This window comes from Aliidongia dinghuensis (genome assembly GCF_014643535.1).
In the GTDB taxonomy this organism is placed as follows: domain Bacteria; phylum Pseudomonadota; class Alphaproteobacteria; order ATCC43930; family CGMCC-115725; genus Aliidongia; species Aliidongia dinghuensis.
This window is the reverse complement of sequence record NZ_BMJQ01000009.1, coordinates 1-110,866: the sequence shown is the minus strand read 5'-3', so window position 1 is coordinate 110,866 and position 110,866 is coordinate 1. Positions and strand designations below refer to the sequence as shown.

The window sequence follows — 110,866 nt, the reverse complement described above, 5'->3', positions numbered from 1 at the left end:
GCGGGAGAGGGAGGGGACCCGGCCCGTCAGGGCCGGGGAGGGTGAGGGTGGTGCGGCTGAAGGACCCCCACCCGCCTCGCTATCGCTCGGCCGCCCTCTCCCACTCGCGTGGGCGAGGGCTACTCGTCCTATCGATGCCCGCCCGACGCGAACAGGATTTCGCCCGTCACCCAGCCGGCGTCCTCGGAGGCGAGGAAGAGGGCAACCGGGCCGATGTCTTCCGGTTGGCCGAGGCGGCCGAGCGGCACCTGGGCGGTCATCTCCTTCTCGAAGTCGGTGCCGACGATGCCCATGGCGTGCAGCCCCTCGGTCTCGACGCCGCCGGGGCCGATCGCGTTCACCCGGATCTTCTTCGGTGCCAGCTCCTTTGACAGCACACGGGTGATCGAATCGACCGCGCCCTTGGTCGCCGTGTAGATCGCGGTTCCCGGTAGCGCGACCGAGGGCGCGATCGAGCTGATGTTGATGATGCTGCCGCCGGCCGGATTGAACTGCTTGACTGCCTCGCGGGTCGCGAACAGCAGGCCCAGCACGTTCGTGTCGAACTGCCGGCGGTACTCGGCCTCGGTGAATTCCTCGATCGAGCCGAACCGGTAGACGCCGGCATTGTTCACCAGCACGTCGATCGGGCCGAACGTCCGCCGCGCTTCGGCAAAGAGGCGCTCGACGTCGCCTTCCTTCGCGACATCGGCCTGAATGGCCACGGCCTTGCCGCCCTTGGCGGCGATGTCGGCCACGACCTTGTCGGCGCCCTCCTTGGCGGTGGCGTAGTTCACGACGACGGCGGCTCCTGCCGCTGCCAGTTCCCGGGCGATGCCGGCGCCGATGCCCTTCGACGCGCCGGTCACCACCGCCACCTTGCCTGTAAGCTTGCCCATGATTTTTCGTCTCCCGACTGTGAGGCTATCGGTTAGACATTTAGATAATCATCTAACAATTGCAAGAGCCCACCGATCTGGCGCCGCTCGGTGTCGACGTTCAGATCTGCGCGAGCTGGCTCAGGTAGGCGTTGAGCACGTCGCGCTGCAGTTGAAGGTTGGCGAACTTGCCCTCGCGGATGATGCGGATCAGCCCCGCGGTCTCGAGTTCCTTGATGTGATGGGACAGGGTCGCAGCGCTGACCGGATGGCTCTGGTGCAGCGCGCCGCACGGCATCGGTTCGGCACGGCTGCCGATTTCCTTCAGGATCTGATAGCGCCGGGGCTCGGCAAGGGCGCGGGCGATCCGGCCGAACTGCCGGTCCGACAGTGGCAATTGCAAGTCCGATGGGGGCAATTGCTGGTCCGATGGGGGCGGGCTGGTCATGGCCCGACGCTACACCCGGAATACGGTCCGATGCCAATCGCCCGTTGCCGGGCGTTTGATGCCGGACCGATGCTTACGCGACGGCCGCCTCAAAATCACAGGTTTCGAGATCATCCGCCTCGCTTGACAGCACCGTGACGCGCTGGAGGAACCGGCCGACGGCATACTGGTAGAGCGCCAGGTCGAGCCGATTCTTCTCGCAAATCACCCGGCAGGTCATGCGGTCCAGTTCCTCGACCCGGATCATCTCGGCTTGCGGCCCGGTCGTGATGTTGGCCCGGGGCAGGCGGGCAGCCGTCCAGCCCAACGCGTGCCGCGCCCACAGCGCCGACAGGTCCGGATGCTCGCACACATAATACCAGGGCATGGTGTCGACAAACCGGCATGTTTCGGCCAGGCTGTCCGTCATGGCGAGCGACCAGCAGGAGGCGGTGAGCTGACGGTAATGCTGGTTGCGGATATAGACCTCGATCCGCGGATCCGAACTGGCGATGAACCGGCCGAATTCCAAGGTTTTGGCGGCCTTGACCGCGAAGAAGCGCTCGCTCCTAAGTTCCGCTTCGGTGAGCGTCACCATGTGGCGGAAGTAGTTGTAGAGGGAAACGACGCGCGATACGGGGTTGCGGAAATTCGTTGTTGCGAGATGGCCGGCCTCGACGCTTTCGAAAATATCGCGACCATAGTGGCCGCCGTAATAGTCGTATCCCTGAAACGGCCGATAGCGGCCGGCCAGCGCCTCGTGTCCACACAGATCATTGACGATCGACGGGCTACGTACGCTCTCGGCGAATCGGGGCTCCAAAATCGACCTGATCGCCGAACCGGCTGCCTTGGGATTGTGGAAGAAAAAAATTTTCGGCTGGTGGTTCAAGAGATGCATCCTGCTTCCGCAAGTATTGGGGCGGCAGGACCGTCAGAGAGGCGCCGTGGATCGAATGTTTCGACTCTGATTCAGGCAATTGTCCTGCAATGTGCGGGTAGATGGTTGTAACCATAGGGCGTATTAAAATACAAATATAACCTTATTATGATACGCCTTTCAAGTGAAGTGGCGAAAAGTTTGGCGCCTCGGCTAATTTTTAAACAAATCTAGTTGATAGAAGACGATCGACCGAAGTGCCTTCTTTATACGACGATAACCTCTCGCGCATCCCCGAACCCTCGTGCTATTTCAGGCTGTTGCCTGGGGCATCGGCCGGAGGGTTCCATGCAGGAGCATTTCTTCCGTCTGCTGCGCGCCGGTGGGCTCGCAGGTTTCCTGCCGCTCGCCGCCGTGGCCGCTCCGCCGCCGAGCGACAACTCGCAATACCCGACCCGCGCCGCCGCGGAGGATCATTGCCCGGGCGAGGTCATCGTCTGGGTCGATCTGGACGCGCGCGTTTATTATTTTCGCGGCCAGGACCGCTACGGCTCGACCAAGCGCGGTGCCTACATGTGCCAGCGCGACGTCAAGAGCGGCGGCTATCGGCAGAACCGGTCGGGGCGGTGAGGCGGTGGGACTGTCGAATCTGATTGCGAAATAAAATCGGTTTTGCTATCCAAAACGGGTTGCGCTCCGCAATCGAATGAGGCCGCCATGTCCAAGCTGCGCGTCCAATGCTTCACTCTGTCGCTCGATGGCTATGGAGCCGGGCCGAGCCAGGATCTCGCCAACCCGCTGGGTGTCGGCGGCAGGGCCTTGCACAAATGGCTCGTCGAGACGCGGACCTTTCAGCGGATGTTCGGCGGCGACGGCGGCTCGACGGGCGTCGACGATGATTTCGCCGCGCGCGGGTTCGACGGCACCGGCGCCTGGATTCTCGGCCGCAACATGTTCGGGCCGATCCGCGGGCCCTGGCCAGACGAGGCATGGAAGGGCTGGTGGGGCGAGGAGCCGCCGTACCACACGCCGGTGTTCGTGCTGACCCACCATGCGCGGCCGTCGCTCGAGATGCGTGGCGGCACCGTCTTCCATTTCGTCACCGACGGTATCGAGGCGGCGCTGCGGCGCGCCCGCGAGGCAGCCGGCGGCCGCGATGTCCGGCTTGGCGGCGGCATCGCCACGATCCAGCAATATCTCCGGGCGCGCCTGGTCGACGAGATGCATCTTGCCGTCTCGCCGGTCCTGTTGGGGGCGGGCGAACATCTTCTCGGCGGCCTCGACCTGCCGGCGCTCGGCTATCGCTGTGTCGAGCAGGTGCCGACGGCGAACGCCACCCACTATGTGATCGCCAGGGGCGAGTGACCGACGCGCCTTTCTAGCGAACCTTGGCGTAGCCGTAGCAGTCGCGCGGCTCTGCGCTGATGTTCGGATGGACGAGCCAGCGGCGCAGCACGCCTTCTCGGTTGAGCCCGGCCTTTTCCATGACGCGCGCCGAGCCGATGTTGTCGACATCGCACACGGCGCCGATGCGGAAGATGTCCGGCTGGGCGAGTGCCCAGGCGACGATGGTGCCGAGCGCTTCCGTCATCAGCCCTTGGCCCCACCATCGGCGGGCCAGCACATAGCCGAACTCGACGGCATGGGGTTTCGTGCGCCGCAGGTCGAGGAGCCCGCGCAAAGCGCCGTCCTCGCGGCCGATGAGAGCATAGGTCCGCGCGTCGGCCGGCGATTTCGCGAGGCAGAGTTCCAGGAACGCCACCGTGTCCGTCAGATCGCGGTGCGGCGCCCAGATGGTGAAGCGGGCGACTTCCGGGTCCTGCGCATAGCCGTCGAAGATCGCCTCGGCGTCCGTCAGGGCGACCGGACGCAGTGTGAGCCGCGGCGTCTCGAACAGATCGGGAAATCGGTCGGTCACGGCTTGGCGCCCGCCGCCGAGATCTTCTTCTCTTCCTCGGTATAGGCGGCGATGAGCGCGCGATAGGTCGCCTCGACCACGTCGGGCGGCGCCTTGTCCTCGACGGCGAGCCCGCGCAGCCGCGTGATGATCTGCTCGACGCGCGTCTTGTCCTCGACTGCGGCCGGGTTCGCCTTGAAGCGTGCCGCCTCGCGCACGTAGCTGCCGCGCTCGGCGATGAGCGCCACGATCTGCCGGTCGATCCGGTCGATGTTGCCACGCACCTCGCCCAGGGTCTGACAGCAGGTGCCGCCGGCTGCCTGAGGCGTGCCCCAGAACGCCTTGGTGTCGGTCAACGGGGCGGTGGTGGGGGCACTGCCCGCCGGCGACGGATCGCCGGCGCCATAGGCGGCCGTGCCGAGGCAGAGGAGCAGGGCCATGCTCGCGACCCGTCCGAACGGCAAGAGGAGCAAGCGGCCGGTCACAGCGGTCATGTTCCGGATCCTCGGTTTTGGCGGATGACGCCCCGACAATGGGGAGCGATTGGCTATGGATGCAAGAGGCCTGGGGGCTAGAACTTGGCCCAGTCCGGCCGCTGCGGCCGCACGGTCGCGTCGCCGGCGGTGAGCGGGCCGCCGGCCTCGAGCGCTTCGAGCCGCACGAGGGCGACCGCCAGCCCGTCACGGCCGGAGCGGATCTCGCCCGCCTCCTGGCCGTCCTTGAGGATGAGCGTGCCCGGCTCGGGCAGGGGGCCTTCGACCGCGACCGGCATCAGCCGCTTCTTGACGAGGCCGCGATACTTGGTGCGCGCGGTCAGTTCCTGGCCGACGTAGCAGCCCTTGTCCCAGGCGACGCCGTGCAACTCGTCGAAGCCGTTCTCGAGCAGGATGGCCTTCTCCAGCACCATGTCGCGGCTGCCGTCCGGGATGCCCAGCGACAACCGGAGCCGGTCCCAGGCCGCGATGTCGCCGGGGGCAAGGCCCAGTGTCGCGAGCCGCCCGGCGCCGGTGCCCTTGGGCGCGATCAGGCGGAGGCCGAGTGTGGTCAGGCGCGGGTCGAGGAAGGCGGTGGCACCGTCCTGCTCGACAGCCTGGCCGGGCTCGGCGAGGCCGAAGGCGTGGCCCGCGTCCGCGCCCCAGGCCTGCAGCACTTCGAACCGGTCGCTCACGTCCTCGATCACCACCTTGGCGCGCAGCTTGTAGATGCCGAGCCGGCGCTTCAAATCGGCGACGCGCTCGCCTTCGCCCTCGATCAGCCAGCCCTCGCCCAAACTCGCGACGAAGAAGTCGTGGAGATACTTGCCCTGCGCCGTCAAGAGCGCCGCCCAGATCGCCCGGGTCGGGCCGACTTGACGCACGTCGTTCGAGATCAGGCCCTGGAGGAAGCTCGCCCGGTCCTCGCCGGTCAGAAGGATGAGGCCGCGGGCCGGTTGGGCAGGGGCGAAGAACAGCTCGGTCACGATGGGCGGGTCCTGAAGGCGGTGCGCGGAGGCCTCATAGGTGGCGCGGCCCGGGCCGCTTGGCAAGCGGCGGGCGCCGCCGTATAAGCGCCAAGCGATGTTGCGTCTCTGCCGTCCCTTGCCGGTGCTCGGCACCCGCCCCCAGATCCTGTTCGTGACCGCGACGCGGATTGGCGATGCCGTGCTGTCGACCGGCCTGCTGGCGCACCTGATCCACCGCTATCCGGGCGCCCGGATCACGGTCACGGCCGGCCCGATCGCGGCGCCGCTGTTCCAGGGCGTGCCCGGGCTCGAGCGGTTGATCGCGCTGTCGAAGCGCCGCCACGCGCGCCACTGGCTCGATCTCTGGCGCCAGGTCGCCCCCATCCACTGGGACCTGGTGGTCGATCTCAAGGGATCGGCGCTCGCCTGGCTGCTGCGCGCGCGCCATCGCCGCATCATGGGCAAGGGCGACGACGGCGAGCACAAGATCCTGCAGCTGTCGCGCCTGTTCGCGCTCGACCCCCCGCCGGCGCCGACCCTGTGGCCGACGGTCGGGCACCAAGTGACGGCCGAGAAGCTGATCCCGGCCGGCGGTCCCGTGCTTGCCATCGGCCCCGCCGCCAACTGGCGCGGCAAGCAGTGGCGCGCCGAGCGCTTCGCCGAGCTTGCGGAGCGGCTGACGGCCGAGGCCGGTCCGCTTGCAGGCGCTCGTGTCGCTGTGCTCGCCGCTGGCCACGAGCGGCCTCAGGCCGAGCCGTTATTGGCCGCGATCCCGGCCGACCGACGGCTCGACCTGATCGGCGCCGGCGACCTCCTGACCGTGGCGGCGCTGCTCGGGCGCACGGACCTGTTCATCGGCAATGATTCCGGCTTGATGCACATGGCGGCGGCCATGGGCGTGCCGACCCTGGGCTTGTTCGGGCCAAGCCCGAGCGGCATCTACGCGCCCTGGGGGCCGCTGACCGCGGTCGCACGCACGCCCGAGAGCTTCGAGGAACTGTGGGCGACACCCGGCATGTATCCCGAGACGACCGACACGCTGATGGACGGGCTCGCCGTAGACACGGTCGAGGGCGCGGCGGTCGAACTCTGGCGGCGCGTTGCGGCCGAGACGCCGACGACCGGCTCCTCGACGACCGGCTCCTCGACGACCGGCCCCTCTACGACCGGCCCCTCTACGACCGGCAGAGCGGACCCGGTGCTAGCGCCGGCTGCCAGCGCTGCTTCGGATCGACCGGCGGATACGGCCATACCTTGACCGGCTCCCAGCCGTCGGCGCCGTGGCGCAGCAGCGCCGAGGCGTGGTCGGGCAGGCCCAGGCTGTTGCCCTTGGTGCAGGACAGGAAGGCCAGGCCGTAGCCCTCGGCCGCGGCCTCATCAAACGCCGCCTGGTCGGCGTGGTCCCACGGCTTGACGTCGAGGCCCGGCCGGCGCGGCGCCGAGAAATGCAGCAGGCTCATCAGCATCCAGTCGACGCTGTTGGTGTCGCCAGGCAAGAGCAAGGCTACCCGGTCGTCGTCCTTGAGCTCCGGCGCCAGCTGCAGCGCCAATTGGCGCACGACCGGTTGCGGCTGGTCGAAATCGAAGCGCAGACGCTTCGCGAAGCCGACGGGCACTAAGAGCGCCAGCACGATCGCCGCCACGCCAGCCTGGCGGGCGAGGCTCGGACAGGAGGCGAGCCAGGGCGTCAGTCGGTTGCGGATGGTCACGACCAGCGCGAACTCGATCAGCAAAGCCAGGTGCGTGTTGTAGCGGAAGAAGGAATGGGCCTCGACGCTCATCACGCCCGGGAAGTGCCCGATGTAGGTTACGACCAGGAAGCCGTTGTAGAGCAGGAAGGTCGCGGCGGCCAAACCCAGCGCCTTGCCCGTCGCGTCCAGCTGGCGGTGTCGCAGGCGCCGCTCCAGGAACACGAACAGCACGGCGACGCAGGCGAAGAAGGTGATCTTCTCGACCACCACCTTGCCCATGCTGACGAAGATCGGCGCCAGGTTGCCCCAGTTCCATTCGTCGAACGGCAGCGGCTTCAATTCGCCGTCGGGGAAGCGCGTCAGCACGAACACGCGCCAGACGAGATAGAGTGCCATGGCCGGCAGGGCGGCGGCGCCGAAGGCGAGGGCGGCCCGGCGCCAGCCGATCTGCCGCTCGTAGCCCGCGACCAGGATGGCAGCCAGCGCGAAGGCGATCAGCATGCCGATCGCTTGCTGCTTGACGTTCACCAGGGCGACGAGCACGAGCGCCAGCTGCACGAGGCTGGTGCGGCCGGTTTCGCCCGCCGTCATCGCGACCATGGCGCGACAGGCGAGCCAGCCGGCGAACAGGAGCGTGATCGCGACCGGCGCCTCGCCATAGCCGGCGAAGGCGACGCGCGGCACGAAGCCGGGATTGAGCAGCGTGACCAGCAGGATGCCGAAGCCGGTCGCGGCCCAGCCGGGGCGGGTTTCGGGGCGGGCGTCCGCCCCGTCGATCGGCGTCACCAGCATGCGGGCGAACAGCAGCGCCGCCATCAGATAGAGGCAGATGGTGAAGAGTGCCAGGCCGCCGGCCTGGAAGCCGCCGATCACGAGCGAGCCCAGGAACGGGACCAATTGCGTGTTGTATGGGGCGACCGGCAGAAAGGAATGCGCGTCGGGTGCGCCAGCGGTCGGGAAGGTGCCGTGGTCGACGAGATAGGCCGCGTTCGGCATCAGGTTCATGAAGATGTCGGACTGCGACGGCAGGATCGTCGCCATGATCGCGAGGATCGGCAGCACCAGCACCACGAGCCGGCCGAGCTCGCCCCAAGCCGCGCGATCCGGCCGGCGCCCGGGCCAGATGACGGCGACGAGGGCGGCGGCCAGAAATGCCGCGGCCGGGATCCGGAGCGAGAGCGTGGTCGCGACGCCCCAGAGCGTCAGTAAAGCGGCAAGCAGGCCCCAGCCCGCGAGGGCGTCGATCTCGAACTGCGCCTGCCGGCCGCCGACGAAGCGCCCGACCAGGCACAGGGCCAGAAAGGCGAGCGCCATTTGGGCGAGAGCGGCGAGATCGGCGAGGTGGTGCGGCAGGAAATGCATCAAAGGGCCTGGCGATGGGGCGGGGCAAACGGGCGGGTGGCGCGCAGTAAGCCCGAGGGCGCGCGCCCGTCAAGGGTGCGCGTCGACTGGTCGCTCCAAACGGCATTGACTTGCCGAGGTCTGTCACTTATATAGCGATGTTGTTATATAGCATATAGGTTATGTAGTGCAAATCGACCCGCTCAGCGTCACCTTTTCGGCCCTCGCCGATCCGACCCGTCGAGCGATCCTCGCCCGGCTTGCCCGCGGGGAGGCTTCGGTCACGGAGCTGGCGCGGCCGTTCCGCATGAGCCAGCCGGCGATCTCGCGGCACTTGAAGGTGCTGGAACAGGCCGGGCTCATCTCGCGCAGCCGGGTGGCGCAGCGGCGGCCCTGCCGGCTCGAGACCCAGCCGCTCGAGGAGATCGCGCTCTGGGTCGAGCACTATCGCCGCTTCTGGACGGAGACGTTCGACCGCCTGGGCGAACATCTGGAGCAGATCAGGAACACGCCACTGGGAGGCACCGACGATGGACATGAATGAGCTCGCCGAACTCTACGCCCGGGAAATCGTCACGACGCGCGTGTTCGACGCGCCGCGCGCGCTCGTCTGGCGGTCCTGGAGCGATCCCGAGCAGCTGAAGCGCTGGTGGGGGCCGAAGGGCTTCACCAACACGTTCCATGTGTTCGAGTTCCGCCCCGGCGGCGCCTGGCGCTTCGTCATGCATGGCCCCAACGGGACCGACTATCCGAACGAATGCCTGTTCGTCGAGATCGCCGAGCCGGAGCGGATCGTGCTCGACCATCTGTCGGCCCCGCGCTTCCGCCTGACCGCCAAGTTCGACGAGGTGGGCGAGCAGACCAAGCTCACGTTCCGCCAGCTGTTCGAGACCAAGGAGACCTACGAGAGCATCAAGCGCCTCGCCACGCTGGGCAACGAGCAGAACCTCGACAAGCTCGCCGAGCATCTCGCCGGCCAGCGCTGACGCGCCCTTCCGACCGCCGCCGTTTTTTGCCACGAGCGCGCGGGAGCAGAACCGTTGTTACTGCGTTCTCACTCCGAAGGGGGCGACTCTGGGCGGGTGAGAAGACTGGTGCAATGGGTTTGGTGGCGATGATATTGGGCAAGCGCCTTGTCCGGGTTTCGACCGCAGAATTTCACGACGGGTGGGGGCGCATCCCCATAAGCTTTCATCTCTATGAGGACCGGTGGGGGCGCCGCTCCTATCGGGTTCAGGCGCCCGAAGGAGTCATCGGCGCCCGCCAGCATCGCGTCTTCGAGGGGCCGGTGCTCGCCTGGATCGGCGGCGGCGAATTGCCGCCCCCGACGCTCGACGGCAGGCGCGCCGCCGCGCGCGAGCCGGTGGAACGGCTCAACCGCGCCGACCGCGAGCGCATCCTGAAGCTGCTCAACATGCTGGGTTCGGAACATGACGGCGAGATCCTGAATGCCGCCAAGGCTGTAGTGGCGCTGCTCAAGTCGCGCAATATCAGCTGGGCGTCCGTCATGTCCGCCGATTCCGAGCCGCCCCCGACCTAAGCTTAGGCAGCCTAAGCATAGGCGACCTAACCATAGACCTGGCGTTAATTGGCGCCGCCGACCTCGGCGCAGGTCCCGGGCTGCGTCTTCTGCTCGCCGGTGACGGACGAAACCTGGGTCAGCACGGCCTCGTGCTGGCGCAGATCGATCGTCAGCAAGGCCGAGGCACCGCCGCGCGCCTCGTGCCGCGCGGTCACGGTCTCGCCGTCGTCCGAGGTGATCTTGAAGCGGGTGTGGGGCGGACCGAGCTCCACGATCGCACCGGCGGTCATGCGATAGCTATGGGCGTGGCTGCCAGTGTCGTCGGTGAAGCTGCAATCGAGCCGGCTCGGCGGCGTCTTCGGTGCCGCAGACCTCGGCGGCGAGACCGGCGGCACGGGCACGGGCAGGTACTTGCAGCCGGCCAGAAGACCCGTCAGAAGCAAGGTGCTCAGAGCCAAGGTACGATGTCGGCGCGTCATCAAGGTGCCATCCGTTGGGGCCCTTTGTCTGGGCTGAAAGATTGTCGCCCACCGCTAACGCAACAGAGGCATACTCAGCTCCATGCACATTTCTGGCGCTGAATTGCGTATCCCGGCGTTTGCCGACGCATGGCGCGACCTGAAGCTTTGAGCATCTGAAATGTGGCGATCCGTCGCAATCTTCGTCCTGGCTGCCCTGTTTACCGCGGCTGCTTCCGCAGAGGACACGGCACCGGCTGACCCTGCGCCAGGTCCCGTTCCGCCAGCGGCAGCCGAGCCGGACCCCGTCCCACCGAACGGCTTCCAGCCTGACGTCATGCCGCCGATGAGTCCCGCGCCGACCGGCGGCTATGGGGCTGCGATCGCCCGCTGGCAGGCGCTCGCGGCGCGCGGTGATGCGGACGCGGCGCTGCAGCTGGGCATGCTCTACGACACGGGCCGGGGTGTGCCCCAGGACTTCGCCGCCGCCGAGCAATGGTACCGCAAGGCTGCCGAAGCCGGCAGTGCCGCGGCTGCGTTCAATCTCGGCACGCTCTATGACTCCGGCCGCCGCGGTGGTCGCAACGCGGCCGCGGCCTATCACTGGTACCGCGTCGCGGCGGAGCGAGGCTTCGCGCGCGCCGCCTATCTCGTGGGCGTCATGACCGAAACGGGTGACGGCGTCGCCGCCGATCCCGCGGAGGCGGCAAAATGGTATCGCCGAGCGGCGGCGGGCGGTGTCGGCGCCGCCAAGGTGCGCTTGGCCGCGGTCGCGGGGGCGCCGAAGGCTTCCACGCCGTCGGCGCGGCCCGCGATGGGCGAACGGCAGTTCGCGACCGCCGTCGCCGAATGGCGGGCGAAAGGGTTGGCCAAGGGTGGCGCCCGGGCGCTGGCCTCGCTCCAGGCGGCCGCGGCCCAGGGCTATCCGCTCGCGGAATACGACCTCGCCTATGCCTATGAACATGGCGTCGGCATCGCCCCGGACCCGGTCCAGGCCTATGAATGGTACCAGCTCGCGGAGCAGTCGGACGGCGCCCCGACCCTCAAGGCCGCCGCCGCCGCCAACCGCGTGCGTATCGGCGCACGGCTCAGCGACGAGGTGCGCGAAACGGCCGACCGCGCGAGCTCCCGGCTCCTGTCGGCGACCGGGGGCGATCACTAATCAAGGCGCAAGAGCAACCGCGTGGTGGCTCGGCTTGAGGTGGCGGAAGTTGGCTAGATTGTTGCTCTCAAGGGGCGGCAAGCCATTGAAATCATTCGGATCTGAGACGAGGGCTCGCGACGGTATCCAGCGCTTCAGTCCAGTTCATTTGCCTAAGCCTCCATCCTCGCTCGAAGAAAAAGCGATTCCAACGTCTAAGAGACTCACCCTGTCGCGTCTCAAATGCGCTTTCGCCGACATGCTCCAAATCGGCGATGAAACGCTCCCGCATTTCGAAGCTCTCGGCGTCGCGTTGCACTTGAAGTGGCGTGGCGGATAGGATTCGACCCTCCCCAAAATCCTCGGGCCGGCCGCCCAGGAAACTGATCAATCGGCTCAATGCGGCATCCGGATTTTCAAAAAAGTCTTCATAAACAATTTTGTGATGTGCAATTTTATATTTACTAAAATATACGTCCCAAGCGAGATTTGCCGCCGAGATGATCATATATTTTGATAGTATATCCAAATAATTATATTGGAAAAGGCTGTTTTTTGTTCGATCTTGTTGCGAATGCACCCAAGAATTGGAAACCTCCGCACGGCATAATGAAATCGCTTGAAGGATTTTGTCGCGACGCGTCAACCAAACCCATCGGTGATTTGGTAGCACATCATCAATCAAACGATACCCTGGAATGACTGCGCGCAAGCGCTCGTCAACCGCTGCACGATGATCGTGGCTCATTTTCACGCCGAAGATTCCACTCGCTTGGTGGCGTCTGATCAGCTGCAGAAATCGCTCCAGAAAGTCCTGCTTGTCACATCTCAGTAAATGCTCGCGATTCTCGGGTGATGGTTGGAACAGCTCTCCTGGCGCCCCCATGCCGTTTTGTGCCAACAAATCACATATGGCATTGCTTCCGCAACGCGGGGTGAATGCGATTGAGTAGCTTCTTTGGATGGAAGTAATTGTTTCGCACATGCCATGTTACCGCTCGAATGCTGTCAATCGAGAAGGTATGCCCTTCTCCAGATAAAAGTACGCACTCTGCATGCTTCCCATCCCCGAAGATCCTGAGACCATCATCAGATGGCTGGGACGTGGGGCCTGCGGAATAAGGCTCGAGCTAGTTTGTGCGGCTAAGTCAAATAAAAAAAATAGTATTGCTGCCAATGGGGCAGTCGCTGCCCTGCCTGGCCGCGTCGTCCGGGCGAGAGGCGATATCCATGCTCGGCTCACGGGAGTCGCTTTTGTCAATTCGAGAGAAGGTAGACGACGCCATAGCCGCGCCCGTCCTGCGTTGGCTCAACCGGGCTCCCACCTCTGCGAGCGCTCGGACAGCAGCAGTTCATCGCCCGGCCTTCCGAGAGCGACTTGCGCTCGCGTCGCAGCTGCCGCAGTAGCGATCGTCCAGCCGTCATCCATGATCCGACGAACCGTCGGTCGCGGATCTTGCATTGGGCGCGCCTTCTCTCAGAAGCATAGGAAGCGAGAAACGCTGCGAAAAAGTCGCGTCCGTTCGGTTGATCGCGCTAGGAAAGCGTGATCGCTACTTTGGTCCGCTCGGGCTCTTCAACAGGCGCGGGTTTACGCTGTAGTGGAGCGGGACCAGGATCGGGGTTTCCCAAGCCATACAACGCATCGCCGACGAGCGCGGCGTAGTCGTCCCATGAACTGAGCGGTCGACGAGTTGCCTCATCTGCGAGCTTGCAATGCAGCGCCTCGTCGAACGCTAGCCGCTCCATCGCCTCCACGAGAGACGAAACGTCGGACATATTGGCAGTCAGGCAGCCGCCTTCGCGCGCCAGTTCCGCCATCACGCCTTCATTGCTGCAGATGCACGGTTTTCCGAGCCAGAGGCTTTCCACGATCGGCAGCCCGAACCCCTCGACCAGAGAGGAATAGACGGTGAAGCGGGCGGCGCTGTATTCCCCCCGCAACTCGGCATCGTCCAGAACTTGGCGCCAGTGAACCGGCAGACCGGCAGCTATGGCGGCCTCGACGTCCGCCACGATGGAATCGGCGCCGGCGTAACGATTCCCGACGAGGATGAGCTTCAGCCGCCGCGCGGGATGGCGTCGCACAAGCTCAGCGAACGCCGCCAGAAGAAGGCGGTGATTCTTACGAGGCTCCAACGTCGAAACACAGAGGATCCGCACTTCGTCCTGGTCGGGCATGCCAGGATCCTTGACCCGATCGGTCATTCCAAACTGCGCTGGAAGCCATATCGCGTCCAAATTTGCGGGCAGAGACGACTTTTGTTCTTGGACGTAGCGGCGGAGAGCCCGCAGGGATTCGCTGGAGTTCGCGATCACTTGATCTGACCGGATGAGAGCCGCCAGATATTGTGGGAAATTTCGAATAACCTCGTCGGAGCAGTGCGTCTTGTGAAACACAGGGATCAAGTCGTGCAGGATGGCGGAGCACATCAAGCCCCGTCGGCGAGCCCATTCCAGCCGAAGCATGTTCGTTCCATCCAGTGCGACTTCCGGAAAGAACATAATCGGCGGCAATACGCACTGCGGATGCCTCGCCAGCATTATTCGCTCCAACGCGGCGCCGCGGCGTGCCGGGTCCACGAGCATGGCCGGATAATCGACGGGGCCGCCGTAGGAACTCAAAAAGCCATGATCAGGATCAGTTAGTTCATAACATCCACCGCCAGCATTCCAGCGAACAAAGACGACGTCCAACTGGGGATTGCGCTGAAGGCGCTTTGTCAGTTGCCGTGTTACGCGCACAACTCCGGAATTTGCACCGTCGGCCGCGGAGTTGGTGACGTCGACGAGAGTCATGCGTCGTCCCGGCGAACGCTCGGTGGTCGCCGACGCCGCCGATTGGACTTCTTCCCACCATGCCGACAAGGTCTGCCGCCATGGAAGTTTCGTTTCGAATGCGGCAAGGTTCCTAAATGGGATACGCGGTAGGTCCGCGCCGGACAGGATCGCTACCGCTTTGCGGCACATCTCCTTTTCGTCACTGCACAGAAACCAAGGATCTGCGGCGACCTCCGGATGTGCGCCAAGCGAAAAAGCAAGGACAGGCTTCCCGCCGTTCTGCATTTCCACGAGGGGCAGATTGAAGCCCTCCCAGCGCGACGTCGAAACCCCGAGATCAACTTCGCTCATGATCTCGCGAAGTTCAGCATCGGTCGGATGTCCAAGCAACTTCACAAAAGATGAGAGGTGCTCCGGAACGTCAACTTCCTGCTGCGTCCCCAAGATCAGCAGGAGGGTGGCCGGAAGCGAATGCCTAATGCTCTCCAAGACAGCTAACGCCGATGGCGAATTTTTATATCCGGTCGGCTCGTAGCGACCAAGGCAGAGCGCCAGCTTGCAGCCGTCCCGCCGCAGTTGGCGGACTTGCTGCACGATCGGGCCGCTCGCGCCGCCGTCCGCTGTTTCCTCAGCCGCATAAGGTGCTCGCAAATGATCGGAACCAAGCAGGATCGTCCTGACACCTGCCGAATGGGCACGATCTCCCAGCGTTTGAGACTGCTCGATGAAGTGACTGATCGGCAATACTCTATCGATGAAGGGCAGTGTCGATTTCCTGATGCGACGCAACTCAAGCTGGATGGGAAGACCTGCTGTCGGGATCCCATCATGCGGCACGGCTCCCGCATCGATGAAAATACTAGGAACTCCCATGGTTCCGCTTCGAGCCGCAAGGTCGAAAAACGGCCACCCTCCGACAATTAGTACATCCGGCTTTTCATGCAGCCAACTTTCCATGACCGCTTTCGTAGCGGCGCGCTCGATCTGCTGCATATCTGCGCCATTAGGTGGCTTCACGACCTTAACGTGATCGCCAAGTCCCGTTATCAAATCAGCGGCATATCGCATGCACGCGAAAGAAATCCGCGCTCCTTTTTGCCGAAATTCGCGCGCTGCCAAGATTAGAAGGCGGTCAACCCCAAATCTTGAGATGAAACGTTCATTGCAGAATTGAATTCGAAGCTCGCGCGCCATTTTATGCCTCGATTGGAAGGTAGTACTGGTCGCGCGCGCGCAGCTGATTAAGGAATCGCAATATATTCACATCTGTGTATTGCCGATCCCTCTGTTTGTTCGGTCGTAATTCTCCTATTGCACGTATCAGTTCACGTCCATCGGAATAGATCACAATCGAGGGTAAGGTTTCAGCGAGAATGCCGGCTTCCCGGCCATTGCGCATAATGACGGGCAGCCCGCGGCGAACGGCATAATCCAACGCACCGAGCCCGCCCGTCCGAGACCACCACCAGAATGCGGAAGCACGCTCCCATATTTCGTCACTGGCATGTTCCTGCCAGATCAATCGCAATCGAAGCCCGGGCACAGTCTTCGCCAAAAGACCAACCTCGATGGCGGTCACTGCATCGGCATGATCGCCGCCACAGATCAGGATGACTTCTTGTTCTTTTGCGGGGTTATCTTGCGCGAACCTGGAGGCGCTCCGATCGAGTAGGTCGATGATGCGCGTTACGGATAATTCCTCGTCGAATTCGGGTCGTCGCGCGATATTGCAGCGGCTATATTGGGCTATGAGGGCGGGCTCGCTAATCAAAGACGTCATCGCCCCGACGATTGCGCGGGGATCGGCGGGCTTGAATAACAGACCGGATTTTCCATGCTCGACGAGCGCTGGGTTGCCTCCAATATCCGTTGCCAACAGCGCAGCCCCAGAGGCGAGGCCTTCCAACAGTGAAACCGGTTCGTTTTCGGGCCATATCGACGGCAAAACGACGGCATGAGACGCCTTGATGATGTCCAGCAGTTCGCCGCGCTCGACTCGTCCAATCAGCAGCACATTATTTTCCAGGCCCGCTTCTTTGATCTCGCTGCGAAGGCGGTCTTCCAAATGACCGTGGCCTGCGATCGTCATGACCCATCGGTCGCGCAGCGTGACTTCGCGTCCGAGAAGCTTCAGCGCCTCGAGCAGCACGAGTATTCCTTTATGCTCGCCTAAAGAGGCGGAACAGAGGAATCGGATCTGCGAGGGAACCGATCGTGGCGATGCAACTACGCTCGACAGATCTATCCCGTTTGAGACGACCTCGACACGTCCCTCGAAGCCCGCAGCGGAATAAGCTTGAGCGAGATCGGCGCTCGGGCTGATCAGTAGATCCGCTTGGTCGAGGCAATGAGCGACGTAGTCGCGACGCAGACGCATTGGTATCTGCTGACCGGCTTTCGTACGCACGGTCGGGATGCAAAGCTGACACTCATCGAAGTCGCTGCACACGGCGTTATCGCGGCGCAGCCGAGTATTTTTGAAGCAGAATCCCCAATTGTCATGGAGCGTCGTTGCGACCATGCAACCAAGCTTTTTGGCCAACGGGATGAGATCCGCTCCGAGGCCGATCGGGTTGTGGAAATGGACCCATTGCGGTTGGTGGGAAGCAATCAGGCTGGTCAGCGCTCTTCCAGCTGGTGCCCACCGATAATTATCGCTGACCTCCAACGAAGGCAGAGACAGCCGGTATACCGGAATCCCGTCGAACTCGTCGACATCCAAAGACCCAGCGGGCGCGTCTGCGCTAGGAATTCGCCCGCCGAGGGCAACCACATCCCAATCACGCTTCACGAGTGCTTTTGCCTGCCGGTGCGCCACAATTTCAGCGCCGCCGACTGTCGCAGGGGGGTAGAAGTTACTAACTATCAGTAAGCGCTTTGACATTGTTACTTTAACATTATCTGTGTGGCTTTTCTTGTTCGTCGCTTTCAGTGTTCGGAAGGGGTACTATTCATGTGAGCGTGCAGACATTCAATAGAGGTTCGTGCTCCCTGTCCGACGTGAAGCGGACCGGCGCGCCTGTTCCCATTTAAATAGGCGATGGCAAAGCCGCCCCAGACTTCGCCGCGGCCGTCCACCACACTATGTTCAATGATTTGCCCGGGAACAAAGTCACAGTCGACCATGTGAACGAACTCATTTGCCTGCCAGTCCGCTGCCAGGATGCCTTTGCGACACTCGGGATTGCCGGAGTCATGCATGAGGATGATCAGCGGTTCTTTCGGCTGATACTTCAGCACCGCCTCGATGTCTCGCTTTATCCCGGAGCTGGAATGGTCGGCATCAATCAGCACAAAATTCAGCGCGTCGCCCGACGCGCGAATATCGTCAAGGGCCTGCGGAATGAGGGTGCCGGAATCGCCGATGCGGAGTTCCACGTTGGACGGCACATCAAATCGGTTCGGAACCGCAGGGTCGATATCGATTGCGATAATTCTGCTTGAAAATTGTGAGGTCAGTGAAAGACTACCGCCGTAATACACACCAATTTCGAGTGCGACCGAAGGACGGGTGCGGGCCAATACACCTGTGATCGCGATGCGCTCCCATTGCATCATTTGCCAATTTTCACGGACGACCGACGGGAAAAGAATGTCTTCAAACGGCAAATTTCCCTGGTTCATCCTACTAACTCCATTTCGGCCGGTGCGGGATTCGGGCGATGGGCGGCGGTCCGTTTTGCAGTCATTTCGAACTCGAAACATGCACCGTTTCGACGTCCCTTCGCCAGACACGTAATGTCCTTGAAGCCGACTTCCGCGAGCATCTCGGCAAGCGTGTCCGGCGTGAACATGTTGTAGTGGAAATCTCCGTCGTAGTCCTGTCCACCGAAGAGGACTTCTCGAAAATCTGAGAAGGCATAGGTCCGCTTCGCAATCCCGTCCAGCATAGCCTCGCCGTCGGGCGCTACAACATGGAGGACGCCATGATCCGCCAGGAGCGAGCGCCAATAAGGGAGCAACCGTCGCCGAAAATGTTCTTGAGGGAAATGCTCGATCAGATGTGCGGAATATATCTCCGAAACGGTCTCCGCTTCGAACGGCAGATCATCGACCTCCGCCACCACATCGACACTCGGCAACTCTCGTAGGTCTACGTTGATGTATTGCTCCATCGGTATATGCCCGCAGCCAAGATTCAGCCGAAGACCGCGGGCTGCCATTTCAGCGATCTTGATGGAGTTGATGATCTTTGGCGTGACTTTCCCCGGTTTAGCGCTCGCCGGATGGTTGCCGTACCGAATTTCAAGCAAGACCTCTTTGCGAATGAAATCGATCCGCTCCCAGAGCTGCTGCGTCGTATTCTGGAGCTGAGCAAAGGAATCCCGGTTGGACGCCAACTTAGCGTCGATACGACTTTCGGTCTGTTTGAGATGTGCGGCAAGCTCTGAAAGCTGCTTATCCATTTCTTCGATGCGGGCCAGGGGAGCGGAGGCGAGTTCCTTGCTCAATTTTGCCATCGTCGAGGTCATGCTCAACATTACGGGAAGCCATTCGTCGAGGCGTGCCTCTAGCCCTCCCGAGCGCGTTTCAAGCTCGGCAATCCGCCGTTCGGGTATCTGCAATCTTGTTTCGAGGCGCGCCCAAGCTCTTCTCCAGATCGGGCGTATAAAAGATCCCACCACGCCTCGTGCGACATCTTTCACAGCCATCTCTCATCCACTTTCGATCGACATACGCTCGCTGAGACATCCCCAGGCACGGCGTGGAACGGTTCGAGTGTGTATCGTACATTTCTCCGTGTTTCAACGGACCCGGTCGGCCGAGCGTTTCGGCGCGATGATCGTCAGCGCGGTCGACGGCACATATCCAGGCGTGTGTGTAGTTTGATTGCTACCCGGGCTAGATGTTGCGGCTGCTCCCTTGGCCGACTGTATTCTCGACCGCCGCCAGCACCGGGGCTACCGCCATGTCGGTGAGCGGCACGCGGCGCAGCACGGTTACCGCATTGCCGCGCGGCGCGCAGCGGCTCGGCTCGGATTCGCCCGAGAACAGCACGACGAGCGGCCGGCCGCCGGCCGCGGCGATATGGCTGACGCCGGTGTCGTTGCCGATGGTGACGGTGGTGGCGCGTGCGAGCGCCACCAGGTCGGCGAGCTCCGTCCGCCCGGTGAGATCGAGTGCCGCCGGCGCGCGGGCCGCAATCGTCTCGGCCAGGCCGCGCTCGCCCTTGCCGCCGAGCACGACCGGCAGCAGCCCGCGTTCCATCAGGGCGCGGGCGAGCTCGCCATAGCGCTCGGCCGGCCAGCGCTTGCCCGGATGGCCCGGCGACGAGCCGGGGATCAGCAGCGCGAAGCGCCGGTCCACGAGTTCCGGCGGCAGCGTGCCGCCCTGTGCGGGCAGTGCCGGCAACGGCACCGGATAGATCCCGGCCATCAGCAGCTGCTCGGCCTGCTTCGCAATCGTGTGCTGCGGGTCGCGCTCGAGATAGGCGTGCGGATGGGACGCGCCGGTGGCGATGCCGGACCATTCCGGTGTCGCCTCGGGCCACCAGAGCCGTGCATAGGAGCTCGAGCGCTGCGAGGTCTGCAGGTCGTAGACCCGGTCGAAGCGCCCGTCCTTGAGGAACCGGCGCAGGCCGAGCCAGCTGCGGATGTCGAGGGGCTGGGCGCGCCGGTCGACCTGGATGGCGTCGAAATAGCCGGTGGTGCGGGCGAACTCGGCGAACGGCCGGGTCGTGAGCAGCGTAACCTGGTCGGCGGCATGATGCCGGCGGATCGCCGCCATCGGACCCAGCGCCTGGATGAAGTCGCCAAGCGCGCTCAGCTTGATGACCAGGATGCGCCGCGGGCCTGATCCTTGGCGCGGCTGGCGGCGCGACGGGCGGTGCGCGGGCAGGGCGGAAAGGTCGACCTGCTCCTCGAGCGCATCCAGCACCTGGAACAAGGCCGCATGATGGTCAAGCTCGTCCGCGCCGATTGCGGCATCAAGCGCGTCCAGCACGTGCTCGGCCGACCGGACCACCTCGGGGTTGGGCGCTGGTCCGACCAGATAGTCGATTGCCTGCGGCCGCTCGAGCCGCCAGACGGCGCGCAGCGCCTCGTAGCGGCGGTCATGGCGCGCGCGCGCCTCGTTCCAGGCGAAGAAACGATTGAGCGGCGTTTCGGGCCGGAAATCGGCTGAGGTAAGCGCACGGTCCGGCCGGGTCAAGGCACGACCGATAGCAGGATCTGCTCCAGGCGATGCGACTGGGCCGGTGCCGAGAATTCGGCGACTGCCCGTGCGCGGCCAGCCTCTGCCATGCGTTGGCGCAGCGCGGGGTCGGCCGCGAGCCGGGCGAGTGCCCGGGCCAGCGCCGGGGCGTCGCCCGGCGGCACCACGAACCCGGTCTCGCGATCGACGATCGCCTCGGCGATGCCGGCGCTGTCGGAGCCCACGACCGGCACACCGGCCGCCATCGCCTCCAGGATGACGTTCGGCAGGCCTTCGGCATCGCCGGCCTTGGCGGTGACGCTCGGCACGGCGAGCGCGAGCGCCCCCGCCATGCGCGCCTTCACCTGGTCGTTCGCGAGCCAGCCGGTCTGCTCGATGCCGCCCAGGTCGGCGGCGCGGCCGGCGACGAGGGGGCCGAGCGGCCCATCGCCGACGAGGACGAGGCGCAGCGGATTGCCCTCGGCGCGCAGGAGCGCCATGGCGTCGAGCAGAGTCGGGATGCCCTTCTTCTCGACGAACCGGCCGACGAACAGAACGGTCGGCGGCTCGTCCGGTGGCCGGGGCGGCGGCAATCCCTCAACCTCGATGCCGTAGCGGTTCACCACCAGCTTTTCCGGCGGGAAGCCGCGCTCGATGAGGCGCCGCCGGATGAAGTCGGAGACGCAGACGAACAGCTTCGCCTCACGCTTCAAGGCCTCGAGCCGGCGCTGATAGATCGTCGGGATCAGCCGACGCTGATAGTGCTTGTCCTTGGTCGCGTCGCCGCCGTGGAAGCTCACGATCAGCGGCAGGCCGAGCTTGCGTGCGATCGGCAGCGCGATCGCGCCTCCGCGGCCGAAATGAGCATGGATGACTGCCGGGTTGAGCGCGGCCAGATCCGGCGTAGCGGGCAGGCGGCCCAGCTGCTTGAAGAGGGTGCGCTCGATATTGCCAAAGGCACCCGCACCGCCGAGCAGATGGCCCGGCGCGCCGAGGTCGGCGAGCCCATCATCGAAGTGGCAGCCGAGCCAATAGGGTGCCAGCGTCTCGAACGCGCAATATTGCCGGCGCATGAACGCCGCCTCGGACCGCGGGATCAGCCGGTCGCGATAGAGCAGCGCCGTGCGCATCAGTCGGATTGGCTCCCTGTGGTCGAACCGAGCGCATCCTGGCGCAGCGCCAGCGCCGCGACCGCCGCCGCCAGCATGAGCGAGGACAGGAACCATTCCTGCCAGACGCCGTAGCTGACGAGTGCGACCAGCGTGCCGGCGACGCTGGCTGCCACCAGGGCCGCGGCAGCCGTGCGGCGGCGGTCGACATAGCTCCGGCCGAGCGCCAGGATCACCGTGCCGAATCCCACGACGATGCCGACGGCGCCCAGCTCGAGCCAAGTCTGCAGGACCGCGTTGTGCGGATGCAGCGGCAGTTTCTGGCCCTCGACCGGGATCGCGCCCGGGCAGCCCTCGCCGAGCCGCACCGTGTCCTGGCCGCCGGGGATGCGCCGGGCGGCGTCGAGGCCCCAGCCGAAGATCGGCCGCTCGGCGATGCGCGTCGTGACGAAATCCCAGATATAGACGCGGTGCAGCGCCGATTTCTTGTGCTCGAACATCCAGCACTCGCGCGCCGGGTCGAGCTGGACCGGAAATGCCAGCGGCAGGCCCAGCGCCACGACGCCCAGGAGTGCCAGGAAACCCCAGCGCAGGCGCGGTGCCGCAAGCACCAGAGCGCCACCCGCCAGGGCGCCGGCAAGCGCCACCTTGGCCGAGAGGTCATGGGTCTCGAACACGCACAGGACTGCGAGTGCCACCTGCGCCACGGCCAGCCGGCGCGCGCCTGACCGCCACAGGCCCCAGGCGAGCGGCGCCAGCAGGATGGCGTGGATCGTCGCCCCGCGGCCGTAATAGGTGATGAAATCGTAGGCCGCGCGCGGCGCGTGGGTATGGCGGCTCAGGGCGCCGCCGAGCGCGATGTCGGCGAGGACGACGAGGTTGGCGACGACCAGCCCCCAGGCGAGCGCAGGCAACAGGCGGGCGGGTTGCATCGCCGCCACGTCCCGGCACCAATGGACGAGCGCCAGGCCGAGTGCCACCACCAGGCTCAAGCGCGCCGCGAGCAGCAGCGCCGCCTTGCCGTCGAGCGCCCACAGGCTCGACGCCAGCATGAGGGCGAAGAACGGCAGCCACGGCGCGATCGACCGGCCGACGCCGCGCCAGTCGAGTGCCGACCGGCGCCAAGCGAGGATGCCGGCGATGAGCGTCGTGATCGGCAGCAGGATGGCGGCCGACAGCGGGGCCGCATAGACCAGCGGGCCCAGCAGGAACAGGGCGACGGCCAGGAGAGGCGCCGCATTCTGGCCACGGCGGAGCCGAAGGTCGGTCGGCGTGGAGGGAGACAGGGTCATCAAGGGTCCTCGGCACCCCGGTTGAGTGCCGGAGCAGCAGCTAGTTAGCCGGGCCAAGAGCAGAGGGCAAGCCGGCCGGTGCTTCGCCGCCGCTGGGACGCCCGCCGCTGGGACGCCCGCCGCTGGGACGCCCGCGTCAGGCGACGCTCGGCACGGCCTGCAGTTGCAGCCGGCGGCGGAGCAGGCCGGTCGCGCGGCGCTCGATCAACCGCCAGCTCGCATGCGACAGGGCGAGCGCCAGCGGCAGGGCGATGACGAACAGCAACGCGAGCTGCAGCAGCGGCGGCAGGCCCGAGGCGAACGCGCGCACGATCTTCTTGCCGGCGAAATAGGCGAACGGGTGCCAGAGGTAGAAGCTGTAGCTGATGTTGCCCAGGTACTGCATCGGCCGCCGGGCAAGGAAGCGGGCGACGCCGCCCGTGCCATGGACGAGTGCCGCGAAGACGGCGATGCCGAGAAAGAAGCCCAGCCCATAGCCGAGCCGCATCCCCGCCGGCGCCGCCTCGATCGACGCCTGGAGCAGCAGGAACAGGAGCGGCAGCAGCAGGGCCGGGGCGAGCCACCGGCTGCGCCCGAGCGCCACCGCGCGTTCGCCGAGGAGATAGACGACGGCGCCGCCGCCGAAGAACACGGCGCGCGGATAGAAGAAGCAGATGCCGGCCGTGGCGAGCGCCACCACGATGAGCTGCGGCTGCCGCGGCAGTTGCCGGCCGAGCACGGCCGCGATGACGGCGAAGCCGTAGAAGGCGGCCTCGTAGCTCAAGGACCAGGCGTTGGTCTGCACCAGCGGCAGGTCGAAGACGCCGGGCAGCAGCAGGATGTTCGTCGCGAACAGCCGGGACCATTCAGCCGCGTCGACCCCGTCCAAGAGCTTGTAGTGCAGCGCCGGGCCGAGGGCGAACAGCACGAGGTGGGTGGCGAGGAACACCGGATAGATGCGCAGCACGCGGTTCAAGAGGAAATGGCCGGCCGACGGCGCGCGCAGCAGGCTGGCCGTGATCAGGAAGCCGCTGATCATGAAGAAGATCTCGACCGCGCACTGCAGGGAGTTGAACAGGAAGTCCCAGGTCGCCGCGTGCGGCAGCGCATCGCCCCACCAGCCTTCGAGGCGCGGCCCCGCCCAGACGTGGCGCACGAACACGAGAAAGGCGCAGAGTCCGCGCAGGCCGTTCAGATTCCTGTTGTAGGCGGTCGCGGACAAGAGGGCGGGCGCTCCGACTGTCGAGAATGGGGCGGGCGAGAATTGGCCGAAAGAGGCCCCAGCTTCGCCCGCCCTGTCAATCAGTCCCGCCGACGCGGGGAGCCTCGTCCGGTAGGCCTTGTGTTACAGGATTGTGGAAGTTCGCTTGAGTCGGGCAGTGCTTGTGGCAGTGTGCGCGCCCTTCGTTTCGTCCGAGGAGCCGTCAGATCCTTTCCATGCCCGCCCTTTTCGCCCCTGCGACCGCGCGCCGCTCCAGAGCCGAGGCGCGACTGTGAGCGGCATCGGCGGATTTTTCGCGCGCGAGGGGGCTGCGGTCGACGCGGACGCGATGAGTCGCCTCGTCCTGGCGCTCGCCGGACGTGCGGCGGGCCCGGAGGATTTGTACGGCCACGGTGCCGTGATGCTGGTCCATCGCGGACCGGCTGGTGGGGGGGCGAGCCGGCAGCCTTATCGCGAGCCGCGCGGCATCGCTCCGGTGGGCATCGCTCCGGTGGGCGCCGCTCTCGTAGGCGCCGCTCTCGTTGGCGATGGCGCGCTCGATCCGGCGCCGCTCCAGCTCTATCGCGCCTATGGCATCGAATTCGCCCATCATCTGCAGGGCGGAACGGCGCTGGCGCTGCATGATCCCGAGGCCGGCCGGCTGTTCCTGGCGCGCGATGGGTTCGGCATCAAGCCGCTCTATTACGCCGAGACCGCCGGCGGCCTGCTGTTCGCCTCGACCATCGCGGCGCTGAAGGCGACCGGCCTCGTGCCGGCGACGCTGGCGGCGCCGGCACGCGACGAACTCCTGCAACTGCAGTTCACGACCGGGCGGGCGACGCCGTTCGCCGGCATCTCGCGCGTCTTGCCGGGCGAGACCCTGATCGTCGAACGAGGACGGGTGGTCGACCGCCGGCTCTATCGGCCGCTGCCGGCCGCGGCGCCGTTGCCGGTGTCGATCGACGCGGCGCTCGGCACGCTCGACGAGCTACTTGGACGGGCGATCGCGCCGCATTGCCGGGCCGAGGGGCCGATCGGCCTGTTCCTGTCGGGTGGCATCGATTCAACGGTGCTGCTGGCACTGATGGCGGCTCGGGGGCCGGCGCCGGTCCAGGCGCTCAGCCTCGATATTTCGCGCGCCGAAGGCCCAGGCGAGATCGCGCTTGCGCGCGCCGTCGCGGCCGAGGCCGGAGCTACTCTGACGGAAGTGCCGTTTCGCGAGGCGGACTTCTGGCACCTGCTGCCCGAGGTCGCCGCCGCGGTCGACGATCCGATGGCCGACGTGGCGCTCGTGCCGCATTGGAAGCTGGCGCGCGCCGCTGCCGAGGCCGGGTTCCGCACCATCCTCGCAGGCGAGGGCGGCGATGAGCTGTTCGGCGGCTACGGCCGCTATCGCAGCCTGCTCAGACCCTGGTGGGCCGGCGGTCGATTGCCGCGGGCCCGCGGCGTGCTCGACGGCCTGGCGCTACTGCGAGAGCCGCTCGCCGGCTGGCGCGACGGGCTCGACGCCACCGAACGGGCGCAGGCGCTCGGTTCTCGCACCCGCTTACAGCAGGCGCAGGCGGCGGATTGCCAGGAGTGGCTGCCCAACGGCCCGCTCGCCCGGTTCGACCGCGCGCTTGCGGCCCAGGGCCTCGACGGGCGCCTGCCGCTGCTTGATCGCCGCCTGGCGCTGTTCGCCTTCGGCCTGCCGGACGGGCTCAAGATCCGGGACGGCATGGGCAAGTGGCTGCTGCGCCGCTGGCTCGACCAGCGGATGCCGGCGGCGGGCGCGCTCGTCCGGCGTCGGCGTGGCGCGCCGCCGATCGCCGACTGGCTCCGCCGGCGCGGCGTCATGCTGGGGCCGCTCGTCGCCCGCCAGGAACCGATCCGCGCGCTCTGCCCACCCGAGGCGGTCGAGCGCCTGTTCGCGGGGATAGAGAACAAGCGGCAGGCCTTTGCCGCCTGGAGCCTGCTGTTCTACGCGCTCTGGCATCGCGCTCATGTGGCACGCCTGCCGCCCGAGCGCGACGTGTTCCAGACGCTGTCGAGCCACGGCTGAGCAATGCTGGAACGAGTCAAGGGCTCACTTTCGCCAAGCAAAAGAAGGCGAGGCGAAGTGGGAAAAGCGCGGCTAATTTGCCGAAAATTTTTGAAATTAGGTAAGGCTTCGAGAGCCTTGCAGCCCCGAGCGATCAGCAGGGGCGCCGGTGCGGCGGCATGGTCCGCCGAATGGTTATGGCCCGAGGAAAGCGACCCGGGTGTGCGGGATCAGATGAACTGCACCGCGAGATAGACGACGCCCGCAACAACCGCCCAGGACAGGCTGGCGAGGCCGACGAGCAGGCTGCGCCGCACCCAGCGCGGATATTTTTCTTCCCCGTCCCGAACGACGTCGGCGCGGGCGCCAAAATGTTCAATGGTATGTTCTACGGTCATCCTGGCTGTGATCACGACACAGTGCTCCTCAGGCTCGAAGGTCTACGAGCCAGATCATGACCGGTGAAAGTTAAGGAGTGGTAGTTAACCCGAACCCCTCATCGGCGGTTGTCGAAGAGGTGCCCCCGCGCCGAGAGTGGGGACCCAACGGCGGGCGCCGCGGGGGGTGGGGCTCAGCGGCTGCTGACGGCCGGCAGCGCGTCGAGCGCCGGTTCGGACAGGTCCATCATGGGATTTTCGTCGATCAGCTTCTTGTCGAGCCGGACGAAGATCGTGCCGCTGTCGTCGGCGATGAGCGTCAGCGCCCCGTCGGCGGCCGCGATGCGCAGCATCTGCCGCTCCGGGCGATAGAAGCGCAGGATCACACTGTCGGCAGTTTGCGAGAACAGCCACAGCATGCCGGCGAAGCGCTTGGTCATGGCGTTGGCCTGGCGCACGCCCTCGGCGAATTCGCTATAGGCGTAGTGCGTCGTCTGCGGCAGCAGGATGCGCACGCCCACCTGCAGCGAGAGCGTGCCCTTCGGTTGGTTGGTGATGACGGGCGGGTTCTCGTCCTTGAGCCGGTCGTCGACCGGCAGGACGAAGCTGTTGTCGTCGGCGACCGGGATCTCGATCGGGCCGCTCTTCGCCTGGATCGTCATGGTGAGCGGCCGGGCGACCAGATTGTCGCCGTCCGGGCGCAGGCGCTGGAGCAGCGCCAGCCGGCTGCGCTTTTCCGGCGGCGCGTCGAGGAAGGTCGTCACACTCTCGAGCAGGCTCCGGTATGGCAGCGAGGCGAAACTGTCGCTGGCATGGGCCGGACGCGAGAAAACGCTCGCGGCGAGCACTGCCGCGAGACCCAGGCCAAACTCACGACGGCCAAACTCACGACGGCCAAATTGACGGCGGTCGAGCCGCCGTGTCGTATCCAAAGGCACCAAGATCGGGGTCGAGCTCAGAGCGTGGCCATCCGCCAATGGACGGTCTCGCCGGCGCGGAACGGCCTCAAGCCACCCACCATCTCGCCGACGCTCTCGGGGATGGCCGTCTCGGCGCGCTCCAGCGTGACGGTGCCTTCGTTGACCGGCAGGCCGTAGAAGCGCGGGCCGTTCAGGCTCGCGAAGCTCTCGAACCGGTCGAGTGCCCCCAATTCGTCGAAGATGCTGGCGTAGATCTCGAGCGCCGAGGGTGCGCAGAACACGCCGGCGGCGCAGCATTCCGCCTCCTTGGCGTGGCGCGGATGAGGCGCCGTGTCGGTGCCGAGAAAGAAGCGGTCGCTGACGGACGCAACGGCGAGGCGCAACGCCTGGCGATGGCTCTCGCGCTTGGCGACCGGCAGGCAATAGGCATGAGGGCGCAAGCCGCCTTGGAAGATTGCGTTCCGGTTGATCAGCAGGTGGTGCGGCGTCACGGTGGCCGCGATGCCGGGCTCGGCATCCATGACATAGGCTGCGGCCTCGGCCGTGGTGATGTGCTCGAGCACGATCTTGAGGCCGGGCACCCGGGCGCGCAGGGGGATCAGCACGGTGTCGACGAACACGGCCTCGCGGTCGAAGATATCGACCTCGGCATCGGTCACCTCGCCGTGGATCAGCAGCGGCATGCCGATTTTCGCCATGCGCTCGAACACGGGGGTAAGTTTGGTCACGTCGGTGACGCCGAAGGCGGAATTGGTCGTGGCCTTGGCGGGGTAGAGCTTGGCCGCGGTGAAGATGCCGCGGGCGAAGCCATCGGCCAGCTGGTCCGGGTCCGTCGTGTCGGTCAGGTAGCAGGTCATGAGCGGCGTGAAATCATGGCCCTTCGGCAGTGCCGCCAGGATGCGCGTGCGATAGGCCGCCGCCGCCTCGGCCGTTGTCACAGGCGGCACCAGGTTCGGCATGATGATCGCACGCGCGAACTGACGCGCGGTATAGCCGACCACGGCCTCCAGCATCGCGCCGTCGCGCAGATGGACATGCCAATCATCGGGGCGGCGGATCGTCAGGCGGTCGATCCTGGGGCGGGCGGGGGCAGTCATCGAACGAGCCTCGGTTAACATGGTCTGCAACTTCGTCGCTCGGGCGCCCATCGTCAATATCGGGACGCTCGCAACCGTTATTCGGTCGCGGGCTGCGCCTTTCGGCACACAGGTGTTGCTGCTACGGTTCGGCCAGAAGACTCGATCGACAAGAACTCATCCGGGAGAGAATCATGACCGCCTGCATCGTCGGCTGGGCCCATAGCCGCTTCGGCAAGCTCGAGGGCGAGAGCCTGGAAAGCCTCATCGTCCGGACCGCCGCCGACGCCATCGCCGACGCGGGCCTGGCACCGGCCGACATCGACGCGATCTATGTCGGCACCATGAATGCCGGCTTCCTGCGCCAGGAATTCCCGTCCTCCCTCGTGCTCAACCTCGACCCGGCGCTCCGCTTCAAGCCGGCGACGCGAGTCGAGAACGCCTGTGCCACCGGCTCCGCTGCGATCCACCAGGCGCTGAACGCGATCGAGGCCAAGAAGGCGAAGCGGGTGCTCGTCGTCGGCGTCGAGAAGATGACGGAGGTCTCTGGCCCCGAGGTCGGCGAGATCCTGATCAAGGCCAGCTACATTCCCGAGGAGGGTGACATCCCGGGCGGCTTCGCCGGCGTGTTCGCGCGCATCACCGAGCTCTATTTCCAGCGCTACGGCGACCAGTCGGACGCGCTCGCCCGCATCGCCGCCAAGAACCACAGGAACGGCGCCGCCAATCCGCTGGCCCATGTGCAGAAGGATCTGGGCTACGACTTCTGCCGCACCGTGTCGGACAAGAATCCCTATGTCGCAGGCATGCTGCGCCGGACCGACTGCTCGCTCGTCTCGGACGGTGCCGCGGCAGCGGTCTTGAGCGACGTCGACACGGCGCTGGCGCTCGACAAGGCGATCGTGTTCCGCGCCGCGGTGCAGGTGAACGACTATCTGCCGATGTCGAAGCGCGACATCGTCGCGTTCGAGGGGCCGCGCCTCGCCTGGGCCAAGGCGTTCGCGGACGCCAAGGTCGGGCTTGACGATCTCGACCTGGTCGAGACGCACGACTGCTTCACCACGGCCGAGCTCATCGAGTATGAGGCCATGGGGCTGACGGCCCCCGGCGAGGGTGCCCGCGCCATCGCCGAGGGCTGGACCGAGAAGGACGGGCGGCTGCCGGTCAATCCGTCGGGCGGCCTCAAAGCCAAGGGCCATCCGATCGGCGCTACCGGCGTCTCGATGCATGTGCTGGCGGCGATGCAGCTCACCGGCACGGCCGGCGGCATCCAGGTGAAGGACGCGAAGCTCGCCGGCCTGTTCAACATGGGCGGTGCCGCGGTCGCGAACTTCGTCAGCATCCTCGAACCGCTGCGCTGAACCGGGGGAGGCCATGACGAGCTTCAAGGCGACGAGCTTCAAGGCCCTGGTCCTGACCGAACAGGACCGCAAGGTTTCCTCGTCCATCGAAACGCTGGATACGGACCGGCTGCCCGAAGGCGAGGTGCTGGTCCGCGTCAGCCATTCGACGCTGAACTACAAGGACGGCATGGTCCTGAACGGCCTCGGCCGCCTGGTGCGCAGCTACCCGCACGTGCCGGGCGTCGATTTCGCGGGCGTGGTCGAGCACTCCTCGAGCCCGCAATGGCGGGCCGGCGACCCGGTCGTGCTGACCGGCTGGCGGGTCGGTGAGCAGCACTGGGGCGGCTATGCCCAATATGCCCGGGTCAAGGCCGACTGGCTCGTGCGCCTGCCCGACGGCATGACGGCGGAGCGCGCGATGGCGATCGGCACCGCCGGCTTCACCTCGATGCTGGCGGTCATGGCGCTCGAGCGGCACGGGCTCGCCCCCGGCGCCGGCGAGGTGCTGGTGACCGGGGCTGCCGGCGGCGTCGGCAGCGTCGCCGTGGCGCTGCTCGCCCGGCTTGGCCATCGCGTGATCGCGTCGACCGGCCGGCCGGAAACGCATGAATACCTCGCCGGCCTCGGTGCCGCCGGCTTCATCGACCGGGCGGAGCTGGCCCAGCCAGTGACGAAGCCGCTGCAGGCCGAGCGCTGGGCCGGTGCCGTCGACTCGGTCGGCTCGACCACGCTCGCGACGCTCCTGACCCAGCTGCGCTACCGGGCCTCGGTCGCCGCCTGCGGCCTCGCCGGTGGCAACGATCTGCCGGGAACCGTCATTCCGTTCCTGCTGCGCGGCGTCAATCTGCTCGGCATCGATTCGGTGCTGGCGCCGCTGCCGGAGCGGCAGACCGCGTGGAGCCGGCTCGCCCGCGAGCTCGACCCGGCGCTGATCGACGGCATGATCGAGCGCATCCCGCTCGCGAGCTTGCCGGACTACGCGAACCGCATCCTCAAAGGCCAGGTGCGCGGCCGCGTGGTGGTCGACGTCAACGGGTGAGCAACGGCCAATCGAAAAGGCGCAGCACTATGGCGGAACATCCGTTGCGGCAGCCTATGCGAGAATGGCTGCCTGAATTTGATTTCGGCGTGCTGCACCATGGATTTGCACAGCATGGCCGCGACTATGTTCTAATTCTTCAGGCGATGGGTATTTATGAACTCACGCTTACCCACGTGGTTGAGCATCGTTACCAGACGGCGGTGCGTGATGATCTCTGGTCGGTTTCCTGGGACGATTCTTTCACCGACGGCGATGCATGGCAGGCCGCGGGTATGCCCGACGGCTTCGTATGGGGTGCTAACTCGTTTGCCTATCCAGGGATTGAGGCGCCCGACAATGATCCTTTAGCCGTGCAATGGTCCGCGCGCCTGGGTAAGCCAATGTTCGCGATGACGCTCGAAACCGGGTGCTTCAGGATGTCCATCATCTTCCATAGCGCCCGCGTCAGAAAGCTCTCGGACGACGCTTCTGCTATTAGAGCGGTGTTAAATCCTCTGCCGGCGGAACGCATTTAGACTTGCGGCCGCACCAGCTCAGGCCGTTCAGCCGCCTCGGATCGCCTCGCGATAGACGATATAGAGCCCGCTGGCGATGACGAGGGCGGCACCGACGAACACCGGCGCGGTCGGCACGTCGCCCCAGATCATATAGCCGAGGGCCGTCGCGAGCAGCATGTTGGCATAGTCGAACGGCGCCACCACGACCGGCGGTGCCAGCGCAAAGGCGCGGGTGAAGGCGATCTGGCCGGCGCCGCCGAGCAGGCCCGCCGCCGCCAGCAGCAGCCAGTCCTCAAACGCCGGCATCACCCAGCAGAACGGCAGCATCACGCCGGCGCCCAGCACGGCGAAGCAGGTGAAGGAGGCGACGGTTGCCGCGCTGCCGTCGGTCGTCGAGAGCCGGCGGATCACGATGATCGAGAGCGCGTAGGTGAGCGTGGCGATGAGCGCTATGCCGGCGGCGAGGTCGAACACGCCGGCGCCAGGCCGGACCATGACCATCACGCCGGCGAAGCCGGCGAGCACGGCCGACCAGCGCCGCCAGCCGACCTGTTCGCCCAGGAGCGGTACCGACAGCGCGGTGATGAAGATCGGTGCGGCGAAGCCGATCGCCACCACATCGGCGAGCGGCATCAGCGCGAAGGCCTGGAAGAAGCAGAAGAGCGAGATGAAACCGGTAATCGCGCGCACCAGCTGCAGCCCGGGCTGGCGCGTGCGGAGCGCCGGCCAGCCGCCGTTGCGCATGACCAGCCAGGTGAGCGGGATGAGGGCGAACAGGCTGCGGAAGAACACGACCTCGATGACCGGATAGCGCCCGGCCTCGAGCTTGATGAGCGCGTCCATCAGGCCGTAGAGCAGCACCGCCAGCAGCATGGAGGCGATGCCGGCGCCGTTCTGGTGGGCGCTGGCGGGGCGGGGCAGGGCGACGGACATGGGGCGGGACTCTGGCGGTCGTTGCCCGTCATCCTAGAGGAAGGGCACCTGGCGGCAAAGGGGGCGAGTGGAAGTCAAAAAATCTGAGATTGCGTGTCGGGCTGGCTAAGCCTCGTTCGTCCTCAGGAGGTGGATCGCGCAGATATTGCCGCCCGCGAGCGTCGATCACCCGCGCCGCTCGATTGAACTCTTGCTTCAGCCCGCAATCCGCGGAGGAAAGGAAACCGCATGACCACGAACGACACCTACCTCGCCATCTTCCTCGGCAGCAAAGCCAGCCCACGCTGGAAGGCGTGGACGGCCCTTCCCGAAGCCGAGCGGCGCGCCAAGGAGCAGGAGGGCATGGCCGCCTGGAAAGCCTGGGCGGAGAAGCACCACGCGGTGATTTCCGCCATGGGCGGGCCGCTCGGCAAGACGAAGAAGATCACCGAACACGGCATCGCGGACGTGAGCAACGAGATGGGCGCCTTCGTGGTCGTGAGGGCGGAGTCGCACGAGGCGGCTGCCCGGCTGTTCGAGAAGCATCCTCACTTCACGATCTTCCCGGGCGAGTCCGTGGAGATCATGCCGGTTCTGCCGATACCAGGCGCCTGACTGGCGGCAACATCCGTTTCCTCGGTTCAAAAGGAGAAACGAGCATGCCCAACACCGTACGCCTGCACCGCGTGCTGGCGACCAGCCCAGAGAAAGTCTATCGCGCGTTCCTCGAGGCGGACGCGCTCGCGAAATGGCTCCCGCCCAACGGGTTTGCCTGCACCGTGCATCATCTGGAACCGAAAGTCGGCGGTACGTTCAAAATGTCCTTCCGGAACTTCACGACGGGCAAAAGCCACGCGTTTGGCGGCGAATATGTCGAGCTCGTTCCGGGCGAGCGGCTGCGCTACACCGACAAATTCGACGATCCCAACCTGTCCGGCGACATTGAGGTGACGGTGACGCTGAAAAAGGTATCGGTCGGCACCGAGCTCGATATCGTGCAGGCCGGCATCCCGGACGTCATTCCGCCCGAGGCCTGCTATCTCGGCTGGCAGGAGTCACTGCGAAACCTGGCAAGGCTCGTCGAGCCCGAGATCAATCAATAGCGCAACTTGGAGGGCGCTGACAGCTTAACCGGAACGCGCGCGATCCGGTGTTGGCACCTTCAACTCTCCGTCATCCCCGCGCAGGTGTCGTGTCCCGGGGGGATTGGTGCGGCCATGACAGCGTGCTGATCGGCGTTCCCCGGCGGGAAACTCAGTCGGCGGCGGATCCGCCGGCGCGGGCCGTCGAATGCGTTTCCTGCCGGGAGTCGGGGGGCACCCATTTGTCGACCATGGCAAGCAGTTGCTCGCGATCGATCGGCTTTGCGAGATGGTCGTCCATGCCGGAGGCGCGGCACAGGCGGATCTGCTCGTCCATGGCGTTGGCCGTCAGCGCGATGATCGGGACCCGCGCGCACGCGCCGTCGAGCGCACGGATCGCGCGGGTGGCCGCCATGCCGTCCATCTCGGGCATCTCGACGTCCATCAGTACGAGGTCGAACGCGCCGGCGGCGAGTGTCCGGACCGCCTCGGTGCCGTTCGCCGCAAGGGCGACCTCATGTCCGGCGGCGGTCAGCGTCGCTTCCACGACCAGCTGATTGATCGGGATATCCTCGGCGACCAGGATCCGCAGCGGTCGGGCGGCGGCGCCGGCGCTGGGCGACAAGATCGAGGGCGTCGGCGAGGCGGCCGCGCGTACCGGCAGCATGAACCAGAAGACGCTGCCATGTCCCTCGTCGTTGCTGGTGAAGCCGATCTCGCCGCCCATGCCTTCGACCAGCCGCTTGGAAATGGCGAGGCCGAGGCCGGTGCCGCCGAAGCGCCGATGGATCGAGCGGTCGACTTGGGAAAAATTCTCGAACAGAAGATGGCGCCGATCCGTCGGCACGCCGATGCCCGTGTCGGTCACAGTGAAATGAACGGCGAGGCTGGCTTCTGCCGGCCGCATGGCGACGGAGAGCCGCACCAGGCCGCGCTCCGTGAATTTGACGGCGTTGCTCAGGAGGTTGAGCAGCACTTGGCGCAGGCGGATCGGATCGCCGAGCGTCCAGGGCGGCAGATCGTCCGCGAGCTCCAGCTCGAGCGTCAGGCCCTTCGCCTCGCCCTGGGGCCTGACGATCGCCATGGCGGCTTCGGCGACGCCGCCCAAGCTCATCGACACGCTTGCGAGCTCGACCTTGCCGCTCTCGATCTTCGACAGGTCGAGAATGTCGTTCAGGATCGCCAGCAGTGACTTGCCGGAATCCTTGAGCAGGTTCGCGTGCCGGCGCTGCGTCTCGGTGAGTTCCGAGCCGAGCAGCAGGTCGGCGAGCCCGATGACACCGTTCAACGGCGTGCGGATCTCGTGGCTCATGTTCGCGAGGAACTCCGACTTCGCCCGGCTCGCATCCTCGGCGCGGCTCTTCTCCTCGAGCAGGCGGGCCTCGCTCGCCCGCAGAGCTGCTTCCGCGCGGTTGCGCTCGGTGACGTCGACCATGACCGCGAGCGAACGCACGATCCGCCCGCTCTGATCCCGCTCGCCGACGCCGGACAGCAGCACGTCGATCAGGCTGCCGTCCTTGCGGATCAGCTGATAGGGGATGTCCATGCAGACGCCGGTGCGAAAGAACTCGGGCAGCACGACCTCGCGCGCATACCGGCGGGATTCTTCGGTCAGGAACTCGGTCGAGCGGCGGCCGATAACCTCTTCGCGGCTGTATCCCAGCGTCGAGAGCCAGTGATCGCTGACGCTGAGCAGCCGCCCGTCAGTATCGATCGAATGCATCAGGGCGGGTGTGCGGACATAGAGCCCCTTGTAGTCCTCCTTGCTGCGGGCGAGCGCCGCCTGGATCTGGCGGGATTGCTCGGTCGCGGCCAGCAGCTCTTCGTTGGCGCGCGCCAGCTGATCGGTCCGCTGCTCGACGCGCTGCTCCAGGGTCCTGTGGGCCTCCCTGAGCGCGGCAACGGCCCGGGTGCGCTCTCGGAGTGCCGCGCTCAGCAGCGCGGTGGTGACGGCGACCACCGCGACGAAGCTCTGCAGGTCGAGGAGCGCATCATTCTGCGGCTCGTCCGCGAACGGGCCTCGGCCATAGACCGTGGCGGTCACCGCGATCACGGAGATGATGGCGACGCCGAGGCTGCCGGCTCCATTGCCGAACCGAACCTCGATCCACAACAGGAGCGGGATGAACGCATAGGCGAGCGCCTTGCTGGCGGTCGCCCCGAGCCAGGCGTCGAAGACCATGGCGGCGAGGCTCGCGACCAGCAGGGCCGGCAGGATCTCCAGTGCCGGCCGCCAGGCGGCGGGGCGCTGAATGCCGCCCGCCCAGATGACGATGGCCGGCGCCAGGATCAGCATGCCGGTGACGTCGCCCAACCACCAGGTGAGCCAGACGGTTCGGACGACCGGAGCAGGCAGGTAGGAGCCCGCGAAGAGAGTCGAGACGCCGATGGTGCTGCTGACGAGGCAGCCGACGAGCGCGGAGAGCACGAAGAGGAGCACGCCGCGCACGCTGCCGCCGAAATCGCCGCCCGGGACCAGGCGGCGGATCATCAGATGCGCCACCGCCGCTTCCAGCATGTTGCCGACGCCGATCGCGCCGCTGACGGCGATCTCAAGGGGATGGGCCGAGAAATGCCGGACGAGATCATCCGCGTCGACGAGTGACCCGGCCCCGGCCTTGACGAAGAAATCGGCCATGTTGGCAAGGAAGGCGCCGACGAACACCGGCCCGGCGGCCCGGGTGCCGAGCCGCAGGAAACTTGCGAGGGCCACGCCGGACGGCGGCCACACCGGGGTCGCCTGGGACGATTGGAACTGCAGCTGCAAGCCCGCACGGGCCGCCAGATAATAGGCAACCGCAACCAGCACCAGACTGCCCGCGAAGCGAACGCTGTGTGGTGTATGTCGTCGATCGCCCGGGCTGCTGATCATGCCTGTACCTGCCTTCCCCGAAAAGAATCGCACGCAATAGGCTAATCGAGCGTTGAATTTCGTCCCCGAAGGCCCCGGCAAGATGACGCGTTGCATGCGCGGGGCGCACCGGGATGGCGGCGACCCGAAAGGAAAGGCCGATCGCAGCCGCGCCTAGGCTAGCCTACCACCATCGGGTTTTGAACGTGCGAGCGCGCGGGCATGGGCTTGCAAGCCCGCGCTGTGCTATTGATCGCGTTCAACTTCCGGGCGTCAAGCACATGCGCAGTCTCGCGAAATCAATCCTGCCGCTGACCCTCCTCGCCGCTTGCACGGATTTGACGCCGGTCGCCAATTTCGCGAAGAGCGGTGCCGAGATTGCAGGCGGCACGGACGTGTTCGACGGCTATGTCGCGGCGGAGGCGAACGCAGTGCGCCTCGCCGTGCCGCCGAGCGATCGTCCAAGCCCGACCGATCTCCAGCTCCGGCAGGCGGCCGAAGTGCGCTACGCGAAGGCCGCGGGCCTTGCGGCCGGCGACGCCGCGGGTCTCAAGGTCCTGTCGCTCTATCTGACCGTGCTCGGCAATCTCGCGTCGGGTACGCTGATCGACGTCAAGGACGCGGCCGGGTCCATCGGCACGCCGGGTGCGGTCCCCGGCGCGGGTACGGCCCCGGCCGGCAGCCTGCTGCAGTTCCTCGTGTCGGCGCCGCTCGACGCCTGGCGCAACCGCGAGGTCGGCGACCTGATCCGCGGCGCCAATCCGGACGTGATGGTGCTCTGCACCGACCTCGCTACCGCGGCGCGCGCGGTCGCCGAGGCCTGGAAGGCCGACGGCCTGGCCGCCAAGGCCTATTACGCGCGCATCCCGGGACCGGCGAACGACATCCGCGGCAGCGTGCTCATGGCGGCGCTCGCGAACCAGGAGGCAGCGGGCTTCGCCTTGAATCAGCAGAAGGCGACGGCGCTCGCGACCGCGCTCGACAAGGTCTGCAGCGGCCAGAAGATCCTCTACGACAATGTCGACCGGCTCGATCTCGCGACGGTCTCCGCGCTGCTCGCCGGCTATCAGGCGGAAATCCAGAGCGCGTCGAAGCTCGTCTTCAAATGATGGGAGGGGAAACATGGCGGCACGGGAGCTGATCGACCTCGCCGATTGCCTGAACGGCTATGCCGGCGCCATCGACGATTTCATCGCGGCGCAGGCCAATCCCTTCGACGGCAGCTTCGTGGACCTGCGGGCGTCGCAGGGCCAGATCGCTGGCGCTGCCAACCTGGTGGCGGCCTTGGCACTCGCGGGACTGGCACCCGAGATCGCGGCGGCGACAGCGGCGCTCTCGGCCAAGGTCACGGCCGCCCAAGCGGTGCTCAAGGACATCGAGGCGATAGAGAAGAACCTGCAGCTCGCCGCCGCCGTGCTCGCGGTCGCGGCCGCAGTATCGACCGGCGATCCGTTCGGCACCGTTACGGCCGTGAACGGGCTCGTTGTCCGGATCGACGGCGCACTCTAGCGCCGGCCCTTCCGGGGCTGGCTCGCCTGCCAGGCGATACGGAGCGCGCTTTCGAGCTCCGCCTCGCTTAGCGCCGCCAACGTACCGGTGGTCCAGCCCTGGCGACCCCAGGCGTTGGGGATGGGCGAGAACGCGTCGGGTGCGGTCAGGCATTTCAATTCCTGCTCCTCCGGCGTCAATTTGAAATTGGCGCTCGCCCGGTCGGCCGACAGCGTCACATAGATGCGCGCGACCTTGAATGCCGTCCGGTCGAAATGCGGCGCCTCGGTCGTGCCAGGCAGGGCCAGCGCCAGCCGGCGCAGGTCGTCTCCCGTCGCCATGTTTCCTCCATTGTGCGCGGCCGGTTGCATATGGGGTGGGGCCCATGCTTCATCCCATCATGACACCGGAAGCGCTCAAGGCACGCGTGCTCTATCGCGATGCCGACATCCTGATCATCGACAAGCCGGCCGGCCTGCCGGTCCATGCCGGGCCGAAGACAACGGCCGACCTCGAAGCGCTGTTGCCGGCGCTCAAGCTCGACGGGCGCGAGGTGCCGCGGCTCGCCCACCGGCTCGACACCGACACGTCGGGTTGCCTCGTGTTGGCGCGCCATGCCAAGGCGTTGACCCGGCTCGGCCGCGCCTTTTCCGGCCGCGATGCCGAGAAGACCTATTGGGCCGTGGTGGAGGGAGGGCCCGAGGCCGATCTCGGCCGCATCGACCTGCCGCTTGCGAAACGGACGGACAAGGCCGGCTGGCGCATGGTCGTTGATGCCAAGGGCCAGCCGGCTGTGACGAATTTCCGCGTGCTCGGCCGATGCCCCGGCTTTGCCTGGCTCGAGCTCACCCCCGAGACCGGACGGACCCATCAGCTGCGCGTCCATGCGGCCGAGGCCGGCTGGCCCATGGTCGGCGATCCGTTCTACGGCAGTGGCCGCACGGCCGATCGGCCGCTCCATCTGATGGCGCGGCGCATCGCGCTGCCGCCGCTGGGCGCAAACCGGCCGGCGGCGAGCGCCGAGGCGCCGCCGCCGGACCATATGCGGGCGCTGCTCAGCGTTTGCGGCTGGGGGATCAGCGCCCCTGGAACAGGGCGTTGATCTCCGGATAGATCATGGCGCCCTCGGCGAGCGGATCGGACGCGCCGTCGGTGAGGAAACCTCTGGCGAGTGCGGCCGCCCGGCCCCACAGCGCCTGGCAGATGCCCGAGCCGGCACTGAGGCGCCGGACGCCGAGCGGCGCCAGCTCAGCCGCGGGCGGCAGGCCCTTGCGGGCGAGCACATTGAGCGGCAGCGGCGTCGCTTCCGCGATCGCACGAATCGTCGCCGGATCGATCACGGCCGGGGCGAAGATGCCGTCGGCGCCAGCCTCGCGATAGAGGGCAGCACGGCGCTTCGTCTCGGCGAGCCGCTCAGCCTCGGGCACCAGGCCCTGCAGATAGACGTCGGTGCGGGCGTTAATATAGAGGTCGATGCCCTTGGCCGCGGCGACCCGCTTGATCGCCTCGATCTTGCTGCAGAGCAGTTCCGGCGGGGCCGTGCCGTCCTCGATGTTGATGCCGACCGCGCCGGCGTCGAGCAGCGGGGCGATGTTCTCGGCCGCGCCGGCGGGCTCATGCGAATAGCCACCCTCGAAATCGACCGACAGCGGCACGCGGATGACGCGCGTGATGGTCGCGACGACGGCGGCGAGCGCCTTGACCGGCAGCGCGTCGCCGTCCGGATAACCCTCTGCCCAGGCGACGCCGGCGCTGGTGGTTGCGATCGCGGGGGCGCCGACGCTCTCGATCAGGCGGGCGCTGCCGGCGTCCCACGCGTTGGCGAGGCGCAGCAGCGTCGGCCCCTGATGCAGGCTGCGGAAGATGGCGGCGAGATCACTCATCGGAAGCTCCGTTTCAGATAGGCCGGGTCGGCGGCCCAGAGATGCTGTGCGGCATAGGCACGCCAGGGGCGCCAGGGTTCGGCGCGGTCGTTGAGCGCGGCCGGGCTCGGCCGGATCTTGGCCAGCAGGCCGAGATCGCTGGCCGGAAAGGCGTCGGTCTCGCGCACGGCGCGCAGCGCGATGTCGTTCGCGGTCCCTTCGCCGATGCCGCGGATGGCGCTGAGGCGCGCCTGCGTCGCCTCGATCGGCGCCTGCGGCTTGAACACGTTGGGATCGGCCTCCGCCGCCTCCGCCAGTGCCTTGAGCGCGGCGTGGCGGGCCGGCGGGACGTCGAGCGGTGCCAAGTCGGTCCGGGCGAGTTCGGCCGGCGTCGGGAAGGCGAGGGCGAGCGACGGGTCGAGGCGCTGTTCCATCGGCACGCGGGCGTCCGAGAGCGCCACGAGTTGGCTCAGGAGCTTGCGCGCGACCTCGACCGTCGCGTCCTCTGCGAGAACCGCGCGGACGGCGAGCTCGAAGCCGTTCCAGCCGCCGGGCGCCCTGAGGCCCGGCCGCTCGGCGACCAAGGGCGCCAGCAGCGGATCCTGCGCCAGATGGGCGCCGATGGTCTGCACGTCCGCCCCGAGATCGAACACACGGCGGACCGAGGCAACGATCGCGGGCAGCGCCCGCACGTTCGGGAAGCGGATGGTCACGACCAGGCTCTCCGCCGACGGCAGATGGCCGACCTCGATCGTGCCGCGCTCGCCGTCCTGGGCGATGGCGCGGCGATAGCGGCCGCCTCGGACCTGCTCCAGCCCGTCGACCGTATGGGCCTTGAGGAAATCCAGCATGGCCGGCCAGTCGTAGGGCGGCCGGTAGCGCAGGCGCAGCACGACGCCGCTCGCCGCGACGGAGCCTTCCGGCAGGCTCTGCACCGCCCGGCGCCGGATGGCGCTCGGCGGCCGGCGGAACAGGGTCTGGAACACCTCGTTGAACCGGCGCACGCTGCCGAAGCCGGATGCCAGCGCGATCTCGGTCATCGGCATGCGCGTGTCGTGGATCAATTGCTTGGCGAACAGCACGCGGCGCGTCTGGGCGACGGCGATGGGCGAGGCACCCAGGTGCTGCTTGAACAGGCGCCTGAGCTGCCGGCCGCCGACGCCCAAGCGCTCGGCCAGTTGGTCGACGCTGGCATCCTCGCCGTCGAGCGCACCCTCGGCGATGAGCGCCAGGCCGCGCGACACGGTGTTGGACGTGCCGCGCCAGGACGCGAGCTCCGGCGCCGTTTCCGGCCGGCAGCGCAGGCAGGGGCGGAAGCCCGCCTCCTGGGCGGCCGCCGCCGAGGGGAAGAAGCGGCAATTCTCGAACTTTGCCGTTCGCGCCGGGCAGACCGGCCGGCAATAGATCCCGGTCGAGGTGACACCGACGAAGAGGCGGCCGTCGAACCGGGCGTCCCGCGTCTCCAGCGCCCGGTAGCAGGCATGGGCATCGAGCTGTTCCATGGGCTGGACAATGCCACCCCGGCGCCGGCGGCGCTCGCGATTTTCGGACGTGGTCGACCTGGGGCCGGTTAGTGGTATCCCTCGCCCATCAGCACGAAGGCGCCCCAATAGAGCGGGTGCGCCGTCGCCGGGTCGTTCGCGACGTCGAGCTCGGCCTGGCGCAACGCCTCGCCGCGCGTCATGTCGGGCGAGGCCGAGAGCCGCCGGAATGTGCCGTTGGTGATCTTGACCGCAGTCAGCGACGGGATCGCCCAGTGGGTCGCGATCACGCTGCGCGCCCCGGCGCGGAAGAACGACTGAGTGAGGCCCGTGAACGCCTCGGCCCCCGGCCGACCATCGCCGCCGGCCGTGTTGCAGGCGGACAGGATGACCCAGTCGGCGTCGAGCTTGAGCGCGCCGATCTCGTCGCTGGTGAGGATGCCGTAGTCGTCGCGCGTCGGCTTCGCCGGCGGCGTCAGCACCAGCCCCGGCGCGGCCGGGCCCTTCCAATCCTTGAGATCGTCGGCCAGGAGCCCGTGGGTTGCGAAAGCCAGTACGCGATATTGCGCGAGGTCGGTCGCGAGCACCGTCTGCTTCGTCGCGCGTATGCCCAGGAGCAGGTCGGCGTCGGAGGCGCCGAGGATGCCGGCGAGGCCTTTCAGCTCGTCCGCGGTCTCCGGCAGCGCCGGTGCTGCCGCCAGCGCCTGGGCCATGGTGGCATAGATGCCGAGCGCATCCGGATCGGCGACGCTGCGGGTCGCGGTCTGCGCGCGCTCCTTGCCGATCGCCGGATCGCCGATGCCGAGGAACGGTTTCGGCGCCGCTGCCTGCTTGGCACCATGGCGCAGGCTGTAGAAGGCGGCGGCCGATGGGGCGTAGGTGAGGGCGTAACGGCGCAGGAGCCAGGACGCCCCGGCATAGTCGGTTTCGTGCCCGGCCGCCGGCGGTGCGTCGACCAGGATCGAGAGCGGCAGGCTCGTCATCGGTCCGTCGGGCACGATCACCAGGTTCCTGGCGCTTTTGACGAGCGGCAGCCAGGGCGCCACGATCTTCTGGTAGAGCTCGTAGGCGCAGGCGAGGCAATAGCGCTGCGTGCCCTGGTCGCCCGAGACCGACGCGCGCAGCTTGCCGATCCGGTCGACAAGGTCGCCCCGGGTCGTCGGTAGCGCCGCCGGATGGGCGCCCTGGGCGTCGACGACGAGCGCGAAGGACTTGTGCTGGCCGAAGCCGAACAGCACCAGCGCCTCGTCGGGCTTGAGCGCCTGCTGCACGTCGCCCAAGCGGACGCTCAGGCCCGCGGCCCCGGTCTCGTTCTTGGGATCGAGCGCACTGACGCGGGCTGCGACCTTGTCGAGCTGCTGCAGGACCTGGTCGTAGCTCTGGGCGGTCGCGTCGGCGGCTTCGGTCGTGGCCTCGTCGGCGGCCGCCGCGGCGACCACCGTGTTGCGGGCCATGCGCATGTTGAAGTCACGCAGGCGCCGCTCGAGCTCAGCCTTGTCGTCGAGCGCGCGGGCGAGTTCCGCGTTGCTTGTCACCGCCTGTCCGGCCCGCCGGCTCAAGGTCAGGCCCGTGCGCGAAATATTGACGTTCTGGAACGCGTCGAACAGCGCCGCCGGCGTGCCGGCCTGGGCACCGCCCAGGCGCTGCCGTTCGGCGATGATCTGCAGGAAGACCTCGTGCACGGTCGGGCTGATCGCGTCGAGATTGCCGACCTGCTCCAGGAGATAGCGCCGCTGGCTCATGATCAGGTCGGCGGCGCGCTGCGCCTGGGCCAGCGCCTGGGCCGGCTGGTCGTCGAGGTCATAGGCTTCGGCGAGGCGCAGCAGCGGCTCGATCAGGTCCTCCTTGTGCTCCGCCCGTTCGCTGCCGCGCCGGTTCACCACCTCCTGCAGCAGGGACAGGATCGCGGCGCGGTCGTCGTGGCTCGAGGACGGTGCCGCCGCCAGCATCTCGACCAGCCCGTGCGCCAGCTGCAGCATGGCGCCGGTGACCAGCGGCGAGCCGGCCGGCAGCGCGCCCGAGCGCTTGTCGAACGCCGCCTTGAAAAACTCGACCGCCTTGGCCGGATCGCGCTGCTCGAGCGCCGTCATGCCGAGGCCGAGATAGGCGTTGGCCGCCATCAGGTCGCCCGACGCGCCGAGCGGCTTCAAGGCGGCAAGCGCGCGGGCGAACAGGTCGCGGGCCCGGGCGAAGTCGCGCAGCTGGTACTGCGTATAGCCGATGTTGATCAGTTCCTCGGCCTGTTCGGGCACCGAGACGCCGCCGCGGCCCGCATCGCTCGAGAGCAGCCGTTCCTGGACCGAGAGCGCCAGGTCGGGCCGGCCGATGCTGCTGTAATAGGCGGCGAGGTTGCGGATGAAGGCGCGGCCGGTCGGCGTGCCGGCGAGGCCATTGTGCTGATAGAGGTCGAATGCCGCCTTGTAGTCCCGCTCCGCCGCCAGGAAATCCCGCTTCTCGGCGCGGATGCGGGCCCTGAGCGCCATGAGCTCGAACTGGGCGCGAACCGCTTCGGGGTCGGCATTGCTGCCTCGCTTCGCTGCGGCGTCGATGAGCGGTGTGAGCTTCGCCAGCGCCGCGTCGAACTGGCCTCCGACGAAGAGGGCCGACGCCCGTGCCTCGGCGCTGCGGCTGTGCAGGGTCGGCAGCGGCTCCGACACGGCACTCAGCTGGTCGTCGACCCGGTCGAGCACGGCCAGCGCGTCCTTCGCCTGGCCGCGGCGGGTCTTGAGCTCGGCCTGGTTGATGCGCAGCTCGATGAGTGCCGCGTCATGGGCGTCCTGGCGGCCCTCGTACTTCCGTTCGGCCTGGTTGAAATCGGTCTCCGCCTGGGCGAGATCGCCCTGCTGCGCCTCGATCGTGCCCAGCGTCTCGAAATAGCAGCCGATCCGGCCGGCATCGAGTGCGGGATTGGCCGCCAGCAGGCGGCGCAGCAGGGCGGCCGCATCCTGGGTGCGGCCCGCGGCGAAGGCGAGCGAGGCGGCGTCGCCCATGAGGCGCGGGCTCGCCGCTCCCTGCTGGGCGAGGCGCGTCTCGGCGTCGTGCAGGGTGGCCTCGGCGTCTGCAGCGCGGCCGCTACCCTCCAGCACCGCGGCGAGCGCCACGGCGCCGTCGACGATGGCGACAGGTGCCGTTGCCTGCTTGTAGCGGTCGCGCACCGCCGCCTCGCCGCCGGCCATGGTCTCCGGCACCGGCGGCCAGCAGGCGTCGAGTGCCTGGGCTCCGGTCGACAGCAGCATCGTCGACAGGATCGGCAGGGTGAGCGCTGGGCTGCTGAGGCGCCACCGGCACGCGAAGGGCCAGCGCAGGGACATCTTGCCGGCCCGCTAGTTGGTGCTGGTGCTCGTACTCGTGCCGGTGCCACCCGCTGGGCTCGGTGTGCCGGAGCCGCCGCTCTCGCTGGCCGCGATCCCGATGCCGATGGCGACGGCAGCGGCGGCCGCCCCGATCGCAAGCGGGCTGACCGACAGGCCGGCGGCCGTGCCGACGCCGGCACTGCCGCCGGCCGCAGGCGCGGCCGAAGCAACGGCGACCGGACCGATGACGGCGGCGAACTCGGCGGCGACACCCTGCGAGGCGGCGCTCATCGGCTGGATCGCCGCAGCGGACAGCGCGGCGAGGCTGCCGAACAGCGTGATCGACGAGCCGGCGGGGACGGCAACGGTGCTGCCGCCGCTTGTGACCTGGACCGTGCCGGCAAGGGTCGAGAGCGTGACGCTGCCGTCCGCCTGCTCTTCGATGAGTGCGGTCGCCGGGCCGCCCTGGCCGTTGATGAGGAAGGCGGCGCCGCGCCGGGTGCGCACGGTCGTCGGCTGCAGGCCGACCGTCACGCGGAAGACGCCTGGCGACAGGGTCACGAGGTCCAGGCCCTGGAGCGGCTGGGCCAGGCCCTGACCGGCCACCGCGGTCTGCTCGCCGAACGTGATATCGGCCTGGCGTAGGGCGGCAAGCGCGGTCCCGTTCGGGAAATTGACGTTGACCGCGCCGGTCGAGGCCGTCTGGATTTCCTGCCCCTCGACCACGGGCTCGCCGGTCGAGAGCGGGTGCGGCGCCGTCTGGCCGCGCGAGATGCTGAGCACGTCGCGCACGAGCGACGCGACGGCACCGCTCGATTGGGCCAGGACCGCGATTGGATAGGTGATGGCGAGGAATAACGCGACGAATCGTCTTGCCTGGCGTCCCATTCCGACCTCCCCCCGCAGGTAGGCTCGCAATCGCGCACCCGATTGGTTGGATGATACCGCGCCGACGGGCAAAGCCAAAGCTCTTGAACGTCAAAGCAGTGGCTTAGTTTGAATTTCGGGACTGGGTCGATTCCGACCCTTCCGCTTTCTGGCTATGCTTAGCGAATCTCGGTGCCGCCCTCGTGCGCCGAAACGCACGCTCACCTATAGGCCGAGGAAAATGACGAATGTCGAATGGGGACGGCACCAAGATCATTTACAGGAGGACGCCGGAATCAGCGGCCATGTTGGCAAACGTCAAACGGGCGATGGCGATCACCGCTGCACTTAATCGTTTGACGTTCAACGATGCGGACGAAATTCGGGACTTGTTCAGCCAACTCATCGGTAAAAAGGTAGACGAAAGCTTTTTGCTGATCCCGCCATTTTATACTGCCGGCGGGGACGAAATCCGCGTCGGGCATAATGTCTTCATAAATCAGAACTGCACTTTCTATGACCTTGGCGGCCTCGACATCGCGGACGATGTGATGATCGGGCCGAACGTGAGCATCATCACGGCGGGCCATCCTCTGGAACCTTCGCAGCGCCGCGCCGCAACCATCGGAAAGCCCATCGTGATCGAGAGAAACGTCTGGATCGCAGCCGGCGCAACGATTATCGGCGGGGTGACGGTAGGCGAAAACTCGGTTGTGGCGGCAGGTTCGGTTGTTACCAAGGACGTTCCCCCGAATACCCTTGTCGGAGGAAATCCGGCACGGGTCCTTCGCTCGATTGGCGACGACTGAAGGAACATCCGCCCCGGGCGTGAGCGGAAATTCTGATCACGGCCCGGATGGGGCACAGGACGTCGGGCGGGTCAGTCCTGTGGTAGTGCCGGCAGGGAGGCGATCAGTTCCTGCGACGGCTCGATCACTTCGATCGGCAGGTTGATGCCGCGCAGCGGGTATTCGCCCAGAGATATCATGCCTTCCCCGATCGCGGACGCGAAGTCGGACGACATCAGCATCGGGCGGCCGAGCGACTTTGTCAGTTCCTGCAGCCGCGCTGCGCGATTGACGGCCGGTCCCACGATGTTGAAGGCCTGGCGATTGCCGCCGCCGACGTTGACATGGATGATGTTGCCCAGGTCGAGGCCGAGGCCGAACGCGATCTCGCGCTCGCGCGTCGCACGGCGCGCCTCGTTCCAACGGCTAAGTTCGGTCCGCGCCTCGGTTGCCGCCATGAGTGCGCGCCGGCAAGCGGCGGCGTCGCCGCCCTCTTCGGTCACGGCGAAGAACATCAGGATGGCGTCGCCGATGAACTGCACGATCTCGCCCGAGTGGCGGTCGGCCGCGGCGCCGGCGAGGCCGAAATAGACGTTCAGGATCTGCACCACCTCCTCAAGCGGCGCGCCCTCGGTGAGCGAGGTGAAGCCGCGCAAGTCGGAATACCAGAGCGCGGCCCGTCGCTGCGTGCCCTGGCCCAGCGTCACCTGGCCCTGGGCCAGGAGCTGAGCGGTCTCGTGCCCGAGGTAGGTCTCAAGCAGATTGTCCATGCCGTTACGGAGCGCCAGCGTTTCGATGATCGGCGCCGACTTGACCGTGAAGCGGCGAATCACCTCGACTTCCTCAACGGTGAAGCCGCCCGGTTGCTTCGTCGCAAACGATGCCGCGTGGATCTGCCGGTTCGAGAAAAGGATCGGGCCGATCATGTAGTGGGTGAAGCCCTCGGCCCGGAGGTCGGTCACGATCGCCCAGCGGTCCTCCTCGCCGGGCAGGATGCGCTCGTCGATCCATTCGCCGGTGTGCCAGACTTTCTTGACCGGGCTGCGCAGGAAGGCGGCGGTCATCTCGGCGCCGCGCACCGCACGTCGCACTTCGAGCGGCTGATCCTGCCGCCAGATGCGCCAGACCGACATGGTGCGCGGGTGAACGACCTTGATGTGAGTCGACACGCGGTCGAGCGGCAGGCCGCGCTCGGTCAGGAAACCACAGGCGCCGATCAGGAATTCGCCGACGTCGGCCACGAAGCGGCCGGTCGATTCGAGCCATTCGGCGAAAGCTCGACAGGTCTCATCGACATTCATGGTGGGGATCCCAGGCGAAACCGCCGAACCAGTGTGAACGGGCTGTCGCGATCCTTCTGGACGAAGAGCGCGAGACCCAAGGGAATGGGCTGGGCCAGTGCCGGTGCCAGCAGCTCGGTCAAAAGGGCCGCGACGCGGGGCCGCTCGGGATCGGGCAGCCGGCCCGTTAACGTCATATGGTAACGAAACTCGTCGAACACATAGGGGTAGCCCCAGCGGGACAGGTATTCCTCTTGTCGGGTCGACAGCGGGACCTGGCGCCGCCCAGCGAGTTCAGCCGGAGTCGGCGGGGCGCGAAACCGGTCGAACCGCTCGACCGCGAGATCGGCGAGCCGCTTCAGGGGTGCCGACGGCTCGCGCAGCACGAGCGCCAGGAACCCACCGATCGACGCGACATGGAGGGCGACCGGCGGCAACGGCTGCATCTCGGACGCAAACAGCGAGAGGGCCGCGGCCAGCCCGTCATGGGTCCGGCCGCTGGCCAGGGTCAGCGGCGGCTTCAGGGTGCCGTGAAAACCGTAGCGGCGCGGCTCGCGGGTGATCTCGCGCCAGCGGTCGCGCGCGAGCCACAGCGGCAGGGCGGGCAGTTCTTCGGCGCCGGTTTCCGGCTCGCGGCCGAGCCAAGTCGAGGCCATGCGCCAGAGCGGCGAGTCGGTGGGGGGCACGACATAAATCGCGTAGCGCACGGTCATCCAATCTCGCTCGGTCGATCCCGGCCAGTCCGCGCCGGGCTTGCCGTCGATTGTAGACGTTCGTCGCGTTGCAGCCTACGCGCATGATGCGCAAGCCTAATTGCCGTTGTCGGATGGCATGGTCAATGAAACGTTAATCCTGACCGTGCTCTGCTGACGGCCAACGGTATCGACCCTGGGAGGGCGGACGGTTCATGGCAGAGGGTGTCACGGCAGAGACGGAGGCTTCGGGCGGGAAGATTCTGCTGGGTGATCCCGTGCCCTGGTTCAGCGCCCGGACCATCACCGGCGCGCAGGTCGACCTGCATGTCGAGGCCGGGCGCTGGGTCGTGCTGTGCTTCCTGGGTTCGCTCGCCGACCGGCGCGCGATGGCGGAGCTCGCGACGATCCTGGCGGAGGCGGCCCGGTTCCGCGAGGATCATTGTGTCTTCTACGGCATCCTGTCGGAGATGCCGGCCGACGCGCCGGTCCTCGCCAGCATTTCCGGACCGGCGATGGGCTATATCGTCGACGATGCCGGCGACATCATCCGGGCCTACGGCGCCGAAGGCGCGCCGCGCACCATCGTGCTCGATCCGCTTTTGCGCGCCGTCGCCAACGTCTCGTTCGACGATCCGAACGGCCACGGCCAGATGGTGACCACGTTTCTGCAGCAGCTGCCCGAGGTCGGCGCCTCGGCCGGCGTGCCGCTGACGGCGCCGGTGCTGATCGTGCCGCGCGTGTTCGAGTTCGAGCTGTGCGACGCGCTCGTTGATCTCTACGAGCGCAACGGCGGCGAGGATTCGGGCTTCCTCCTGGACCAGGATGGCAGGACGGCGACGGTGATCGATCATCGCCTGAAGCGACGGCAGGACCTGGTGCTGGTCGATCCGGAGACGCGCGCCATCCTGCGCGACCGGATCGCGCGCCGCCTGCTGCCGGCGATCGAGCGGTTCTTCCAGTTCAGGGCGACCCGGATGGATCGCTACATGATCAGCTGCTACGACGCCGAGCTGGGCGGCCATTTCTTCCGGCATCGGGACAATGTCAACGCCGGGGCGCGTCATCGACGCTTCGCGGTCTCCCTCAACCTCAACAACGACTACGACGGCTGCGACCTGCGCTGCCCGGAATTCGGGCGGCAGACCTATCGGGCGCCCGCGGGCGGCGCCATCGTGTTCTCGTGCGGCATGCTGCATGAGGTGACACCGGTGACGCGCGGCCGACGCTATGCCTTCGTGCCGTTCCTCTACGGCGAGGAGGACGCGGCCGTGCGCGAGGCGATGAACGCCCGGCTCGAGGCCGGTGAGACGCATTACGTCGGTGGCCACGACCGCCTCTATCCTGAGGCGTGACCAACAGATGGAACCGACCGAACTCGCTCAATGGACGCCGATCCGCCTGACGCTCGAACGGCCGGAGCCGCTCGTCGACTGGTGCGACCTGCGCGGCGTCGCGTTCCGCGAGCCGTTCTTCATGCAGACGGTCGCGCGCTGGGCGAACCAGCCGGCCGATGGCGGCGAGCCCCTGCGGCCGGTCGTCCGCACCACGCTCTCGACGCTGGAAGCGATCGACAGCGTTGGCGAATGCCTCGAGCCGTCCGGCTTCATCTTCCATATGTCGCGTTGCGGCTCGACCGTGCTGTCGCGCCTGTTCGGTGTCGTGCCGGATACGTTCGTCGTTTCCGAGGCCGATCCCATCAATAGCTTCCTCGAGGCCGATCCGAGCGCGCTCAACGAGGCGGCACTCGTCGCCTGCCTGCGTCTCATGATCCGCGCGCTCGGCCGCCGCCGCTTCGGCGACGAGCGGCATTACGTCGTCAAATTCTCGAGCTGGAACATCCGGCGCCTGGCGCTGCTGCGTGCCGCGTTTCCGGCGGTGCCCTGGGTCTTCGTCTATCGTGCGCCGGTCGAGGTCATGAGCTCAGTCCTGAAGGGGCGTCCCGGCTGGATGCAGCTCCAGCGCTATCCCGACCAGGCGGAGCATCTCCTGGGTATTCCGGCCGCCGAATGCGCAGACATGCCGCCGGAGGCGTTCTGCGCCCGCACGCTCGCCGGCTTCTGTGCGGCCGCACTCGATGGCGACGACGGCACGCCGCTCTTCGTCAACTATGCCGACCTGCCGGCGGTCGCCTGGGGTGCCGTCGCGCGCCATTTCCACATCCCGCTCGCCGCCGAGCATGCGGCGCGCATGCGCGAGGAGGCTCGCTACTATGCCAAGGATCCCGAGCGCCGGCCGTTCGTGGCCGACGGTGCGGAGAAGCGGATCGTGACGCCCGAGACGGCGGCGCTCGCCGACCGCTGGCTGGGCGCGCTCTACGGCGAGATGCAGGCCCGTCGCGCGGCGCGCCTCGGGATCTGAGCCTAATGCCGTTCCGTCTGGTCGAGCAGACGATCGAAAGCCTGCAGGCGGCGCTCGAAGCGCGCGAGATCACCTCGGTCGATCTCGTCCGGGCTTATGCCGCGCGCATCGCGGCGTTCGACCGCGGCGGCGCCGGCCTCAATTCGGTGCGCGAGGTCAATCCCGCCGCCCTTGCGATCGCCCGCCGCCGCGACCGGCTGCGCTTCCGCCCCGGCACGCGCAAGGGGCCGCTCTACGGCATTCCGATCCTGCTCAAAGACAATATCGCAACCGCGGATGGCCAGGCGACGACCGCCGGCAGCCCGGCGCTGGCCCACGCCTTGGCCGTGCGCGACGCCCATGTCGCAGCGCGGCTGCGCAGGGCCGGTGCCATCCTGCTCGGCAAGGCCAACCTCACCGAATTCGCCAACTGGACGACCGTCGGCATGCCGTCGGGCTATAGCGCGCTCGGGGGTCAGGTCCTGAATCCCTACGCGCCAGCGGTCGACGCGGACGGCATCCCGATCGTGCCGCCCGGCGGGTCGAGCTCCGGCTCGGCCGTTGCCGCCGCGGCCAATTTGGCGGCCGCGACGGTCGGGACCGAAACGGCGGGCTCGCTGCTGAACCCGGCCTGCAACAACGCACTCGTCACCGTGAAGCCGACCGTGGGCCTGGTCAGCCGGGCCGGCATCCTGCCGATCGCGGCGAGCCAGGACACCGCCGGGCCGCTCGCCCGCACGGTCCGCGACGCAGCGATCCTGCTTGGCGCCCTTGCCGGATATGATCGCCGCGATCCGGCGACCCTCGCGGTGCGCGGCCGCATCCCGGCCGACTACACGGCCTTCCTCGATCCGAACGGGCTTGCGGGCCGGCGCATCGGCGTGCCGAGCGATCCCGCCGATGCGGAGAACGACATCTATTGGCGCGCGCTGGCCCCGGATCAGCGTCGGATCATGGACGAAGTCGTGGCGCGGCTCGAGACCCTCGGCGCCGTGGTCGTCAAGGCCAATATCCCGACGGCCGGCCGGATCGGCGGCCCCGGCGCCATGATCGAGGTGCCGGTCACCAACCCGTTCAGCCCGTCCAAGGGCAAGCGCATGCCGATGCCGGCGGTGCTGATCTACGAGTTCAAGCACGGGCTCGCCGCCTATCTGGCCGACTACGTGCCGGACGGGCCGGTGCGCACGCTCAAGGACGTGATCGCCGCCAACGATGCTGCGGCCGTGCCGCCGCGCTTCGGCCAGGATCTGCTGCTGGCGGCGGAGGCGACGCGCGGCGATCTGACGGAGCCGGCCTATCACGCGGCGCGGGCGCTCGATCTCGAGCTGTCGCGCCCCCAAGGGCTCGATGCCTATTTCGACCGCTGGCAGCTCGACGCGGTGCTGTTCCCGGCGGCGCTCGGCAACGGCATTGCGGCACGCGCCGGCTATCCGAGCGTCGGTGTGCCGGCCGGCTGGCGTCACGAGGTCGAGGGCCGTCCGACGCCGCCTTATCCCTACGGCATCAGCTTCACCGGTCGTGCCTGGAGTGAGCCGACCCTGCTCGCGATCGCCTATGCCTGGGAACAGGCGAACCCGGTACGCCAGCCGCCGCCAACGGCCCCGGAGCTGGCTTAAGCGACGCTGTCGCGCCGGGCTCTCGACACGGGCTCTCGACACGGGCTCTCGACACGGGCTCCCGGCCCGCCTTGATCGCGGATGGGGCGCATCGTAGCATCCTCGACAGCCGATGCCGGGGCGCCTCGGCGCCGTCGAACGGCATCCCGTTTCTCTCTCCATCTCCAACGCATGGGGCCGGCATGATTTCTGACTTCAAGAAGCCTGCAGTCGGCGAGGCGACGGCGGATCGGCCGGACCCGTTCATGCTGGGCCTGCACGATGCAGTCTTGAGCGGTTGGTTCAACAATGACACCGGCGAGCTCATGACCGGCTTCCCGATCTCGGCCGACGACGTCGTCGCCGACATCGGTTGCGGCGACGGCGGCATTGCCAGCTTCAGCGCGCGCCGCGGCGCGCATGTGATCCTGGCCGACGCCGATGCCGTGAAGATCGGCCAGGCCAAGGACCGGCTCGCGGGATCGTCGGCGCGGCGCGTCGACGCCTATGTCACGGACGGCAATCCCTTGCCCCTGCCGGGCGGCACTGTGACCCGGGTCGTCTGCACCGAGGTGCTGGAGCATGTCGACGACCCGGTCGCCTTCATGGCGGAGCTGGTGCGCATCGGCCGGCCGGGCGCGCTCTATCTCATCACCGTGCCCGGAACGGCGCAGGAGAAGCTGCAGAAGGTTCTGGCGCCGCCGCAGTATTTCCAGAAGCCGAACCATATCCGCATCTTCGAGCCGGAGCAGTTCGCAGCCCTGGTCGAGCAGGCCGGGCTTACCATCGAGCACCGCACAGGCTACGGCTTCTTCTGGTCGCTGTGGTGGCTGTTCTTTTGGCAGGCCGGTGTTCCGCTGGGCGAGGGGTCGGATCCCTCGCTTGACGCCTGGACTCGGACCTGGTCGGAGGTGCTGCGCGGCAAGGACGGCATGCGCATCAAGGCCGAACTCGACCGCGTCCTGCCCAAGGCGCAAGTGATCATCGCGCGGAAGCCCGGCTAGGCAGGGTCGACGGGCGGCGCGGGTCAGGCCCGTTTCCGCCGGCGGCGTTCGAGCGCCCCGCGCCAACTGTCGGCGAGCGGCGAGCAGGCGATGACCCGGTCGATCGCGGCGACGTCGTCTGGGTCGTGGTAGGTCACGCGCACCACTTCGGCGATGGTCGGATGGCTCGCGTTGCGCTCGACGAGCGCGATCGGCATGCCGGCCGAGACCGCGCCCGGGGCGAGGCAGCGCAGATAGAAGCCGGTGAAGCCGGCCTCCTGGACGCGCCGCGCCAGGTCGGGCACGCCGTGCAGCATGCCGAGCTTGAAGCAGGGGCCGCGCGGCTGGGTCACCTGGAAGCGGGCGGCCCCGACCTCGAGGATATCGCCGATACGGACCTCGCTCTCGGCGAGGCCCTGCACGCTGAAATTCTCGCCGAACGCGGCCGGGGCAAACGGCAGGCCGAGCCGGTCCGACCAATAGGCGAGATGCTCGGTCGCGTAGACGCAGACCGCCTTGTCCGGCCCGGCGTGGTTTTCAAGATCGGCCTGGCCGTCGCCGGTGCAGCCGTTGGGGCCGATCTCGACCGGACCGGCGACGGGGTGCTTGCGGATGCCGCTCAGCACCTCGCGCTCGGCCGAGCGGAGCAGGCCGGGCAAGCCGACATTGAGCGACAGCAATCGCGGTCCGGTGGAGGGCAAGGGCGGAACTCGACAGGGAAGGGGGCCGACAGTTTCACCCGACGGCCGCGCCCTGTTCAAGTGGCCGGCTCAGATCACCCGCTCGCCGTGGGACCAGACGCCGCGCACCAGCGGCACGTCGCCGGTGTCGTGCGCGCGGACGAGGTCGGCGCGCAGGCCCTCGGCGATGCGGCCGCGGTCGGTGAGGCCGACGCGGGCGGCCGGCGTCGCCGTCACGGTGCGGATCGCGGCAGGCAGGTCGATTCCCAGCTCCGCCCGGGCCAGGATGAAGGCGCCGTGGATGAGGCTCATCGGCACATAGTCCGATGACAGGATGTCGAGGAGCCCGTCGCGTGCGAGATCGAGCGCCGAGACGTTGCCCGAGTGCGAGCCGCCGCGCACCACGTTGGGGGCACCCATCAGGATCGCCATGCCGCGATCGCGCGAAGCGCGGGCCGCGTCGAGGGTCGTCGGGAACTCGGCCACCACCATGCCATCGGCAATCGCCTCGTCGACATGGTCGATGGTCGCGTCGTCATGGCTCGCCAGGGTCAGGTCGTTCTCGTGGGCGAGCGCCACGATCGCCCGGCGGTTGGCAGCACCGTAGCGGGCCGAGGCCTCGGTCTGCTTCTCGACGAACTTCTCGAACTCGGTGTCCGACCAGCCGTACTTCTTCACGTAGTAGTACTTGTACTTCTCGATCGTGGTGAACTGCCGCTGGCCGGGCGTGTGATCCATGATCGAGACCAGCTTCAGCCCCGGGTCGCCGATGAATTCCTTGAACAGGGTCGCGGTGTCCGGATGGCTGATCTCGCAGCGCAGGTGCAGCAAATGCTCCGCGCGCAGCAGATGCTTCGAGCGTGCCTCGCGGATCGAGTTCGCCATGCCGGCCAGGATCTCGAGCCGGTCGCCGCCCGACGAGGTCTCGCCGACACAGAGCGCGTCGAACACGGTCGTGATGCCGGCGGACGCCACCTGGGCATCGTGGCCGACGATCGCGGCCATGGCCGGCCAGCGCGTGCCAGGGCGCGGCACGAAATGTTTCTCGAGATTGTCGGTGTGCAACTCGACCAGGCCCGGCAGCAGGTAGTCGCCGTGGAAATCGATGGCGCCTGGCACGGCCGATCGGCCTTCGTCGACCCGGGTGATGATCCCGTCCTCGACCACCACGCTGCCGTGGATCACCTGGTTATCGAGCACAAGCCGGGCGTTGGTCAGCACCGCATCCTGTCGCTTCGTCATGCCGCCGCCCTCGCTTCCGTCATAGTGTAAAGTCGTCCCGCCACCCGATCTCTCACCTCGGCATCATGAAAAATGCCGACGATCGCAGTGCCGTGGCCGAGCGCCTCGTCGATGAGCCCGATGACCGCGGCGCGATTCTCGCCGTCGAGCGAAGCGGTCGGCTCATCCAACAGCAGGATCGGATACTCGACCGCGAAGCCGCGGGCAATGTTGACGCGCTGCTGCTCGCCGCCGGAGAAGGTCGCCGGCGCCAGCGGCCAGAGCCGCTCGGGTACGTTCAGGCGGGTGAGCAGTGCCGCTGCCCGTGCCCGTGCCGTCGCCGGATCGGCGCCGCGGGCCCGCACGGGCTCGGCCACGATCTCGATCGCCGGCACGCGCGGGACCACGTGCAGGAACTGGCTGACGTAGCCGATCGTCGAACGGCGGAGCTCGATGACCTGGCGTGGGCTTGCCGTCGCAAGGTCGATGCGGCTGCCGTCGCTTCGGCGAACCCAGACATGGCCGGATCCCACGCGGTAATTGCCCTGCAGCGTGCGCAGCAATGTCGACTTGCCGCTGCCCGAGCGGCCGTTGAGTGCCACGCATTCGCCCGGATAGATGGCGAGATCGACCCCGTCGAGCACGGGCAGCGTGATGCCGCCCTGATTGTGCAGCGTGAAGGATTTGGCGAGGCCGCAGATTTCCAGAACCGGTTCCATGGGGTGCCTAGACCTGCAGGATCGAAGAGACGAGGAGTTGGGTATAGGGGTGCTGCGGATCGTCCAGCACCTGGTCGGTCAAGCCGCTCTCGACCACGTCGCCGCCGCGCATGACCATGAGCCGGTGGGCGAGCAGGCGGGCGACCGCCAGATCGTGCGTCACGATCACCGCCGCAAGGCCAAGGTCCGCGACCAGGCTGCGGATCAGATCCAGGAGACGGGCCTGGACCGAGACGTCGAGACCGCCTGTCGGCTCGTCCATGAACACGAGCCGCGGGTTGGTGACGAGATTGCGCGCGATCTGCAGCCGCTGCTGCATGCCGCCGGAGAAGCTCGCCGGCCGATCGTCGACGCGGTCCTGGTCGATCTCGACCTTGGCGAGCCAGTCGAGTGCCGCACCGCGAATCTCGCCGTAGTGCCGGGCGCCGATCGCCATCAGCCGCTCGCCGACATTGGCGCCGGCGCTGACGGTGAGCCGGAGCCCGTCGCGCGGGTTCTGGTGCACGATGCCCCAGTCGGTCCTGAGCAGTTGGCGCCGTTCCGCTTCGCTCAGCTCGAACAGGTCGGTGAGCCGGCCGTCGCGCAGCCGATAACGGACGTGGCCCGCCGCGGGCACGAGCCGGGCGGAGAGCGCGTTCAAGAGGCTCGTCTTGCCCGAGCCGGACTCGCCGACGATGCCCAGCACCTCGCCGGGCCAGAGCTCGAACCCCACGTCACGGCAGCCGATGCGCTCGCCATAGGCGACGGTCAGCCCCTCGACCGCGAGCAGAGGCTGGTCTTGGTCGAAGGTGGGCTGCTCGAAGGTGGCGGGAAGGGCGCTCATCGCCGGGCCTCCGTGGCGCGGCTTCGGCAATAATCTGTGTCGGAGCAGACGAACATGCGCCCGCCCTTGTCGTCGGTCAGCACCTCGTCGAGGTAGCTCTCGTGCGAGCCGCAGATCGAGCAAGCCTGGTCCCAGCTCTCGATCGCGAACGGATGGTCGACGAAATCGAGGCTCTTCACCTTGGTGAAGGGCGGCACTGCATAGATGCGCTTTTCGCGGCCGGCGCCGAACAATTGCAGGGCTGGGCTCATGTCGAGCTTCGGATTGTCGAATTTCGGAATGGGTGACGGGCGCATCAGGTAGCGATCGTTGACGATGACCGGATAGTCATAGGTTGTGGCGATCCGGCCGTAATGCGCGATGTCCTCGTAGAAGCGGACGTGCATGGCGCCGTATTCCTTGAGCGCGTGCATGGTGCGCGTCTCGGTCTCGCGTGGCTCGAGCCAGCGCAGCGGCTCCGGGATCGGCACCTGATAGACCATGATCTGGCCGCGCCGGAGCGGCGTCTCGGGGATGCGGTGGCGCGTCTGGATGATGGTTGCGGCGGCCGTGCGCTCGGTCGTGGCGACGCCGGCGGTCCGGGCGAAGAAACGGCGGATCGAGATCGCGTTCGTCGTGTCGTCGGCGCCCTGGTCGATGACCTTGAGCACGTCGGACCGGCCGATGACGCTCGCCGTCACCTGGATGCCGCCCGTGCCCCAGCCGTAGGGCAGCGGCATCTCGCGGCTGCCGAACGGCACCTGGTAGCCCGGGATCGCGACCGCCTTCAGGATGGCGCGGCGGATCATCCGCTTCGTCTGCTCGTCGAGATAGGCGAAATTGTAGCCGGCGAGGGTTTCGCTCATTTGCCGTTCTCCCGGCCCTCATCATTGCTGCCACGCTCATGGTCGGCGCGCAGGCGGCGCAACAGGTCGAGCTCCGACTGGAAATCGACATGGTGCGGCAGCTTCAGGTGCTGCACGAAGCCCGACGCCTCGACATTGTCGGAATGGCTCAGCACGAATTCCTCGTCCTGGGCCGCGGCGGTGACCGGCTCGCCCAGTTCGCGCGCCCGAAGCGCGCGGTCGACCAGCGCCATGGCCATCGCCTTGCGCTCGCTCTGGCCGAACGCCAGGCCGTAACCGCGGGTGAACTGCGGCGGCGCCTCGCTGGTGCCGGCGAACTGGTTGACCATGTCGCATTCGCAGAGCGTGATCTCGCCGATCTCGACCGGGAAGCCCAGCTCCTCCGGCACGATCTCGACCGCGACGTCGACCGTGCGGATCTCGCCGGCGAAGGGATGGTTGCGCGCATAGCCGCGCTGGGTCGAATAGCCCAAGGCCAAGAGCCAGCCCTCGTCGCCGCGCGCCAGGTTCTGCAGGCGCAGCGCCCGGTCGGCCGGGAAGTCGAGCGGCTGGCGCGTGAGGTCGCCCGGTGACGCGTCGTCGTCGGCGGGCGGTGGCTCGATCAGCCCGTCGCGGCCGAGGAGATCGGCGACGCGCGGCGCTTCGCCGATCGGCTCGGCCCGGGCCGGCTCGGGCGGCGGTGCCGTGCCGGCGGCGAGCGCGAAGTCCAAGAGGCGGTGGGTGTAGTCGAAGGTGGCGCCCAGCACCTGGCCGCCTGGCACGTCCTTGAACACGGCCGAGATGCGCCGGCGCACCAGGCCCCGGTCGGTCTCGACCGGCTGCGACACGGCGAGCCGCGGCAGCGTCGTGCGATAGGCGCGCAAGAGGAAGATCGCCTCGACCAGGTCGCCTGCCGCCTGCTTGATCGCCAGCGCCGCGAGCTCCGGATCGTAGATCGAGCCCTCGGTCATGACCCGGTCGACCGCGCGCCCCAACTGCTGCGCGATCTGCGCCAGGCCCAGCTCCGGCACGGCGGCATCGCCGCGCCGTTCGCGGGCGAGCAGCGCATGGGCCGCATCGATCGCCTTCTCGCCACCTTTGACTGCAACATACATGGCTCAGCTCCGCCGGACGGACGTGGTGCGTGGCACGGCCACGAGCAGGTCGCCCGCGGTCAGCAGCAGATCGAGACCGCGCGGGAACAGCGGTGCCAGCGCCGCGCGACGATCCCAGAAATCACCGGGCAGGCCGTCGACGCTGAGCGTGGTCGTGCCGTCGATGCCCGGTCCCGTGAGGACAAGGCCCGGCGCGGAGGCCAGCGCCCGGACCTCGATGACCAGCGTCGCCCCCTGGTCCGGATAGGCGTCGCTGCCGAGCGGCAGGGTGTCGAGTGCGGGCAGGTGGGCGGGATCGGCCGCGAAGGCGAAGGCGGCCCGGTCCGGCCGCTCCAGAATCGGGCAGTTGCAGTGGAAGCGCAGATGCGGACCCACCGGTGCCGCCGCCGCGTCGAGCCAGACCGGGGTCTCGAAATCGACCAGGGCCAGCGCCACGCCGATCGCTGCACGGCCGAGGCCACCTGCCAGCACCCCGGTCGGCACCGCGGTCGGTCGGGCGATCTCGACGATCGTGCCGGGATGGGCGAGCGCCTTCAGCGCCAGGCGGAAGACATGGTTGGCGTCATCGACCGGGCTCTGGAACCCGGGTTCGATCATGGGCGCTGCGGCGAGTTGGCTCATCAGTCTTCGCCCCGTACCAGCGTGAAGAAATCGACCTTGGTCGCCGCGACCTCCGCGGCCTTGCGCTGCCGGCCTGCGGCCGCTTGCTTGGCCAGCGGCGCCACGACCCGCGCCATCAACCCGTCGTGCCGTGCCGGGTCCTGCAGCAGCGCGTCGAACAGCGCCGCGAGCTCGGCATGGCGCGCGCTGCGCCCGGCGACATGGCCGAAGCCGGTTAGATCATCCCCGATCCGGACCGCTGCACGGGTCATGGTCATCTCGCCGAGATTGAACGGCCGACCGCTGCCGGCGATGCGGCCGCGCACCATGACGAGGCCGGTCTCGGCCGGGCGCAGACGGGTGAAGGCCGGCGGCGGGTCGAGCTCGGCCCAGGCCCGCTCCAGCTCGGCGAGCGGCGCCTTGGCGAGCGTCGCCATCCAGGCCTGGCGCCGGGCGATCGCGTCGTCGGATGGGGCATCCATGGACGAGTTCGATATTTGTCTAGACATCCGTACCTCTCTTGCGACAAGATCGATCCGCGCCGCTCGAAAGTAAAGTGGCGGAGTGTGATTTGTTTTTGACAGCCGCCGGACCTCGGATTTCGGGCGTCGGGGGCGGGAAAGGGCAGGCGATGGTCGAAGCGGTCGGGGAGGCGGGCACGGTCGAACGGGGCCAGGGGGTCTCGCTCTGGCGGCAGATCGACCGGCGCCTGAGTGCCGAGATCGCTGGGGGTGCCTGGGCGCCGGGCGAGCGGCTGCCGACGGAACAGGCGCTGTCGCAGCGGTTCCAGGTCAACCGGCACACGATCCGGCGGGCGATCCAGGCGATGGTCCAGCGCGGCCTGCTGCGTGTCGAGCAGGGGCGGGGCACGTTCGTGCAGGAAGGCGTCATCGACTACATGATCGGCCGGCGCACGCGCTTCACCGAGAATATCGCGCGCAACCGGCGCGAGGCGGCGCGGGTGCTGCTGACCTCGGGCGAGGTGCTGCCGCCGCCGGCCGTCGCCAAGCTGCTGAAAGTGCCGGCACGCCAGCCGGTGCTGATGCTGGAGACCCTGTCGAGCGCCGGCGGCATGCCGATCTCGCTGTCGACCAGCTATTACCCGGCCGCCCGCTTCCCGGACCTCGCGGCCCTTGTCGCGGAAACCGGCTCGATCACCCAGGCCCTGCAACGCTGCGGCCTTGCCGACTATGCGCGCGCCTCGACCCGCGTCACCGCGCGCATGGCGACGGCGGAAGAGGCGCGGCGGCTGAAGCAGCCGGTGACGCGGCCGGTCCTGCTGACCGAGGCGGTCGATGTCGATACCGATGGCCGGCCGGTCTCCGTCGCTTTCACGCGTTTCGCCAGCGACCGGGTGCAACTGGTGCTGGACTCGACCAGCGACGCGTCGTAAGGTCGCAATCGCCCTTTTCCGTTCTATCGCAATTGGATGTGGCGTTCCGTTCGAGTCGAGTCTATATTCTGGGCTTGAAGTATGGACGCTCGCGAGTCGCGTCCAGTGGCCACGCCGGGCCGCGAAGGGGTTTCGCGGTGTCGTGCGCCGGGGGGTGGAGTGATGTCGAACGAGGCCATCGGCCGTCGCGAACTGTTGCGTGTTGCCGGCGTCATGGGGCTGGGCGCCTTCAGTCTGGCGCTGACGCCCGAGGCGCTGGCGCAGACGCAGGCACGGGTCGCCAAGGCGCCGGTCCAGCGCCGCACCGTCGTCATCGATGCCGGCCACGGCGGCGTCGACCCCGGTTGCATCGGCTATAGCGGCACCTACGAGAAATACGTCGCCTTCGACACAGCCCAGGCGATCGCCCGCCTGCTGGAGGCGACCGGACGCTACCACCCGGTGCTGACGCGGACGCGCGACGAGTTCATCCCGCTGCACGAGCGCGTCGTGCGTGCCCGCGCCGCCAACGGCGACCTGTTCCTGTCGATCCACGCCGATTCGATCCCCGACCATTCGATGCGCGGCGCCTCGGTCTTCACGCTGTCGGAAAAGGCGTCGGATGCGGCGGCGGCGGCCCTTGCCGCCAAGGAAAACCATTCAGACGTGATCGGCGGCGTCAGCATGGCCGGCCAGACGCCGGAGGTGAGCAGCATCCTGCTCGACCTCGCCCGCCGCCAGACCAACAACCTGTCGATCGGCCTCGCGCGCGAACTCGTGACCAAGCTCGGCAGCGAGGTGCGCATGCTCGAGCACAGCCACCGCGCCGCCGGCTTCGCCGTGCTGAAGGCGCCCGACATTCCCTCGGCCCTGGTCGAGCTCGGCTGCCTCTCGAACCGCGACGAGGACAAGCTGCTCAGGACTGCGGCCTACCGGCGCAAGCTCGCCGACGGCATCGTGGGTTCGGTCGACGCCTATTTCACGCACGTCGTCCGGGTCTGACATTCGTAGCCCCAGCGGGGGCGAGCTCGGCTATATGGCGATAGTACATGTGGTACTTTCGCGTTAAAGTGGCGCATCTCATTTTGTCTGGAGCGCGCCCATGTCCCTCGTCAGCGTGTCTTCGTCATCGAGTTCGTCAAGCGTGCCTGGCGCGCTTCTGGCGACAAAGCAGCAGCTGGTTTTCTGCTATTCCTCGGATCTGCTCGATGCAGCCCAGTTCCTGGCCAAGGAACTGAATACGCTCTATTGCCGCTGCATCTACAATGGGACGGGAGACCTGCCGGATCAGATCGACCCCACTGCTGTAGCCTGGCTCGTCGCCCATGGCTCCAGCAACAACACGCTGATCGGGACGAAGCAGAAAAAGAGCTATGACATGGGCACGTTGGTCCTGCCCTGGTGCGCCCAAGTGGGTATTAAGACCGCTGTCGATACCTGCTGCGAGCCGTCTGCTCGCAAGGCTTTGGCGCAGCGGTCTTTCTCGTCCATCAGCTATTACTGCCGGCAAGACGACAACGACGTCATCGCCATCACCGGCTACACGGATGTCGGTGTCTGGTGGACGGCGAACAACATGGGTGGTCCATGACCAACCACGCTGCGACAAGCGTTAGCCATCTGGCGGGTACGACGGGGCGGATCGTCGCGGCCTCTGGCAGGCGCGCGCGAGGTGGGTTAGGGTGGTGCAACCGGTTCTCTTGGGGGTCTCGTTCGATGCGTCTGCCCGTCATTGCCTTGCTCGCCGTCGGCTTCGCCGCCAGCATCGGCAGCGCCCAGGCCTTCACCCAGGACAACGTGACGAACCAGCTGCCCAACGGCGGTGCCCGTTTCCAGGACAGCGACGTGCCGCAGAAATGGGGCGGCAGCATCACGGTCAACGGCAAGAGTGCCGCGGCCAACGCGACGGACGAGGATGACGGGCCCAGCCACAGCTACGCCAATGTCGAGCGGCGGGCGTTCAACAAGACCGGCTATTTCGAGCCGATCATCCTGCAGCCGGCCAAGCCGTAATCACCGGCGCCGCCGGGCGCTACCGACCCAACCATCGACCATTTGAGCGGAACGGCGCCGCGTGACCGGGGCGCCGCGATCGCGCTTGTCGCCCTGTTCCTGCCGGGCGTGCTGATCCTGATCGCGGCGCTGCCGTTCTGGGACCGGATCCGGTCGCGGTCCTGGATGAAAGGGGCGCTCCGCGGAACGAACGCGGCCGTGGTCGGCATCCTGGGTGCAGCCCTCTACGATCCGGTCTGGTCGAGTGCGGTGCACGGCGCCAAGGACCTGCTCGTGGCCCTCGCCGGATTCGTGGCGCTCCTGGTCTGGCGCGCACCGCCGTGGACCGTGGTCGTGGGCGCCATGCTGGCGACGCTCGGCTTGGCGCAGCTAGGCTAAAGTTCGCCGGTCGAGACGGTTCCCAGCGTCGCCGGTTTCGGCCACACTCGGCGCCCTTGGTTTCTGACAATGCTGGAGTGACAAGATGACCGATCGCGCGCTTGAGGCCGCCAACCTGCTGATCAGCGCCCATCGCAGCGGGCAGCTGATCGACCGGCTGCCGGAGGCCCTGCGCCCTCAGACGATCGAGGATGCCTATGCGATCCAGGACCATGTCACGCGCGCGCTGGGTGCGGTCACGGCCTGGAAGGTCGGGCAGGGCGGCCCGACCGGGCCCATCAGCATCGCGCCGATCTATGCCGACCGGGTCTTCACGTCGGGCGTGACGCTCGATCCGGCGAAGGTGCCGGGCGCGGCGCTCGAGATCGAGTTCGCGTTTCGCTTGGGCGCCGACCTGCCGGCGCGGGCACAGCCCTACGGCTATGACGAGGTGATGGCGGCGATCGAGGGCTTCTGCCCCTGCATCGAAGTGCTGTCGAGCCGCTACACGGACCGGACCATTGTGCCGTCGGTGGAAAACCTGGCCGACGGCAACGCCAACGGCGCGCTCGTCTATGCGGGCCCGCTCACGGCATGGCGTGGGCTCGATTTCGCGACACAGAAGGTCGAGCTCGAGATCGACGGCAAGGTTTGCCAGAGTGCGGTCGGGACCCACCCGGCCGGCGATCCGGTCACGCTCGTGGTCTGGACCGCCAATCATCTGATGACGCGGACCGGCGGCCTCAAGCGCGGCGACGTGGTGACGACCGGCTCGCTCGACGGAGCGACGCCGATCGAGCCCGGCAGCCGCGGGGTTGCGACCTACGGCGCCTTCGGCCGGGCCGAGGTCGCCTTCCGCGGCTGAGCCCGCCGCACTGGCGCGGCCTCCGCGGCGTCCGCGGCGCGGCCGTTGCGCGACATCTCGCCGATCGTGTCGCGCAGCGCCGCGTCGGCGAGATGGGCCATGCGCGCGAAGGCGCGCAGGAACGAGTCGGTGCGCGGCAGCTGGAATAGCGTCTCCTCGATCTCGGCGCTGTCGACCGGTACGACCACGGCCAGCACCTGGTCGTACGGGATCACGACCAGCTCCGTGATCGGCGTGCCGCCCGTGCCGCGGATATAGTCGACGACGCGCGGCGCATCGGGATAGTCCGGGTCCGGTCGGATCGACATGCGATGCGGCACGCGCGTCGAGGCCGCTTCGAGCACGGCGCGGGTGAACGGCCGGAGGAAGCCCTCGTCGAAGCCCAAGAGCGTCAGCGTCTCGCCCGAGCCGCCGTCGGCGCGCGCCTCGCCGCGCATCTCGAGCGTCGCCCAGACGGAGGCGCGGCCGCGATGGAAGTCGGCCGACGCGATGTCGAAATTGAGCCGATCGATCGGCTGGGGCGCCGCGGCTGCGTTGGCGCAGAGAAAGGCAAAACACACCGGTTCGCGCTGGCACGACATCGCGGTCGTGGTGTCCAGGTGTCGGTCACAGACCGGACGGGAATGATCGAGCATGACCGTCGCCTCCTCTTGCCGCGGAAGGATGCCGCCCGCGGGCCTCCCCCGACTCTCCGAATGCCGCCTTAAGAATGGCCTAACACGCGGCCATCCGCCCTCCTTACTGCTCAATTCCGCGGTGATGCGGTCGTTTCAGCCGCTGGAGCGTCCCATACTTAAATTTATGTTAAGCGGCCTTTGCGAGAACGAGACGTGGCACCGGCAGGAGGAAACCTTGCGCGCCGTCGTCGAAGCGATCAATCAAACCCTGCGCAACATCGGCAGCGAGCCGGGGCGGGTGCTCCTCGATACGATCGAATCCTTCGAGAGCATGGCGCTCACAGACGAGGAACGGATCTCGGCGCTCGCCTCGTCGATCGCGAACAGTGCCGTTGCCTATCACGGCACCCGGATCGACGGCTATCTTACGGCGCTCCGCGTTTCCTCCATGGCGATCGCGCTCGAGCTGCTGCCGCCGCCGCCCAGTGCGGGTGCCACACCGGCGCTGGGCCATATCGCCGAGGGCGCCGATATCCTGTCCTGCGGCCTGCACCATCTGCTGGACGCGCTCTATAGCGCCTCGATCGGTGTCGAGGACCGCATCGTGGCGGAAATCGCACTCTATGCCCGGCTCTTGGGCCGGCATGATCCGAACACGGTCCAGATGGTGCTGCAGGGCGTCGACGACGCCGTCAACCATCCGGACTTCGCCGAGGGCGACCTGGTCGCGGTCACGATCACGGATCCGTTCCGCCTCGACCTGACCCTGCCGCTCGACCAGCTGCCGACGCTGGGTGTCGCCTGAGCCCACAAGTCGCCTGAGCCCGCACGGCTCGACGGAAGCCGTCTCTCACGCAATCGTTACGGGCGCCGTCCGACAGCGCCGCCATATGGAAGGGGCACCGCGCAGCAGCGGCGCGTTTGATTTCGTCGTCGGAGACGTCCCATGCCCCGCTCCAATCCATCGCCGCGACGGTTGGCACTCGGCCGATGGCTTCTTCCCACCGGCCTCTTGGCGCTCGGTGCCTATCTGGTCTTGCAGCCGGCCGGCCACGCGGCCGATGCGGTGCTGCTTCCGGCGCCCACCGTCGATGAAACGGCCGCGAACGCCGGAACCAGCGAGACCGCCGTCTTCGCCGGCGGCTGCTTCTGGGGCGTGCAGGGTGTGTTCCAGCATGTCGCGGGCGTGAGCCGAGCGGTCTCGGGCTATGCCGGCGGCGTCGCCGGCATGGCCCATTACGAGCGGGTCGAGGAGGGCGACACGGGCCATGCGGAATCGGTCGAGGTCACCTACGATCCCCATCAGGTAACTTACGGCCAGCTGCTCAGGATCTTCTTTTCCGTGGCCCATGACCCGACGGAGCTCAACCGGCAGGGGCCGGACGTCGGGCCGCAATATCGCTCGGCGATCTTCATCCAGAACGCCGAGCAGCAGCGGGTGGCGGCGGCATATCTCGACCAGCTCGGCCGGAGCAGCGCCTTCGCGCGGCCGATCGTCACGAAGCTCGAGCCCTTCAAGGGCTTCTATCCGGCCGAATCCCAGCACCAGGATTTCCTCGCGCGCCATCCGAGCTATCCCTACATCGCGATCAACGATATGCCGAAGCTCAAGAACTTCGAGCGGCTGTTCCCCGTGCTCTACCGCGCTGAGCCGGTGCTGGTGTCGCCCGCGACCGACTGACGCGCGAGGAGATTGCCGCCGATCGGCTAGCGTGCGCGGCAGCACGGGCTGATCACGAGGGGATGGCATGGCGCAGGGTTTTCGACCGCTGGTCGCGGCAATGGTGGTGCTGGGCCTGATCGCGGGAGTTGGAGTCGCGGGAGCGGGACCGGCCGCGGCACAGACGGTCGCGGCCCCACCGGCCGGCACGGCGCCGCCCACGGCAGACAACGCGGTCCTGCTCACCATCTTCCTGAAGCACGACCAGTCGCGCCCCTTGGGCGAGCTCAATGCCCAGCTCGCCCGCCAAGGCTTCTACAAGGCGTTCCCGCCGCCCGGCATGGAGGTGGTCAGTTGGACCGTCGCCATGGGCATCGGCCAGGTCGTGGTCCTCCGCCTGCCGGCCTCGCGCATCCGCGAGGTCAACCGGGTGCTCGAGGATACCGCCTGGGGCGTCTATCGGACCGAGTTCTATCCGACCTACGACTACAAGGCGGTCGGCATGGCGGAGCACGAGAAGGCGAAGTGACGGTCATCCGACGCTTGGGGCATTTGTCTGATTATTTCGTCGCAGCCGATTGACAGGCCCGCCGCGTCCGGGCTCCCCTCTATCCAAAATCGAGGGTGAGGGAGCGTTCCAGGAATGGCATCGGACGAGACTCTGGTTTCCGCGGACCTGTTGCGGCGGCAGCTGGCGGCGATCTTCGGCGCCTGGGGCATGGCGGAAGATCACATCCAGACCACGCTCGACATCATGCTGTGGGCCGATCTCGCCGGGATCGACAGCCACGGTGCCGGCATGATGCAGCTCTATCATCGGCTGCGCGAGCAGGAGAAGCTGACCTTCCGGCCGGAGATCCGCGTCGTGCGCGAGAATCCGGCGACGGCGCTCGTCGACGGCGGCGGCGGTCTCGGCCATGTGCCATCGGTCCGCGCCATGGATCTCGCCTGCGACAAGGCGGCGACGATCGGCGTCGGCGTCGCCGCCGTGCGCAACTCCCACCACTACGGCGCCGCCGGCGCCTATGCCGAGCGGGCGAGCGACCGCGGCTTGATCGGCATCGCCATGACCGCGGTCGCACGGCCGAGCGTGGTGCCGCTCTACGGCGCCGACGCCATGTTCGGCACGAACCCGATCGCGTTTGCCGCACCGGCGAAGCGCAACCCGCCGTTCCTGCTCGACATGGCGACGAGCACGGCGGCGCTCGGCAAGATCACGATCGCGTCCCGCGTCGGCAAGCCGATCCCGGACGGCTGGGCGGTCGATCCGGATGGTCGCAGCATTACCGACCCGGACGCGGCCCTCAGCCATCGCCGCCTGACGCCGCTCGGCAGCACCCGCGCCATGGGCGGCCACAAGGGCTACGGCCTCGCCATGATGGTCGAGGTGCTGTGCACGACCCTGTCCGGCGCCCAGTTCGGGGCACTCCGGGAGCGGCGCGATCCGGACGCGGCGCGGCATGATGTCGGCCATTTCTTTCTGGCGATCGATCCGGACGCATTCCGCGAGGAGGGCGCGTTCGAGGCCGATCTCGACGAGATGATCGACGCGCTGCGCGCGACCCGGGCGGCTGATCCGGCGGAGCCGGTGCAGGTCGCGGGCGATCCCGAGGTCCGCGCCCGGGCGGAGCGGCAGCGGAACGGCATCCCGCTCTCGGCGCGGCTCGCCCAGGAATTGCGCGACATCGCGACGGCGGCCGGCGCGCCGATCCTGATCGGATCCTGATCGGGCATAACAGCTCTGCGCCCCGAGCAAGGGCGCCTGCGCAGATGCCGATTCCTTAGGTGGCCGGTCTGCCCGACAATCGCGGCCTTTGGTTCCGTTCAAAGGTCCTGCGATGAAGCTGCTGATCCCCGGCCCGGTCACGACCCATCCTTCCGTCCGCGCTGCGATGGCGGAGGATTACGCGCCGTGGGACAACGACTTCCGAGCTATCTACGCCCGGGTCTATCGCCGGCTGCTGCCGATCGCCGGCGGCGCGCCGGACCGGCATGCCGTGCTGCCGCTCCAGGGCTGCGGCCATTTTGCGGTCGAGGCGGCGATCCGCACCTTCGTGCCGAAGGGCGCCAAGCTCCTGCTGCCCATGACCGGCGCCTATGCCGATCGGGCGGCGCGGCTTGCCGAAGAAGCGGGCCGCACCGTCGTGCGCCTGCCGGTCCCGGCGCGCACGCGCACCAGCGTCGAGGCGGTTACGGCGGCGCTCGAGGCCGACCCCGCGATCGGCCATGTGGCGCTCGTCTATAGCGAGACCGGCTCGGGTATCATCCACGACGTGCCGGCCATCGCCGCCGCGGTGGGCCGGCTCGGCCGGCGCGTGCTGGTCGACGCGGTCAGCGCGTTCGGCATCCTGCCGTTCGATATCAGCGCGCTCGACATGGTCGATGCGATCAGCTTCACCTCCAACAAGGGCCTGGAAGCGCTGCCGGGCATGAGCTTCACCGTCGCGCCGATCGAGCGGCTCGACGCCTGCCGCGGCAATGCCGGCAGCTGGTCGCTCGATTTGAGCGACGTCTACGACCATCAGAGCGGGGCGGCGACGCCCGGCGCCCGGCGCAACACGCGCAGTGTGCCGGGGGCCGCACGCTTCACGCCACCGGCCCAGGTCGTGGCGGCGCTCGACGTGGCGCTCGACCGCTACGAGGCCGTAGGGCAGGCGGGGCGGCTCGCGCGCTATACGGCGAACATGCGGACCTTCTACGACGGCATCGTGGCGCTCGGCCTCACGCCCTGCCTGCCGGCGCACGTACAGGGCCCGATCATCGTCAATGTCGCGGCCCCGGCCGATCCCGCCTGGGACCTGCAGCGCTTCGTCGACGGCCTGAAGGCGCGCGGCTTCCTCATCAGCAATTTCTACAACACGCCGGAGCCGAGCTTCCGCGTCGGCTGCATCGGCGCGATCGAGCCCGCCGACATGGCGGCCGCAGTGCGCGCGATGGACGCGGTGTTGCGCGACATGGGCATCAAGGAGCGGGCAGGGACGCCGTCGTAGCCCCGCTTTCGCCGTCATCCCCGCGCCTCCGCGGGGATGACGAGGTGGGAAGGACGGCACGCTGCCATCAACGCCAAGGCCTCGTCGACAAGCTGAGGACCCATGGTTCTCGCACACTCACTGCGGATGGCTTTTTGGGGAAATCACCTTTAAGCTGAGCGTGTCGAGCATCTTTCGCGTCTGTGATTGGACGGTTTTGAATGTACCTTAGGTTCCTTGCGGTCTTGTCGCTGTGCCTGACCGCCGCTTGCGCCTCGTCTCCGTATGAAGCGGGTAAATCGGCGGCCGATGTTCCGTCAAAGATCGATGTGATCAAGCTGGACAAGGTCGCATCCTTCAACGGCGGATTCGACTCGGATGTCGATAAATCCATCGATCCCAATCCCTCGCAGAATGACAGCGAGGTCATGAGCGCCGTCAAAGCGGCGGTCATTTCCCAGTTCGAGAATTACGGGATGCACATCGTCGAGGACGGGACGCGTCCGCCTGACGTACGCGTACGGCTCTACGTGAGCTATCAGCCTGAATTGGGCCTGCTCGTTCACCGTTCCGTCATCGTCGGGATCCGGGTTCTGGATACGGATGGCACGCCCCTGTTGCGAATGGGGGCTGCGCAGGCCATGAGCCTCGGACTGATTGGCTCCCTGATCGTCTCTCGGGATGACTTCGTGACAGCGGTCGCGCGCGACGCCGTCATTGGCACCGTGGGGGAACTGCAGAAGGGTACGAAAGAGCCGGCAGGCAAGCCGGCCGATCCCGCCGTGGCCGTGCAACCGAGCCCGGGAACGAATCCTCCCGGCGCCCCTGTTTCCTAAGACTGTGAGTATCCGATGAGCCGATTTTCTAACATGGCGCGGAGCGGCTGCGGCTTGGCGCTAGTCGCTTTGATGCTGAACGCCTGCCAGAACGGCTACTCGCCCGACCATTACTCGTCGGCCAGCATGCAGCAGGCGAGCAAGGTTGATCGCGCCACTGTGCAAAGCGTCCGCTCGGTGGACGTGGATGGCACTGCGGGAGCCGGCGCTCTGGTTGGTGGTGCGGCCGGTGGTATCGGCGGCTCGTCATTCGGATCCGGCGGGGGCAGTGCCGCGGCCACCTTGGGCGGGGTCCTCGTGGGCGCCGCCATCGGCGCGCTTGTGGAGAAGAGCGCGACTGATACGCAGGCCTTCGAATATATCGTGCAGAAACAGAACGGCGATCTGATGTCGGTGACGCAGAAGGACGCGCAGCCTTTGGCCGTGGGCCAAAAGGTCATGCTCATCTACGGCGTCAAGGCCCGTCTCATTCCAGATACGTCGAACAACCCGCCGGCAGCACCGGCAAGCTGATCGGCGGTTTGTTCTTCTTGCACAAACCGCCCCTTTGCCGCCGGTCCTGCCCTGGGGCTTCCCCTTCGCCGTCCTGCGATGGGCGTTGCTTACGAATCCGCCTGGCGGTGGGCCTCGACCATCCAGAGCCATTTGTCGATGCCGCGGCCGACCTCGGTCAGCACGTCGGCGGTGATGGCGTCGCCGAGCTCGTCGGTCGTGTCGATCGATGCGCGGACGTTCTTGCCGAAGGTGGCGAGCGCGGTGCTCAACGCCTCGACATGGTTCGAGCCGGCCGAAATGTCGGTCGGGTAGGCCGGCAGGCGGCTCTTCGACACCGCTTCCTGCACGGTGCCATAGGCCGTGCCGCCCAGCGTCACGATGCGCTCGGCGATCAGGTCGGTGTAGTCGCGCACGTCGGTCGCGATCTGATCGAACAGCTCGTGCAGCGCGATGAAGTTCGGCCCCTTGACGTTCCAATGGGCCTGCTTGACCTGGGCGGAGAGGTCGACGGCGTCGGCCAACGCCGTGCTCAGCTCTCCGATGACGGAGGCGCGCACGTTGTCGGCCAGATCGATCTTGGTGCGATGCATGGGGACCTCTGGGTTTGGGATTTCAGGCATGGGCGGCACCTTGAGATAGGGGCGGCGCGCCCGGAAGCAAGCACGCCCGCCGCTACAATCGCGGGAAAACCACCATGGTTCCCGCCCCTATGGTTCCCTGGGCGCGGCTCTGGGCGGATCCCATCAAGCGGCGGCGGCCTCCAGCGCTTCCGCCGCTTCGAGCCACGCTTCCTCGGCGCTGGCGACGGCCGCCGAGAGCTCGGCCTGCCGCTTCATCAGCTGCGCGCGTTTGGCGCTGTCGAGATCGCGGCCGAGCAATGAAGCCTCGACCGTCGCCTTGTCCTCGGTGAGGCGCGCCAGCGACGCCTCGGCCTCGCGTGAGCGGCGGCGCAGCGCGTCCAGCTCCCGGCGCCGGTCGGCGCCGCGCGACCGGTCGGCCTGGCGCTCGTCGACGGGCTTCTCCTTCGGCCGCTTGTCCTTGGGAATCCTGGTATTGCCGGTGCCGGTCTTGCCCAGCATCAGCTTGCGATAGTCCTCGAGATCGCCGTCGAACGGCTTGACCCGGCCGTCGGCGACGAGCCACAGCTGGTCGGCCGTCAGTTCCAGGAGATGCCAGTCGTGGCTGATCAGGATGACGGCGCCCTTGTACTCGTTGATCGCGACCGCCAGCGCCTCGCGGCTGTCGATGTCGAGATGGTTGGTCGGCTCGTCGAAGATCAGCATCGGCGGCGCGTTGTAGGTGATGAGCGCGAAATTGAGCCGCGCGCGCTCGCCGCCCGACAGGTCCTTGACCTTGACGTTCGCCTTTTCCTGGCCGAAGCCGAAGCGGCCCAGGCGCGCACGCACCTGCGGCACGCCGGCGCCCGGCATGAGTGCCGCCATCAGCGTGAACGGCGTCGCCTCGCCGTCCATGTCCTCGATCTGGTGCTGGGCGAAGAAGCCGGTGAAGAGCTTGCCCGAGCGGTGATGGTGGCCCTCCATCGGCTCGAGCCGGCCGGCGACCAGCTTCGCGAAGGTCGACTTGCCGTTGCCGTTGGAGCCGAGGAGCGCGATGCGGTCGTCTGGATCAATGCGCACGTCGATCTCGCGCAGCACCGGCTTGCCCGGCGCATAGCCGACCGCGACCTTGTCGAACGACAGGAGCGGTGGCGCCAGCTCCACCGGCTCCGGGAAATCGAACGTCACGGACGGATCGTCGCGGATGACCGAGACGGCGTCGAGCTTCGCCAGCATCTTCATGCGGCTCTGCGCCTGGCGCGCCTTGGTCGCCTTGGCCTTGAACCGGTCGACGAAGCTTTGCAGGTGCTTGCGCTTGGCGTCGACCTTGGCGGCCTCGGCCTTGGACTGGGCGATGCGCTCCTCGCGCATCTTCTCGAACCAGTCGTAGTTGCCGGAATAGAAAGTCAGCTGCCGGCTGTCGAGATGCAGGATATGGTCGACGCAGGCGTTCAGGATCTGCCGGTCGTGGCTGATGACGAGCAGCGTGTGCGGATATTTCTGCAGATAGGCTTCGAGCCAGACCGTTGCCTCGAGATCGAGATGGTTGGTCGGCTCGTCGAGCAGCAAGAGTTCCGGCTGGGCGAAAAGGGCAGCCGCGAGCGCCACGCGCATGCGCCAGCCGCCCGAGAAGCTCGACATCGGCTGCTGCTGCATCTCTTCCGAGAATCCCAGGCCGGCCAGGATCTCGGCGGCGCGCGCCGGCGCCGTATGGGCGTCGATGTCGACGAGCCGCATGTGCACCTCGGCCAGCCGCTCGGCATCGTGCGACGTCTCCGCCTCGTGCATGAGGGCGGTACGCTCGAGATCGGCCGCCAACACCACATCCTGCGGCGTCATGGTGCCGCCCGGCGCCTCCTGCGCCACGATGCCGACGCGCGTGCCGCGCTGGATCTCGACCTCGCCCTGGTCGGGCTGCAGCTCGCCCAGGATCAGGCCGAACAGCGTCGACTTGCCGGCGCCGTTGCGGCCGACCAGGCCCACGCGATGGCCGGCGGCGATGACGGCGGACGCATTCTCGAGGAGCGTACGGCCGGCGATGCGATAGGTAATGTTGGAAATCGAGAGCATGGCGCCGCCCTCTTACCATGAGCGTCCCGGTCCTGGCGATCATTGCAATGCAGCACTGATCGTGTGATATCATCAGAGGATAAAAACACGGGGACGGGGCGGGCTTGCGACCAAACGGGGCTCGACATTCGTCGTACAAGTTGGTTGACTGAGCCTGACGAACGAAGCCGGATCATGAGACGTCCGGCAAGAAGACCTAGGGGGAGAGGGCGTGCGCCAGCCGAGACGGCCTGACGGGGAGTTCTTTGACCGGGAAACCTGCCCGGCATGAACTATATCTTTCAATTCGGCGAGATCCTGAAGCCCGTCAATTTCGACGAGCTTCTGTGGGGCATGGTGTACACGCTGCGCCTGTCGGCGATCTCGATGGTGCTGAGCCTTGCCTTCGCGATCGGGGGCGCGCTCCTGCGGACATCGGGCCCGAAGTGGATCCAGACGCTGGTCATCGCCTATGTCGAGGTCATCCGGAACACGCCGTTCCTGGTGCAGATCTTCATGATCTTTTTCGGCCTGCCGACCGTGGGCCTGAGCTTCGATGCCAACACCGCGGCGGTCATCGCCATGGTGCTGAACGGCAGCGCCTATACGATCGAGATCGTGCGCGCCGGCATCGAGAGCGTCACGCACGGCCAGATGGAGGCGGCGAGGGCGCTCGGCCTCCATACGCTGCAGAGCTTCCGCCTGGTCGTGCTGCCCCAGGCCTTGAAGGTCATGGTGGCGCCGCTCGGCAGCCAGTTCATCCTCCTGATGCTGAACTCGAGCATCGTCTCGGTCGTCTCGGCCGACGAGCTGATGGCCGCCGCCCAGGACGTGCAGTCGCGCACGTTCCGGCCATTCGAGACCTACATCATCGTGTTCGTCATCTATTTCATCGTCTCGATGATCTTCCAGGCGGCCTTCGCGCTCATCGACCGCTGGGCGTTCCCCCGCGTGGAGCACCGCTGATGCGCACGCTTACGTTCACCGACATCGAGTTCCTGGTCTGGGCCGTGCGCTGGACGCTGCTGCTGTCGGCGCTGGCGTTCGGCGGCGGCGCCGTGGTCGGCATCACGATCGCGTTCATGCGCACAGCGCAGCACCGGCTGCAGCGCTATCTCGCCATCGCCTATATCCGCCTGTTCCAGGGGACGCCGCTGCTGCTCCAGCTGTTCCTCGTGTTCTTCGGCGGCGACATGATCGGCGTCGCGGTCGACCCGTGGATTGCCGCCATGCTGGGCTTGAGCCTCAATGCCGGCGCGTTCCTGGGCGAGATCTGGCGTGGCGCCATCCAGGGCGTGCCCAAGGGGCAGATCGAGGCGGCGCGCTCGCTCGGCCTGCATTATGTGCCGATCATGTTCAGGGTCGTGCTGCCCCAGGCGCTCCGGCTCGCCGTGGCGCCGACCGTGGGCTTCCTCGTCAACCTGGTCAAAAGCACCTCGCTCGCCTCGATCCTGGGCTTCGTCGAGCTCATTCGCGCCGGGCAGCTGCTCAACAATGCGACGTTCCGCCCGTTCCTCATCTTCGGGACGGTGGCGCTCATCTATTTCGTCATCTGCTGGCCGCTCACCATCGCGAGCCGGCGGCTGGAGAAGCGTCTGGCGCAGGCCTATCGGCGCTAGGCAGGAACGGGAAACAGAAACCTTTGGGGAGAGGACGGCCATGAGACTGATGAAATACCTGGCGGCGGCCTGCGTCATGCTGGGCCTGGCGATGACGGCGCGGCCGGCGGCGGCGCAGACGGTCGACGAGATCCTGAGCCGCGGCTCGATCAATATCGGCGTGCTCGTCGATCTGCCGCCTTACGGCATCCTGAACGAGAAGCAGGAGCCGGACGGTTACGACATCGACGTGGCGAAGCTCCTCGGCAAGTACATGGGCGTCAAGGTCAACCTGGTGCAGCTGACCAGCCCGAACCGCATCCCGTTCTTGCTTACCAACAAGGTCGACCTGATCGTCGCGACCTTCGGCGTGACGCCGGAGCGCGCGAAGCAGGTGCTGTTCTCGATCCCCTACAGTGCCATCGAGAACGTCGTGTTCGCGCCCAAGGACAAGAAGATCACTTCGCTCGACGACCTGAAGGGCCTCAAGGTCGGCGTGCCGCGCGGCACGGTGCAGGATGTGATCCTGAGCACGAGCTTGGGCGACCAGGTCAAGATGGCGCGGTTCGACGATGATCCCAGCACCTATCAGGCGCTGATCACCCACCAGGTCGACGCGATCGCCGAGACGGGCCTGACCGGCGACACGACTTTCGCCGCCAACCCGGGCGCCGGCATCGAGCGCAAGTTCACCCTGCTGCAGCAGCCGAACGGCATCACCATGCGCAAGGACCAGTGGAACCTGCACCAGTGGGTCAACACATTCGTCTATTTCGTGAAGAACAACGGCGAGCTCAACGCCATCCACGAGAAGTGGTTCCATAAGCCGCTGCCCAATCTGCCGACCTTCTGATCGCGGGTTAGGACGTGTGGCTGGCCCATCCGGAGTGTGGGGACTCCGGATGGGCCTTTTCATTTTCCGGCGATTGCCTGTCCTGGAAGCGCCCTTACGAGCGTCCGCGCGGTACCATCGGGAGCCGGTTTCCCTTATAGTCCGGAGTGCCGCACCTTCGGTCGCCGGCTTCGCCGGCAGGACCACCGACCGGGCTCTCGGGCGCCCGACATCAGAGCCCTGCTGACATCTCAATCTTCGTTACGCGTTCCCATCAAAACAACAATTGGGGAGGAACGAATGACTTCATTGCGCCTTGCCCGATGGGGCGGCCTGGCCGTGCTCATCCTTGCCGCCGGCTGGCATTCTCCGGCTGCGGCCGCGGGTCGATGCGACCAGCTGCTGGCGCTGCTCAAGGGCAGCATCACGGACGCGACCTGCGTCGAGAGTCCGGACCTCACGACCAACAATTCGGCGACGACGCCGGCCAACAACTCGCTGCCGGGCCTGCCGGCCTTCGCCTTCACGCCGCAGACCGACCGGGCGACGATCGCGCCGGTCGCGGCCGATCGCACGCCGATCACCAAGGCGGTGCCGGGCATCCAGATCGACGGGCGCCTTGCCCAGGATCCGCTGGGTGAGGGGCGGATCCTGCTCCGCCTGCCGGACAGCTGGAACGGCAGGCTGGTCGTCGCCGGCGCGTCGGGCACGCGCAGCGAGTTCAACGGCGATTTCGCCTGGAGCGACTATGTCGTGCAGAAGGGCTACGCCTATGTTTCGCAGAACAAGGGCGTCTTGAACCTGCAGCTCTCGACCTCGACCGACCCGCTTGCCTGCCGGCTCAATCCGGTGACGCCGGTCTATGTCCATTTCTACGACAATGATCCGGCCGAGGTGTTCTCGCGCTGGAACCTCGCGATGCAGGCAGCGGCCGTGGTCGGGCGCGAGGCGCTGCAGTTCCGCTATGGCCGCTTCCCGGCGCACACTTATGCGGTCGGCACCTCGAACGGCGGTTACCAGGTGCGCCGGGCGATGGAGACGGCGCCCGAGCTGTTCGACGGCGGCGTTGATTGGGAGGGCACCTACGCCGATCCGACGCGCGGCAACATCCTCCAATCCCTGCCGCCGGCGCTCTTGAACTATTCCGACTATATCGCCTCGGGCCGCGACCCGAACAGCACGGCTGCCAAGAACATCCTGGCCGCAGGCTATCCGCCGGACATCGTCACCGGCACGAGCTCGCTTTGGACCAACTACTGGACGGAATTCTGGGAGGTCACCCAGTGCCAGTGGCAGAAGCGGCTGGATCCGACCTATGACACCTACGGCGCGGGCCTCGCCAACTACATCTATGTCGACCGGCTGTCGGCCTCCGACGTCGGCGCCAACGTCGCGGCCTTCGCCACGACGGGCCGCATCAAGCGACCGCTCATCACGGTGGCCGGCACCATGGATGCGCTCCTGCCGATCAATGACCAGGCGCGCGCCTATGCCCGGGCGGTGGCAGCGGCGGCCCACCGCGACGACGACCGAGACCAGGACGGCGACCATCGGACGCCGGCCTATCGGCTCTACGAGGTGCAGAACGGCAACCACATCGAGAGCTATCGCGCGACGTTCCCGCAACTCGAGCTGATCGAGCCGCATGCCCAGCGGGCGTTCGACCTGCTGGTGGCCCATGTCGAGCAAGGCCAGTCGCTGCCGCCCGACCAGTGCATTCCGCGCGGCGGTGCGATCGCTGAGAACGCGGCCGAGCCCGGCCACTGCACGAGCCTGTTCGTGCCGTGACGTAAGGGGGCGGCCCAAAGCGGCCGCCCGCCTTTGATTTCGTCATTCCCGCGCAGGCGGGAATCCAGCAAGAGCCGCGTCCGCGGCGACGAGACTCATATCCGCGCTGCCGCGCGTAAGGACTGGATTCCCGCCTGCGCGGGAATAACGGCAAACATACCTGTTCCCGCATCCCGCAACGGGACTCGATTTTCCCCGGCCGGGGTGGCAGTGTCCGCTCCGGTCATGTCTCTCTTCCCCGCTTCCGAGCCCGATCCTGCCGCCCATGAGCGCGCGCAGGATCTCCTGCGCGACGTCTTCGGCTATGCCCAGTTCCGCGGCCAGCAGCAGGCGATCATCGAGCATGTGATCGACGGCGGCGACGCGCTCGTGCTGATGCCGACTGGCGGCGGCAAGTCGCTCTGCTACCAGATCCCGGCGCTGGTCAGGCCCGGCGTCGGCATCGTCGTCTCGCCGCTGATAGCACTCATGAAGGACCAGGTCGATGCGCTCCGCCAGGCCGGCGTGCGGGCGGCCTACCTCAATTCCTCGCTCTCGCCCGGCGAGGCGCGCCAGATCGAGGAGGATATGCGCTCGGGCGCGCTCGACCTCGTCTATGTGGCACCCGAGCGGCTGGTCATGCCGTATTTCCTCGACCTGCTGGAGCGACTGCGGATCGCGCTCTTCGCGATCGACGAGGCGCATTGCGTCTCGCAATGGGGTCACAATTTCCGGCCCGAGTATCGCGCGCTCACCATCCTGCACGAGCGTTTCCCGACGGTGCCGCGCATCGCCTTGACCGCGACCGCCGACGGGCCGACGCGCAAGGACATCGTCGAGCGCCTGCAGCTGGACGAGGCGCGCGTGTTCGTTTCCGGCTTCGACCGGCCGAACATCGCCTATCGCGTGGTCGAGAAGAAGGACGCGCGCAACCAGCTGCTGCACTTCCTGCGCACCGAACACCCGGACGACGCCGGCATCGTCTATTGCCTGTCGCGCCGCAAGGTCGACGAGGTCGCGGATTTTCTGTCGCAGCACGGCCGCCTGGCGCTGCCGTACCACGCCGGGCTCGACGCCGAGACGCGGCAGCGCCACCAGGACCGCTTCCTGAAGGACGAGGGCGTCGTGGTGGTCGCAACCGTCGCCTTCGGCATGGGCATCGACAAGCCGAACGTGCGCTTCGTCGCCCACCTCGACGTGCCGCGCAGCCTTGAGGCCTACTACCAGGAGACCGGGCGCGCCGGGCGCGACGGGCTGCCGGCGACCGCCTGGATGACCTATGGCCTGGCCGACGTCATCTCGTGCAAGCAGATGGTCCAGGGTTCCGAGCTCGACGACCGGCAGAAGCGGGTCGAACTGCAGAAGCTCGACGCGCTGCTCGGCTATTGCGAGACGGCGACGTGCCGGCGGCAGGTACTGCTCAATTATTTCAGCGACAATTCGCTCACCGGCCCGTGCGGCAACTGCGACATCTGCCTCAATCCGGTGAAGCGCTGGGACGGCACGATCGCGGCGCAGAAGGCGCTCTCAGCGGTCTATCGCACGGGCCAGCGCTTCGGCGTGCAGCATCTGGTCGACGTGCTGACCGGCAAGGAGACCGAGAAGATCCTGGAACGCGGCCATCACCTGCTCAAGACCTTCGGCGTCGGCAGGGAGATCGGCCGCAACGCCTGGCAGGCGATCTTCCGCCAACTCGTCGCCGGCGGCTATCTGGCGGTCGATGTCGAGGGGCACGGCGGCCTGTTGTTCGGCCCCAAGGCCGCCGCCGTGGTCAAGGGCGAGGATACGGTCGAGTTCCGCGAGCATCGCGAGGAGAAGGCGCCACGTCGGGCGACCGGTGGCCGGCGCGGCGGTACGGCGCACGAGCTCGAGGGCAGCGATGCGCGGCTGTTCGAGGCGCTTCGGCATTGGCGGCTCGAGCTGTCGCGCGAGCAGGGGGTGCCGCCTTACGTCATCCTGCACGACGCGACGCTGGTGGCGCTCAGCGTCGAGCGCCCGGCCGATATGACGGCCTTGGCCGCCATTCCGGGCGTCGGGCGCTCCAAGCTCGATCGCTACGGCCAGGCGATCCTGGAGATCGTCGCCAATGGCTGAACTACTGGGCTGAGGCTTACTAGGCCGGGTTTACCAGGCCGGCAGGATGGCACCCTTGAAGCGCTGGTCGAGGAAATCGGCCACTTCCTTCGACTGATAGGCCTGCACCAGGATCTTCAGGTCCGGCCGGTCCTTGTCGGCCTCGCGTGCGGCGACGAAATTGCCGTACGGGTTGCCCTGGCGCGGCTCGATCGCGAGCGCGTCCTTGCGCGGGTCGAGGCCGGAATTGACCGCATAGTCGGTATTGATGATCGCGGCGTCGAGATCCTCGACCGCCCGCGGCAGCTGTGCGGCATCGAGCTCGATGAACTTGAAGCCGTGCGGGTTGTCCGCAATGTCGGTCACCGACGGCAGCAGGGCTTTGTTCGGCGCGAGCGTGATGAGCTTGTTCGCCGCCAGCAGGTTGAGCGCGCGCCCGCCGTTGCTGGGGTCGTTCGGAATGCCGATCTTGGCGCCCTTCGGCAGCTGGTCGAGGCTCTTCGCCTTCCGGGCATAAAGCCCCATGGGTTCCACGATCGTGAAGCCGATCGGCACGATGTGATAGCCGCGCGCGGCTATCTGGGCGTCGAGATAGGGCTTGTGCTGGAAGGCGTTGGCGTCAAGGTCGCCGGATGCCAGCGCCGCATTGACGAGGGCGTAGTCCTGGAAGGTCACGAGCTCGACCTCGAGCCCATGCTGGGCCGCGACCTTCTTCGCGACCTCGGCGACCTCTTCCTCACCGCCTGCCATGACGCCGAGCTTGAGCTTGCCGGCAGCGCTTGCCGTGCCGGCCGAGACCGCAAGGCAGAGTGCCGCTGCCATGCTCAGCAGCAGCCGGCGGGTGACGCTTCCGGTGAGGGGGTGAGGGCCGAACATACGGGGCTTCCTTCTCGGATGGATGCAAAGGCCCCGATCGTGAAGCACAAGGAAGGAATGTTGTATTGTTAATTGCACATATCGAATATGCACAAATATAGATTGTACAATTATTCCGTACGCTCAGTTTCGGCGGGTCCATCAGATCGGCTCGGAGCCGCCTCTCTGGCGAGGTGGCCCGAGCGAGGTTGATGGGGCCGACACGTCTTCGCTGCCGGCTCCCTGTTAGCCGGTCAGGCGGCGGTGGTGAGCCGTTCCGCGGCGCGGGCGGCGGCCTTCGGTGCCGGGGTCTTCGTCGGGGCCGGGGTCGCCGGTATCAGTGTTTTGACGAAGGCGTCGTAGAGCTCAAAGCTGCTGTTGCGCATCAAGTCGTTGAGATGACGGAACTCCTGGATCGTTTCCTCGACCGCTGCCTTGACCGTTTCCGCCGGACGGGTAGCGTTGTGCTCCGGGTCCGCCTCGCCGAGAAAACTCTCGGTGACGGCCGCGAGCTGGCGCGATCCTTTGCTCATCATCTCGATTTCGCAGCACCAGATGTCCGATGCGGTGTGCATGAACAAGCCGGTGAGCTTGGCGGCAGATTCCAGACGCTTGACCGCCTCGTCGAGCGACTTCGGCCCGAACGCGGCTGATTGCTGGGCGAGCAGGCTTTCAACAATGGAATTCTGTTGAGCTTCCGACATGGCTCTACTCCTCTGGGGGGCTGGAGGCGCCAGGGACGGTCTTATTGGGGGAGGTGATCGCCGGTGAAGATGCTGGGGGCTTCAGTGGCGCCGAGGGCATCATAGCGCGGTCGCCATGACATGTCGCTGAAAGTCTTACTACTTCAGCGGATTTCTTTTTGAAAATTACAATCAGAAATGGTCGTGCAGCTGGATGCCGAACTCGTGTCGCTCGAGGAAGCTGCCGCGGTCGCCGAAGCTTTCCGGCAGCGAGCTTTCGCGGAGAACGGGTGCCAGATGCGGCCGGTCCGATGCATTGTCCTTCGCCTTGGGGTCGAGCAACGGCTTCGTCGGAGCCTGCGGCTGATAGGGCAGCACCGGATCGGGCTTGAGGAGCCCGCTCTTTACCGGGTCGATGTTGAGCTGCAGCTGCGCGTCATATTGTTGGGCCGGGGTTGGCGCGACGAGCACTGTCTCGCCCTGATGCTTCTTCTTGGCTTTCGCCGTCGTATCGGCCGCGAAACCGGGCGTACAAAAGCCCCCGACGAGCCCGAAAAGGCCGATCAGGGCGACGGCATGCATGATGAGGCGTCGCGGCGACATGCCCGGAGTATCGCGGAGATTTGAAGATTTTGAAAGCAAAACTGCCAACGAGGACTTGCGTGTCACAAAAATGCATCTACATCAGGCGGTTGCCCCAAAAGCGCCGATAGGCTGAATATTGGGCCGGCTTTTCGCTAGACCATTGATTTCAAGGCGAATTGACTAACGATCGACCGCAGAGGCGGCCGACGGACGACGCCGATGCGGAGGCTGGTCGGCGGGCTCGCCGCGCGTGGCTTGCAGTGGTTTGGGCTCGCCCACTGCCCGTAGTGCGGCCAAGACGCCTGGGCGGCCATCCGGGGGAGACAAGTCGGAGTTAATGGCCTAACCTGCCGGCCCGATCCGCCCCCGTGCTCGAGAGCGCCCCTGCCGTCTTGCCCGGCAATCTCGACAACCGAGGAGGCGGCGCGCCTGAGATCACGACGCCTGAGATCATGACGTCAGAACGCATAAACTCCGAGGAGGACGAGAACAGATGAAGCTGCTGCGTTACGGCCCGGCGGGCCAGGAGAAGCCCGGCATCCTGGATCGGGACGGCAAGATCCGCGACCTCGCCGGTGTCGTCGACGACATCGCGGGCGATGCGCTGTCACCGGCTGGCCTCGCCAAGCTCCGGGCGCTCGATCCGGCGACCCTGCCGCTCGTCGCGGGCAGCCCGCGGCTCGGCGCCTGCGTCGGGCGGGTCGGCAAGTTCGTCGCCGTCGGCCTCAACTATTCCGACCATGCGGCCGAGACCGGCGCCAAGGTGCCGGAGGAGCCGATCCTGTTCATGAAGGCGACGAGCTCGATCGTCGGCCCGAACGACACGGTCGTGATTCCGAAGAATTCCCGCAAGACCGACTGGGAGGTCGAGCTCGCGATCATCATCGGCACCAAGGCGAACTACGTCTCCGAGGCGGACGCGCTCAGCCATGTTGCGGGTTATTGCGTGGTGAACGACGTGTCCGAGCGCGAATTCCAGGCCGAGCGCGGCGGGCAATGGACCAAGGGCAAGAGTGCCGACACGTTCGGCCCGATGGGACCGTGGCTGGTGACGCCGGACGAGATTGCCGACGTTCAGGCGCTCGACATGTTTCTCGACGTCTCGGGTACCCGACGTCAGACCGGCAACACCCGCACGATGATCTTCGGCGTCAAGTTCCTGGTCCACTACATCAGCCAGTTCATGACGCTCCACCCGGGCGACGTCATCACCACCGGCACGCCGCCGGGCGTCGGGCTCGGCATGAAGCCCGTGCCCGTGTTCCTGAAGCCCGGTGATGAAATGCATCTCGGCATCCAGGGATTGGGCGAGCAGCGCCAGAGGGTCGTCGCCTACGAAGGATGATTGGCTGAAAAATAGGCGAAATTGCGGAAAAAACCCGTCGCGATAGCAGCTTGGAGGGCTGTCGCGACGGCTTTTATTCGGTTATGCTCGACACCTCTTGGTGTTAATCCGAGCATAGAGCAGCCATGTACGAGCGCCGTCCGGGCTTTTTCCGCAACGAAGATCCACCTTCAGGCCGCCGTGTCGACGCCAAGGTGAAGTGGTTCAACGCCAGCAAGGGTTTCGGTTTCGTCACCCCGGCCGACGGGACGCAGGACGCGTTCCTGCCGATGGCGACCCTCCGCCGCGCAGGCTTCGAGGATGTGAGCGAGGGGGCCTCGCTCGTGTGTGAGATCGGCGAGGGCGCCAAGGGCCCGCTGGTGGTGAGCGTGATCGATGTCGATCTTACGACCGCCGTGCCCCAGTCGGGCTCGCGCGGCCATGATCGCGACGCGCCGCAGACGCCGTCGGGCTCGCTCGACGGTTCAGTGAAATGGTTCGAGCCCGGCAAGGGCTACGGCTTCATTTCCCCCGACGGCGGCGGCAAGGACATCTTCATCCACATTACCGCGCTGCGCCGCAGCGGCTTGCAGGGCCTCGATCCCGGCGTGCGCGTGCGCGTCGACGTGGTCGACGGCAAGAAGGGCCTCGAGGCGTTCGGCGTCACGATTATTTGAGCGCTTAGGGCATCCCAAGCGCTTAAGGCCCCCGATCGGGACCACGGCCGGCGGACATGATCCACTGCCGGCCGTGCGTCTATCAGAAGTTCACTGCTTCTTGTTGAGCCGGTCGGCCGCGGCCTTGGAATCGGCTGTCAGCTTGTCGAACGTGGCCTGAAGCTGGGCGTGATGGTCCTTGAGCGCGCCGGCGATCAGGTGATTGTCGGCGTCCGCCTCCTTGAAGAAGCAATCGTCATACTGCTTGGCCGCCTGCTGATAGGCTTGGGCGTCCTTGATGCTTGCCTCGTAGGCGGCGCGGCCCGACGCGTTGATCGTGGGCGGCGTCGGCTCGGTGCCGCATCCGGTCGGGACCCAGGTGCCGGCCCGGAGGGTGCCGGCTTCGGCGGTGCCGTTCGTAAGCATGCCGGTCGTGAATGCGCCGATAGCAAGCGCAGAGATCATGATTGCGAGAGTGGTCCGTCCGATCATCTCGTGCCCTTGTGCCAAACTTCAAACCGACCAGAGTTCGAGCATGCCGCGCGGTGGCTGTAAAGCGCGGGTGTGTTTCCGAACGCTTCAGCAGCTCAGGTCGGCGGACCGTTCTGGGGCGAGGCGCCCGGGACCGCCTGCTGGGGCGACGGCGCTGCCGGCGATCCGGGCGCTTGCGGTCCGGCAGGAGTTCCAGGTTGCCTAGGCGATGATTGGCCGGGGGGCGTCTGGCCAGGCAGCAGCGGCTGGCGGCCGCCGACGAACACCTCGCACGCGCTGGTGCCATCCTGCCGGAACAGGTAGTCCTCGGTCTTGACCGCGAGACGGTCGGGGTCCCACAGGTTGAGGCCCGTGCCCTTGGCGACGCCCAGCACAGCGGCACCGCCCGCCTTCGCGTGCAGCCGCACGATGTAGCGGCCCATCTGCCGCTCGTTGAAGCGGCCGAGCGAACAGGCGTTGCTGAGCTTCGGATCGCGCGGGCCCGCCTCCCAGTAAGGCGCCTGGGAGTCGAGCAGGTTCTCGGTCGCCCGGCCGGTCAACGGCCAGACGGCGGCAAGGAGCCAGATGAAGAGGCCGATCCGTGCTGCTGTGCCTTGTCTCGACATGGGTTCCGCTTTAAGGGTCGCGTTGCTCAAGGGAAACTAGCACGGCCGCAGGGAGTGCGGCAGGAGAGGGTTCATGTCGACTGCCCATGCCGAAGTCCGCGATCTGTGCCGCCGGGCGCTCTCGGGCCATCGCCGCGAGACGATCCGCGAGATGCTGGACCGGCTCGGCCGCTCGCCCCTTGCCGCCCTGCCGCGGGATATCTATGGCGAGGGCGAGGCGATGCAAGCGCTGGAGCGCGATGTCGCAGCCCTGCTCGGCAAGCCGGCCGCGGTCTTCATGCCGAAGGGCGTCATCGCGCAGCAGGCGGCACTCAGGATCTGGACCGACCGTTCGGGGTTGTGCACGGTCGGGCTGCATCCGAAATGCCATATCGACCTCGACGAGCGCTCGGCCTACGAACGGCTCCATGGCCTCGCTGCCGTGCGGCTCGGCCTCGACCATCAGCCGTTCTCCGTTGCCGACCTGGAGGCCGCGGCCGAGGAACTGGGCGCCGTCACGGTCGAGCTGCCGCTGCGCCGTGCCGGCTTCAAGCTGCCGGACTGGGACGCCCTCGTCGCGATCGCGGACTGGTGCCGTGCGCGCGGCGTGCCGCTGCATTTCGACGGCGCGCGCCTGTGGGAGGCGCAACCGTACTACGGCCGCTCCCTGGCCGAGATCGCCGGCCTCGCGGACTCGGTCTATGTCTCGTTCTACAAAGGGTTGGGCGGCCTCGGCGGCTCGATCCTGGCCGGGCCTACGGATTTCGTCGCGGCCGCCCGGGTCTGGCAGACCCGCCATGGCGGTAATCTCTTCACCGCGTTCCCCTTCGTCATCAGTGCCGCCGAGGGGCTGCAGCGCTACCTGCCGCGGATGGCGGCCTATCGCGCGCGGGCCTGCGGCCTTGCCGAGGCGCTAAGCGCGCTGCCGGGCGTCGAGGCGGTGCCGGCGGCGCCGCACACGAACGCCTTCCAGCTTTACCTGCCGGCAACGACGAACGCGCTCGACGCGGCGCATCTCGACCTCGCCCGCGCGAGCGGTGTCTGGCTGTTCGGCCGTTTCGCCGAGACCGCGTTGCCGCGCCTAGCCATGACCGAGATCAACATCGGCGACGCGGCCGAGGACCTGAGCGACGGGGAGGTGGTCGAGCTCGTCGGTCGGCTGGTCAGGGTGGCCCAGGCATCGTGAGACGGCTCGTCCTCCTGCTCGCGGCCGTGCTCGGCACCACGGCCGCCGCCGAGCCGGCGCGGCTGCCGATCCTGGTGCCGGTAACGGGCTTCCTCTCGCTTGAAGGCACCAGCCAGCGCAACGGCGCGCTGCTGGCACTCCGGCAGGCACCAGCTGGTCTCGCGGTCTCGGGCGAGGTGATCGATACGGCGACAGCGCCGGAAAACGCGGTCAACGCGCTGCTGCGCGCGCTCGACGGCGGGCCGGTGCCCGCCGTCGTGGCGCCGATGCTGGGCACCCAGATGCTGGCGCTCATGCCGATCGCGGCCGAGGAGAAGCTGCCGCTCGTGACCGTCTCGGGCACGGCGTCGCTGACCGAGGCCGGCAATCCCTGGATCTTCCGCTTCTTCCCGTCCGATCGCGCGGCGAAGGAGGCGCATGTCCGCTACGCCGTCGAGCGGCTGGGCCGGCACAAGCTGGCGCTCGTCTACCAGACGACGGCCTATGGCCAGAGCGGCGCCACCTATATCGCGACCGCGGCCAAGCGGCATGGCGCCGAGCTCGTGTTCAGCGAGGGCATCGATACGGGCGTCAAGGATTACGCGCCCGTCCTGAAACGGGCGATGGCGTCCGGCGCCGACGCCCTGCTGCTGCATCTCCATGCCGGGCCGACCGCGCTCGCGGTCCGCCAGGTGGCGGCCCTCGGCCTGACGCTGCCGGTCGTGGCCGGCTCGGCGCTGCACCAGCCGGCGACGGCGGCGCTGCTCGAGCCGCGGGAGTTGAAGGGCATCTGCGCGGAATCGGCGTCGTCGCCGGTCTCCGGCGGCTCGCCCCGGCTCGAGCAGTTCTTGAAGGACTATCGCGCCGCCTTCGGCGCCGACCCCGACGCCTATGCGCTCGCCCAGTACGACGGGACGGAGATGCTGCTCGACGTGCTGGCCCATGGTGCCCGCACCGGCGAGGCGGTGCGCGCGGCGCTCGCGGCGGAGCAGTGGGACGGCGTCGCCATGCGCTATGCCTCCAACGGGCACGGCGACATGGCGCATAGCGTCGTCATCCTCTGCTACGACGGCGTCACGCGCGTGCCGAAGGTGGTCGAGCGTTACGACGGGCTCGACGCCGCCAAGCCCGACTGACCGGCCCGGCGAGAGAACGATCATGGCGGCGGACCTGCTGGGCCTGGCTCAGCTGCTGTTGAACGGCCTGGCGCTCGGTGCCGCTTATGCCCTGGTGGCGCTCGGCTTCGTCCTGATCCTGAACGCGACCGGCGCGGTCAATTTCGCCCAGGGCGACCTGGTCATGCTCGGCGGCTATGTGGCGATCGCGCTGTCGCGTTGGCTCGATCTCGCGGGGATCGATCTCTCGGGGCCTGCGCTCCTGCCGCTCGTCATGCTCGCCATGGCCGGCTGCGGCCTGCTGTTCTCGGCGCTCGCCTGGCGACCGTTCCGGTCGCGGCCGCCGATCTTCGGCTTGCTCGCGACCGTGGCGCTCGGCCTCGTGCTGCAGGAGGCGATGAACGCGCTCGAAGGGGCGGCGCCGCGCGCGGGGCCGACGCTGGTCGGCACCGGCGATCTCCGGATCGGGCCGTTCGGCCTGTCGCGCTCGGCGCTCGGCATCATGGCGGCCGCGCTCGTCATCGGACTGGCCCAGGCCTGGCTGCTCGGCCACACCCAGTTCGGCCGCCGGCTCCGTGCCAGCGCCCAGGACCCGGTGACGGCCCGGGCGCTCGGCCTGCCGGTCGATCGGCTGATCGCCGGCAGCTTCGCGCTCGCCGCGGCGCTCGCCGGTGCTGTCGGCCTGCTGTTGTCCGGGCCTTATTTCGTGACGCCGAGCATGGGCAACGACCTGATCCTGCGCGCCTATATCGCCGTCACCATCGGCGGCTGGGGCTCGCTCAAGGGTGCCGTCGCAGGCGCACTGCTGATCGCCCTGTTCGAGAGCGTGGTCGCCGGCTACACGAGCTCGGTCGCGGCAACCGCAGCACTCTATGGCGTGGTGCTGCTGGTACTGGCGGTCCGGCCCGCGGGCCTGTTCCCGGAGCCACTTGGGCGGCGCGCATGAAGGATCTACTGCGGCCGGCGCCGCTTATCGGGCTGGCGGTCATCCTCTGGCTGGCCGTGGTGCTGATCGCCGGGTCCGGCTACGAACAGCGGTTGATGACGCTTTCCGCGGCATCGGCGCTGATGGCGATCGGCTATCAGCTGCTGTTCGGCCAGGCGGGTGCACTGTCGCTCGCCCAGGGCGCCTGCTTCGCCATCGGCGCCTATGCCGCCGGCATTCTCGGCGGCCGGCTCGGCTGGCCCGCCTGGGCCGAGCTGCCGGCGTCCGTCTTGCTGCCGATGCTGCTCGCGGCGCTCGCGCACGCGCCGGTCCGGCGGCTCGGCGGCCATTATTTCGCGCTTGCGACGCTCGGCTTTGCGGTGCTGGTCCGGCTCGTTGCCGTCGACGCCCAAAGCCTGACCGGCGGCGCCAATGGCTTGGCCGGCATTCCGCCGCTGCAGACCCTGGGGCTCCCGCGCGGCTCCGGCACGATGCTCGTCAGCTGGGGGCTCGTCGGGCTCGGCGCCGGGCTGGCACTCTGGCTGAAGCGCGGCGGCAACGGGCCGGCGCTGGCACTGGTGCGGGCCGATCCGGTGCTGGCACGCGCGAGCGGCCTCGACCCCGGCCGCATCCGTGCGCAGGCGTTCGTGCTCGCGGCTGGCTTCGCCGGCCTGGGCGGGGCGCTCCAGGCCCATGTGCTGCGCCTGGTGTCGCCCGAGGTCGCGGAATTCCCGGTCATGGTCGGTTGTCTCGCCATGGTCGTGATCGGCGGACGCGGCTCGGTCGCCGGCGCCGTGCTGGGCGCCCTCCTGATCGGCCATCTGCCGGAATGGCTGCGGCCGCTCGGCGCGTCCTACCGGATCGCCTACGGCATCGGCCTTTTCGCCTGCCTGCTTGCGGCACCGGCCGGCCTCGTCGGCACGCTGGAACGGTTCTGGCCGGCGTGTCCCGCCGCGACGGCAGGAGCATCCGATCGACCGCCACGCCCGGTGGCGGCGCTCGAACTCGCCGGCCTCGAGAAGTCCTACGGCGGCGTCGCGGCGGTGAACGGCGTGTCGCTCGTGCTCCAGCCCGGCGAGATCCTCGGCCTGATCGGCCCGAACGGGTCGGGCAAGACCACGCTCATCAATCTGGTGAGTGGACTTGACCGGCCGGACCGGGGCACCGTCCGGCTCGGCGATGTATCGCTCGAAACCGCATCGCCCGATCGCATCGCCCGGGCCGGCGTCGCGCGCAGCTTTCAGACCGCGGCACTGCCGGACGAGATGACGCCGCTCGACCTGGTGACCGCCGCGCTCGTCGCCCGTGACGCCGGGACGAGTTTCGGACGAACCGTCCCCCTCGGCCCGCTGCATCAGGCGGCGGCGGGCCTGCTCCGTCGCGTCGGCATCGATCCGGCAGCGAAGCCGGCAGCAGGAGCACTCCGGCTCGCGGATATTGCCCGCGCGCTGGCGCTCGACCCGGCTGTCCTGCTGCTGGACGAGCCGGCGGCGGGGCTGGACGCGGCAGAGCGGGCGCACCTCGGCACCCTCCTGCGCGCACTCGCGGCCGAGGGGCGGGCGCTGCTCGTCGTCGAGCACGACATGGCCTTCCTGATGGGGCTTGCGGATCGGGTGGCCGTCCTGATCGATGGGCGGATCGCCCGGGTCGGCACCGCCGACGAGGTGCGGGCCGATCCCCTGGTGCGGGCGGCGTATCTCGGGACCGCATCCTTGGGGGCGGCGCCAATGGGGAGGGGGACGTGACCGCGCTCTCGCTCGACCGGGTCGCGGTCAAGCGCGACGGCGACGTCACGCTTGCGCTCCCCGGTCCGGGGGTAACCGTGCTGCTCGGCCCGAACGGCGCCGGCAAGACGGAGCTTCTGGAGACGATCATGGGCCTGCGCGCCCCGCTCGCGGGCACGATCCGGCTCGACGGTGCCGATATCGACCGTTGGCCGGCCGAGCGGCGCGCCCGCGCCGGCATCGGCTGGTGCCCGGAGGGGCGGCGCGTCTTTCCGGGCCTCACGGTCGCCGAGAATCTGGAACTGGTGGCGCAAGCGCCGGCCTGGGAGCGGCGACGGCGGCTCGCCATGGTGCTGGATTATTTCCCCGCGCTTCGCGACAGGCAGGGGGCCGTCGCCTGGACCTTGTCAGGCGGTCAACAGCAGATGCTGGCGGTCGGTCGCGCCCTGATGACGGCGCCGCGTCTCCTGCTGCTGGACGAACCGTCGCGCGGCCTGGCGCCGGTGCTTGTTGCCGAACTTTTTGCCGTCCTGCGGCGGTTCGCCGACGCGGGGCTCGTCGTGCTGCTGGCGGAGCAGGCGGTCGAGGCGGCGCTGACAGTCGCCGATCGCGCGGCGGTGCTCGAGCGTGGGCGGCTCGAAGTCATCGGCCGGCCGGACGAGATCCGCGATCATCCGGCGCTGGCACGGAGTTTCCTTGGTTAGAGGTCCCGGGGTCAGCCGCCCAGGCCGATGCCCGGCTGCAGCGGCCGGGGCCGGCGCATAGCGATCCACCTCTTGCTCGCTTCGAACCGGTTGAAGTCCGCGGCCGAGAACCAGGCGGCAGCGCTGCCAGCGGGCAGCGGCTCGCTATCGAAGCGGTCAGGCGCCGTCTCGCCGATCAGCCGCCAATTCTCGTCGACCAGCACGACCTTGCCGACCGGCAGCCTGGCGTTCTGCCGGATCTTGAGTCCGCGATGGGTGAGCGAGCGGGTGGGCGCGGCCAGCTTCCTCACGATGAAGCCAGCGACGCCGATCAAGCTCAACAGCAGGATGCCGAACAAAGCCGTGCCGAGGATGTCACCCGGCGGGAAAGTGGCCATGGTGGAACCTTCTCACTGTACGCCGGATCCGATCTCGCATCCGGCGTGACCTGATTGCGTTCGCAAAGGTTCTGCGCGCTTCCTGGTGGCGAAGGCATCGAGGTCCGCCGCCTGAAACGGCAGGCTGCCCAGAAAAGGCCAACAAATTCTTTACGACACAGCCAAATCGATCGTTTGGCCGAAGTATCGTTCGGGATTTTAGGGAAATTTGCCGCGTTGACGCGGCGGTCGCCGGCGCCTGATCGGGTCGATTACTTTCAGGCGACCAGCCGCGCGCCGGGCGAGCAGCGGAGCGATCGGCCGATGAGGATCAGCGGCCGCCGGCGTGCTTTCGTGCCGGAGCCGGGGGCGTATCCTCTCCGCCGGCGCCCGAGCGGGCGCTGATCCGCTCGTCGATCTGCTGCATCAGGGTAACGAAGCGGTCGGGCAGCGGTTCGTGCAGCACGGAATCGTACATCGCGCGCAGTCGGCGGCCGACCTGCAGCTCGACCTCCGCATCGGGGCCGAGCGACAAGCGCTGCGGGTTCGGCGTGTCGCCAACGACGGAAAGCGACAGGGTGCTTCGTTCCCGCTCGCCCACCGGGGCTCGCGCCGTCATCAGCGAGCCGAAATCGTATGCGTCGAGCGATCCGCCGTTTCTCATGCGTAGTCTCCACTCCCTAGCGATCCCCCGCGCCTGTCGCCGTTCTGGCGCGGCGCATTCAGAGGGCAGGGACCGTCCCCAAAAACGGCGAGGCGTTCCTATGGTTCCCACATATTTGCCACGAGGCGGCGCTTCCGGATGCCGCAGCAGCACCTCAGGCGGCTGGCTGGCTCAACAGCGCATGGATCCGGTCCGCAAGATCGACGAGGCGAAAGGGCTTGCGGATCAGGCGCCCTGTCCAGTTGAGGCGAGGCGGCAGGTTCCGGTCGGTGCTGTACCCCGAGGTCAGCATCACCGGGATCCCGGCGCGATGATGGGCGACCCATTCCGCCAGATCGAAGCCGTTGAGCGCGCCGGGCATGATGACGTCAGCCACGACCAGCCGGATGTCAGCGTGCCGGTGCAGCATGCCGACCGCCTCGTCGGCACTCGACGCCTCGAGGACGCTGAAACCGCCGGCGCGCAGGAAATCGGCGACGACCGTGCGCAGCATGGCTTCGTCCTCGACCACCAGGAGGACGATCGGCTCTGTCGTGGCCTGCTCTGCTTGCTGCCTGTCCATCGCCGTTGTCCCCCGCTCGCCGTCCCCGATCGTCGGCAGCGCCCGTTCGGGTGGCGCAACTGCACCATGCACCGAGGTTCGATCCTGCTGCCCGAAGTTGCAATGTCGGTAGGCATCGGTGCCGGATCAATGGCGGCTTTGCCGATTTTTGCCCGAATTTTAGGCGACTTGGCAAAAAGCCCCCACCGCCATGAGACGGTGGGGGCCTTCGGAGGATGGGCGAGGAGGGGAGGCGTGCGGGGGGCGGTCGGCCGCCGCGCGTCCTGGTCCCAGGTGCTTATTGCGGGGCGGTCGCGTCCGGATGGGCGGACTCGAAGATTGCCCGCTCCTGCTGATGCAGGCTCTCGAGCTGCTGGTGGGTCTGGGCGCTCTGGGCGAGCTGCGCCGGGGTCAGGAGGGCGCGGACCTGGAGCGCCGTGGCGAGGCGCTGGCTCGCGAGCTGCTGCTGAAGCTGCGACTCCTGCTGCTGGATGGTGGTCAGCTGCGCCTCGGTCACGGTGCCGGTGCCGGCCAGCAGATCATCGATCTGCTTGCGGTCGGCGTGGAGCTGCTGCATCAGCGGCTTCGCCTGGGTCCAGCTCGTCTCGATGATCTGATGGATCTGGGTCTTCTGCTCCTGCGTGAGCGTGACGCCCTCGAGGAAGCTGAACGGGCCATGGCCGTCACGGCCGCCGTGATGGTGCCAGCCGGGGCCTTCGGGGGCGGCCATGGCCGCAAGCGGGATGATGGCCGCAGAGAGGGCGGCGATGAGAATCTTCTTGGAGAACATTTGCCGTTCCTTATCGATAGTCGATGCGGTTACTGGACGATGCGCCAGGTGCCGTCCGGCTGGAGGCAGGCCGTGCCGTAGCTCTGCTGCGGCTGGCCGTTCACCTGGATGGTGGATTGATATTCGCGGCAGGTCTGGGTCGCGGCCGGGGCGTATGCGGGCGGGGCGTATGCGGCCGGCGCCGGTTCGTAGGCCGGGGCATAGGTCACTGGCGGGGGCGCATAGACGACCGGCGGCGGCGCGTAGACCACGGGCGGCGGCGGGGCATAGAACAGCGGCAGGCCGACGCCGACACTGACGAAGGTTCGGGCTTCGGCCGAAGCCGCGCCCAGGCTTAAGGACAGGACCACCGCGGCACCCGCCGCGAAAAGGGCCGTCTTCATGGAACTCGGGATAGACACGCCAACCTCCTTGCGCATTCCTGCCTAATGATAGCGCATTGAATGGTCGCCCCTCCCCGATCCGGGGCAGGGAATTTGGTAACGAACTATGTCGATTGAAACGATCCGCCGCGGCTCCCGTGCGGCGGCACGTGGCAATTCGTCAGGTTCGTCAGTTGACCTTTTGTCGCGAGATTCCAAATCCCGGACGGAACGTTTCCTGCCTGCACCTGTCATGTCCGGGGCCGGCGATCCAGTTTGAAGTCTTAGATCGACGAGAACGCTGCTCCAGCAACGCTCGCTTTCTGTCGGAGATTGCCATGACCAAATCCGTCACCCGAGTGATGGCAGGCCGGGCCGTCGTGTGCCCGAAAGCCGCTTGCCCAGGATATGCGCTCCGACGATTCTTGACGCCGCTCGCGGCGAGCCTGGTGCTCGCGGGCTGCTCCGGCGGCGTGCTCGACCCGCGGGGGCCGATCGCCACGGCCGAAAAGACCATTCTGTTCAACTCGCTGGGCATCATGCTGGCGATCGTCATCCCGACCATCCTCACGACATTGGGGGTCGCCTGGTGGTTCCGGGCGTCCAATGCGCGTGCGCGCTACCTGCCGGACTGGGAATATTCCGGCCGGATCGAGATGGTCGTCTGGTCGATCCCGACGATGACCGTGCTGCTGCTGGGCGGCATCGCCTGGGTCGGCTCACACGACCTCGACCCGCCAAAACCGTTACCGTCAACCACCAACCCGATCGAGATCCAGGCCGTCTCGCTCGATTGGAAGTGGCTGTTCATCTATCCCGAGCAGGGGGTGGCGACCGTGAACCAGCTCGTCGTTCCGGCAGGCGCTCCCTTGAGCTTCGAGCTCACGGCCGAGGGCGTCATGAACTGCTTCTTCGTGCCGCAGCTGGGCAGCCAGATCTACACCATGCCGAGAATGGTGACGCGGCTCCATCTGCAGGCCGACCAGCCCGGCAGCTATCCTGGCCTGTCGGCGCAGTTCAGCGGCGACGGCTTCTCCAAGATGCATTTCACGGTCGAGGCTGTCTCGCCGGACAAATTCACGGAATGGGTCAACGCGACGCGCGGCAAAGGGCAGGCGCTCGACCCGCAGAGTTTTGCGGCACTCGCTGAGCCGAGCGAGGCGGTTCCGCCTGCCACCTACGGCAGCGTCGCGCAGGACCTGTTTCAAGCGATCGTGCACCCGAACGTGCCGCCCGCCGGCGATCAGCACGCGGACCAACCCAACATGCCCCCCACCATGAAGATGGAGAATTGAGCATGCTCGGGAAGCTCAGCTGGAACGCGTTTCCTATCAACGAGCCGATCGACATGGTCGTCTCCGCGCTGATGATCCTGACGGTGGCGGCCATCCTGATCTGGCTCACGGTCAAGGGCTATTGGCCCTATCTCTGGCGCGAATGGCTGACCTCGGTCGACCATAAGCGCATCGGCGTCATGTATTGCCTGCTGGCGCTGGTCATGCTGCTGCGCGGCTTTGCGGACGCGATCATGATGCGCTCGCAGCAGGCGATCGCCGTCGGCGACGCCCAGGGCTACCTGCCGCCCGAGCATTACGACCAGATCTTCTCGGCCCACGGCACGATCATGATCTTCTTCATGGCCATGCCGTTCATGATCGGCCTCATGAATTTCGCGGTGCCGCTCCAGCTGGGCGTGCGCGACGTGGCGTTCCCGACGCTCAACTCGGTCAGCCTGTGGCTCACCGCGTCCGGCGTGCTGCTGACCAACATCTCCCTCGTCGTCGGCGAATTCGCGCGCACCGGCTGGCTCGCATATCCGCCCTTGAGCGAGCTCAAGTTCTCGCCCGGCGTCGGCGTCGACTATTACCTGTGGGCGCTGCAGATCTCGGGCGCCGGCACGCTCATGACCGGCATCAATTTCGTCACGACCATCCTCAAGATGCGGGCGCCCGGCATGAGCTACATGCGCATGCCGGTATTCTGCTGGACGGCACTTGCCGCCAACCTGCTGATCGTCGCGGCCTTTCCGGTGCTGACCGCGACCTTCGCCATGCTGCTGCTCGACCGCTACCTGGGCTTCCATTTCTTCACGGCCGACGCCGGCGGCAACCCGATGATGTACATCAACCTCATCTGGGTCTGGGGCCATCCGGAGGTCTATATCCTGGTCCTGCCGGCGTTCGGCGTGTTCTCGGAGGTGATCTCGACCTTCTCGGGCAAGCCGCTGTTCGGCTACCGCTCCATGGTCGCGGCCACCCTGGCGATCTGCGTCCTCTCCTTCATCGTCTGGCTGCACCATTTCTTCACGATGGGGGCGGGCGCCAACGTCAACGGCTTCTTCGGCGTCATGACCATGATCATCGCGGTGCCGACCGGCGTGAAGATCTACAACTGGCTCTTCACCATGTATGGCGGGCGCGTGCGCTTCACCGCGGCGATCCACTGGTCCCTGGGCTTCATGGTGACCTTCGTCATCGGCGGCATGACCGGCGTGCTGCTGGCCGTGCCGCCGGCTGACTTCGTGCTGCACAACAGCCTGTTCCTGATCGCGCATTTCCATAACGTGATCATCGGCGGCGTGCTGTTCGGCGCGATGGCGGGCTACACCTACTGGTTCCCGAAGGCCTTCGGCTTCACGCTGCACGAAGGGCTCGGCAAGGCCAGCTTCTGGTGCTGGTTCGTGGGGTTCTACCTCGCCTTCATGCCGCTCTATGCGCTGGGCCTGCAGGGCATGACCCGGCGCATGGAGCATTACGACGACCCCACCTGGCAGCCATTGCTGATCGTGGCCTTCCTCGGCGCCGTCGTCATTCTCTGCGGCATCGCCTGCACGGTCGCCCAGCTCGTCGTCTCGATCCGCGAGCGCGCGGCGCTGCGCGACCGGACCGGCGATCCCTGGAACGGCCGGACGCTTGAATGGTCGACGCCCTCGCCGCCGCCCAGCTGGAACTTCGCGATGATGCCGCTCGTCGATCGCGAGGACGCCTATTGGTACTTGAAGCGCCGCGCCGAGGCGGAGCAAGCTCCGGCGGAGGCAACGCACAAGTACGAGCCGATCGAGATGCCGGTGAACACGTCGACCGGCTTCATCACCGCCTTCTTCGCGGTCGTGACCGGCTTCGCGCTGATCTGGCACATCTGGTGGATGGTCGGGCTCGGCCTGTTCGGGGCCTTCGTCACGACCTTGGTCTTCGCCTGGCGCGACGTGCACGAGCTCGAGATCCCGGCGGAGGAGGTGGCAAGCTTCTACGATGCCCATCGCGCGGAGGTCGCCCGATGAGCGCCGTAGTGCACGCCGCCCACGGCGTTCCGCCGCTCGCGAGCGGCGAAGGCCCGGCGCCCAAGCGCATCGTCGTCGCTTACGGATTCTGGATCTTCCTCTTGAGCGACATCGTCATGTTCTCGGCGATCTTCGCGACCTACGCGGTGCTCGTGAATGCCACCGCCGGCGGGCCGACGGGGGCGCAGCTCTTCAACTACACGACCGTCGCGATCGAGACGATCTGCCTGCTGCTCTCGAGCTTCGCCTGCGGCATGATGGCGCTCGCGATCAATCTCGAGCACAAGCCCGGGACCTATCTCGGCGCGGCGGTAACGTTCGTGCTGGGGGCAGCGTTCCTGGCGCTCGAGCTGCGCGAGTTCGCGGACATGATCGCCCGTGGCGCCACACCCGAGCGCAGCGCGTTCCTGTCCGCCTTCTTCACGCTGGTCGGCTGCCACGGCGCCCATGTCACGATCGGGCTCATCTGGCTCCTGGTGATGATGGCGCAGGTCTGGGCCAAGGGCTTTCCCATCACCGTCGTGCGCCGGCTCGCCTGCTTCAGCCTGTTCTGGCATGCGCTCGACATCATCTGGGTGGCCTTGTTCTCAATCGTTTATCTGATCGGGGGAGGCGCCTGATGGCCGCGCATACTCACGACCGCGCACCGGGCGACGATGTCGCGCCGGGCGACCGCCGCGAAGAAACGCTCTCGCACCTGCAGGCCTATCTGATCGGGCTGTTCCTGGCGCTGCTCTTGACCGCCACGTCGTTCTGGGCGGCCACGACCCACGTGCTCTGGGGGCCCGGCGTGCCGATCGGGCTCGCCGTGCTGGCCGTGGCGCAGATGGGCATCCATCTCGTGTTCTTCCTGCACATCACGACCGGGCCGGACAACACCAACAACGTGCTGGCACTTGCCTTCGGCGTGCTCATCGTGGCGCTCGTCGTCGCGGGGTCGCTCTGGATCATGGCCAATCTCAACAGCAACCTGATGCCGTCGATGGAGCTCATGGACCTGCATCAGCAGAGTTGAAAGGGCGCTGGCGTCGGTTTAGCCGCCCGTCAGTTGAGTGGCCCATCAGTTGAGTTGGCGGCGGACCTTGGCCACGAGCTGCTCCCGGTCGATCGGCTTCGAGATATAATCAACCATGCCGGCGGCGAGGCAGGTCTCCCGGTCGCCGTCCATGGCGTTTGCGGTCATGGCGATGATCGAGGGCGGTGCCCCGCTCATGTCCTGCCTGAGGATGCGCCTAGCCGCCTCGAAGCCATCGAGCTCCGGCATCTGGATGTCCATGAGGATGACGGAATAGCGCTTGTGGCCGGCCATGGCGACCGCCTGCCGGCCGTTTTCCGCCACGTCGACGCAGGCACCGGCCGCGGTCAGGATGGCGTGCGCCACCATCTGGTTGATCGTGTTGTCCTCGACCAGCAGGATCGCCTCGTTGCGAAGCTCATTGCCTGGTGTCGTCGTGTCCGCATCGTCGTTGGCGGCAGCGATCGCCACCGCGGGCGCCCGTTCCGCGCGCATGAGACTGTTCAAGAGAACCGCCTGCCGGACCGGCGTGGTGACGACGGCGTCGACGGGGCGCGTCGTCATGGCGTCGCCGAGGGCCGCCATCAGGACCAGCTTCGGCCGCACTTTGCCGTGGCGATCCGGCGGCTTGGCCAGGTCCCATGTCTCGGCGCCCATCGCCTCGCTCTTGAACAGGATGGCGTCAAACGGGTGCTGGTCGTGCGCGCCGTGCCGCAGAGCGTCGGCCGTCTCGCCGGCATTCCGGACCTGCCGGACCGCCGCGCCGAGCTCCTCCAGCTGCCGGGCCACGCTTGCCCGGTTCATCGGCATCGGGTCTGCCACCAGCACGCGGAGACCGGCGAGCGGGACGCCGGGATCGCCCGCCCGGGCTGGCTCGGAGCGCTCGAGCGGCACCGCGACGGCGAAGCGGGCGCCGCCCTCGTCGCGATTGGCGGCCGTGATGCCGCCGCGCATCAATTCTGCCAGCTGGCGCACGATGCTGAGGCCGAGGCCGCTGCCGCCGAACCGCCGGGTAATCGACGCGTCGCCTTGCGAGAATTTCTGGAACAGCTTTTTCTGCACCGCCTCGCTAAGGCCGATCCCGGTGTCTTCGATCACGAAGCGGAAGCGCGGCGCGGCAGCGGTGCCTTCGTCGGCATCGACCGTGACGGCGATGCCGCCCTGCTCGGTGAATTTCACCGCGTTCGACAGCAGGTTGAGCAGGATCTGCCTGAGCCGCGTCGGGTCACCCTTGACGCGCAGCCGGGCGGCGCGGTCGATCGCGCAGACGAGCTCCAGCCCCTTGTCCTGCGCCGGCTGGGCCAGCAGCTCGCAGACTTCCTCGACCAGTTGCGGCAGGTCGAACTCGACGGTTTCGAGCTCGATCTTGCCGGCCTCGAGCTTGGAGAGGTCCAGCACGTCGTTGATGATCTGCAAGAGCGCTTGGGCCGAGCGCTCGATCGCCGTGGTGTAGCGCCGTTGCGTCGCATCCAGGTCCGTGCGCTGCAGCAGCCCGCTCATGCCAAGGATGCCGTTCATCGGCGTGCGGATCTCGTGGCTCATGTTGGCGAGGAACTCGGATTTCGCCGTATTGGCGGAGACCGCGAGGCTGCGCGCCTGCTCCAGCTCTTTTGCCTGCTCGGCGAGCGCCCGGTTCTGCTGCTCGAGCTGGTGGCGCGCCTGTTCCGAGGCCTCCTTGTGCTCGACTTCCTTCGAGATGTCGCGCACCAGGCAGACATAGCCGCCGCCGTCGGTCGGCCGATTGCGGTATTCGATCCAGCGGCCGAACGGCAGCCGATAGCGTTCTTCGACGATGCTGCGGCTCAGGCGTTGCCGCACGAGGTCGTTGAGCATGCCCTCGCCGTGGTCGTCGCCCTCCGCCGGCTCGGTCGCGCCCGCGAAGCGTTCGGCGTCGAGCGCCTGGATCTCGACCGCCCGCTGGTTCCACAGCATGACGCGGTCGTGGGCATCGACCAGGCAGACGCCGTCCGGCATGTTTTCGAGCACGGCTTCGAGCTGGCCGTTCCGGCGGCGAATCTCGTCCTCGGCATCGATGAGCTTGCCGAGCTGGATCGACACGACGCCGCCCATGGCACCGATGACGATCACGATCAGCGCGACGCCGGCCGTCTGCAGCAAAGCATGATCGTGCCAGGCTGCCAGGACCTGGCTTTCAGCCGCTCCCGCCAAGACCACGATCGGATAGGGCGATGACGCGTCATAGCCGGTGATGCGATCGACCTCGTCGACCGGCGAGCGGGCGTGGAATTCACCCTCCGGCGCCCTGGGCAGGTAGGTCGAGAACAGCTGGCCGGCGGTGACGTCCTTGCCGAGGTCTGCCTCGTTGAACGGTTCGCGCGCAAGCACGAAGCCGTCGCGGCTCATGAAAGACAGCATATTGCCGGGCGCGAGATGCAGGCCCCGGTAATAGTCGCGAAAATGCTGGACGCTGAGGCCGACGCTGACGACGCCGCCGAAGCTGCCGTCCGGATGGTTGAAGCGGCGGGAAACCGGGATCATCCAGCGCTTCAGGTACCGGCCGAAGACTGGCCGGCCGATATGCATGCCGGTGTCGGCATGGTCCCGGTGATAGCGGAAGAATTCCCGGTCCGCGATGCCGTCTTCCGGCGAGGTTCCGCTATGCAGCTCGGAATCGGTGACGCGTCGGCCCTCGGCGTCGAATACGGCAACGCCTTCGACCGCCGGGGTCTGCATCTTCTGATTGGCAAGCAGGCGGCCGATTCGCGCCGCCTGCGGCACCCCGGTGCCGTCCGCCTCGAGGAACGTCACGGTCGCGAGCAGGATGTTGTTGACCGCCTGCAGCGTGTCGGTCGCGTGCTGCTCGGCCGCATGGGCAAGGCTGCGCTGGTCGGCACTCTCATCGCGCAGCACGGTCTCGCGTGAGGTCTGAATTTCCCAGATGTTGGCGACGATCAGCAGGCAGCAGATCGTCAGCACGAACCCGCCCACGATGGTCGTGAGCGGCCAGGCCCTGAAGGCTCTCTCAGTGCTGGGCGAGCGGAACATCCGGATTGCAACCCTCCATGGCGATGAATCTTGGAGGGGTGATGGTTAACGCCGGCTTGCCGCTGGGCCGCGGTGCCGGCGAGGTTAGTCGTTCGGGCGCCGCGTGATCCAGTCGTGGGCCGGATCGTTCCGGAAGCGCCACTGGCGTCGCGGGCCGGCCATTGTGTTGAGGTAATAGAGATCATAGCCGTGCGGCGCGCCGACCGGGTGGTAGCCGCGCGGCACCAGCACGCAATCGCCGTCGCCGACCGCAAAGGTCTGATCGAGCGAGCGGTCGTCGGTATAGACCCGCTGCAGGGCGAAGCCCTGGGCGGGATTGAGCCGGTGGTAGTAGGTCTCCTCGAGCAGCGTCTCCTCGGGAAACGCGTCGCGGTCATGCTTGTGCGGCGGGTAGGACGACCAGTGGCCGCCGGGCGTCAGCACCTCGACCACCAGCAGGCTCTCGGCCGGGGCCTCTTCCGGCAGGATGTTGTGCACGATGCGCCGGTTGGTGCCTTGGCCGCGCTCCTCGACCGCGACCGCCTCGGGCGGGATGAGGCGCGGCGGCAGGGCGCCCGAACCCGGTGCCGTGCAAACCGCGAGCTCGAGCGGCGTTTCGGCCGTCACCCGGAACGCGGTGCCGGCCGGCGCATAGACCGAATGGGGCTTGCCGTCGAACGGCGAGCGCCGCTCGCCGATGCCCTTGAAGACGGCCTGCCCGACCTCGACCGTGGCGCGCCCGGCTACCAGCACCAGGCAGGCCTCGCGGTCACCCGTCTCGCGCTCCAGCACCCGCCCTGGGGCGAGCTTGAACAGCTCGAAGCCGACATAGCGCCAGCCGGCGCTCGCCGGTGTGATCGCGAGCACGCGGCCGTCACCATCGGGCGGGCTCGGCTTCAGATGCAGGTCGCTCATGATTCCTCGGCGGAGAGTGGTTAGAGCAGGCCGGCTTGCCGGGCATAGGCCGCGAGGTTGCGATGACCCATCGAGGCATAGGCGAGCGGCTCGGCCTTGGCCGGATCCTGCTCGGCCTCGACGACGAGCCAGCCGTCGTAGCCGGGCAGCGCACCCAGCACGGACGCGAAATCGACCGTGCCGTCGCCCGGCACCGTGAAGACGCCGGCGACGACGCTGTCGAGGAAACTCCAGTCCTGCCGCCGGGCCTCCGCCATCACCGCCGGCCGCACGTCCTTGCAATGGACATGGACGATCCGCTCGCGATAGTCGCGCGCGAGCGTCAGCGGATCGACGCCGCCGAACGTCGCGTGCCCGGTGTCGAGCAGCAGACCGAGCGCCGGGCCGGTTGCGTCCATCAGGCGGCGAATGTCGGCGCCGCTCTCGACGACCGTGCCCATGTGATGGTGGTAGGCGAGCCGCAGCCCTTCGTCCGCGACCGCTTCGCCGAGCTCGTTCAGGCGGCGGCCGAACGGCGCCCAGTCGGCGTCGTCGAGGCGCGGGCGGCGCGTGAGCGGCACGCCACGGTCGCCATGGATCGCGTTCGAGGTCTCGGCGCAGATCAGCACTTGGCAGCCGAGCGCTTTCAAGAGCCGCAGATGGTCGGCGATCGCGAGCCGCTCCTCGGCGACCGACCGGCGCAAGAGCTCGGTCGAATACCAGCCGGAGACAAGCGCCAAGCCGTGGCGGGCGAGCGTGTCGCTGAGGGCTGCGGGCTCGCGCGGAAACTTATGGCCGAGCTCGATGCCCTCGAAACCGGCGAGCCGCGCTTCGGTGAGGCAGGTGTCGAGCGGCGTGTCGCCGCCCAGGCTGCGCAGGTCGTCGTTCGACCAGGCGATCGGATTGGTGCCGAGACGGACGGGCATTGGGGATCACTCTCCAAGTCGCTGATTGAGACGGTTGGCGTCATAGGCGACGCGGGCGGCCGCAACCTCGGCGCGCGGCGAGACCTCGGGCACCGCCACGTCCCACCAATGGCCGCCGTCGGCCGTGGTCCGCTGCGGGTCGGTCTCGATGACGATGACGCTCGTCCGGTCGGCGGCGCGGGCGCGCTCGAGCGCCTGGGGCAGCTCGGTCAAGCCCGCCACATGCTCGGCCGCGGCGCCCAGGCTCGCGGCATGGGCGCGGAAATCGACGGCCGGCAGCGTCACATGGCGGGTGTCGGCGAGCAGATTGTTGAAGGAGGCGCCGCCGGTCGCGCGCTGCAGCCGGTCGATGCAGCCGAAGCCGCGGTTGTCGAGCACCAGGATGATGAGCTTCAGGCCGAGCGCCACCGAGGTCGCGATCTCGGAATTCATCATGAGATAGCTGCCGTCGCCGACCAGCACGAACACCTCGCGGTCCGGCCGGGCGAGCTTGACGCCGAGGCCGCCGGCGATCTCGTAGCCCATGCAGGAATAGCCGTATTCCAGGTGGTAGCCGCCGGGCTCGTCCGCCCGCCACAGCTTGTGCAGCTCGCCCGGCAGGCCGCCCGCGGCGCCGACCACGATCGCGTGCGGCCCGGCGGCCCGCTGGACCGCACCGATGACCTGGGCGTCGGACGGCAGGGGCGCATTGTCCGGCGCCGTCGCGGCGTCGACGACCAGCCGCCAGGCGGCGGCACGGTCGCGGGCCGCGACCGTCCAGGTCTCGGGCGCCCGGTGGCCTTCCAACGCCACGGTAAGCGCCGCCAGCCCTTCGCCCGCGTCGGCGACCAGCGGCAGCGCCTGCCGCTTGCCGGCGTCGAACGGCTGGATGTTGAGGCCGACCAGGCGGCGGTCGGGATGGCGGAAGAGGGCCCAGGAGCCGGTCGTGAAATCCTGCAGGCGGGTCCCGACCGCCAGGATCAGGTCGGCCTGCTCGGCGCACGCGTTGGCGGCGGCACTGCCGGTGACGCCGATCGAGCCCAGATTGAGCGGATGGTCGTGGGCAAGGGCACTCTTGCCGGCCTGGGTCTCCGCGACCGGAATGCCGTGCCGCTCGGCGAAGCGGGCGAGCGCGTCGGTCGCCTCGGCATAGTGCACGCCGCCGCCGGCGATGATGAGCGGCGCCGTCGCATGGCGGATGAGCTCGGCCGCCGCGGCGAGCTCGTGCCGGTCCGGCGGCGGCCGGCGCGGCTGCCACAGGTGCTCAGCGAAGAAGCTTTCCGGATAGTCGAACGCCTCGGCCTGCACGTCCTGGCACAGGCCGAGCGTCACGGGCCCGCACTCGGCCGGGTCGGTCAGCACGGCGAGCGCGCGGGGGAGCGCCGTCAGCAGCTGCTCCGGCCGGGTCAGCCGGTCGAAATAGCGAGAGACCGGACGGAAGCAGTCGTTGGCCGTGACGGTGCCGTCGCCGAAATCCTCGAGCTGCTGCAGCACTGGATCGGGGCGGCGGCTGGCGAACACGTCGCCCGGCAGCAGCAGCACGGGCAGCCGGTTGACATGGGCGAGCGCCGCCGCGGTCACCATGTTGGTCGCACCCGGGCCGATCGAGGTGGTGCAAGCCATAATCCGCCGACGCCGGCTCGCCTTGGCGAAGGCGATCGCGGCATGGGCCATGGCCTGCTCGTTGTGCGCCCGGTAGGTCGGCAGTGCCTCGCCCATGGGGGCGAGCGCCTCGCCCAGGCCCGCGACATTGCCGTGGCCGAAGATCGCCCAGACGCCGGCGAAGAGCGGCAGCTCCGCACCGTCGAACGCCGTGCGCTGCGCCGCCAGATAGCGCACCAGCGCCTGCGCCATGGTCAAGCGGACGGTCTTCATCGGCTCCTCCCTTCGCCCCCGCAGTTCCCGTCTAGACCGTGATGGAATTAGGTTTGCTCACAGTCATGCCGCCGCTCCTTAACCTCCCTCTCTGCCCCATTGGGGCGGAGAAGGACTTGTCCGGCGCCCCTGATCTAACCTGATTTCATATCGCTCTAGGGCCTTTGTCCGGCGCATTCGTCCCAGGCCGCGGCGAGCCGGCCGAACCGGCCCGCCATGTCGTCGACCGCCGCCCTGTCGCTCATCCGGCCGGCGAGCCAGGCCTCCGCAGCCGGCGCGAAGATCGTGCGGCCGACCGCGAAGCCCTTGACGACGGAGCATTGGGCGGCGACGCGGAAGGAACGGATGAGTTCCGCCTCCGGCGCTTCGAGGCCGAGCATGACCACGCCCCGGCAATGGGGGTCGCGCTCATCAACGATGCGGGCAATGTTCTGCCACGCGACGGGCGACGCCTGGGGCTCGAGCTTCCACCAGTCGGGCTTGATGCCGAGATCATAGAGCCGCGCCACGGTACGCGCGATCGTCTCGTCGTCGATCGGCCCGTGCTTGCCTGCGATGATCTCGATCATCAGCTCGCGGCCGACCGCGCTTGCGGCTTCCGAGAGCGTCGCCAGGCTTTCCTCCTGGCGCCGGCGCAGGTCGGGCGGGTCGTCCGGATGGTAGAAGCACAGGCACTTGATCGTCTGCGTGACCGGCCATTCGACGAGCCGGGCCGCCGGATCCCGTGCAGCCTCGAAGGCAAGCGGCCGCGTGCCCGGCTGCTCGATCGGACGGCCGAGCCAGAGGCCCGAGCCCTCCGCCGCGAACAGCGCCGTCCGGCCGTGCCGGTCGTCGAGCAGCATGCCGAAGCCGGGCCGTCCGTTCGCCACGCGGGCCGCGGCGGCGACGGCAAGCCGCTTGAACTCAGCGATGCGCGCCCGGTCGGCGCCGAGCCGGTCGGCCAGCGTTTCCAGCTGGGCGCGATGGTCGATCGCAAAGGCGCGCAGCACGGACGCCTGCGGCCGGCGCGTCGTCGCCCGATGAATATGGTTGAGCGCCGCGTCGTGGCGCAGCGCGCGATGGGCGCTGCCGTGCACCAGGAAATGCTGCAGCTCCGGCCAGGTCGGGATCTCGGGCGAGCAGAGCAGGCGGGAGACGGCAAAGGCGCCCGACGCATTGGCCCAGGTGCAGCAGGTCGTAAGCGCCTCGTCCCTGAGCCAGCCGCGCAGGAAGCCCGCCATGAAGGCATCGCCCGCGCCCAGCACATTATAGACCTCGATCGGGAAGCCGGCGCCGGTGACACCGTCCTCGATCCGCTCGGGGATCGCTCCGGGGAAGACGACGCAGCCCATGGGCCCGCGCTTCAGCACGATCGTGCCGTCGGTCCGCGCGCGCACCCGCCGGAGCGCTTCGAGCGTGTCGCTGCTGCCGCCGGCGATATGCAGCTCCTCCTCGGTGCCGACCACCAGGTCGCAGCCGGGCAGGATGCTCTGCAGATGAGCTGTCACATTGCCGTCGGCCACGTAGCGCGCCTCGCCGACGCCGTGGCCCGCGAGGCCCCACAGGTTCGGGCGATAGTCGATGTCGAGCACGACCCGGCGGCCGGCGGCGCGGGCCAAGGCCATGGTGTGGCGGCTCGCCCGGTCGACCGTCGGCGTCGAAAAATGCGTGCCCGTCACGACGAGGGCCTTGGCGCGGCCGACGAAGCCAGGATCGATGTCACTTTCGCTGAGCGCCATGTCGGCGCAATTCTCGCGGTAGAAGATCAGCGGGAAGGTCTTGTCGTCGCGCACGCCCAGGATGACGAGCGCCGTCAAGCGGGCGGGGTCGGTCACGACGCCGGTCGTATCGACCCCTTCGCGCGCGAGCTGCTCGCGGATGAACCGGCCCATGTGCTCGTCGCCGACCCGGGTGATGAGCCCGGCCTTGAGGCCGAGCCGGGCGCAGCCGATCGCGATGTTGGTCGGGCAGCCGCCGACCGCCTTGGCGAAGCTCGCGACATCCTCGAGCCGGCCGCCGATCTGCTGGCCATAGAGATCGACCGAAGAACGGCCGAGCGTCACCACGTCAAGGGAAGCTGCCTCGATCATGCGCCTTCCACCCTTGGGCCCGCCCTGTCGCCGGGTCCTCGCCGCAGCGGGGCAGCCCTTGTCTTTGTCGTCAGTCTCAGGCAATAAAACATTGGTTCCATTTTCTGGTCAAGTCGGAACAAAAATTCCGTTTGGAGGAAGCCATGCTGACGATCTCCGTGCTCGGCGCCGGCCGCATCGGCCGCATTCACGCCGGCAACGTCGCGGCCCACCCGGCCGCGCGGCTGTTCGGTGTCGCCGATCCCGATCGCGAAGCGGCCGATCGCCTGGCCGCGGCCACCGGCAGCCGGGCGATCGATATCGACGAGGCGTTTACGGCCGACGCGGTGCTGATCGCCTCGCCGACCACGACCCATGCGGATTTCATCGAGCGCGCCGCCGCGGCCGGCAAGGCGGTGTTCTGCGAGAAGCCGGTCGATCTGTCGGCCGAACGGGTGCACACCTGTCTCGTCGCGGTCGCGCGCGCCGGCATCCCGCTGATGGTCGGGTTCAACCGCCGCTTCGACCGGCATTTCGGCGCCTTGAAGCGGCGCCTCACCGAGGGCGAGATCGGGGCGCTCGAGATCCTGACGATCCTGAGCCGCGATCCGGCGCCGCCGCCCGCGACCTATGTGGCGTCGTCGGGCGGCCTGTTCCGCGACATGATGATCCATGACCTGGACATGGCCCGCTTCCTCATGGCCGAGGAGCCGGTCGAGGTCTTTGCCGTCGGCTCGGTGCGCGTCGATCCGGCGATCGGCGCGGCGGGCGACGTCGATACGGCCGCAGTCACGCTGCGCACGGTCAGCGGCACGCTCTGCCAGATCTCCAACTCACGGCGGGCGACCTACGGCTACGACCAGCGGGTCGAGGTCCATGGCTCGGGCGGATTGCTCAGGGCCGGCAACATGACCGCGACGACGGTCGAGGCGGCGACGGCGCGGGGTTTCACCCACGATCCGGCGCTGCCGTTCTTCCTGGAGCGCTACGAGGCGGCCTACAAGGCGGAGCTTGCCGCGTTCATCACGGCCCTGTCGGAGGGCACGGCCCCGCGCCCGGATGGTATCGACGGGCTGAAGGCGCTGCTGCTCGCCGACGCCGCGACCCGCTCGGCCGAGACCGGGCAGCCGGTGCCAGTCGATCTCGCCTTCGACCGAATCTAGGAGGTTTGGCGGCGCTCGCCCAAGGCAACCGCAAGCGTCATGGCGAGGCAGAGCGTGGCGGCGAGGGAGCGGAAGGCGCCGCGGTCGGCCTCCGCCACCTCGAGCCAGACCGCGGCGATCGGCGCCAGCGGGCTGAAGGCGGAATCGGTGATCGCCACGACCGGCGTGCCGCGCTGCGCCACGGCGGTGGCGCCCTCGACGGTCGAGGGCGTGTAGGGCGTGAAGCTGATCGCCAGCAGCGCGTCGCGTGGCCCCGCACAGGCCGCCTGCTCGGCCAGCATGGCGCCGACATTGTCGAGCAGCACCGCGCGGATGCCGAGCTTGCCGAAGGCATAGGCAAGATATGACGCGATCGGGAAGGCGCGCCGCTGGCCCAGGAGATAGATCGTCTCGGCCGCGGCAAGGGTCGCGACCGCCTGTTCCAGCTCTGCCTCGCGCACGCTCTCCCGGAGCTGCATCAGCGAGGTGACCGAGGTTTCGATGAAGCCGTCGAGCAGGCCCGCCGGCCCCGACCGGCCGTCGCCACCCCGCTGCAGCTGAGCGAGCCGCTCCTTGTAATCCGGCCAGCGGTCGCGCAGGCGCAGGCGAAACACCTGCTGCAGGTCGGAGAAGCCGGAAAATCCCAGCGCCTGGGCGAAGCGCACCAGCGTCGAGGGCTGCACGCCCGCGTGATGCGCGATCTCGGCCACCGTGCCGAGCGCAATTTCGTCCGGGCGGTCGAGCGCGAAGCGCGCGACCTGGGCGAGCCGCTTCGGCAGGCTGTTGCGGCGTTCCAGCACCAGGGTGCGCAGCGTCTCGAAATCGGTTTGCGGCGCTTGCCGGTCAATCACCATGGCTCGGGTCCTTGGGGCGGGGCGCGCGCGAGACGCGCCTTTGGAATTTAATTTCGAAAAATGGAACGATATTCCGCAGCCGACAAGGAAATAGCGCAGCGCTGGCCGGAACGGATATTCCGGTGCGCTGGATTTCCGGCCGTTCAGAAAATTCATTCCGTTCAAGGGGCGCGAGATTCGTGCCGAATTTCGTCTCTGACGCTTGACTCCGGCCGCTCGGAGGCTCAGAAATGGAAAAATAATTCCAAATTTGCTGCTGCGTGGTTCTGTTGTTTCGAGATCCGCAGGCGGCAGCGTTCAGGGAGGGCTCTATGAAGCGATTCATGAGAGGGTTTCTGACGTTCGGTGCTGTGGCCGGCCTCGCGATCGGCCTCATCGCCGGCCCCTTGGCCAAGCCGGCCCGGGCGGACGGCGAGCATTTCGTGCTGATCAGCCACGCGCCCGATTCCGATTCCTGGTGGAACACCATCAAGAACGCGATCAAGGAGGCCGGTCGCGATCTCAAGGTGACGGTCGACTACCGCAATCCGCCGAACGGCGACTTGGCCGACATGGCGCGGCTGGTCGAGCAGGCGACGGCCGCCAACCCGAACGGCATCATCGTGACGATCGCCGATTTCGGTGTGCTGAAAGGCCCGATCGCCGCGGCGGTCAAGAAGGGCATCCCGGTCGTGACGATCAATTCCGGCACGGCGCAGCAATCGGCCGAGCTGGGCGCCCTCATGCATGTGGGCCAGCCGGAATATGACGCGGGCCTTGCCGCCGGCAAGCGCGCCAAGGAGGCGGGGGTCAAGAGCTTCCTCTGCGTCAACCACTTCATCACGAACCCGGCCTCGGTTGACCGCTGCCGTGGCTTTGCGGACGGCGTCGGCGTGCCGCTCGGCAACCAGATGCTCGATTCCGGCATCGACCCGACCGAGGTCGAAAACAAGGTGACGGCCTATCTGCGCGCCAACCCCAACACCAACGGCGTGCTGGCGCTCGGCCCCAATTCGGCGGCACCCACCATCCGCGCGCTCGAGAAGCTGAAGCTGAACGGCAAGCTGTTCTTCGGCACGTTCGACCTGTCGCCCGAGATCGCGGCCGGGATCAAGAGCGGCACGATCGCCTTCGCGATCGACCAGCAGCCCTATCTGCAGGGCTACCTGCCGGTCGTGGTGCTGACGCTCTATCACCGCTACGGCGTGCTGCCCGGCAACAACATCAACTCCGGCCCGGGCTTCATCACCAAGGAGAATATCGCGACGGTCGAGAAGCTGGCGGGCGAGTATCGCTGAGGCGCGCTGGCGCCTGAAAGGAGGGGGATTCCGAGAGGAGGAGTTGGTGATGATGCAGGTGTCGAAGGCCGCGGGCGCTTCGGCCGGGGCGAAGAGCTCGGCCGACGAGCGCGTGCGGAAGATGCACTGGGCCCAGCGGGCTTTCATGCGGCCCGAGCTGGGGGCGGCTGCCGGCGCCCTGCTGGTACTGGGCTTCTTCATGGCGGTGGCGCCCAACTCGGGCATGTTCAACGCCGACGGCATCTTCAACTGGCTGACCGTCTCGGCCCAGCTGGGCGTCATCGCGATCGGCGCCAGCCTCCTGATGATCGCCGGAGAGTTCGACCTGTCGATCGGCTCGATGATCGGCTTTTCCGGCATGATGGTGGCGATCCCGGCGGTCTATTGGGGTGTGCCGGTCTGGCTTAGCATCCTGTTCGCCTTTGCGGGCGGGATCGCGCTCGGGCTCCTGAACGGCCTCATCGTCGTGCGCACGCGCCTGCCGTCCTTCATCGTTTCGCTCGCCTTCCTGTTCATCCTGCGCGGGCTCACGCTGGCGCTCTCGATCCTGCTTACCAACCGCACAATAGTGAGCGGCGTCGCCGACCGGGCGAAGGGCGACTGGCTGGCGCCCTTCTTCGGCGGCACGGTCGGCGAGCCGGTCTTCGTGCTGCTCGCCAACTGGCACCTGATCGGTCAGTTCCCGGACGGCTCGCCGGTCGTCCCCGGCGTGCCGGTCATCGTCGTGTGGTGGCTGGTGCTGGCATTCGTCGGCAGCTTCGTGCTGACCCGCACCCAGTTCGGCAATTTCATCTTCGCCTCGGGCGGTGATGCCAACGCGGCCCGGAACCTGGGCGTACCGGTCGCGCGCGTGAAGGTGCTGCTGTTCGGCGTCACGGCGGCTTGTGCCACCCTCTACGGCGTCTCGCAGGTCATGGATTTCGGCTCGGCCGCGGCCGACCGCGGGCTGCAGAAGGAGTTCGAGGCGATCATCGCCGCGGTCATCGGCGGCTCGTTGCTCACCGGCGGCTACGGCTCGGTCGTCGGCGCCTGCTTCGGCGCGCTCATCTTCGGCGTCGTGCAGCAGGGGATCTATTTCGCCAATTGGAGCAGCGACTGGTTCCGGGTCTTCCTGGGCGTCATGCTGCTCATGGCGGTGCTGTTCAACAAGGCGGTGCGCCGCCGTGTGACGGGGGAGCGCTGAGCCATGGCGCCGCTCATCGAGGTCCGCGAGCTCCACAAGCATTTCGGCTCGGTCATCGCCCTTGCCGGCATTTCCATGACGGTCGAGGCAGGCGAGGTCATGTGCCTGCTCGGCGACAATGGTGCCGGCAAGTCGACGCTGATCAAGACGCTGTCGGGCGTGTGGCGGCCGTCGGCCGGCGAGTATCTGGTCGAGGGCGAGCCCGTCCATTTCACGTCGCCACGCGAGGCGCTCGACCGCGGCATCGCCACCGTGTTCCAGGACCTGGCCATGGTGCCGCTCATGTCGATCACACGGAACTTCTTCATGGGGCGCGAGCCGACCAAGGGCTTCGGGCCGTTCCGCTGGATGGACTTTATCTTCGCCGACGGCGTGGCCCGCGACGAGATGCGCCGCATCGGCATCGACATCCGCGACCCGCAGCAGGCGGTCGGCACGCTCTCGGGCGGCGAGCGGCAATGCCTCGCCATCGCGCGCGCCGTCTATTTCGGCGCCAAGGTGCTGATCCTCGACGAGCCGACCTCGGCCTTGGGTGTGGCACAGACCTCGATGGTGCTGAAATACATCCACCAGGTCCGGCAGAAGGGCCTGGGCGTGATCTTCATCACCCACAACGTGCGTCATGCCGCGGCGGTCGGCGACCGCTTCACCATCCTCAACCGCGGCCGCACGCTCGGCACTTTCGCGCGCGGCGAGATCGACGTCGACGAGCTGCAGAACCTGATGGCCGGCGGCAAGGAATTGCAGGACCTGTCGGCCGAACTCGGCGGCACGGTCTAGGACGAATCGACATTCAGCGCATCCAGATCATCGCGCTGGCGAGATGCAGGGCGGCGAGGAAATAGATAGCTCTGCGGTCATATCTGGTGGCGATGCGCCTGAAGTGCTTGAGCTTGTTGAAGA

The 110,866-nt window shown here is 67.5% G+C and carries 110 protein-coding genes and 1 pseudogene; 54 read left to right on the top strand and 57 right to left on the bottom strand.

Translation table 11 applies throughout. The features are described from left to right. Window positions 1-128: 128 nt before the first annotated feature. From IEY58_RS17735 to IEY58_RS17725, 3 genes are all read right to left on the bottom strand, one after another. Window positions 129-878 carry an SDR family NAD(P)-dependent oxidoreductase gene (locus tag IEY58_RS17735; protein WP_189048164.1) on the bottom strand — a complete coding sequence of 250 codons (750 nt, stop codon included), beginning with the start codon at window positions 876-878 and terminating at the stop codon, window positions 129-131. Between the two features lie 100 nt (window positions 879-978). Continuing rightward, entirely contained in the window at window positions 979-1,305 is a 327-nt protein-coding gene (locus IEY58_RS17730; RefSeq protein WP_189048162.1) for an ArsR/SmtB family transcription factor, read from the bottom strand. A 73-nt stretch (window positions 1,306-1,378) separates the two neighbouring features. Continuing rightward, complete coding sequence (locus IEY58_RS17725) at window positions 1,379-2,176, bottom strand: hypothetical protein (RefSeq protein ID WP_189048161.1); 798 nt, start codon at window positions 2,174-2,176, stop codon at window positions 1,379-1,381. A gap of 336 nt (window positions 2,177-2,512) precedes the next feature. Between IEY58_RS17725 and IEY58_RS17720 the strand changes: the two genes are divergently transcribed. Then, complete coding sequence (locus IEY58_RS17720; protein WP_189048159.1) at window positions 2,513-2,794, top strand: hypothetical protein; 282 nt, start codon at window positions 2,513-2,515, stop codon at window positions 2,792-2,794. Window positions 2,795-2,881: 87 nt separating this feature from the next. Beyond that, entirely contained in the window at window positions 2,882-3,529 is a 648-nt protein-coding gene (locus tag IEY58_RS17715) for a dihydrofolate reductase family protein (RefSeq protein ID WP_189048157.1), read from the top strand. A gap of 13 nt (window positions 3,530-3,542) precedes the next feature. Here the strand turns inward: IEY58_RS17715 and IEY58_RS17710 are convergent, their stop codons facing one another. The 3 genes from IEY58_RS17710 to ygfZ all read right to left on the bottom strand — a co-directional run bounded on the left by IEY58_RS17710 (window position 3,543) and on the right by ygfZ (window position 5,520). Then, a complete protein-coding gene (locus IEY58_RS17710) occupies window positions 3,543-4,082 on the bottom strand; it encodes a GNAT family N-acetyltransferase (protein WP_189048155.1) in 540 nt (179 codons plus the stop codon). Further along, window positions 4,079-4,555, bottom strand: a complete 477-nt coding sequence (locus IEY58_RS17705) for a chorismate mutase (protein ID WP_229743796.1) — start codon at window positions 4,553-4,555, stop codon at window positions 4,079-4,081. Before IEY58_RS17705 ends, IEY58_RS17710 begins: the two co-directional genes overlap by 4 nt. A gap of 77 nt (window positions 4,556-4,632) precedes the next feature. Beyond that, the gene (gene ygfZ, locus IEY58_RS17700) at window positions 4,633-5,520 is read right to left on the bottom strand and encodes a CAF17-like 4Fe-4S cluster assembly/insertion protein YgfZ (protein WP_189048153.1); all 888 of its coding nucleotides are present in this window, start codon (window positions 5,518-5,520) and stop codon (window positions 4,633-4,635) included. A 97-nt stretch (window positions 5,521-5,617) separates the two neighbouring features. Between ygfZ and IEY58_RS17695 the strand changes: the two genes are divergently transcribed. Further along, window positions 5,618-6,760: a glycosyltransferase family 9 protein gene (locus IEY58_RS17695; RefSeq protein ID WP_229743795.1), complete on the top strand. Its 1,143-nt coding sequence runs from the start codon at window positions 5,618-5,620 to the stop codon at window positions 6,758-6,760. Here IEY58_RS17695 and IEY58_RS17690 read toward each other — a convergent pair. Then, window positions 6,678-8,555 carry a hypothetical protein gene (locus tag IEY58_RS17690; protein ID WP_189048151.1) on the bottom strand — a complete coding sequence of 626 codons (1,878 nt, stop codon included), beginning with the start codon at window positions 8,553-8,555 and terminating at the stop codon, window positions 6,678-6,680. The genes IEY58_RS17695 and IEY58_RS17690 overlap by 83 nt on opposite strands. Before the next feature lie 166 nt (window positions 8,556-8,721). On the opposite strand from IEY58_RS17690, the gene IEY58_RS17685 reads away from it, so the two are divergent. From IEY58_RS17685 to IEY58_RS17675, 3 genes are all read left to right on the top strand, one after another. Then, entirely contained in the window at window positions 8,722-9,078 is a 357-nt protein-coding gene (locus tag IEY58_RS17685; RefSeq protein ID WP_189048149.1) for an ArsR/SmtB family transcription factor, read from the top strand. Then, the gene (locus IEY58_RS17680) at window positions 9,065-9,520 is read left to right on the top strand and encodes an SRPBCC family protein (protein ID WP_229743794.1); all 456 of its coding nucleotides are present in this window, start codon (window positions 9,065-9,067) and stop codon (window positions 9,518-9,520) included. The genes IEY58_RS17685 and IEY58_RS17680 overlap by 14 nt, the downstream gene beginning before the upstream one ends. 113 nt (window positions 9,521-9,633) lie before the next feature. After that, on the top strand, window positions 9,634-10,074 hold the full coding sequence (locus IEY58_RS17675; RefSeq protein WP_189048147.1) for a hypothetical protein: 441 nt from the start codon (window positions 9,634-9,636) through the stop codon (window positions 10,072-10,074). 44 nt (window positions 10,075-10,118) lie between these two features. Here the strand turns inward: IEY58_RS17675 and IEY58_RS17670 are convergent, their stop codons facing one another. Continuing rightward, window positions 10,119-10,535: a hypothetical protein gene (locus tag IEY58_RS17670; protein WP_189048145.1), complete on the bottom strand. Its 417-nt coding sequence runs from the start codon at window positions 10,533-10,535 to the stop codon at window positions 10,119-10,121. 325 nt (window positions 10,536-10,860) lie between these two features. Here IEY58_RS17670 and IEY58_RS17665 point away from each other — a divergent pair, with 325 nt between their 5' ends. Beyond that, window positions 10,861-11,676, top strand: coding sequence for a tetratricopeptide repeat protein (locus IEY58_RS17665; protein WP_189048143.1), 816 nt, complete (start codon window positions 10,861-10,863; stop codon window positions 11,674-11,676). Window positions 11,677-11,767: 91 nt separating this feature from the next. Here the strand turns inward: IEY58_RS17665 and IEY58_RS17660 are convergent, their stop codons facing one another. The 9 genes from IEY58_RS17660 to IEY58_RS17620 all read right to left on the bottom strand — a co-directional run bounded on the left by IEY58_RS17660 (window position 11,768) and on the right by IEY58_RS17620 (window position 24,170). After that, a complete protein-coding gene (locus tag IEY58_RS17660) occupies window positions 11,768-12,640 on the bottom strand; it encodes a Stf0 family sulfotransferase (RefSeq protein ID WP_189048141.1) in 873 nt (290 codons plus the stop codon). 551 nt (window positions 12,641-13,191) lie between these two features. Then, entirely contained in the window at window positions 13,192-15,630 is a 2,439-nt protein-coding gene (locus IEY58_RS17655) for a glycosyltransferase (RefSeq protein ID WP_189048139.1), read from the bottom strand. A 1-nt stretch (window position 15,631) separates the two neighbouring features. Further along, entirely contained in the window at window positions 15,632-17,320 is a 1,689-nt protein-coding gene (locus IEY58_RS17650) for a glycosyltransferase (protein WP_189048137.1), read from the bottom strand. A 44-nt stretch (window positions 17,321-17,364) separates the two neighbouring features. Further along, window positions 17,365-18,060: a class I SAM-dependent methyltransferase gene (locus tag IEY58_RS17645; protein WP_189048135.1), complete on the bottom strand. Its 696-nt coding sequence runs from the start codon at window positions 18,058-18,060 to the stop codon at window positions 17,365-17,367. Continuing rightward, window positions 18,057-19,088, bottom strand: a complete 1,032-nt coding sequence (locus IEY58_RS17640; RefSeq protein WP_189048133.1) for a class I SAM-dependent methyltransferase — start codon at window positions 19,086-19,088, stop codon at window positions 18,057-18,059. Before IEY58_RS17640 ends, IEY58_RS17645 begins: the two co-directional genes overlap by 4 nt. A gap of 190 nt (window positions 19,089-19,278) precedes the next feature. Beyond that, the gene (locus IEY58_RS17635; RefSeq protein ID WP_308422440.1) at window positions 19,279-20,586 is read right to left on the bottom strand and encodes a glycosyltransferase family 9 protein; all 1,308 of its coding nucleotides are present in this window, start codon (window positions 20,584-20,586) and stop codon (window positions 19,279-19,281) included. Next, window positions 20,583-21,698 carry a glycosyltransferase gene (locus tag IEY58_RS17630; RefSeq protein ID WP_407648413.1) on the bottom strand — a complete coding sequence of 372 codons (1,116 nt, stop codon included), beginning with the start codon at window positions 21,696-21,698 and terminating at the stop codon, window positions 20,583-20,585. The genes IEY58_RS17635 and IEY58_RS17630 overlap by 4 nt, the downstream gene beginning before the upstream one ends. Then, a complete protein-coding gene (locus IEY58_RS17625; protein WP_189048129.1) occupies window positions 21,698-22,969 on the bottom strand; it encodes an O-antigen ligase family protein in 1,272 nt (423 codons plus the stop codon). The genes IEY58_RS17630 and IEY58_RS17625 overlap by 1 nt, the downstream gene beginning before the upstream one ends. Before the next feature lie 136 nt (window positions 22,970-23,105). Further along, the gene (locus IEY58_RS17620; RefSeq protein WP_189048127.1) at window positions 23,106-24,170 is read right to left on the bottom strand and encodes an acyltransferase family protein; all 1,065 of its coding nucleotides are present in this window, start codon (window positions 24,168-24,170) and stop codon (window positions 23,106-23,108) included. Window positions 24,171-24,498: 328 nt separating this feature from the next. Between IEY58_RS17620 and IEY58_RS17615 the strand changes: the two genes are divergently transcribed. Next, on the top strand, window positions 24,499-26,190 hold the full coding sequence (locus IEY58_RS17615; protein ID WP_189048125.1) for an asparagine synthetase B family protein: 1,692 nt from the start codon (window positions 24,499-24,501) through the stop codon (window positions 26,188-26,190). A gap of 209 nt (window positions 26,191-26,399) precedes the next feature. Here the strand turns inward: IEY58_RS17615 and IEY58_RS17610 are convergent, their stop codons facing one another. The 3 genes from IEY58_RS17610 to pyrC form a co-directional block, all read right to left on the bottom strand. Next, complete coding sequence (locus IEY58_RS17610; RefSeq protein WP_189048124.1) at window positions 26,400-26,582, bottom strand: hypothetical protein; 183 nt, start codon at window positions 26,580-26,582, stop codon at window positions 26,400-26,402. A gap of 158 nt (window positions 26,583-26,740) precedes the next feature. Continuing rightward, window positions 26,741-27,394: a DUF2987 domain-containing protein gene (locus tag IEY58_RS17605; RefSeq protein WP_189048122.1), complete on the bottom strand. Its 654-nt coding sequence runs from the start codon at window positions 27,392-27,394 to the stop codon at window positions 26,741-26,743. A gap of 107 nt (window positions 27,395-27,501) precedes the next feature. Next, on the bottom strand, window positions 27,502-28,563 hold the full coding sequence (gene pyrC, locus IEY58_RS17600; RefSeq protein ID WP_189048120.1) for a dihydroorotase: 1,062 nt from the start codon (window positions 28,561-28,563) through the stop codon (window positions 27,502-27,504). Between the two features lie 173 nt (window positions 28,564-28,736). On the opposite strand from pyrC, the gene IEY58_RS17595 reads away from it, so the two are divergent. From IEY58_RS17595 to IEY58_RS17585, 3 genes are read left to right on the top strand one after another with little or no spacing between them, the layout of a single operon-like run. Further along, window positions 28,737-29,903, top strand: a complete 1,167-nt coding sequence (locus IEY58_RS17595) for an acetyl-CoA acetyltransferase (protein WP_189048118.1) — start codon at window positions 28,737-28,739, stop codon at window positions 29,901-29,903. A gap of 13 nt (window positions 29,904-29,916) precedes the next feature. After that, window positions 29,917-30,924 (top strand): acrylyl-CoA reductase (NADPH), encoded by a 1,008-nt coding sequence (acuI, locus tag IEY58_RS17590; RefSeq protein WP_189048117.1) that lies wholly within the window; start codon window positions 29,917-29,919, stop codon window positions 30,922-30,924. Between the two features lie 29 nt (window positions 30,925-30,953). Beyond that, a complete protein-coding gene (locus IEY58_RS17585; protein ID WP_189048115.1) occupies window positions 30,954-31,442 on the top strand; it encodes a YxiG-like protein in 489 nt (162 codons plus the stop codon). 27 nt (window positions 31,443-31,469) lie between these two features. On the opposite strand, the gene IEY58_RS17580 is transcribed toward IEY58_RS17585, so the two are convergent. Continuing rightward, entirely contained in the window at window positions 31,470-32,357 is an 888-nt protein-coding gene (locus tag IEY58_RS17580) for a DMT family transporter (RefSeq protein WP_229743793.1), read from the bottom strand. A 228-nt stretch (window positions 32,358-32,585) separates the two neighbouring features. Here IEY58_RS17580 and IEY58_RS17575 point away from each other — a divergent pair, with 228 nt between their 5' ends. After that, on the top strand, window positions 32,586-32,951 hold the full coding sequence (locus IEY58_RS17575) for a hypothetical protein (RefSeq protein ID WP_189048113.1): 366 nt from the start codon (window positions 32,586-32,588) through the stop codon (window positions 32,949-32,951). 44 nt (window positions 32,952-32,995) lie between these two features. Next, window positions 32,996-33,439 carry an SRPBCC family protein gene (locus IEY58_RS17570; RefSeq protein ID WP_189048111.1) on the top strand — a complete coding sequence of 148 codons (444 nt, stop codon included), beginning with the start codon at window positions 32,996-32,998 and terminating at the stop codon, window positions 33,437-33,439. A gap of 151 nt (window positions 33,440-33,590) precedes the next feature. Here the strand turns inward: IEY58_RS17570 and IEY58_RS17565 are convergent, their stop codons facing one another. After that, window positions 33,591-36,290: an MASE1 domain-containing protein gene (locus tag IEY58_RS17565; RefSeq protein ID WP_189048109.1), complete on the bottom strand. Its 2,700-nt coding sequence runs from the start codon at window positions 36,288-36,290 to the stop codon at window positions 33,591-33,593. A 260-nt stretch (window positions 36,291-36,550) separates the two neighbouring features. Here IEY58_RS17565 and IEY58_RS17560 point away from each other — a divergent pair, with 260 nt between their 5' ends. Beyond that, the gene (locus IEY58_RS17560; RefSeq protein ID WP_189048107.1) at window positions 36,551-37,378 is read left to right on the top strand and encodes a hypothetical protein; all 828 of its coding nucleotides are present in this window, start codon (window positions 36,551-36,553) and stop codon (window positions 37,376-37,378) included. Between the two features lie 13 nt (window positions 37,379-37,391). Then, window positions 37,392-37,778 carry a hypothetical protein gene (locus tag IEY58_RS17555; protein ID WP_189048105.1) on the top strand — a complete coding sequence of 129 codons (387 nt, stop codon included), beginning with the start codon at window positions 37,392-37,394 and terminating at the stop codon, window positions 37,776-37,778. Here the strand turns inward: IEY58_RS17555 and IEY58_RS17550 are convergent. After that, complete coding sequence (locus IEY58_RS17550; RefSeq protein ID WP_189048103.1) at window positions 37,775-38,098, bottom strand: MmcQ/YjbR family DNA-binding protein; 324 nt, start codon at window positions 38,096-38,098, stop codon at window positions 37,775-37,777. The genes IEY58_RS17555 and IEY58_RS17550 overlap by 4 nt on opposite strands. Window positions 38,099-38,142: 44 nt before the next feature. Here IEY58_RS17550 and IEY58_RS17545 point away from each other — a divergent pair, with 44 nt between their 5' ends. Next, window positions 38,143-38,859 carry an RluA family pseudouridine synthase gene (locus IEY58_RS17545; protein ID WP_229743792.1) on the top strand — a complete coding sequence of 239 codons (717 nt, stop codon included), beginning with the start codon at window positions 38,143-38,145 and terminating at the stop codon, window positions 38,857-38,859. On the opposite strand, the gene IEY58_RS17540 is transcribed toward IEY58_RS17545, so the two are convergent. The 4 genes from IEY58_RS17540 to IEY58_RS17525 form a co-directional block, all read right to left on the bottom strand. Further along, window positions 38,834-39,640 (bottom strand): isocitrate lyase/PEP mutase family protein, encoded by an 807-nt coding sequence (locus tag IEY58_RS17540; RefSeq protein WP_189048101.1) that lies wholly within the window; start codon window positions 39,638-39,640, stop codon window positions 38,834-38,836. The genes IEY58_RS17545 and IEY58_RS17540 overlap by 26 nt on opposite strands. After that, window positions 39,637-41,121, bottom strand: a complete 1,485-nt coding sequence (locus IEY58_RS17535; protein WP_189048099.1) for an AlkA N-terminal domain-containing protein — start codon at window positions 41,119-41,121, stop codon at window positions 39,637-39,639. Before IEY58_RS17535 ends, IEY58_RS17540 begins: the two co-directional genes overlap by 4 nt. 68 nt (window positions 41,122-41,189) lie before the next feature. Further along, on the bottom strand, window positions 41,190-44,411 hold the full coding sequence (locus tag IEY58_RS17530; RefSeq protein ID WP_189048097.1) for a CHAT domain-containing tetratricopeptide repeat protein: 3,222 nt from the start codon (window positions 44,409-44,411) through the stop codon (window positions 41,190-41,192). Between the two features lie 12 nt (window positions 44,412-44,423). Further along, a complete protein-coding gene (locus IEY58_RS17525; protein WP_189048095.1) occupies window positions 44,424-45,281 on the bottom strand; it encodes a hypothetical protein in 858 nt (285 codons plus the stop codon). Between the two features lie 227 nt (window positions 45,282-45,508). Here IEY58_RS17525 and IEY58_RS17520 point away from each other — a divergent pair, with 227 nt between their 5' ends. Next, complete coding sequence (locus tag IEY58_RS17520; protein WP_189048093.1) at window positions 45,509-46,069, top strand: sugar O-acetyltransferase; 561 nt, start codon at window positions 45,509-45,511, stop codon at window positions 46,067-46,069. A gap of 71 nt (window positions 46,070-46,140) precedes the next feature. Here the strand turns inward: IEY58_RS17520 and IEY58_RS17515 are convergent, their stop codons facing one another. Further along, window positions 46,141-47,349: an adenylate/guanylate cyclase domain-containing protein gene (locus tag IEY58_RS17515; protein WP_189048092.1), complete on the bottom strand. Its 1,209-nt coding sequence runs from the start codon at window positions 47,347-47,349 to the stop codon at window positions 46,141-46,143. Then, window positions 47,346-48,041, bottom strand: coding sequence for a DUF1045 domain-containing protein (locus tag IEY58_RS17510; protein WP_229743791.1), 696 nt, complete (start codon window positions 48,039-48,041; stop codon window positions 47,346-47,348). The genes IEY58_RS17515 and IEY58_RS17510 overlap by 4 nt, the downstream gene beginning before the upstream one ends. Before the next feature lie 194 nt (window positions 48,042-48,235). Here IEY58_RS17510 and IEY58_RS17505 point away from each other — a divergent pair, with 194 nt between their 5' ends. From IEY58_RS17505 to IEY58_RS17495, 4 genes are all read left to right on the top strand, one after another. Beyond that, window positions 48,236-49,375 carry a 2OG-Fe(II) oxygenase gene (locus tag IEY58_RS17505; RefSeq protein ID WP_189048090.1) on the top strand — a complete coding sequence of 380 codons (1,140 nt, stop codon included), beginning with the start codon at window positions 48,236-48,238 and terminating at the stop codon, window positions 49,373-49,375. 7 nt (window positions 49,376-49,382) lie between these two features. Continuing rightward, complete coding sequence (locus IEY58_RS34400) at window positions 49,383-50,381, top strand: hypothetical protein (protein WP_229743790.1); 999 nt, start codon at window positions 49,383-49,385, stop codon at window positions 50,379-50,381. Between the two features lie 5 nt (window positions 50,382-50,386). Further along, window positions 50,387-51,976, top strand: a complete 1,590-nt coding sequence (locus IEY58_RS17500) for an amidase family protein (RefSeq protein WP_229743789.1) — start codon at window positions 50,387-50,389, stop codon at window positions 51,974-51,976. A 182-nt stretch (window positions 51,977-52,158) separates the two neighbouring features. Further along, window positions 52,159-52,959: a class I SAM-dependent methyltransferase gene (locus tag IEY58_RS17495; protein ID WP_189048070.1), complete on the top strand. Its 801-nt coding sequence runs from the start codon at window positions 52,159-52,161 to the stop codon at window positions 52,957-52,959. A gap of 23 nt (window positions 52,960-52,982) precedes the next feature. Here the strand turns inward: IEY58_RS17495 and IEY58_RS17490 are convergent, their stop codons facing one another. The 8 genes from IEY58_RS17490 to phnG all read right to left on the bottom strand — a co-directional run bounded on the left by IEY58_RS17490 (window position 52,983) and on the right by phnG (window position 59,402). Then, complete coding sequence (locus IEY58_RS17490) at window positions 52,983-53,639, bottom strand: MOSC domain-containing protein (RefSeq protein WP_189048068.1); 657 nt, start codon at window positions 53,637-53,639, stop codon at window positions 52,983-52,985. A 69-nt stretch (window positions 53,640-53,708) separates the two neighbouring features. Further along, window positions 53,709-54,860, bottom strand: coding sequence for an alpha-D-ribose 1-methylphosphonate 5-triphosphate diphosphatase (locus IEY58_RS17485; protein ID WP_189048066.1), 1,152 nt, complete (start codon window positions 54,858-54,860; stop codon window positions 53,709-53,711). After that, window positions 54,857-55,558, bottom strand: coding sequence for a phosphonate C-P lyase system protein PhnL (phnL, locus tag IEY58_RS17480; RefSeq protein WP_189048064.1), 702 nt, complete (start codon window positions 55,556-55,558; stop codon window positions 54,857-54,859). Before phnL ends, IEY58_RS17485 begins: the two co-directional genes overlap by 4 nt. Window positions 55,559-55,565: 7 nt before the next feature. Then, window positions 55,566-56,381, bottom strand: a complete 816-nt coding sequence (gene phnK / locus IEY58_RS17475; RefSeq protein ID WP_189048062.1) for a phosphonate C-P lyase system protein PhnK — start codon at window positions 56,379-56,381, stop codon at window positions 55,566-55,568. After that, entirely contained in the window at window positions 56,378-57,226 is an 849-nt protein-coding gene (locus IEY58_RS17470) for an alpha-D-ribose 1-methylphosphonate 5-phosphate C-P-lyase PhnJ (RefSeq protein ID WP_189048060.1), read from the bottom strand. Before IEY58_RS17470 ends, phnK begins: the two co-directional genes overlap by 4 nt. Continuing rightward, window positions 57,223-58,320 carry a carbon-phosphorus lyase complex subunit PhnI gene (locus IEY58_RS17465; protein WP_189048058.1) on the bottom strand — a complete coding sequence of 366 codons (1,098 nt, stop codon included), beginning with the start codon at window positions 58,318-58,320 and terminating at the stop codon, window positions 57,223-57,225. The genes IEY58_RS17470 and IEY58_RS17465 overlap by 4 nt, the downstream gene beginning before the upstream one ends. Before the next feature lie 3 nt (window positions 58,321-58,323). Continuing rightward, window positions 58,324-58,941, bottom strand: coding sequence for a phosphonate C-P lyase system protein PhnH (gene phnH / locus IEY58_RS17460; RefSeq protein WP_229743788.1), 618 nt, complete (start codon window positions 58,939-58,941; stop codon window positions 58,324-58,326). Continuing rightward, window positions 58,941-59,402 carry a phosphonate C-P lyase system protein PhnG gene (phnG, locus tag IEY58_RS17455; protein WP_189048056.1) on the bottom strand — a complete coding sequence of 154 codons (462 nt, stop codon included), beginning with the start codon at window positions 59,400-59,402 and terminating at the stop codon, window positions 58,941-58,943. The genes phnH and phnG overlap by 1 nt, the downstream gene beginning before the upstream one ends. 149 nt (window positions 59,403-59,551) lie before the next feature. Between phnG and phnF the strand changes: the two genes are divergently transcribed. The 6 genes from phnF (at window position 59,552) to IEY58_RS17425 (ending at window position 63,527) form a co-directional block, all read left to right on the top strand. Next, window positions 59,552-60,313: a phosphonate metabolism transcriptional regulator PhnF gene (gene phnF / locus IEY58_RS17450; RefSeq protein ID WP_189048054.1), complete on the top strand. Its 762-nt coding sequence runs from the start codon at window positions 59,552-59,554 to the stop codon at window positions 60,311-60,313. Window positions 60,314-60,475: 162 nt separating this feature from the next. Then, entirely contained in the window at window positions 60,476-61,294 is an 819-nt protein-coding gene (locus IEY58_RS17445) for an N-acetylmuramoyl-L-alanine amidase family protein (protein ID WP_189048052.1), read from the top strand. A gap of 100 nt (window positions 61,295-61,394) precedes the next feature. Next, entirely contained in the window at window positions 61,395-61,883 is a 489-nt protein-coding gene (locus tag IEY58_RS17440) for a hypothetical protein (RefSeq protein WP_189048050.1), read from the top strand. A 125-nt stretch (window positions 61,884-62,008) separates the two neighbouring features. Then, window positions 62,009-62,305, top strand: coding sequence for a hypothetical protein (locus IEY58_RS17435; RefSeq protein WP_189048048.1), 297 nt, complete (start codon window positions 62,009-62,011; stop codon window positions 62,303-62,305). A gap of 42 nt (window positions 62,306-62,347) precedes the next feature. After that, window positions 62,348-62,683 (top strand): chromate transporter, encoded by a 336-nt coding sequence (locus IEY58_RS17430; RefSeq protein ID WP_229743787.1) that lies wholly within the window; start codon window positions 62,348-62,350, stop codon window positions 62,681-62,683. Between the two features lie 85 nt (window positions 62,684-62,768). Continuing rightward, a complete protein-coding gene (locus tag IEY58_RS17425) occupies window positions 62,769-63,527 on the top strand; it encodes a 2-keto-4-pentenoate hydratase (RefSeq protein WP_189048046.1) in 759 nt (252 codons plus the stop codon). Here IEY58_RS17425 and IEY58_RS17420 read toward each other — a convergent pair. Further along, a complete protein-coding gene (locus tag IEY58_RS17420) occupies window positions 63,485-64,162 on the bottom strand; it encodes a hypothetical protein (RefSeq protein WP_189048044.1) in 678 nt (225 codons plus the stop codon). The genes IEY58_RS17425 and IEY58_RS17420 overlap by 43 nt on opposite strands. A 217-nt stretch (window positions 64,163-64,379) precedes the next feature. Here IEY58_RS17420 and IEY58_RS17415 point away from each other — a divergent pair, with 217 nt between their 5' ends. The 7 genes from IEY58_RS17415 to IEY58_RS17385 all read left to right on the top strand — a co-directional run bounded on the left by IEY58_RS17415 (window position 64,380) and on the right by IEY58_RS17385 (window position 70,122). Then, the gene (locus tag IEY58_RS17415; protein ID WP_189048042.1) at window positions 64,380-64,949 is read left to right on the top strand and encodes a hypothetical protein; all 570 of its coding nucleotides are present in this window, start codon (window positions 64,380-64,382) and stop codon (window positions 64,947-64,949) included. A gap of 141 nt (window positions 64,950-65,090) precedes the next feature. After that, window positions 65,091-65,825: a peptide-methionine (S)-S-oxide reductase MsrA gene (gene msrA, locus IEY58_RS17410; protein ID WP_189048040.1), complete on the top strand. Its 735-nt coding sequence runs from the start codon at window positions 65,091-65,093 to the stop codon at window positions 65,823-65,825. A 67-nt stretch (window positions 65,826-65,892) separates the two neighbouring features. Next, window positions 65,893-66,333, top strand: a complete 441-nt coding sequence (locus IEY58_RS17405; protein ID WP_229743786.1) for a hypothetical protein — start codon at window positions 65,893-65,895, stop codon at window positions 66,331-66,333. 114 nt (window positions 66,334-66,447) lie between these two features. Continuing rightward, window positions 66,448-67,530, top strand: a complete 1,083-nt coding sequence (locus IEY58_RS17400; RefSeq protein ID WP_189048038.1) for an Ldh family oxidoreductase — start codon at window positions 66,448-66,450, stop codon at window positions 67,528-67,530. 112 nt (window positions 67,531-67,642) lie between these two features. Then, window positions 67,643-68,794, top strand: a complete 1,152-nt coding sequence (locus IEY58_RS17395; RefSeq protein WP_189048036.1) for a 2-aminoethylphosphonate--pyruvate transaminase — start codon at window positions 67,643-67,645, stop codon at window positions 68,792-68,794. 200 nt (window positions 68,795-68,994) lie between these two features. Then, window positions 68,995-69,609, top strand: coding sequence for a hypothetical protein (locus IEY58_RS17390; RefSeq protein WP_189048034.1), 615 nt, complete (start codon window positions 68,995-68,997; stop codon window positions 69,607-69,609). Between the two features lie 15 nt (window positions 69,610-69,624). Beyond that, the gene (locus IEY58_RS17385) at window positions 69,625-70,122 is read left to right on the top strand and encodes an outer membrane lipoprotein (RefSeq protein ID WP_189048032.1); all 498 of its coding nucleotides are present in this window, start codon (window positions 69,625-69,627) and stop codon (window positions 70,120-70,122) included. Window positions 70,123-70,211: 89 nt separating this feature from the next. Here the strand turns inward: IEY58_RS17385 and dps are convergent, their stop codons facing one another. Beyond that, window positions 70,212-70,694 carry a DNA starvation/stationary phase protection protein Dps gene (dps, locus tag IEY58_RS17380; protein ID WP_189048030.1) on the bottom strand — a complete coding sequence of 161 codons (483 nt, stop codon included), beginning with the start codon at window positions 70,692-70,694 and terminating at the stop codon, window positions 70,212-70,214. 153 nt (window positions 70,695-70,847) lie between these two features. Then, window positions 70,848-72,731, bottom strand: coding sequence for an ABC-F family ATP-binding cassette domain-containing protein (locus IEY58_RS17375; RefSeq protein ID WP_189048028.1), 1,884 nt, complete (start codon window positions 72,729-72,731; stop codon window positions 70,848-70,850). Window positions 72,732-72,998: 267 nt separating this feature from the next. Here IEY58_RS17375 and IEY58_RS17370 point away from each other — a divergent pair, with 267 nt between their 5' ends. From IEY58_RS17370 to recQ, 5 genes are all read left to right on the top strand, one after another. Beyond that, window positions 72,999-73,676 (top strand): amino acid ABC transporter permease, encoded by a 678-nt coding sequence (locus IEY58_RS17370; protein ID WP_189048026.1) that lies wholly within the window; start codon window positions 72,999-73,001, stop codon window positions 73,674-73,676. After that, complete coding sequence (locus tag IEY58_RS17365) at window positions 73,676-74,329, top strand: amino acid ABC transporter permease (protein WP_189048024.1); 654 nt, start codon at window positions 73,676-73,678, stop codon at window positions 74,327-74,329. The genes IEY58_RS17370 and IEY58_RS17365 overlap by 1 nt, the downstream gene beginning before the upstream one ends. 40 nt (window positions 74,330-74,369) lie before the next feature. Further along, entirely contained in the window at window positions 74,370-75,161 is a 792-nt protein-coding gene (locus IEY58_RS17360) for a transporter substrate-binding domain-containing protein (RefSeq protein ID WP_189048022.1), read from the top strand. Between the two features lie 279 nt (window positions 75,162-75,440). Beyond that, a complete protein-coding gene (locus IEY58_RS17355; RefSeq protein ID WP_189048020.1) occupies window positions 75,441-76,928 on the top strand; it encodes a 3-hydroxybutyrate oligomer hydrolase family protein in 1,488 nt (495 codons plus the stop codon). Window positions 76,929-77,153: 225 nt separating this feature from the next. Continuing rightward, the gene (gene recQ, locus IEY58_RS17350; RefSeq protein WP_189048018.1) at window positions 77,154-79,001 is read left to right on the top strand and encodes a DNA helicase RecQ; all 1,848 of its coding nucleotides are present in this window, start codon (window positions 77,154-77,156) and stop codon (window positions 78,999-79,001) included. 30 nt (window positions 79,002-79,031) lie between these two features. Here the strand turns inward: recQ and IEY58_RS17345 are convergent, their stop codons facing one another. The 3 genes from IEY58_RS17345 to IEY58_RS17335 all read right to left on the bottom strand — a co-directional run bounded on the left by IEY58_RS17345 (window position 79,032) and on the right by IEY58_RS17335 (window position 81,121). Beyond that, entirely contained in the window at window positions 79,032-79,856 is an 825-nt protein-coding gene (locus IEY58_RS17345; RefSeq protein WP_229743785.1) for a MetQ/NlpA family ABC transporter substrate-binding protein, read from the bottom strand. Between the two features lie 233 nt (window positions 79,857-80,089). Then, the gene (locus IEY58_RS17340) at window positions 80,090-80,539 is read right to left on the bottom strand and encodes a hypothetical protein (RefSeq protein ID WP_189048016.1); all 450 of its coding nucleotides are present in this window, start codon (window positions 80,537-80,539) and stop codon (window positions 80,090-80,092) included. A 171-nt stretch (window positions 80,540-80,710) separates the two neighbouring features. After that, window positions 80,711-81,121, bottom strand: coding sequence for a hypothetical protein (locus IEY58_RS17335; RefSeq protein WP_189048014.1), 411 nt, complete (start codon window positions 81,119-81,121; stop codon window positions 80,711-80,713). 475 nt (window positions 81,122-81,596) lie between these two features. Here IEY58_RS17335 and IEY58_RS17330 point away from each other — a divergent pair, with 475 nt between their 5' ends. After that, window positions 81,597-82,448: a fumarylacetoacetate hydrolase family protein gene (locus IEY58_RS17330; protein ID WP_189048012.1), complete on the top strand. Its 852-nt coding sequence runs from the start codon at window positions 81,597-81,599 to the stop codon at window positions 82,446-82,448. Window positions 82,449-82,573: 125 nt separating this feature from the next. Then, window positions 82,574-83,104 (top strand): cold-shock protein, encoded by a 531-nt coding sequence (locus IEY58_RS17325; RefSeq protein WP_189048010.1) that lies wholly within the window; start codon window positions 82,574-82,576, stop codon window positions 83,102-83,104. Between the two features lie 90 nt (window positions 83,105-83,194). Here IEY58_RS17325 and IEY58_RS17320 read toward each other — a convergent pair whose 3' ends face one another. Together IEY58_RS17320 and IEY58_RS17315 are read right to left on the bottom strand one after the other, a co-directional pair. Beyond that, window positions 83,195-83,548, bottom strand: coding sequence for a hypothetical protein (locus tag IEY58_RS17320; RefSeq protein ID WP_189048009.1), 354 nt, complete (start codon window positions 83,546-83,548; stop codon window positions 83,195-83,197). Between the two features lie 122 nt (window positions 83,549-83,670). Beyond that, window positions 83,671-84,180 carry a hypothetical protein gene (locus IEY58_RS17315; protein WP_189048007.1) on the bottom strand — a complete coding sequence of 170 codons (510 nt, stop codon included), beginning with the start codon at window positions 84,178-84,180 and terminating at the stop codon, window positions 83,671-83,673. Between the two features lie 73 nt (window positions 84,181-84,253). On the opposite strand from IEY58_RS17315, the gene IEY58_RS17310 reads away from it, so the two are divergent. Genes IEY58_RS17310 through IEY58_RS17290 form a run of 5 tightly spaced genes read left to right on the top strand, consistent with a single transcriptional unit; the run spans window position 84,254 to window position 89,792 of the window. After that, the gene (locus IEY58_RS17310; RefSeq protein WP_229743784.1) at window positions 84,254-85,345 is read left to right on the top strand and encodes a threonine aldolase family protein; all 1,092 of its coding nucleotides are present in this window, start codon (window positions 84,254-84,256) and stop codon (window positions 85,343-85,345) included. Then, window positions 85,342-86,460, top strand: a complete 1,119-nt coding sequence (locus tag IEY58_RS17305; RefSeq protein ID WP_189048005.1) for an ABC transporter substrate-binding protein — start codon at window positions 85,342-85,344, stop codon at window positions 86,458-86,460. Before IEY58_RS17310 ends, IEY58_RS17305 begins: the two co-directional genes overlap by 4 nt. A gap of 22 nt (window positions 86,461-86,482) precedes the next feature. Beyond that, on the top strand, window positions 86,483-87,385 hold the full coding sequence (locus IEY58_RS17300) for a branched-chain amino acid ABC transporter permease (RefSeq protein WP_229743783.1): 903 nt from the start codon (window positions 86,483-86,485) through the stop codon (window positions 87,383-87,385). Then, window positions 87,382-89,109: a branched-chain amino acid ABC transporter ATP-binding protein/permease gene (locus IEY58_RS17295; protein ID WP_189048003.1), complete on the top strand. Its 1,728-nt coding sequence runs from the start codon at window positions 87,382-87,384 to the stop codon at window positions 89,107-89,109. The genes IEY58_RS17300 and IEY58_RS17295 overlap by 4 nt, the downstream gene beginning before the upstream one ends. Continuing rightward, window positions 89,106-89,792: an ABC transporter ATP-binding protein gene (locus tag IEY58_RS17290; protein ID WP_229743782.1), complete on the top strand. Its 687-nt coding sequence runs from the start codon at window positions 89,106-89,108 to the stop codon at window positions 89,790-89,792. The genes IEY58_RS17295 and IEY58_RS17290 overlap by 4 nt, the downstream gene beginning before the upstream one ends. Window positions 89,793-89,803: 11 nt before the next feature. Here IEY58_RS17290 and IEY58_RS17285 read toward each other — a convergent pair whose 3' ends face one another. The 5 genes from IEY58_RS17285 to IEY58_RS17265 form a co-directional block, all read right to left on the bottom strand. After that, window positions 89,804-90,169, bottom strand: coding sequence for a hypothetical protein (locus IEY58_RS17285; protein WP_189048001.1), 366 nt, complete (start codon window positions 90,167-90,169; stop codon window positions 89,804-89,806). Window positions 90,170-90,479: 310 nt separating this feature from the next. Beyond that, window positions 90,480-90,812 (bottom strand): NepR family anti-sigma factor, encoded by a 333-nt coding sequence (locus tag IEY58_RS17280; protein ID WP_189047999.1) that lies wholly within the window; start codon window positions 90,810-90,812, stop codon window positions 90,480-90,482. 154 nt (window positions 90,813-90,966) lie between these two features. Further along, complete coding sequence (locus IEY58_RS17275) at window positions 90,967-91,374, bottom strand: response regulator (RefSeq protein WP_189047997.1); 408 nt, start codon at window positions 91,372-91,374, stop codon at window positions 90,967-90,969. 277 nt (window positions 91,375-91,651) lie between these two features. Beyond that, entirely contained in the window at window positions 91,652-92,143 is a 492-nt protein-coding gene (locus tag IEY58_RS17270) for a Spy/CpxP family protein refolding chaperone (protein WP_189047995.1), read from the bottom strand. A gap of 29 nt (window positions 92,144-92,172) precedes the next feature. Beyond that, a complete protein-coding gene (locus tag IEY58_RS17265) occupies window positions 92,173-92,526 on the bottom strand; it encodes a hypothetical protein (protein ID WP_189047993.1) in 354 nt (117 codons plus the stop codon). Between the two features lie 404 nt (window positions 92,527-92,930). Here IEY58_RS17265 and cyoA point away from each other — a divergent pair, with 404 nt between their 5' ends. The 4 genes from cyoA to cyoD are packed head-to-tail and all read left to right on the top strand — an operon-like array spanning window position 92,931 to window position 96,800. After that, entirely contained in the window at window positions 92,931-93,800 is an 870-nt protein-coding gene (gene cyoA / locus IEY58_RS17260; RefSeq protein ID WP_229743781.1) for a ubiquinol oxidase subunit II, read from the top strand. Window positions 93,801-93,802: 2 nt separating this feature from the next. Then, window positions 93,803-95,785 (top strand): cytochrome o ubiquinol oxidase subunit I, encoded by a 1,983-nt coding sequence (gene cyoB, locus IEY58_RS17255; RefSeq protein ID WP_189047992.1) that lies wholly within the window; start codon window positions 93,803-93,805, stop codon window positions 95,783-95,785. Then, complete coding sequence (gene cyoC / locus IEY58_RS17250) at window positions 95,782-96,405, top strand: cytochrome o ubiquinol oxidase subunit III (protein WP_189047990.1); 624 nt, start codon at window positions 95,782-95,784, stop codon at window positions 96,403-96,405. Before cyoB ends, cyoC begins: the two co-directional genes overlap by 4 nt. Then, window positions 96,405-96,800: a cytochrome o ubiquinol oxidase subunit IV gene (gene cyoD / locus IEY58_RS17245; RefSeq protein WP_189047988.1), complete on the top strand. Its 396-nt coding sequence runs from the start codon at window positions 96,405-96,407 to the stop codon at window positions 96,798-96,800. The genes cyoC and cyoD overlap by 1 nt, the downstream gene beginning before the upstream one ends. A gap of 45 nt (window positions 96,801-96,845) precedes the next feature. Here cyoD and IEY58_RS17240 read toward each other — a convergent pair whose 3' ends face one another. From IEY58_RS17240 to IEY58_RS17220, 5 genes are all read right to left on the bottom strand, one after another. Then, entirely contained in the window at window positions 96,846-99,806 is a 2,961-nt protein-coding gene (locus IEY58_RS17240; RefSeq protein WP_189047987.1) for a response regulator, read from the bottom strand. A gap of 84 nt (window positions 99,807-99,890) precedes the next feature. Then, window positions 99,891-100,700: a 5-deoxy-glucuronate isomerase gene (gene iolB, locus IEY58_RS17235; RefSeq protein ID WP_189047986.1), complete on the bottom strand. Its 810-nt coding sequence runs from the start codon at window positions 100,698-100,700 to the stop codon at window positions 99,891-99,893. 20 nt (window positions 100,701-100,720) lie between these two features. Then, window positions 100,721-101,605: a myo-inosose-2 dehydratase gene (gene iolE, locus IEY58_RS17230; RefSeq protein ID WP_189047984.1), complete on the bottom strand. Its 885-nt coding sequence runs from the start codon at window positions 101,603-101,605 to the stop codon at window positions 100,721-100,723. A 6-nt stretch (window positions 101,606-101,611) separates the two neighbouring features. After that, window positions 101,612-103,459, bottom strand: a complete 1,848-nt coding sequence (iolD, locus tag IEY58_RS17225; RefSeq protein ID WP_189047982.1) for a 3D-(3,5/4)-trihydroxycyclohexane-1,2-dione acylhydrolase (decyclizing) — start codon at window positions 103,457-103,459, stop codon at window positions 101,612-101,614. 155 nt (window positions 103,460-103,614) lie between these two features. Beyond that, the gene (locus IEY58_RS17220) at window positions 103,615-105,528 is read right to left on the bottom strand and encodes a bifunctional 5-dehydro-2-deoxygluconokinase/5-dehydro-2-deoxyphosphogluconate aldolase (protein WP_189047981.1); all 1,914 of its coding nucleotides are present in this window, start codon (window positions 105,526-105,528) and stop codon (window positions 103,615-103,617) included. Window positions 105,529-105,671: 143 nt separating this feature from the next. Here IEY58_RS17220 and iolG point away from each other — a divergent pair, with 143 nt between their 5' ends. Beyond that, complete coding sequence (gene iolG / locus IEY58_RS17215; protein WP_189047979.1) at window positions 105,672-106,670, top strand: inositol 2-dehydrogenase; 999 nt, start codon at window positions 105,672-105,674, stop codon at window positions 106,668-106,670. Here iolG and IEY58_RS17210 read toward each other — a convergent pair. Next, on the bottom strand, window positions 106,667-107,503 hold the full coding sequence (locus IEY58_RS17210) for a MurR/RpiR family transcriptional regulator (protein ID WP_189047977.1): 837 nt from the start codon (window positions 107,501-107,503) through the stop codon (window positions 106,667-106,669). The genes iolG and IEY58_RS17210 overlap by 4 nt on opposite strands. 323 nt (window positions 107,504-107,826) lie before the next feature. On the opposite strand from IEY58_RS17210, the gene IEY58_RS17205 reads away from it, so the two are divergent. Genes IEY58_RS17205 through IEY58_RS17195 form a run of 3 tightly spaced genes read left to right on the top strand, consistent with a single transcriptional unit; the run spans window position 107,827 to window position 110,743 of the window. After that, window positions 107,827-108,780: a sugar ABC transporter substrate-binding protein gene (locus IEY58_RS17205; protein WP_189047976.1), complete on the top strand. Its 954-nt coding sequence runs from the start codon at window positions 107,827-107,829 to the stop codon at window positions 108,778-108,780. Window positions 108,781-108,829: 49 nt separating this feature from the next. Further along, window positions 108,830-109,963: an ABC transporter permease gene (locus tag IEY58_RS17200; RefSeq protein ID WP_229743780.1), complete on the top strand. Its 1,134-nt coding sequence runs from the start codon at window positions 108,830-108,832 to the stop codon at window positions 109,961-109,963. Between the two features lie 3 nt (window positions 109,964-109,966). Next, complete coding sequence (locus IEY58_RS17195; RefSeq protein ID WP_189047974.1) at window positions 109,967-110,743, top strand: ATP-binding cassette domain-containing protein; 777 nt, start codon at window positions 109,967-109,969, stop codon at window positions 110,741-110,743. A 13-nt stretch (window positions 110,744-110,756) separates the two neighbouring features. On the opposite strand, the pseudogene IEY58_RS34395 reads toward IEY58_RS17195, so the two are convergent. Further along, window positions 110,757-110,866 (bottom strand): annotated as a pseudogene (locus IEY58_RS34395) (IS5-like element ISNeu3 family transposase); the annotation flags it as partial.

Coding starts and splice junctions, on each gene's coding strand:
- IEY58_RS17705 (WP_229743796.1), bottom strand. CDS start 4,555: ATGACCGCTGTGACCGGCCGCTTGCTCCTCTTGCCGTTCGGACGGGTC.
- IEY58_RS17355 (WP_189048020.1), top strand. CDS start 75,441: ATGACTTCATTGCGCCTTGCCCGATGGGGCGGCCTGGCCGTGCTCATC.
- IEY58_RS17570 (WP_189048111.1), top strand. CDS start 32,996: ATGCCCAACACCGTACGCCTGCACCGCGTGCTGGCGACCAGCCCAGAG.
- IEY58_RS17330 (WP_189048012.1), top strand. CDS start 81,597: ATGAAGCTGCTGCGTTACGGCCCGGCGGGCCAGGAGAAGCCCGGCATC.
- IEY58_RS17440 (WP_189048050.1), top strand. CDS start 61,395: ATGTCCCTCGTCAGCGTGTCTTCGTCATCGAGTTCGTCAAGCGTGCCT.
- IEY58_RS17680 (WP_229743794.1), top strand. CDS start 9,065: ATGGACATGAATGAGCTCGCCGAACTCTACGCCCGGGAAATCGTCACG.
- phnH (WP_229743788.1), bottom strand. CDS start 58,941: ATGAGCCAACTCGCCGCAGCGCCCATGATCGAACCCGGGTTCCAGAGC.
- IEY58_RS17530 (WP_189048097.1), bottom strand. CDS start 44,411: ATGTCCCTGCGCTGGCCCTTCGCGTGCCGGTGGCGCCTCAGCAGCCCA.
- IEY58_RS17580 (WP_229743793.1), bottom strand. CDS start 32,357: ATGTCCGTCGCCCTGCCCCGCCCCGCCAGCGCCCACCAGAACGGCGCC.
- IEY58_RS17420 (WP_189048044.1), bottom strand. CDS start 64,162: ATGCTCGATCATTCCCGTCCGGTCTGTGACCGACACCTGGACACCACG.
- msrA (WP_189048040.1), top strand. CDS start 65,091: ATGCCCCGCTCCAATCCATCGCCGCGACGGTTGGCACTCGGCCGATGG.
- IEY58_RS17560 (WP_189048107.1), top strand. CDS start 36,551: ATGCGCAGTCTCGCGAAATCAATCCTGCCGCTGACCCTCCTCGCCGCT.
- IEY58_RS17220 (WP_189047981.1), bottom strand. CDS start 105,528: ATGATCGAGGCAGCTTCCCTTGACGTGGTGACGCTCGGCCGTTCTTCG.
- IEY58_RS17425 (WP_189048046.1), top strand. CDS start 62,769: ATGACCGATCGCGCGCTTGAGGCCGCCAACCTGCTGATCAGCGCCCAT.
- IEY58_RS17585 (WP_189048115.1), top strand. CDS start 30,954: ATGGCGGAACATCCGTTGCGGCAGCCTATGCGAGAATGGCTGCCTGAA.
- IEY58_RS17675 (WP_189048147.1), top strand. CDS start 9,634: ATGGGTTTGGTGGCGATGATATTGGGCAAGCGCCTTGTCCGGGTTTCG.
- IEY58_RS17595 (WP_189048118.1), top strand. CDS start 28,737: ATGACCGCCTGCATCGTCGGCTGGGCCCATAGCCGCTTCGGCAAGCTC.
- IEY58_RS17275 (WP_189047997.1), bottom strand. CDS start 91,374: ATGGACAGGCAGCAAGCAGAGCAGGCCACGACAGAGCCGATCGTCCTC.
- cyoB (WP_189047992.1), top strand. CDS start 93,803: ATGCTCGGGAAGCTCAGCTGGAACGCGTTTCCTATCAACGAGCCGATC.
- IEY58_RS17360 (WP_189048022.1), top strand. CDS start 74,370: ATGAGACTGATGAAATACCTGGCGGCGGCCTGCGTCATGCTGGGCCTG.
- IEY58_RS17485 (WP_189048066.1), bottom strand. CDS start 54,860: ATGACGAAGCGACAGGATGCGGTGCTGACCAACGCCCGGCTTGTGCTC.
- IEY58_RS17665 (WP_189048143.1), top strand. CDS start 10,861: ATGAGTCCCGCGCCGACCGGCGGCTATGGGGCTGCGATCGCCCGCTGG.
- IEY58_RS17270 (WP_189047995.1), bottom strand. CDS start 92,143: ATGTTCTCCAAGAAGATTCTCATCGCCGCCCTCTCTGCGGCCATCATC.
- IEY58_RS17400 (WP_189048038.1), top strand. CDS start 66,448: ATGGCATCGGACGAGACTCTGGTTTCCGCGGACCTGTTGCGGCGGCAG.
- acuI (WP_189048117.1), top strand. CDS start 29,917: ATGACGAGCTTCAAGGCGACGAGCTTCAAGGCCCTGGTCCTGACCGAA.
- IEY58_RS17645 (WP_189048135.1), bottom strand. CDS start 18,060: ATGAACCAGGGAAATTTGCCGTTTGAAGACATTCTTTTCCCGTCGGTC.
- IEY58_RS17735 (WP_189048164.1), bottom strand. CDS start 878: ATGGGCAAGCTTACAGGCAAGGTGGCGGTGGTGACCGGCGCGTCGAAG.
- iolG (WP_189047979.1), top strand. CDS start 105,672: ATGCTGACGATCTCCGTGCTCGGCGCCGGCCGCATCGGCCGCATTCAC.
- IEY58_RS17345 (WP_229743785.1), bottom strand. CDS start 79,856: ATGTTCGGCCCTCACCCCCTCACCGGAAGCGTCACCCGCCGGCTGCTG.
- IEY58_RS17205 (WP_189047976.1), top strand. CDS start 107,827: ATGAGAGGGTTTCTGACGTTCGGTGCTGTGGCCGGCCTCGCGATCGGC.
- IEY58_RS17495 (WP_189048070.1), top strand. CDS start 52,159: ATGATTTCTGACTTCAAGAAGCCTGCAGTCGGCGAGGCGACGGCGGAT.
- pyrC (WP_189048120.1), bottom strand. CDS start 28,563: ATGACTGCCCCCGCCCGCCCCAGGATCGACCGCCTGACGATCCGCCGC.
- IEY58_RS17575 (WP_189048113.1), top strand. CDS start 32,586: ATGACCACGAACGACACCTACCTCGCCATCTTCCTCGGCAGCAAAGCC.
- IEY58_RS17370 (WP_189048026.1), top strand. CDS start 72,999: ATGAACTATATCTTTCAATTCGGCGAGATCCTGAAGCCCGTCAATTTC.
- IEY58_RS17265 (WP_189047993.1), bottom strand. CDS start 92,526: ATGAAGACGGCCCTTTTCGCGGCGGGTGCCGCGGTGGTCCTGTCCTTA.
- IEY58_RS34400 (WP_229743790.1), top strand. CDS start 49,383: ATGGAACCGACCGAACTCGCTCAATGGACGCCGATCCGCCTGACGCTC.
- IEY58_RS17505 (WP_189048090.1), top strand. CDS start 48,236: ATGGCAGAGGGTGTCACGGCAGAGACGGAGGCTTCGGGCGGGAAGATT.
- IEY58_RS17325 (WP_189048010.1), top strand. CDS start 82,574: ATGTACGAGCGCCGTCCGGGCTTTTTCCGCAACGAAGATCCACCTTCA.
- IEY58_RS17535 (WP_189048099.1), bottom strand. CDS start 41,121: ATGGAACAGCTCGATGCCCATGCCTGCTACCGGGCGCTGGAGACGCGG.
- IEY58_RS17385 (WP_189048032.1), top strand. CDS start 69,625: ATGAGCCGATTTTCTAACATGGCGCGGAGCGGCTGCGGCTTGGCGCTA.
- phnL (WP_189048064.1), bottom strand. CDS start 55,558: ATGGAACCGGTTCTGGAAATCTGCGGCCTCGCCAAATCCTTCACGCTG.
- iolE (WP_189047984.1), bottom strand. CDS start 101,605: ATGCCCGTCCGTCTCGGCACCAATCCGATCGCCTGGTCGAACGACGAC.
- IEY58_RS17555 (WP_189048105.1), top strand. CDS start 37,392: ATGGCGGCACGGGAGCTGATCGACCTCGCCGATTGCCTGAACGGCTAT.
- IEY58_RS17730 (WP_189048162.1), bottom strand. CDS start 1,305: ATGACCAGCCCGCCCCCATCGGACCAGCAATTGCCCCCATCGGACTTG.
- iolB (WP_189047986.1), bottom strand. CDS start 100,700: ATGAGCGACCTGCATCTGAAGCCGAGCCCGCCCGATGGTGACGGCCGC.
- IEY58_RS17395 (WP_189048036.1), top strand. CDS start 67,643: ATGAAGCTGCTGATCCCCGGCCCGGTCACGACCCATCCTTCCGTCCGC.
- IEY58_RS17285 (WP_189048001.1), bottom strand. CDS start 90,169: ATGGCCACTTTCCCGCCGGGTGACATCCTCGGCACGGCTTTGTTCGGC.
- IEY58_RS17655 (WP_189048139.1), bottom strand. CDS start 15,630: ATGGCGCGCGAGCTTCGAATTCAATTCTGCAATGAACGTTTCATCTCA.
- IEY58_RS17515 (WP_189048092.1), bottom strand. CDS start 47,349: ATGAATGTCGATGAGACCTGTCGAGCTTTCGCCGAATGGCTCGAATCG.
- IEY58_RS17300 (WP_229743783.1), top strand. CDS start 86,483: ATGGCGGCGGACCTGCTGGGCCTGGCTCAGCTGCTGTTGAACGGCCTG.
- dps (WP_189048030.1), bottom strand. CDS start 70,694: ATGCATCGCACCAAGATCGATCTGGCCGACAACGTGCGCGCCTCCGTC.
- IEY58_RS17320 (WP_189048009.1), bottom strand. CDS start 83,548: ATGATCTCTGCGCTTGCTATCGGCGCATTCACGACCGGCATGCTTACG.
- IEY58_RS17280 (WP_189047999.1), bottom strand. CDS start 90,812: ATGAGAAACGGCGGATCGCTCGACGCATACGATTTCGGCTCGCTGATG.
- IEY58_RS17375 (WP_189048028.1), bottom strand. CDS start 72,731: ATGCTCTCGATTTCCAACATTACCTATCGCATCGCCGGCCGTACGCTC.
- IEY58_RS17340 (WP_189048016.1), bottom strand. CDS start 80,539: ATGTCGGAAGCTCAACAGAATTCCATTGTTGAAAGCCTGCTCGCCCAG.
- IEY58_RS17625 (WP_189048129.1), bottom strand. CDS start 22,969: ATGACCCTGTCTCCCTCCACGCCGACCGACCTTCGGCTCCGCCGTGGC.
- IEY58_RS17315 (WP_189048007.1), bottom strand. CDS start 84,180: ATGTCGAGACAAGGCACAGCAGCACGGATCGGCCTCTTCATCTGGCTC.
- IEY58_RS17565 (WP_189048109.1), bottom strand. CDS start 36,290: ATGATCAGCAGCCCGGGCGATCGACGACATACACCACACAGCGTTCGC.
- IEY58_RS17435 (WP_189048048.1), top strand. CDS start 62,009: ATGCGTCTGCCCGTCATTGCCTTGCTCGCCGTCGGCTTCGCCGCCAGC.
- IEY58_RS17210 (WP_189047977.1), bottom strand. CDS start 107,503: ATGGTGATTGACCGGCAAGCGCCGCAAACCGATTTCGAGACGCTGCGC.
- IEY58_RS17615 (WP_189048125.1), top strand. CDS start 24,499: ATGAGTCGCCTCGTCCTGGCGCTCGCCGGACGTGCGGCGGGCCCGGAG.
- IEY58_RS17660 (WP_189048141.1), bottom strand. CDS start 12,640: ATGTGCGAAACAATTACTTCCATCCAAAGAAGCTACTCAATCGCATTC.
- IEY58_RS17640 (WP_189048133.1), bottom strand. CDS start 19,088: ATGGCTGTGAAAGATGTCGCACGAGGCGTGGTGGGATCTTTTATACGC.
- IEY58_RS17520 (WP_189048093.1), top strand. CDS start 45,509: ATGTCGAATGGGGACGGCACCAAGATCATTTACAGGAGGACGCCGGAA.
- IEY58_RS17695 (WP_229743795.1), top strand. CDS start 5,618: ATGTTGCGTCTCTGCCGTCCCTTGCCGGTGCTCGGCACCCGCCCCCAG.
- IEY58_RS17630 (WP_407648413.1), bottom strand. CDS start 21,698: ATGCGCACGGCGCTGCTCTATCGCGACCGGCTGATCCCGCGGTCCGAG.
- IEY58_RS17690 (WP_189048151.1), bottom strand. CDS start 8,555: ATGCATTTCCTGCCGCACCACCTCGCCGATCTCGCCGCTCTCGCCCAA.
- IEY58_RS17310 (WP_229743784.1), top strand. CDS start 84,254: ATGTCGACTGCCCATGCCGAAGTCCGCGATCTGTGCCGCCGGGCGCTC.
- IEY58_RS17670 (WP_189048145.1), bottom strand. CDS start 10,535: ATGACGCGCCGACATCGTACCTTGGCTCTGAGCACCTTGCTTCTGACG.
- phnG (WP_189048056.1), bottom strand. CDS start 59,402: ATGGATGCCCCATCCGACGACGCGATCGCCCGGCGCCAGGCCTGGATG.
- cyoD (WP_189047988.1), top strand. CDS start 96,405: ATGGCCGCGCATACTCACGACCGCGCACCGGGCGACGATGTCGCGCCG.
- IEY58_RS17295 (WP_189048003.1), top strand. CDS start 87,382: ATGAAGGATCTACTGCGGCCGGCGCCGCTTATCGGGCTGGCGGTCATC.
- iolD (WP_189047982.1), bottom strand. CDS start 103,459: ATGAAGACCGTCCGCTTGACCATGGCGCAGGCGCTGGTGCGCTATCTG.
- IEY58_RS17365 (WP_189048024.1), top strand. CDS start 73,676: ATGCGCACGCTTACGTTCACCGACATCGAGTTCCTGGTCTGGGCCGTG.
- IEY58_RS17500 (WP_229743789.1), top strand. CDS start 50,387: ATGCCGTTCCGTCTGGTCGAGCAGACGATCGAAAGCCTGCAGGCGGCG.
- IEY58_RS17715 (WP_189048157.1), top strand. CDS start 2,882: ATGTCCAAGCTGCGCGTCCAATGCTTCACTCTGTCGCTCGATGGCTAT.
- IEY58_RS17545 (WP_229743792.1), top strand. CDS start 38,143: ATGCTTCATCCCATCATGACACCGGAAGCGCTCAAGGCACGCGTGCTC.
- IEY58_RS17550 (WP_189048103.1), bottom strand. CDS start 38,098: ATGGCGACGGGAGACGACCTGCGCCGGCTGGCGCTGGCCCTGCCTGGC.
- IEY58_RS17720 (WP_189048159.1), top strand. CDS start 2,513: ATGCAGGAGCATTTCTTCCGTCTGCTGCGCGCCGGTGGGCTCGCAGGT.
- IEY58_RS17650 (WP_189048137.1), bottom strand. CDS start 17,320: ATGTCAAAGCGCTTACTGATAGTTAGTAACTTCTACCCCCCTGCGACA.
- recQ (WP_189048018.1), top strand. CDS start 77,154: ATGTCTCTCTTCCCCGCTTCCGAGCCCGATCCTGCCGCCCATGAGCGC.
- IEY58_RS17240 (WP_189047987.1), bottom strand. CDS start 99,806: ATGTTCCGCTCGCCCAGCACTGAGAGAGCCTTCAGGGCCTGGCCGCTC.
- IEY58_RS17525 (WP_189048095.1), bottom strand. CDS start 45,281: ATGGGACGCCAGGCAAGACGATTCGTCGCGTTATTCCTCGCCATCACC.
- IEY58_RS17405 (WP_229743786.1), top strand. CDS start 65,893: ATGGCGCAGGGTTTTCGACCGCTGGTCGCGGCAATGGTGGTGCTGGGC.
- IEY58_RS17470 (WP_189048060.1), bottom strand. CDS start 57,226: ATGAGCGAAACCCTCGCCGGCTACAATTTCGCCTATCTCGACGAGCAG.
- IEY58_RS17510 (WP_229743791.1), bottom strand. CDS start 48,041: ATGACCGTGCGCTACGCGATTTATGTCGTGCCCCCCACCGACTCGCCG.
- IEY58_RS17195 (WP_189047974.1), top strand. CDS start 109,967: ATGGCGCCGCTCATCGAGGTCCGCGAGCTCCACAAGCATTTCGGCTCG.
- IEY58_RS17390 (WP_189048034.1), top strand. CDS start 68,995: ATGTACCTTAGGTTCCTTGCGGTCTTGTCGCTGTGCCTGACCGCCGCT.
- cyoC (WP_189047990.1), top strand. CDS start 95,782: ATGAGCGCCGTAGTGCACGCCGCCCACGGCGTTCCGCCGCTCGCGAGC.
- IEY58_RS17445 (WP_189048052.1), top strand. CDS start 60,476: ATGTCGAACGAGGCCATCGGCCGTCGCGAACTGTTGCGTGTTGCCGGC.
- phnF (WP_189048054.1), top strand. CDS start 59,552: ATGGTCGAAGCGGTCGGGGAGGCGGGCACGGTCGAACGGGGCCAGGGG.
- IEY58_RS17540 (WP_189048101.1), bottom strand. CDS start 39,640: ATGAGTGATCTCGCCGCCATCTTCCGCAGCCTGCATCAGGGGCCGACG.
- phnK (WP_189048062.1), bottom strand. CDS start 56,381: ATGAGCGCCCTTCCCGCCACCTTCGAGCAGCCCACCTTCGACCAAGAC.
- IEY58_RS17465 (WP_189048058.1), bottom strand. CDS start 58,320: ATGTATGTTGCAGTCAAAGGTGGCGAGAAGGCGATCGATGCGGCCCAT.
- IEY58_RS17200 (WP_229743780.1), top strand. CDS start 108,830: ATGATGCAGGTGTCGAAGGCCGCGGGCGCTTCGGCCGGGGCGAAGAGC.
- IEY58_RS17335 (WP_189048014.1), bottom strand. CDS start 81,121: ATGTCGCCGCGACGCCTCATCATGCATGCCGTCGCCCTGATCGGCCTT.